Annotated in this window: 84 protein-coding genes, 1 tRNA gene and 1 riboswitch (1 of these 86 cut by a window edge); of the genes, 48 read left to right on the forward strand and 37 right to left on the reverse strand. The window is 66.4% G+C overall.

The window, feature by feature from the left end; translation table 11 throughout:
• The 9 genes from gltB to PSK12I2_RS0114120 all read right to left on the reverse strand — a co-directional run.
• A protein-coding gene (gene gltB, locus PSK12I2_RS0114080; protein ID WP_027598907.1) for a glutamate synthase large subunit crosses the window boundary here: on the reverse strand, positions 1 to 3,870 show its 5' portion. It extends 579 nt beyond the left edge of the window; only the first 3,870 of its 4,449 coding nucleotides appear in the window; it begins with the start codon at positions 3,868 to 3,870; the stop codon falls past the left edge of the window.
• A gap of 216 nt (positions 3,871 to 4,086) precedes the next feature.
• Positions 4,087 to 5,685 carry an AAA family ATPase gene (locus tag PSK12I2_RS0114085; RefSeq protein WP_027598908.1) on the reverse strand — a complete coding sequence of 533 codons (1,599 nt, stop codon included), beginning with the start codon at positions 5,683 to 5,685 and terminating at the stop codon, positions 4,087 to 4,089.
• A gap of 18 nt (positions 5,686 to 5,703) precedes the next feature.
• The gene (aroB, locus tag PSK12I2_RS0114090) at positions 5,704 to 6,798 is read right to left on the reverse strand and encodes a 3-dehydroquinate synthase (RefSeq protein ID WP_027598909.1); all 1,095 of its coding nucleotides are present in this window, start codon (positions 6,796 to 6,798) and stop codon (positions 5,704 to 5,706) included.
• Between the two features lie 52 nt (positions 6,799 to 6,850).
• Positions 6,851 to 7,369, reverse strand: a complete 519-nt coding sequence (gene aroK / locus PSK12I2_RS0114095; RefSeq protein WP_007161627.1) for a shikimate kinase AroK — start codon at positions 7,367 to 7,369, stop codon at positions 6,851 to 6,853.
• A gap of 5 nt (positions 7,370 to 7,374) precedes the next feature.
• Positions 7,375 to 9,624: a type IV pilus secretin PilQ gene (pilQ, locus tag PSK12I2_RS0114100; RefSeq protein WP_084222100.1), complete on the reverse strand. Its 2,250-nt coding sequence runs from the start codon at positions 9,622 to 9,624 to the stop codon at positions 7,375 to 7,377.
• Positions 9,625 to 10,143 (reverse strand): pilus assembly protein PilP, encoded by a 519-nt coding sequence (locus PSK12I2_RS0114105; RefSeq protein WP_027598912.1) that lies wholly within the window; start codon positions 10,141 to 10,143, stop codon positions 9,625 to 9,627.
• Positions 10,140 to 10,793 carry a type 4a pilus biogenesis protein PilO gene (gene pilO, locus PSK12I2_RS0114110; RefSeq protein WP_027598913.1) on the reverse strand — a complete coding sequence of 218 codons (654 nt, stop codon included), beginning with the start codon at positions 10,791 to 10,793 and terminating at the stop codon, positions 10,140 to 10,142. Before pilO ends, PSK12I2_RS0114105 begins: the two co-directional genes overlap by 4 nt.
• Positions 10,790 to 11,380, reverse strand: coding sequence for a PilN domain-containing protein (locus PSK12I2_RS0114115; RefSeq protein ID WP_027598914.1), 591 nt, complete (start codon positions 11,378 to 11,380; stop codon positions 10,790 to 10,792). The genes pilO and PSK12I2_RS0114115 overlap by 4 nt, the downstream gene beginning before the upstream one ends.
• Positions 11,381 to 12,445, reverse strand: coding sequence for a pilus assembly protein PilM (locus tag PSK12I2_RS0114120; protein WP_027598915.1), 1,065 nt, complete (start codon positions 12,443 to 12,445; stop codon positions 11,381 to 11,383). It abuts the gene before it with no gap.
• 167 nt (positions 12,446 to 12,612) lie between these two features.
• On the opposite strand from PSK12I2_RS0114120, the gene PSK12I2_RS0114125 reads away from it, so the two are divergent.
• Complete coding sequence (locus PSK12I2_RS0114125) at positions 12,613 to 15,033, forward strand: penicillin-binding protein 1A (protein ID WP_027598916.1); 2,421 nt, start codon at positions 12,613 to 12,615, stop codon at positions 15,031 to 15,033.
• Between the two features lie 54 nt (positions 15,034 to 15,087).
• On the opposite strand, the gene PSK12I2_RS0114130 is transcribed toward PSK12I2_RS0114125, so the two are convergent.
• The 3 genes from PSK12I2_RS0114130 to rpmE all read right to left on the reverse strand — a co-directional run bounded on the left by PSK12I2_RS0114130 (position 15,088) and on the right by rpmE (position 17,508).
• Positions 15,088 to 16,356 carry a malic enzyme-like NAD(P)-binding protein gene (locus PSK12I2_RS0114130; protein WP_027598917.1) on the reverse strand — a complete coding sequence of 423 codons (1,269 nt, stop codon included), beginning with the start codon at positions 16,354 to 16,356 and terminating at the stop codon, positions 15,088 to 15,090.
• 112 nt (positions 16,357 to 16,468) lie between these two features.
• On the reverse strand, positions 16,469 to 17,293 hold the full coding sequence (locus tag PSK12I2_RS0114135) for a thermonuclease family protein (protein WP_037007728.1): 825 nt from the start codon (positions 17,291 to 17,293) through the stop codon (positions 16,469 to 16,471).
• Positions 17,293 to 17,508 carry a 50S ribosomal protein L31 gene (rpmE, locus tag PSK12I2_RS0114140; RefSeq protein ID WP_007161618.1) on the reverse strand — a complete coding sequence of 72 codons (216 nt, stop codon included), beginning with the start codon at positions 17,506 to 17,508 and terminating at the stop codon, positions 17,293 to 17,295. The genes PSK12I2_RS0114135 and rpmE overlap by 1 nt, the downstream gene beginning before the upstream one ends.
• A gap of 157 nt (positions 17,509 to 17,665) precedes the next feature.
• Here rpmE and PSK12I2_RS0114145 point away from each other — a divergent pair, with 157 nt between their 5' ends.
• From PSK12I2_RS0114145 to PSK12I2_RS0114170, 6 genes are all read left to right on the forward strand, one after another.
• Positions 17,666 to 19,879: a primosomal protein N' gene (locus PSK12I2_RS0114145; RefSeq protein WP_027598919.1), complete on the forward strand. Its 2,214-nt coding sequence runs from the start codon at positions 17,666 to 17,668 to the stop codon at positions 19,877 to 19,879.
• A gap of 96 nt (positions 19,880 to 19,975) precedes the next feature.
• On the forward strand, positions 19,976 to 21,733 hold the full coding sequence (gene argS, locus PSK12I2_RS0114150; RefSeq protein WP_027598920.1) for an arginine--tRNA ligase: 1,758 nt from the start codon (positions 19,976 to 19,978) through the stop codon (positions 21,731 to 21,733).
• Between the two features lie 18 nt (positions 21,734 to 21,751).
• Entirely contained in the window at positions 21,752 to 22,492 is a 741-nt protein-coding gene (locus PSK12I2_RS0114155) for an SPOR domain-containing protein (protein WP_027598921.1), read from the forward strand.
• A 101-nt stretch (positions 22,493 to 22,593) separates the two neighbouring features.
• Positions 22,594 to 23,127: an ATP-dependent protease subunit HslV gene (gene hslV / locus PSK12I2_RS0114160; protein ID WP_007161614.1), complete on the forward strand. Its 534-nt coding sequence runs from the start codon at positions 22,594 to 22,596 to the stop codon at positions 23,125 to 23,127.
• 19 nt (positions 23,128 to 23,146) lie between these two features.
• Positions 23,147 to 24,496 (forward strand): ATP-dependent protease ATPase subunit HslU, encoded by a 1,350-nt coding sequence (hslU, locus tag PSK12I2_RS0114165; RefSeq protein ID WP_007161613.1) that lies wholly within the window; start codon positions 23,147 to 23,149, stop codon positions 24,494 to 24,496.
• Between the two features lie 144 nt (positions 24,497 to 24,640).
• Positions 24,641 to 25,012 (forward strand): gamma-butyrobetaine hydroxylase-like domain-containing protein, encoded by a 372-nt coding sequence (locus PSK12I2_RS0114170; protein ID WP_007161612.1) that lies wholly within the window; start codon positions 24,641 to 24,643, stop codon positions 25,010 to 25,012.
• 6 nt (positions 25,013 to 25,018) lie between these two features.
• On the opposite strand, the gene PSK12I2_RS0114175 is transcribed toward PSK12I2_RS0114170, so the two are convergent.
• Positions 25,019 to 25,297, reverse strand: a complete 279-nt coding sequence (locus PSK12I2_RS0114175; protein WP_027598922.1) for a polyhydroxyalkanoic acid system family protein — start codon at positions 25,295 to 25,297, stop codon at positions 25,019 to 25,021.
• 150 nt (positions 25,298 to 25,447) lie between these two features.
• On the opposite strand from PSK12I2_RS0114175, the gene ubiE reads away from it, so the two are divergent.
• The 9 genes from ubiE (at position 25,448) to PSK12I2_RS0114220 (ending at position 31,471) form a co-directional block, all read left to right on the forward strand.
• On the forward strand, positions 25,448 to 26,218 hold the full coding sequence (gene ubiE / locus PSK12I2_RS0114180; protein ID WP_007161610.1) for a bifunctional demethylmenaquinone methyltransferase/2-methoxy-6-polyprenyl-1,4-benzoquinol methylase UbiE: 771 nt from the start codon (positions 25,448 to 25,450) through the stop codon (positions 26,216 to 26,218).
• Positions 26,218 to 26,853, forward strand: a complete 636-nt coding sequence (locus PSK12I2_RS0114185) for an SCP2 domain-containing protein (protein WP_037007730.1) — start codon at positions 26,218 to 26,220, stop codon at positions 26,851 to 26,853. The genes ubiE and PSK12I2_RS0114185 overlap by 1 nt, the downstream gene beginning before the upstream one ends.
• The gene (gene ubiB, locus PSK12I2_RS0114190) at positions 26,850 to 28,448 is read left to right on the forward strand and encodes a ubiquinone biosynthesis regulatory protein kinase UbiB (RefSeq protein ID WP_007161608.1); all 1,599 of its coding nucleotides are present in this window, start codon (positions 26,850 to 26,852) and stop codon (positions 28,446 to 28,448) included. Before PSK12I2_RS0114185 ends, ubiB begins: the two co-directional genes overlap by 4 nt.
• A 135-nt stretch (positions 28,449 to 28,583) precedes the next feature.
• Positions 28,584 to 28,985: a phosphoribosyl-AMP cyclohydrolase gene (hisI, locus tag PSK12I2_RS0114195; protein ID WP_027598924.1), complete on the forward strand. Its 402-nt coding sequence runs from the start codon at positions 28,584 to 28,586 to the stop codon at positions 28,983 to 28,985.
• Positions 28,978 to 29,310 (forward strand): phosphoribosyl-ATP diphosphatase, encoded by a 333-nt coding sequence (locus PSK12I2_RS0114200; protein WP_007161606.1) that lies wholly within the window; start codon positions 28,978 to 28,980, stop codon positions 29,308 to 29,310. Before hisI ends, PSK12I2_RS0114200 begins: the two co-directional genes overlap by 8 nt.
• 27 nt (positions 29,311 to 29,337) lie before the next feature.
• On the forward strand, positions 29,338 to 29,604 hold the full coding sequence (locus tag PSK12I2_RS0114205; RefSeq protein WP_027598925.1) for a twin-arginine translocase TatA/TatE family subunit: 267 nt from the start codon (positions 29,338 to 29,340) through the stop codon (positions 29,602 to 29,604).
• Between the two features lie 9 nt (positions 29,605 to 29,613).
• On the forward strand, positions 29,614 to 29,970 hold the full coding sequence (gene tatB, locus PSK12I2_RS0114210; protein WP_007161604.1) for a Sec-independent protein translocase protein TatB: 357 nt from the start codon (positions 29,614 to 29,616) through the stop codon (positions 29,968 to 29,970).
• Entirely contained in the window at positions 29,967 to 30,764 is a 798-nt protein-coding gene (tatC, locus tag PSK12I2_RS0114215; protein WP_007161603.1) for a twin-arginine translocase subunit TatC, read from the forward strand. The genes tatB and tatC overlap by 4 nt, the downstream gene beginning before the upstream one ends.
• Positions 30,761 to 31,471 (forward strand): 16S rRNA (uracil(1498)-N(3))-methyltransferase, encoded by a 711-nt coding sequence (locus tag PSK12I2_RS0114220; RefSeq protein ID WP_027598926.1) that lies wholly within the window; start codon positions 30,761 to 30,763, stop codon positions 31,469 to 31,471. The genes tatC and PSK12I2_RS0114220 overlap by 4 nt, the downstream gene beginning before the upstream one ends.
• A gap of 85 nt (positions 31,472 to 31,556) precedes the next feature.
• Here the strand turns inward: PSK12I2_RS0114220 and mdoH are convergent, their stop codons facing one another.
• The 4 genes from mdoH to pip form a co-directional block, all read right to left on the reverse strand.
• Complete coding sequence (gene mdoH, locus PSK12I2_RS0114225) at positions 31,557 to 34,154, reverse strand: glucans biosynthesis glucosyltransferase MdoH (protein WP_027598927.1); 2,598 nt, start codon at positions 34,152 to 34,154, stop codon at positions 31,557 to 31,559.
• The gene (locus PSK12I2_RS0114230; protein WP_027598928.1) at positions 34,147 to 35,667 is read right to left on the reverse strand and encodes a glucan biosynthesis protein G; all 1,521 of its coding nucleotides are present in this window, start codon (positions 35,665 to 35,667) and stop codon (positions 34,147 to 34,149) included. Before PSK12I2_RS0114230 ends, mdoH begins: the two co-directional genes overlap by 8 nt.
• Before the next feature lie 213 nt (positions 35,668 to 35,880).
• Complete coding sequence (gene dtd / locus PSK12I2_RS0114235; RefSeq protein WP_027598929.1) at positions 35,881 to 36,318, reverse strand: D-aminoacyl-tRNA deacylase; 438 nt, start codon at positions 36,316 to 36,318, stop codon at positions 35,881 to 35,883.
• Positions 36,315 to 37,280 carry a prolyl aminopeptidase gene (gene pip / locus PSK12I2_RS0114240; protein WP_027598930.1) on the reverse strand — a complete coding sequence of 322 codons (966 nt, stop codon included), beginning with the start codon at positions 37,278 to 37,280 and terminating at the stop codon, positions 36,315 to 36,317. The genes dtd and pip overlap by 4 nt, the downstream gene beginning before the upstream one ends.
• A 132-nt stretch (positions 37,281 to 37,412) precedes the next feature.
• On the opposite strand from pip, the gene PSK12I2_RS0114245 reads away from it, so the two are divergent.
• Complete coding sequence (locus tag PSK12I2_RS0114245) at positions 37,413 to 38,216, forward strand: hypothetical protein (protein ID WP_027598931.1); 804 nt, start codon at positions 37,413 to 37,415, stop codon at positions 38,214 to 38,216.
• A 17-nt stretch (positions 38,217 to 38,233) separates the two neighbouring features.
• On the opposite strand, the gene PSK12I2_RS0114250 is transcribed toward PSK12I2_RS0114245, so the two are convergent.
• The 7 genes from PSK12I2_RS0114250 to PSK12I2_RS0114280 form a co-directional block, all read right to left on the reverse strand.
• Positions 38,234 to 38,728 (reverse strand): YbhB/YbcL family Raf kinase inhibitor-like protein, encoded by a 495-nt coding sequence (locus PSK12I2_RS0114250; protein WP_027598932.1) that lies wholly within the window; start codon positions 38,726 to 38,728, stop codon positions 38,234 to 38,236.
• A gap of 16 nt (positions 38,729 to 38,744) precedes the next feature.
• Positions 38,745 to 39,308: a lipocalin family protein gene (locus PSK12I2_RS0114255; RefSeq protein WP_007161595.1), complete on the reverse strand. Its 564-nt coding sequence runs from the start codon at positions 39,306 to 39,308 to the stop codon at positions 38,745 to 38,747.
• Entirely contained in the window at positions 39,305 to 39,559 is a 255-nt protein-coding gene (locus tag PSK12I2_RS0114260; protein WP_007161594.1) for a hypothetical protein, read from the reverse strand. The genes PSK12I2_RS0114255 and PSK12I2_RS0114260 overlap by 4 nt, the downstream gene beginning before the upstream one ends.
• 64 nt (positions 39,560 to 39,623) lie before the next feature.
• Complete coding sequence (gene speA / locus PSK12I2_RS0114265; RefSeq protein ID WP_007161593.1) at positions 39,624 to 41,537, reverse strand: arginine decarboxylase; 1,914 nt, start codon at positions 41,535 to 41,537, stop codon at positions 39,624 to 39,626.
• Positions 41,538 to 41,623: 86 nt separating this feature from the next.
• Entirely contained in the window at positions 41,624 to 41,968 is a 345-nt protein-coding gene (locus PSK12I2_RS0114270) for a translation initiation factor Sui1 (protein WP_027598933.1), read from the reverse strand.
• A gap of 143 nt (positions 41,969 to 42,111) precedes the next feature.
• On the reverse strand, positions 42,112 to 42,663 hold the full coding sequence (locus PSK12I2_RS0114275) for an NUDIX hydrolase (RefSeq protein ID WP_027598934.1): 552 nt from the start codon (positions 42,661 to 42,663) through the stop codon (positions 42,112 to 42,114).
• On the reverse strand, positions 42,663 to 43,679 hold the full coding sequence (locus PSK12I2_RS0114280; RefSeq protein WP_007161590.1) for a DUF2333 family protein: 1,017 nt from the start codon (positions 43,677 to 43,679) through the stop codon (positions 42,663 to 42,665). The genes PSK12I2_RS0114275 and PSK12I2_RS0114280 overlap by 1 nt, the downstream gene beginning before the upstream one ends.
• 268 nt (positions 43,680 to 43,947) lie before the next feature.
• On the opposite strand from PSK12I2_RS0114280, the gene PSK12I2_RS0114285 reads away from it, so the two are divergent.
• The 12 genes from PSK12I2_RS0114285 to PSK12I2_RS0114340 all read left to right on the forward strand — a co-directional run bounded on the left by PSK12I2_RS0114285 (position 43,948) and on the right by PSK12I2_RS0114340 (position 59,705).
• The gene (locus tag PSK12I2_RS0114285) at positions 43,948 to 45,567 is read left to right on the forward strand and encodes a PleD family two-component system response regulator (protein ID WP_017641054.1); all 1,620 of its coding nucleotides are present in this window, start codon (positions 43,948 to 43,950) and stop codon (positions 45,565 to 45,567) included.
• A 51-nt stretch (positions 45,568 to 45,618) separates the two neighbouring features.
• On the forward strand, positions 45,619 to 47,373 hold the full coding sequence (gene dsbD, locus PSK12I2_RS0114290) for a protein-disulfide reductase DsbD (RefSeq protein ID WP_027598935.1): 1,755 nt from the start codon (positions 45,619 to 45,621) through the stop codon (positions 47,371 to 47,373).
• A 116-nt stretch (positions 47,374 to 47,489) separates the two neighbouring features.
• Entirely contained in the window at positions 47,490 to 47,936 is a 447-nt protein-coding gene (aroQ, locus tag PSK12I2_RS0114295; protein WP_007161587.1) for a type II 3-dehydroquinate dehydratase, read from the forward strand.
• Positions 47,937 to 47,989: 53 nt separating this feature from the next.
• The gene (gene accB / locus PSK12I2_RS0114300) at positions 47,990 to 48,457 is read left to right on the forward strand and encodes an acetyl-CoA carboxylase biotin carboxyl carrier protein (RefSeq protein WP_007161586.1); all 468 of its coding nucleotides are present in this window, start codon (positions 47,990 to 47,992) and stop codon (positions 48,455 to 48,457) included.
• A 16-nt stretch (positions 48,458 to 48,473) separates the two neighbouring features.
• A complete protein-coding gene (accC, locus tag PSK12I2_RS0114305) occupies positions 48,474 to 49,820 on the forward strand; it encodes an acetyl-CoA carboxylase biotin carboxylase subunit (RefSeq protein WP_027598936.1) in 1,347 nt (448 codons plus the stop codon).
• 94 nt (positions 49,821 to 49,914) lie between these two features.
• The gene (gene prmA, locus PSK12I2_RS0114310; RefSeq protein ID WP_027598937.1) at positions 49,915 to 50,790 is read left to right on the forward strand and encodes a 50S ribosomal protein L11 methyltransferase; all 876 of its coding nucleotides are present in this window, start codon (positions 49,915 to 49,917) and stop codon (positions 50,788 to 50,790) included.
• Between the two features lie 108 nt (positions 50,791 to 50,898).
• Positions 50,899 to 52,341 (forward strand): DUF3426 domain-containing protein, encoded by a 1,443-nt coding sequence (locus PSK12I2_RS0114315; RefSeq protein WP_027598938.1) that lies wholly within the window; start codon positions 50,899 to 50,901, stop codon positions 52,339 to 52,341.
• Positions 52,342 to 52,496: 155 nt separating this feature from the next.
• On the forward strand, positions 52,497 to 53,489 hold the full coding sequence (dusB, locus tag PSK12I2_RS0114320; RefSeq protein ID WP_027598939.1) for a tRNA dihydrouridine synthase DusB: 993 nt from the start codon (positions 52,497 to 52,499) through the stop codon (positions 53,487 to 53,489).
• Positions 53,486 to 53,803 (forward strand): DNA-binding transcriptional regulator Fis, encoded by a 318-nt coding sequence (gene fis, locus PSK12I2_RS0114325; RefSeq protein ID WP_026083845.1) that lies wholly within the window; start codon positions 53,486 to 53,488, stop codon positions 53,801 to 53,803. The genes dusB and fis overlap by 4 nt, the downstream gene beginning before the upstream one ends.
• Positions 53,804 to 53,869: 66 nt before the next feature.
• A complete protein-coding gene (gene purH / locus PSK12I2_RS0114330) occupies positions 53,870 to 55,462 on the forward strand; it encodes a bifunctional phosphoribosylaminoimidazolecarboxamide formyltransferase/IMP cyclohydrolase (protein ID WP_027598940.1) in 1,593 nt (530 codons plus the stop codon).
• Positions 55,463 to 55,552: 90 nt separating this feature from the next.
• Positions 55,553 to 56,836, forward strand: coding sequence for a phosphoribosylamine--glycine ligase (gene purD / locus PSK12I2_RS0114335; RefSeq protein ID WP_027598941.1), 1,284 nt, complete (start codon positions 55,553 to 55,555; stop codon positions 56,834 to 56,836).
• Positions 56,837 to 56,930: 94 nt separating this feature from the next.
• A complete protein-coding gene (locus PSK12I2_RS0114340) occupies positions 56,931 to 59,705 on the forward strand; it encodes a response regulator (RefSeq protein WP_027598942.1) in 2,775 nt (924 codons plus the stop codon).
• Here the strand turns inward: PSK12I2_RS0114340 and PSK12I2_RS0114345 are convergent.
• Positions 59,689 to 60,084 (reverse strand): acyl-CoA thioesterase, encoded by a 396-nt coding sequence (locus tag PSK12I2_RS0114345; protein ID WP_007161577.1) that lies wholly within the window; start codon positions 60,082 to 60,084, stop codon positions 59,689 to 59,691. The genes PSK12I2_RS0114340 and PSK12I2_RS0114345 overlap by 17 nt on opposite strands.
• A 151-nt stretch (positions 60,085 to 60,235) precedes the next feature.
• A riboswitch (S-adenosyl-L-homocysteine riboswitch) is annotated at positions 60,236 to 60,378 on the forward strand.
• Positions 60,379 to 60,400: 22 nt separating this feature from the next.
• Here PSK12I2_RS0114345 and ahcY point away from each other — a divergent pair.
• From ahcY to PSK12I2_RS0114360, 3 genes are all read left to right on the forward strand, one after another.
• Entirely contained in the window at positions 60,401 to 61,807 is a 1,407-nt protein-coding gene (gene ahcY / locus PSK12I2_RS0114350) for an adenosylhomocysteinase (RefSeq protein WP_007161576.1), read from the forward strand.
• Positions 61,807 to 62,691, forward strand: a complete 885-nt coding sequence (gene metF / locus PSK12I2_RS0114355; protein WP_223855405.1) for a methylenetetrahydrofolate reductase [NAD(P)H] — start codon at positions 61,807 to 61,809, stop codon at positions 62,689 to 62,691. Before ahcY ends, metF begins: the two co-directional genes overlap by 1 nt.
• Before the next feature lie 184 nt (positions 62,692 to 62,875).
• On the forward strand, positions 62,876 to 64,756 hold the full coding sequence (locus tag PSK12I2_RS0114360) for a DEAD/DEAH box helicase (RefSeq protein ID WP_027598943.1): 1,881 nt from the start codon (positions 62,876 to 62,878) through the stop codon (positions 64,754 to 64,756).
• A gap of 83 nt (positions 64,757 to 64,839) precedes the next feature.
• On the opposite strand, the gene PSK12I2_RS0114365 is transcribed toward PSK12I2_RS0114360, so the two are convergent.
• The 3 genes from PSK12I2_RS0114365 to PSK12I2_RS0114375 all read right to left on the reverse strand — a co-directional run bounded on the left by PSK12I2_RS0114365 (position 64,840) and on the right by PSK12I2_RS0114375 (position 66,265).
• Positions 64,840 to 65,127: a PA4642 family protein gene (locus PSK12I2_RS0114365; RefSeq protein ID WP_007161573.1), complete on the reverse strand. Its 288-nt coding sequence runs from the start codon at positions 65,125 to 65,127 to the stop codon at positions 64,840 to 64,842.
• A gap of 116 nt (positions 65,128 to 65,243) precedes the next feature.
• On the reverse strand, positions 65,244 to 65,714 hold the full coding sequence (locus PSK12I2_RS0114370; RefSeq protein ID WP_027598944.1) for a WbuC family cupin fold metalloprotein: 471 nt from the start codon (positions 65,712 to 65,714) through the stop codon (positions 65,244 to 65,246).
• The gene (locus PSK12I2_RS0114375) at positions 65,711 to 66,265 is read right to left on the reverse strand and encodes a hypoxanthine-guanine phosphoribosyltransferase (RefSeq protein WP_027598945.1); all 555 of its coding nucleotides are present in this window, start codon (positions 66,263 to 66,265) and stop codon (positions 65,711 to 65,713) included. The genes PSK12I2_RS0114370 and PSK12I2_RS0114375 overlap by 4 nt, the downstream gene beginning before the upstream one ends.
• Before the next feature lie 255 nt (positions 66,266 to 66,520).
• Between PSK12I2_RS0114375 and upp the strand changes: the two genes are divergently transcribed.
• Together upp and PSK12I2_RS0114385 are read left to right on the forward strand one after the other, a co-directional pair.
• Positions 66,521 to 67,159 carry a uracil phosphoribosyltransferase gene (upp, locus tag PSK12I2_RS0114380; protein WP_027598946.1) on the forward strand — a complete coding sequence of 213 codons (639 nt, stop codon included), beginning with the start codon at positions 66,521 to 66,523 and terminating at the stop codon, positions 67,157 to 67,159.
• A 2-nt stretch (positions 67,160 to 67,161) separates the two neighbouring features.
• Positions 67,162 to 68,427, forward strand: a complete 1,266-nt coding sequence (locus PSK12I2_RS0114385; RefSeq protein ID WP_027602879.1) for a uracil-xanthine permease family protein — start codon at positions 67,162 to 67,164, stop codon at positions 68,425 to 68,427.
• A 22-nt stretch (positions 68,428 to 68,449) separates the two neighbouring features.
• Here PSK12I2_RS0114385 and PSK12I2_RS0114390 read toward each other — a convergent pair whose 3' ends face one another.
• Both PSK12I2_RS0114390 and PSK12I2_RS0114395 read right to left on the reverse strand, forming a co-directional pair.
• Complete coding sequence (locus PSK12I2_RS0114390) at positions 68,450 to 69,505, reverse strand: ferrochelatase (protein WP_027598948.1); 1,056 nt, start codon at positions 69,503 to 69,505, stop codon at positions 68,450 to 68,452.
• On the reverse strand, positions 69,502 to 70,410 hold the full coding sequence (locus tag PSK12I2_RS0114395; protein WP_027598949.1) for a TIGR01777 family oxidoreductase: 909 nt from the start codon (positions 70,408 to 70,410) through the stop codon (positions 69,502 to 69,504). Before PSK12I2_RS0114395 ends, PSK12I2_RS0114390 begins: the two co-directional genes overlap by 4 nt.
• A gap of 65 nt (positions 70,411 to 70,475) precedes the next feature.
• Here PSK12I2_RS0114395 and PSK12I2_RS0114400 point away from each other — a divergent pair, with 65 nt between their 5' ends.
• The 4 genes from PSK12I2_RS0114400 to phrB all read left to right on the forward strand — a co-directional run bounded on the left by PSK12I2_RS0114400 (position 70,476) and on the right by phrB (position 75,022).
• A complete protein-coding gene (locus PSK12I2_RS0114400; RefSeq protein ID WP_077173138.1) occupies positions 70,476 to 71,573 on the forward strand; it encodes an NAD(P)/FAD-dependent oxidoreductase in 1,098 nt (365 codons plus the stop codon).
• A 125-nt stretch (positions 71,574 to 71,698) separates the two neighbouring features.
• Positions 71,699 to 72,670 carry a DUF523 and DUF1722 domain-containing protein gene (locus PSK12I2_RS0114405; protein ID WP_027598951.1) on the forward strand — a complete coding sequence of 324 codons (972 nt, stop codon included), beginning with the start codon at positions 71,699 to 71,701 and terminating at the stop codon, positions 72,668 to 72,670.
• A 10-nt stretch (positions 72,671 to 72,680) separates the two neighbouring features.
• The gene (locus tag PSK12I2_RS0114410; protein WP_051398729.1) at positions 72,681 to 73,604 is read left to right on the forward strand and encodes a MerR family transcriptional regulator; all 924 of its coding nucleotides are present in this window, start codon (positions 72,681 to 72,683) and stop codon (positions 73,602 to 73,604) included.
• On the forward strand, positions 73,601 to 75,022 hold the full coding sequence (gene phrB, locus PSK12I2_RS0114415; protein ID WP_027598953.1) for a deoxyribodipyrimidine photo-lyase: 1,422 nt from the start codon (positions 73,601 to 73,603) through the stop codon (positions 75,020 to 75,022). Before PSK12I2_RS0114410 ends, phrB begins: the two co-directional genes overlap by 4 nt.
• Positions 75,023 to 75,050: 28 nt before the next feature.
• Here phrB and PSK12I2_RS0114420 read toward each other — a convergent pair whose 3' ends face one another.
• From PSK12I2_RS0114420 to hemA, 6 genes are all read right to left on the reverse strand, one after another.
• On the reverse strand, positions 75,051 to 75,575 hold the full coding sequence (locus PSK12I2_RS0114420; RefSeq protein ID WP_027598954.1) for an acyloxyacyl hydrolase: 525 nt from the start codon (positions 75,573 to 75,575) through the stop codon (positions 75,051 to 75,053).
• Between the two features lie 152 nt (positions 75,576 to 75,727).
• Positions 75,728 to 76,519: a glutamate racemase gene (murI, locus tag PSK12I2_RS0114425; protein WP_027598955.1), complete on the reverse strand. Its 792-nt coding sequence runs from the start codon at positions 76,517 to 76,519 to the stop codon at positions 75,728 to 75,730.
• Entirely contained in the window at positions 76,512 to 77,267 is a 756-nt protein-coding gene (locus PSK12I2_RS0114430; protein ID WP_027598956.1) for a molybdopterin-synthase adenylyltransferase MoeB, read from the reverse strand. Before PSK12I2_RS0114430 ends, murI begins: the two co-directional genes overlap by 8 nt.
• Positions 77,261 to 78,091: a peptide chain release factor N(5)-glutamine methyltransferase gene (gene prmC, locus PSK12I2_RS0114435; RefSeq protein ID WP_027598957.1), complete on the reverse strand. Its 831-nt coding sequence runs from the start codon at positions 78,089 to 78,091 to the stop codon at positions 77,261 to 77,263. The genes PSK12I2_RS0114430 and prmC overlap by 7 nt, the downstream gene beginning before the upstream one ends.
• Before the next feature lie 3 nt (positions 78,092 to 78,094).
• Complete coding sequence (gene prfA, locus PSK12I2_RS0114440; protein ID WP_007161558.1) at positions 78,095 to 79,177, reverse strand: peptide chain release factor 1; 1,083 nt, start codon at positions 79,175 to 79,177, stop codon at positions 78,095 to 78,097.
• Positions 79,174 to 80,442: a glutamyl-tRNA reductase gene (gene hemA / locus PSK12I2_RS0114445; RefSeq protein ID WP_007161557.1), complete on the reverse strand. Its 1,269-nt coding sequence runs from the start codon at positions 80,440 to 80,442 to the stop codon at positions 79,174 to 79,176. Before hemA ends, prfA begins: the two co-directional genes overlap by 4 nt.
• Before the next feature lie 245 nt (positions 80,443 to 80,687).
• Here hemA and PSK12I2_RS0114450 point away from each other — a divergent pair, with 245 nt between their 5' ends.
• From PSK12I2_RS0114450 to PSK12I2_RS0114490, 9 genes are all read left to right on the forward strand, one after another.
• Complete coding sequence (locus PSK12I2_RS0114450; RefSeq protein ID WP_027598958.1) at positions 80,688 to 82,412, forward strand: tetratricopeptide repeat protein; 1,725 nt, start codon at positions 80,688 to 80,690, stop codon at positions 82,410 to 82,412.
• On the forward strand, positions 82,409 to 83,029 hold the full coding sequence (lolB, locus tag PSK12I2_RS0114455; RefSeq protein WP_037007736.1) for a lipoprotein insertase outer membrane protein LolB: 621 nt from the start codon (positions 82,409 to 82,411) through the stop codon (positions 83,027 to 83,029). Before PSK12I2_RS0114450 ends, lolB begins: the two co-directional genes overlap by 4 nt.
• Entirely contained in the window at positions 83,026 to 83,886 is an 861-nt protein-coding gene (gene ispE, locus PSK12I2_RS0114460) for a 4-(cytidine 5'-diphospho)-2-C-methyl-D-erythritol kinase (RefSeq protein ID WP_027598960.1), read from the forward strand. The genes lolB and ispE overlap by 4 nt, the downstream gene beginning before the upstream one ends.
• A gap of 25 nt (positions 83,887 to 83,911) precedes the next feature.
• Positions 83,912 to 83,986: transfer RNA gene (locus PSK12I2_RS0114465), tRNA-Gln, on the forward strand.
• Positions 83,987 to 84,027: 41 nt separating this feature from the next.
• On the forward strand, positions 84,028 to 84,969 hold the full coding sequence (locus tag PSK12I2_RS0114470; RefSeq protein WP_007161553.1) for a ribose-phosphate pyrophosphokinase: 942 nt from the start codon (positions 84,028 to 84,030) through the stop codon (positions 84,967 to 84,969).
• A 122-nt stretch (positions 84,970 to 85,091) separates the two neighbouring features.
• Positions 85,092 to 85,715 carry a 50S ribosomal protein L25/general stress protein Ctc gene (locus tag PSK12I2_RS0114475; protein ID WP_027598961.1) on the forward strand — a complete coding sequence of 208 codons (624 nt, stop codon included), beginning with the start codon at positions 85,092 to 85,094 and terminating at the stop codon, positions 85,713 to 85,715.
• A 34-nt stretch (positions 85,716 to 85,749) separates the two neighbouring features.
• Positions 85,750 to 86,334 carry an aminoacyl-tRNA hydrolase gene (gene pth, locus PSK12I2_RS0114480; RefSeq protein WP_027598962.1) on the forward strand — a complete coding sequence of 195 codons (585 nt, stop codon included), beginning with the start codon at positions 85,750 to 85,752 and terminating at the stop codon, positions 86,332 to 86,334.
• Between the two features lie 42 nt (positions 86,335 to 86,376).
• Positions 86,377 to 87,477: a redox-regulated ATPase YchF gene (gene ychF, locus PSK12I2_RS0114485; protein ID WP_007161550.1), complete on the forward strand. Its 1,101-nt coding sequence runs from the start codon at positions 86,377 to 86,379 to the stop codon at positions 87,475 to 87,477.
• A 160-nt stretch (positions 87,478 to 87,637) separates the two neighbouring features.
• Positions 87,638 to 88,549: a LysR family transcriptional regulator gene (locus tag PSK12I2_RS0114490; RefSeq protein WP_027598963.1), complete on the forward strand. Its 912-nt coding sequence runs from the start codon at positions 87,638 to 87,640 to the stop codon at positions 88,547 to 88,549.
• A 438-nt stretch (positions 88,550 to 88,987) separates the two neighbouring features.
• On the opposite strand, the gene PSK12I2_RS0114500 is transcribed toward PSK12I2_RS0114490, so the two are convergent.
• Entirely contained in the window at positions 88,988 to 90,175 is a 1,188-nt protein-coding gene (locus PSK12I2_RS0114500) for an MFS transporter (protein ID WP_027598965.1), read from the reverse strand.
• 102 nt (positions 90,176 to 90,277) lie between these two features.
• On the opposite strand from PSK12I2_RS0114500, the gene PSK12I2_RS0114505 reads away from it, so the two are divergent.
• A complete protein-coding gene (locus tag PSK12I2_RS0114505; protein WP_027598966.1) occupies positions 90,278 to 91,153 on the forward strand; it encodes a LysR substrate-binding domain-containing protein in 876 nt (291 codons plus the stop codon).
• Positions 91,154 to 91,506 lie beyond the last annotated feature (353 nt).

Below are 91,506 nucleotides of genomic sequence, written 5' to 3' on the forward strand. Positions count from 1 at the left end.
ATACAGATGCAGGCCGCCGGCGTTCCAGACGCCAAAGCTCTGGCCGGCGGTGCCCTTGAAGCGGAAGGTCAGCGGCGCCTTGACCATGCCCTGGTTGCCGTGGCGTCGGGCGATCTCGCCGGAGACCCGGGCGCCGATGGAGCGGTCGCAGTTGCCGATGCTCAGGCTGAACTCACCGCCTTCGAGCTTTTCGATCCCTGGCAGCGACAGACGCACCATTTCCTCGGCCAGCAGACCCTGGTCGAACGGCGGGTTCTTTTCCACCTGGCAGTATTGCGGTTTCTCGGCCGGAATGTGATCGCTTCCCAGCAGCGGGGTGAGATCCAGGTGCTGCTGCTTGGCGGTCTCGCCCGGCAGGATTTCCAGCAGGTCGGTACGGCCGATCAGCTCGCCCAGGCTGCGCACGCCCAGCCTGGCCAGCCACTCGCGGGTTTCCTCGGCGATGAAGGTGAAGAAATTCATCACCATCTCCACCGTGCCGATGAAGTGTTCCTTGCGCAGCCGGTCGTTCTGGGTGGCGACGCCGGTAGCGCAGTTGTTCAGGTGGCAGATACGCAGGTACTTGCAGCCCAGAGCGATCATCGGCGCGGTGCCGAAGCCGAAGCTCTCGGCGCCGAGGATGGCCGCCTTGATCACGTCCAGACCGGTCTTCAGGCCGCCGTCGGTCTGCACCCGCACCTTGCCGCGCAGGTCGTTGCCCCTCAGGGTCTGGTGCGCCTCGGCCAGGCCCAGCTCCCAGGGCGAGCCGGCGTACTTGATGGAGGTCACCGGCGAAGCGCCGGTACCGCCGTCGTAGCCGGAGATGGTGATGAGGTCGGCATAGGCCTTGGCCACACCGGCGGCCACCGTACCCACCCCGGGCTCGGAGACCAGCTTGACCGACACCAGCGCCTTGGGATTGACCTGCTTGAGGTCGAAGATCAGCTGCGACAGGTCTTCGATGGAATAGATGTCGTGGTGCGGCGGCGGCGAGATCAGGGTCACGCCGGGCACCGCATAGCGCAGCTTGGCGATCAGGCCGTTGACCTTCCCGCCCGGCAGCTGGCCGCCCTCGCCCGGCTTGGCGCCCTGCGCCACCTTGATCTGCAAGACCTCGGCGTTGACCAGGTACTCGGGGGTGACGCCGAAGCGGCCGGTGGCCACCTGCTTGATCTTGGAGCTCTTGATGGTGCCGTAGCGCGCCGGATCCTCGCCACCCTCGCCGGAGTTGGAGCGCCCGCCCAGGCGGTTCATGGCCTCGGCCAGGGCCTCGTGGGCCTCCGGCGACAGAGCGCCCAAGGAGATGCCGGCGGCGTCGAAGCGAGTGAAGATGTTGGCCAGCGGCTCGACCTCTTCCAGGGCCAGCGGCTGGTCGCTGGTCTTGACCTTGAGCAGGTCGCGGATCATGGCCACCGGACGCTGGTCCACCAGCGCGGTGTATTCGCGGAACTTGGCGTAGTCGCCCTGTTGCACGGCGGCCTGCAGCAGATTGACCACGTCCGGGTTGTAGGCGTGGTACTCGCCGCCATAGACGAACTTGAGCAGGCCACCCGGCTGGATCGGCTTGCGGTTGTTCCAGGCTTCGCCGGCCAGCAGCTTCTGCTCGGCTTCCAAGTCGACGAAGCGCGCACCCTTGATGCGGCTGGTGACGCCGGGGAAGCAGAGGTCGGTGACCTCGTCCGCCAGCCCCACGGCCTCGAACAGCTGGGCGCCGCGATAGGAGGCGACGGTGGAGATGCCCATCTTGGAGATCACCTTGAGCAGGCCCTTGGTGATGCCCTTGCGGTAGTACTTGAACACCTCGTAGAGATCGCCCAGCACCTCGCCGGTGCGGATCAGATCGCCCAGCACCTCGTAGGCCAGGAACGGATAGACCGCGGTCGCACCAAAGCCCAGCAGCACGGCGAAGTGGTGCGGATCGCGGGCGGTGGCGGTCTCCACCAGGATGTTGCTGCTGGTGCGCAGGCCCAGGTTGACCAGGTGGTGGTGCACGGCGCCGGTGGCCAGCACCGCATGCACCGGCAGCTTGCCCGGCTCGATGTGGCGGTCGGTCAGCACCAGCAGCACCTTGCCGGCGCGCACGGCCTCCTCGGCCTGCTCGACGATGTTGCGCAGCGCCGCCTCGAGGCCCATGGACTCGGGGTAGTTGAGGTCGATCTTGACATGCTCGAAGCCGGGCTTGGGCATGTTGAGAATGGTCCGCCACTTGGCCGGCGAGACCACCGGGCTGCTCAGGATGGCGCGATCGGCGTGCTCGGCGGTTTCCTCGAAGACGTTGCGCTCGGCGCCCAGGCAGGTCTCCAGGGACATGACGATGGACTCGCGCAGCGGGTCGATCGGCGGGTTGGTGACCTGGGCGAATTGCTGGCGGAAATAGTCGTAGGGCGAACGGATGCGCCGCGACAGCACCGCCATGGGCGTGTCGTCGCCCATCGAGCCCACGGCTTCCTGGCCCTGCTCGCCCAGCGGGCGCAAGACCTGGTCACGCTCCTCGAAGGTGACCTGGAACATCTTCATGTACTGGCGCAGCTGATCCTGGTCGTAGAAGGCCGAACCGTGATCGTTGTCGTCCAGGGTCGCCTGGATACGCATGGCGTTCTTGCGCAGCCACTGCTTGTAGGGATGGCGCGCCTTGAGGCGATTGTCGATGTCGTCGGTCTGCAGCACCTCGCCGGTCTCGGTGTCCACGGCAAGGATCTGGCCCGGGCCAACCCGGCCCTTGGCGATGACGTCGTCGGGCTGGTAGTTCCAGACGCCGACTTCCGAAGCCAGGGTGATGTAGCCGTTCTTGGTGGTCACCCAGCGCGCCGGACGCAGGCCGTTGCGGTCGAGCAGGCAGACGGCGTAGCGACCTTCGGTCAGCACCACGCCGGCCGGACCGTCCCAGGGCTCCATGTGCATGGAGTTGAATTCGTAGAAGGCGCGCAGATCGGCGTCCATGGTCTCGACGTTCTGCCAGGCCGGCGGAATGATCATGCGCACCGCGCGGAACAGGTCCATGCCGCCGGTCACCAGCAGCTCCAGCATGTTGTCCATGCTGGAGGAATCGGAGCCGACGCGGTTGACCAGCGGACCGAGCTGGTCGAGATCCGGAATCAGTTCGTTGACGAACTTGGTGCGCCGCGCCTGGGCCCAGTTGCGGTTGCCGGTGATTGTGTTGATCTCGCCGTTGTGGGCGAGGTAGCGGAAGGGCTGCGCCAGCGGCCACTTCGGCAGGGTGTTGGTGGAGAAGCGCTGGTGGAACACGCAGATGGCGGTCGCCAGGCGCGGATCGCCGAGGTCCGGATAGAAGGCGGCGAGATCCGCCGGCATCATCAGGCCCTTGTAGACGATGACCCGCGACGACAGGCTGCAGATGTAGTGCTCGGCGTCCTCGGCATTGCGCACCGAGGAACGGCGGCGCGCGGAGAACAGCTTGACCCCGAACTGCTGGTCGTCGAGACCGGGACCGGCGACGAATACCTGCTCGATGCGCGGCAGGCGGGCCAGGGCCAGTTCGCCCAGCACCGAGGTGTCGATGGGCACCTCGCGCCAGCCGACCAGGGTCAGGCCGGCGGCCTCGATCTCCAGGTTCATGTTGGCGCGGGCCTGTTCGGCGCGTGCCTCGTCCTGGTTGAAGAACACCACGCCCGCGGCGTACTGCTCGGGCAACTCGGCGCCGAATTGCTCCTGGGCGATGGCGCGCAGGAAGGCGTCCGGCTTCTGCATGAGCAGACCGCAACCGTCACCGGTCTTGCCGTCCGCGTTGATACCGCCCCGGTGGGTCATGCAGGTCAGGGCTTCGATGGCCGTTTCCAGCAGGTCGTGGCTGGGCTCGCCCTGCATATGGGCGATCAGGCCGAAGCCGCAGTTGTCCTTGAAGCTATCGGGATTGAACAGGCCTGCTTTCATAGCGCTCTCACCGGCAATCAGGTTATTGCGAAGGCATCACAAAACGGTCCGCTTATTTGAACTTTTTTCGGACAGTCAAAGGCTGACCAGTGTAGCGAAAAAATCGCTTACGACAAACACTGATGACACCTGATGAAAATTCGATGACGCAAAACAGAAAGCCCCGGCGTCACTCTCGTGATAGCACCGGGGCTTTCTTTTCGTGCCAGGCAAGAATCAGCGACTGGTGGCGATGTCCTGCTGGATGCTGGCGAAGGTCCGCGGCCAGGGCTTGCTGGCCTGTACCTTGGCCGGCAGCTGCTTGACCGCCGCCTCGGCCGCCGCCCGATTGGCGAAGTTGCCGTAGGTCACCACATAGAGCGCCTTGCCCTGGTAGCTCTTCTTGAAATAGCGGAAGTTGCCACTGTCGGCCTGGGCGGCGATGAAGTCCTGCGCCGCCTTTTCGGTGCTGGTGCCCACCACCTGCAAGGCGTACTTGCTGCCCGCCTGACTGCCGTACCAGCCCGCCGCAGTGCCACCGGCGTGCGCAGGGGCAGCAGCCGGGGCCGGCTTGGCCGGTGCCGGCGCGGGGGTCGGCGCAGGTGCGGTATGCCGGGGCGCCGGAGCGGCCACTGCCGGCGCGCTGGGCGCCGGCGTGCGTGCCGGCGTCCGGCTGGGCAGTTCGTCCTCGTCACTGATGGGCGGGGCGTCGGTGGTCACGGTGGGCGGTACGCCACCCGCACCCATGTCGTTGCCGGCAGCGGTACCAGCCTGACGCCCACCCGCCGCTTCCGCCAGGGGTTCGCGGATGACCGGCTGCGACTCGCCCACCAGCGGCAGGGGAAGCGGCTTGGAAGAGCCATCGAACTGGATGGGCGCCCCCTGGGCGTCCTTGCCGGCGGACGCGGTGTTCTGGCCCCCCATGGGCAGGTCCTGCCCGGCCGTGCCGGTCGCCGGGGTTTCGCTCTTGCCGCCCTTGAGCGACAGAGCCGCAGCGCCGACTGCCAGCACCACTACCCCGAGAATGACCAGATGCTTGCGCGGCAGCGCCGCCAGCAGATTGCGCGAGCCCTTCGCCGGAGCGGCGGCCTTCTTGCGCCGGGCGGTCATGCCGGCCACCAGGACATCCCGGGCTTCTTCGTTGAGCCGACCGGGCCAGCCACCGGAGCGCTGGTGAATGGTCGCGAGTTGCTCGTCGGTAAAGATCTCCAGACCCTGACCGGCACCCTCCAGGCGCTGGGCGAGATATTCCTCGGCCTCGCTTTCGCTGTAGGGCAGCAATTCGATGGCGTGATAGCGCTCTTCGCCCTGGGCGATGTCCTCCAGGCGCATCACCACTTCCGCCTCGCCGAACAGGAAGACGTGCAGACGCTCCCTTTCGCCGCCACCGGCCAATTCCAGCAGGGCTTCCAGGGCGGGGGTGGCCAGCGCCTCGGCGTCATCCACCAGGATGTAGACCTCCTGCCCCGCCAGGCGCACTTCCGCCGCCTGCGCGAGAATGGCCGCCGGCGTCTGGCTGTCGGCGCCCACGCCCTTGGCGACCTGGGCCAGCACGGTACGGGCGTCGCCGCCGTTCTGCGCGGAAATCACCACGCAGTGCACGGCTTCCTTCTTGGTGCTGGCCGCCAGCGCCTGGCGCAGCAGCGTCTTGCCGCTGCCCTCGGGACCGCTGACCACCAGCAACAACTGGCTGTAGCGGGCCAGGTGATGCAACTGACCCAGCACCGGCTTGCGCTGCGCCGGAAAGAATTTGAAACCGGGAACGCGGGCGGCGAACGGGTCGTGAGTGAACTGATAGTGACCGAGGAAGGCTTCGTCGGCGTGCAGATTGGACATGGGACTCTCTTGTTCTCCTTACTGGGCGGTCAGCGCTTGGTAATCGGTACGCAGCGTCTGCTCGAGAATGTCGCGGGCGAAGTCGGCGGTCACCACGGCCTGGCCCAAATCACTGAGCAGTACCAGCCGGAGTTGTCCATCCAGGACCTTCTTGTCCACCGCCATGAGGCGTTCGAAATCGGCCGGCTGCATGTCGGCCGGCGGTACCACGGGAAGCCCGGCCCGGACCAGCAGGCGCAGGGCGCGGTCGCGCTGGGCGGCCGTGAGCCAGCCCAGCAGCAGGGACATCTGCAGCGCCATGACCATGCCGGCGGAAACCGCTTCGCCGTGCAACCAGACGCCATAGCCCTGGTGGGTCTCGATGGCGTGGCCGAAGGTATGCCCCAGGTTGAGGATCGCCCGCAGGCCCGACTCGCGCTCGTCGCTGCCGACCACCTGGGCCTTGGCCGCGCAGGAGCGCTCGATGGCTTCGGTGAGTGCCTGCTGGTCCAGCGCCAAGAGCGCCTCGACATGCTCCTCGAGCCAGCCGAGGAAGGGCTCATCGCAGATCAGGCCGTACTTGATGACCTCGGCCAGACCCGCCGACAGTTCGCGCGCTGGCAGGGTCGCCAGGCTGGCGGTGTCGATGACCACGGCCTTGGGCTGGTAGAAGGCGCCGATCATGTTCTTGCCCAGCGGGTGGTTGATGCCGGTCTTGCCGCCCACCGAGGAATCGACCTGGGACAGCAGCGTGGTCGGCACCTGGACGAAGTCCACCCCGCGCTGATAGCAGGCCGCGGCGAACCCGCCCATGTCGCCGATCACCCCGCCACCGAGGGCGATGAGGGTGGTCTTGCGATCATGGCGATCCTGCAGCAGACCGTCGAAGATCAGCTGCAGCGTTTCCCAGTTCTTGTGCGCCTCGCCATCGGGCAGCACGATCGAGCTGACCTGGCGATCGCCCAGGGTGCGCAGCAGGCGCTCCAGATAGAGCGGCGCGATGGTTTCGTTGGTGACGATCGCCACCTTGCGCCCGGCGAGATGGGGCAGGAAGCATTCCGGCTGATCCAGAAGGCCCTGGCCGATGTAGATCGGGTAGCTGCGCTCACCGAGCTCGACGTGAAGAGTCCGCATGCCGTCACCTTGATTCAAAGGGCGCCTAGCATAGCGCAGAACGCCTGCGGCTTTAATGCGGTGCCAGGGCTTTCAGACGGTCGAGTATCTGCAGCACGACCAGCCGGGGCGGCCGCTCGTCGGTCTCGATGATGATGTCGGCGATTTCGCGGTACAGCGGATCGCGCATGGCCATGAGAGTGCGCAGCACCGCCGCGGGATCGGCGGTCTGCAGGAGCGGGCGATTGCGATCGCGGGAGGTGCGCTCGATCTGCTGCTCGATGGAGGCATGCAGATAGATGACCCGCCCACCGCGCTTGAGCGCCTGGCGATTGTCCTCGCGCAGCACGGCGCCACCACCGGTGGCCATCACCAGGCCGTTTTCCGCGCACAGCTCGGCGATCGCGGCGCGTTCGCGCTCGCGAAAGCCCTGCTCGCCTTCCACATCGAAGATCCAGGGGATGTCGGCACCGGTACGTTCTTCGATTACCTTGTCGGAATCCTTGAACGGCAGCCGCAATTCCTTCGCCAGGAGCCGGCCGATGGTGCTCTTGCCCGAGCCCATCGGTCCTACGAGAAACAGATTACGCACTTATGTCATCGACCAACCGCTATCGCCTGGTTGTTCATGATACGCGGCGTGAGGAAGATCAGCAGCTCGACTTTGCTGTCGGTGACCGAATCCCGGCGGAACAGTCGGCCGACATAGGGAATGTCGCCCAGCATCGGCACCTTGGTGGTGGACTTGGTCTGGGTGTTGGAGAACACCCCGCCCAGTACGATGGTCTCGCCATCGCTCACCAGTACCTTGGCATTGACCTCGTTCTTGCTGATCGGCGGCACGCCGTTGAGGGCGTTCTGGTAGTCAGGGGCATCCTTGTTGACCTTGACCTCCATGATGATGCGGTTGTCCGGGGTGATCTGCGGTGTGACCTCCAGCGACAGGGCGGCCTGCTTGAAGCTGGTGCTGGTGGCACCGCTGGAACTGGCTTCCTGGTAGGGGATCTCGGTACCGCGCAGGATCTTGGCGGTCTCCTTGTCCGAGGTCACCACCTTGGGCTGGGAGATGATCTCGCCATTGCCGCTGGACTGCAGGGCCGACAGCTGCAGGTCGAGCATCTTGCCGCCGACCATGAAGCCGATGCCGATACCCGAGGTGCTGCCGGAAACGCCCATGTCGACGAAAGGCGTGGGCGCGACGCCATTGGTAGAGGTGAAGTTACCCACGGTACTGGTACCCGGCAGGAAGGCCTGACCGGTAGTGGGGTCGACCGTAGTGGCGCCGTCCTTGCCATAGACCGCGAAGTTGCCCGAACTGGCGTTACCGCCCCAGCGCACTCCCAGCTGCTTGCTGTAGTCGACGTTGGCCTCCACCAGCCGCGCCTCGATCATCACCTGGCGCACCGGGATGTCCAGCTGCGAGACGATGCGGCGCAGTTCATCCAGGCGATTCTGGGTCTGGTAGGCGATGATGCTGTTGGTGCGTTCGTCCACCGAGATGGAGCCGCGCTCGTCGGCGGTCTTGTCGGCACTGGTCACCGACTGGAACAGCTTGGCTATGTCGGCGGCCTTGGCGTAGTTGACCTGAATCAGGTCGCGACGCAAGGGGGCCAGTTGCTGGATCTGCTTCTGGGACTCCAGCTCCTGACGTTCGCGGGCGGCGATCTCGTCGGCCGGGGCCACCAGCAGCACGTTGCCGATCTGGCGCTTGTCCAGTCCCTTGGTCTTGAGGATCAGATCCAGCGCCTGGTCCCAGGGCACGTTCTGCAGACGCAGGGTGATGTTGCCCTGCACGGTGTCGCTCGCCACCAGGTTGAGATTGGTGAAGTCGGCGATCAGCTGCAGCACCGAGCGGACATCGATGTCTTGGAAGTTCAGCGACAGCTTCTCGCCGGTATAGGTGAAGCGATCGGCTGCGCGCTTTTCCTTTTCCTCGGTGGTGAGCGGCTTGACGCTCAGGGTCAGACGGTTGTTGGTCTGGTAGGCCAGGTAGTCGTAGGTACCGGTTGGCTCGATGACGATGGACGCCCCGCTGCTGTCAGCGGAGGCGTTGACGAACTGCACGGGGGTGGCGAAGTCCTTGACGTCCAGCCGTACCCGCAGCTCTTCGGGCAGCTGGGTACCGGCAAAGGTCAGGCGAATCTTGCCGCCCTGCTCCTGGATGTCCGGATTGATGCCGGTCTCGCTCAGGTCGATGACCACGTTGCCCTCGCCCTGGGGCCCCCGCTGGAAATCGATATGGCGGATCGCCTTGCCGCGCAATTGCGGCCGCGGCGCGGTCATGGCCGCCACGGTAGAGGTGGCCTGGGTCGGCGGCAGCGGTGTGCGGGCGACCGCGCCGGGCAGGGGAGCGGAAGACGGCGCGGTCACGGTGGTCGGCGCTGCGGCGCGCGGCAGGTTGGGCGTCAGGTTGGCCTGGGCGCTGGCGGTCTGGCGACCGGCGGTGCCCCCGATGGTGACGAACAGGTTGCGACCGTCGGCCCGGGTGTCGTAGCTGGCCAGATTGGTGAGGTTGATGATCAAGCGGGTGCGGTTGCCCGCCTCGACCACCGTCACGCTGCGGGCATTGCCATTGCCCAGCTCACGGCTCTTGGTACCGAGCTTGTTGGCGACGCCGGGCAGGTCCAGGGCGATGCGCGCCGGCTGCTCGATGGTGTAGCCCTTGGGCACCGGCACCGGCTGATCGAAGGTCAGCTTGAGTTCGATGCGATCCCCGGGCAGGGAGGCGACGTTCAAGGCCTGCAGATCGGCTGCCAGAGCCTGGCCGGCCAGGCTGCTCAGCAGCAGGGCCAGGCCCAGCCCCAGTCGTCCCGCGATAGTAGTGTTCACAGTGCTCGCCCCGCCCATTTAAGTCTTTTCCTTCAAGGTGATGGTGCGTGGCCGTTCCAGCCAGCCACCCTCGCCATCCGGGACGATTTCGATCACGTCGATCTCGCCATCGGTAATCTTGGTGATGCGCCCGTCATTGCGTCCCAGGTAGTCGCCCACCTTGACGCGATGCACGCCCCCGGCGCCGTTGACCAGAGCATAGCGGCCACTGGCATTGGCCAGGATGCCGACCATGCTGAAGGTCTCGATGTTGAAGCCTTCGAGAAACTGCTTGGGCCGATTCACGTCCGGCTTGATGTTGCCGGTTCCGCGCTGGCGCACCGTGGGATCGATGCGTACCGGTGCCTGGAAGGGGCTGCGCAGGGCCGAAGCCGCATAGGTGAAGGGTTCGTAGGCGCGAAACTGCGGCAGCGGCTCGATGGAACCACGCGGCTTGGCGCGGGTTTCGTCCATGAAGGCCTGCAGATCGCTGGTATCGCTGGAACCGCAGCCGACCAACATGCCGGTCAGCAGGCAAAGCAACAGGGGCGTCCTCATTTGCCGAGCCCCTTGTCGTTGTAGCGATAGGTCTTGGCCAGGACATTCATGCGCAACTTGCCGCCGCCTCCGGAGACCGTGCCGCCGCCATTGGCGTTTCTGTCGTCCACCGGCTTGAGGTCGAAGTCGTGCAGGGTGACGATGCGCGGCAGGCTGGACACGCTGCTGACGAAGGTGGCCAGGTCATGATAGCTGCCCACCACGGTGATCTGGATCGGCAACTCGACATAGAACTGCTGGGTGACCTCGGGCAGCAGCTTGATCTGCTCGAACTCCAGGCCGCTGCCAAGACCGGTGCGGGTGATGTCTTCCAGCAGCGCCGGCACCTCGGTATCGCCGGGCAGTTGCCGCAGCAGGGCACCGAAGGACTCCTCCATCTCCACCATCTGCTGCTTGTAGGCATCCAGATTGGCCGCCTGGAAGGCCTTGCTGGCGTATTGCTGCTTGAGGGTCTCTTCCTGGTTGCGCTGGCTGTCCAGCTGGGCCTGCATGTCGCTGAGGTGGAACTGATAGCCGAGCAGCAGCACCACCAGCACGATCAGCAGGCAGGCGATGACCTTGACCGGCTTGGGCCAGGAACCGAGATTCTCCAGGCTGAGGTCGTTGATGTCGACCTTGCGCAGGCTGGCCAGGGAATCGGCGAGACTCATGGTTTGCCTCCCTGGGCGAGCGGGGCCGGCGCAGCGGGAGCGCCGGGCTGGGTCTGCTTGACGGTGAGCTGGAAGGTATTGGCCTGGTCCACCGCACCCGCGGTGGTGGCCTTCACCTCGATCAGCGTAGGCGAGGCGAACCAGTCCGAGGCATCCAAATTACGCATCAGGTTGGAGACCCGGTTGTTGGATTCCGCCTCGCCGCTGATCGACAGGGTGTCACCCTGCATCTTCAGCTCGCGGAAATACACGCCGTCCGGCAGCGTCCGAACCAGTTGATCGAAGACATGGCCGATGACCGGGCGGTTGCCCTGCAGATCCTGGATGATCTTCATCCGCGCCAGCAGTTGCTGACGGCGGGTCTTGAGTTCGCTGATCTCCTTGATGCGCACATCCAGCTGGGCAATGTTCTGGTGGATGAAGGCATTGCGCGCCTCCTGGCGGGCGATCTCGCCGGACAGGTACTGGTCGCCGAGAAACACGGCGCCACAGGAGAGCACGAAGATGCCCCCCAGGATCACCAGGAACTGCTTGCGCCTTTCTTCGCGCAGCTGCTCCCGCCAAGGCAAGAGGTTGATGCGGGCCATCTAGTCGAAACTCCTCATGGCCAGGCCGCAGGCGATCATCAGCGCCGGGGCGTCACCCGCCAGGGCCGCCGCGTTGACCTTGTTGCTGACGGTCATGTCGGCGAAGGGATTGGCCAGGACCGTGGGGGTGCCGATTTTCTGCTGGATCAAACGGTCGAGTCCGGAAATTGACGCGGTTCCTCCAGCAAGCAAGATGTAGTCCACATCATTGTATTGCCCGGCGGCGAAAAAGAACTGCAGCGAACGCGCCACCTGTTGCACCACCGCCTCGCGGAAGGGCGTCAGCACCTCGCTCTGGTAGTCGTCCGGCAGCCCGCCCTGCTTCTTGGCCAGACCGGCCTCTTCCACCGACAGGCCATAGCGACGCTGGATCTCCTCGGTGAGCTGGCGACCGCCAAACAGCTGTTCGCGGGTGTAGATGGTCTTGCCGTTGTGCAGCACGCTCAGGGTGGTCATGGTGGCGCCGATGTCGACCACCGCCACGGTCAGGTCGTCGACGTGGCCACCGAGCTGATTGGCCAGCAGCTGATAGGCGCGCTCCAGGGCATAGGCCTCGACGTCGACCACCTTGGCAGAGACGCCGGCCAGCGCCAGGGCCGCTTCGCGGACCTCGACGTTTTCCTTCCGGCAGGCGGCCAGCAGCACCTCGACGCGCTCGGCGTTGCGCGGCGACGGCCCCTGCACCTCGAAATCGATGGCGACCTCGTCCAGCGGATAGGGAATGTACTGGTCGGCTTCCAGCTTGATCTGGTTTTCCAGCTCGTCGTCGGTCAGACCGGCGTCCATCTCGATGGTCTTGGCGATCACCGCCGAGCCGGAGACGGCCACGGCAGCGCTGCGCGCGGAGGTGCGCGCCTTGACCAGCACCCGGCCGATGGCCAGGCCCACGCCTTCGAGTTCGGCGATGTTCTTCTCGACCACGGCATTGGCCGGCAGGGGTTCGACCGCATAGGCCTCCACCCGGTAGCGCCCGCCTGCACGGCTCAACTCGATGAGTTTCACGGATGTCGAACTGACGTCGATACCCAGCAGCGTATTCGCCTTCTTTCTGAATAGCCCTAGCACATCAGTTCCCTATGAGCGACGGTGGTCTTCCGCGGACGGGCATTAGATAACAGACTTGACACCCGAGCAAATAGCGGCCAACCGCCAAACGCGCCTATAATGGCGACGCCGTGTAGGCTGACCCTCACCTGTCGCCCTTTCCTTCTTTCCATTCGAAAAGTCTCTTGATGCGTGTTCTGAAATTTTTCTGGTGGTCGTTGGTCGCCCTGGTCTGCAGCCTTTTGCTGGGTCTCAGCGGTGCCTTCCTCTACCTCAGCCCCAGCCTGCCCTCCATCGACGCCCTGCGAAACGTGCAACTGCAGATCCCTCTGCGGGTGTACAGCGCGGACGGCAAACTCATCGCCGAATTCGGTGAAATGCGCCGCTCGCCACTGCGGTTCAACGAGATACCGCCCGATTTCATCCATGCCCTGCTCTCCGCCGAGGATGACAACTTCGCCAATCACTATGGCGTGGATGTGAAAAGCCTGGCGCGAGCGGTGAGCCAGCTGGTCAAGACCGGACACATCCAGACCGGCGGCAGCACCATCACCATGCAGGTCGCCAAGAACTACTTCCTGACCAGCGAACGCAGCTTCTCGCGCAAATTCACCGAGATCCTCCTGGCGCTGCAAATCGAGCGCCAACTGACCAAGGACGAGATCCTCGAGCTCTACGTCAACAAGATCTACCTGGGCAACCGCGCCTACGGCATCGAGGCCGCCGCCCAGGTCTACTATGGCAAGTCCATCAAGGACCTGACCGTTGCCCAGATGGCGATGATCGCTGGTCTGCCCAAGGCGCCGTCGCGTTACAACCCGGTCGCTAATCCTGAGCGTAGCCTGGAAAGACGCAATTGGATTCTCGAACGCATGTTCAAGCTCGGTTATATCGATCAGGCGGCCTACCAGGCCGGCATCGCCGAGCCGCTCGAGGCCTATCACCACGTCGCCATTCCCGAGCTCAACGCCCCCTACATCGCTGAGATGGCGCGGGCGGAAATGGTCGGCCGCTATGGCGGTGACGCCTATACCGATGGCTACCAGGTCTATACCACCATCGACAGCCGGCTGCAGACGGACGCCTTCGAGGCCGTGCGCGACGGCCTGACCGACTACGACCGCCGCCATGGCTACCGCGGGCCCGAGGCCCAGTGGCCCAACCGCAGCCGGGCCGAGTGGACCGCACTGATCCAGAAGCAGCGCATCGTCGGCGGCCAGGATCCGGCCATCGTCACCCAGGTGGAAAAGAGCGGCATCCTGGTCCTGACCCGCGAGGGCAAGGAAGAGGCGGTCTCCTGGGATTCGATGAAGTGGGCCCGCCCCTACCTCAGCGCCAACAGCCTGGGGCCGCGGCCGAACGGTCCGGCCGACGTGGTCAAGGTCGGCGACCTGATCCGGGTGCAGCGCCAGGACGATGGCAGCCTGAAGTTCTCGCAGATCCCCAAGGCGCAGAGCGCCCTGGTCTCCCTCGACCCCCAGGATGGCGCCATCCGTGCTCTGATCGGTGGCTTCTCCTTCGAGCAGAGCAACTACAACCGCGCGACCCAGGCCCGCCGCCAGCCCGGCTCCAGCTTCAAGCCGTTCATCTACAGCGCGGCCCTGGAAAAGGGCTTCACCGCCGCCAGCCTGGTCAACGATGCGCCCATCGTCTTCATGGACGAGAATCCCGACGAAGCCTGGCGACCAAAGAACGACAACAACACCTTCCTCGGCCCCATCCGCCTGCGCGAGGCGCTGTATCGCTCGCGCAACCTGGTGTCCATCCGGGTGCTGCAGGCCATCGGCATCGACTATGCGCTGGACTACGTCAGTCGCTTCGGCTTCGAGCGCGACCAGTTGCCGCGCAACCTGTCCCTCGCTCTCGGCACCCCGGGCCTGACGCCGCTGGAAGTCGCCACCGGCTGGTCGGTTTTCGCCAACGAGGGTTACAAGGTGACCCCCTACGTGGTCGATCACGTGACCGATCGCGACGGCAAGGTGGTCTATCGCACTGCCGCGCCGCGGGTGCCCCAGCAGGCGCAGGCCAAGGCTGCCCCGGGCGTCGAGGTCACGCCGGCGGCCGATACCGCCGCGGCCGATCCGGCCAATCCGGCGCCGGTGTTCGCGCCCCAGGTCATCGACCCGCGCAACGCCTTCATCATGAACAGCATGCTGCAGGACGTGATCAAGCGCGGCACTGGGCGCAAGGCGCTGGAACTGGGTCGCAACGACCTGGCCGGCAAGACCGGTACCACCAACGAATCCAAGGACACCTGGTTCTCCGGCTACAACGGCGACTACGTGACCACGGTCTGGGCCGGCTTCGATCAGCCCGAGACCCTGGGTCGCCAGGAATTCGGTGGCACCGTGGCCCTGCCGATCTGGATGAGCTACATGGGCGCGGCGCTCAAGGACAAGCCGCCGCATCAGCTCAAGGAACCGGAAGGCATCGTCTCCATCCGCGTGGACCCCACCACCGGTCGCGCTGCGCCGCCCGGCACGCCCAACGCCTACTTCGAGCTGTTCAAGAGCGAGGACACCCCGCCGAGTCTGGACGAGCTGCCGCCTGGCGTGGCGCCCGGCACACCGCTACCCTCCAGCGAAACTGTGCCCATGGACATCTTCTGATCTCCAGCCAATAAAAAACCCCGCCGCGGCGGGGTTTTTTTATTGCTTCGGACCTTACTTGGCGAAGACGTCATCCACCGACTTCAGCGGATAGTTCGCCGGATAGGGCAGCGTGGCCACGCCGGTCTCGATGGCGGCCTTGGCCACGGCATCGGATACCAGGGTGATCAGGCGCGCATCCATCGGCTTGGGAATGATGTACTCGCGGCCGAAGCTCAGGCTGTCGACCTTGTAGGCTTCGCAGACTTCCTTGGGCACCGGCAGCTTGGCCAGGTCACGCAGGGCCAGGGCGGCGGCGATCTTCATTTCTTCGTTGATGACCCGGGCGCGGACGTCCAGGGCACCGCGGAAGATGAAGGGGAAGCCGAGGACGTTGTTGACCTGGTTCGGGTAGTCGGAACGACCGGTGGCCATGATCACGTCGTCGCGGGTGGCATGGGCCAGCTCGGGGGTGATTTCCGGATCCGGGTTGGAGCAGGCGAAGACGATGGGGTTGGCCGCCATGCGCTTGAGGCCTTCGGCCGACAGCAAGTTCGGGCCGGACAGACCGACGAAGACGTCGGCGCCCTCGAGGGCATCGTCCAGGGTGCGCTTGCTGGTCTCGGTGGCGAAGGCCGCCTTGTACTGGTTGAGGTCGTTGCGGCCGCTGTGGACCACGCCCTGACGGTCGATCATGTAGATGTTCTCGACCTTGGCGCCCATGCTGGCCAGGAGGCGCATGCAGGAGATGGCGGCGGCACCGGCACCCAGGCAGACGATCTTGGCGTCTTCCAGGCGCTTGCCGGCGATTTCCAGGGCGTTGAGCATGCCTGCAGCGGTGACGATGGCGGTGCCGTGCTGGTCATCGTGGAAGACCGGGATGTCGCACTGCTCGATCAGGGCACGCTCGATCTCGAAGCACTCGGGCGCCTTGATGTCTTCCAGGTTGATGCCACCGAAGGTGATGGAGATGCGCTTGACGGTGTCGATGAAGGCCTGGGGGCTCTCGGCGTCCACCTCGATGTCGAAGACGTCCACACCGGCGAAGCGCTTGAACAGCACACCCTTGCCTTCCATCACCGGCTTGGAGGCCAGCGGGCCGAGGTTGCCCAGGCCGAGGATGGCGGTACCGTCGGAGATCACGGCGACCAGGTTGCCCTTGCCGGTGTAGCGGTAGGCCAGTTCGGGATCGCGACCGATCTCGCGGACCGGTTCGGCGACGCCGGGGCTGTAGGCCAGGGACAGGTCGCGGGCGGTCGCGGTGGGCTTGGTCAGCTCGACGCTGAGTTTGCCGGGGCGCGGCTGGGCGTGGTATTCGAGGGCAGCGGTTTTGAGATCAGACATTATTGGTATATCCGCGTGGTGTGGGTCTTGGGTCGGGCGAGAATACGCAAAGACTCAAGGTGCCACAAGCAATCGGCCATATGCCTGAAATCAATCGCAATACGACTTTCGGCTAAAACGATTCAACCTGCAAACCCAGCATGTGCGGATCGCTCAAGGTCATCTGCCAGCGGGCGCGCCCCGCTTCCTGGCGCCGGCTGCGATCGGAAATCCAGCCCCGCGCCTCGAGCTGGCGGCCGACCCATTGATGCAGCGGCACGCCGTCGAAGGCCTCGACGAAGCGCTCGGGGACATTGACCACCAGATCGCCTTCGAACTGCAGCCAGAGGCCGCCGCGATTGCGTTCGACGTCCAGCAGACGCCCCTGCACCACGGCGAAACCGCCTTCCGCGATCCGGGTGGCGGGGGTCGGCGCCTGCTTCCAGACCCCGAGACGCGCCCGGCGCGCCTGGCTTTGCGCGGCGGCCTGACAATCGGCCAGCCGGATATTGGGCGCGATGGCGACGGCATAGCCGAGACCCTCGGCGATCAACCGGGCTTCAAGATTGTCGCCCTCGCGATCATAGAGATGTGCCAGGGTGCGGCCGTAATGGTCGGTCGCCTCGCTACCCGGCACCAGCCGCAGGCGCTCGTCGCTGGCCGCGACCAGTTCCTGCAGGCGCCGGCGCGCTGCCTCGGCATAGGGCTGGGCGGTACCGCCGGACTTGCCCAGCTCGGGCGCATTGACGCCGATCAGCCGGACCGAGCGGCCGTCGACCAGGCGCAGGGTATCGCCATCCACCACCTGCCGGACCATCACCTCCTGGCCACCAGGCAGCAGCGGGCACGCCGCCGCCAGGGCCGCGGGCGCGCCGGTCAGGCCAGAAACGAAAAAGGCGCCCCAGAGGGACGCCTTCTTCAGTGTCGAACCATGCGGAGATGGTCGACGGCAGCGCATTACTTGCTGCTGCCGAACACGCCGAAGCGCTGCTTGAAGCGGTCGATACGGCCGCCAGCGTCCAGGACCTTCTGCTTGCCGGTGTAGAACGGGTGGCATTCGGAGCAGACGTCCAGGTGAATGTTCTTGCTCAGGGTCGAGCGGGTCTTGATGACGTTGCCGCAGCTGCAGGTGGCTTCGATGGCATCGTACTGCGGATGGATATCAGCTTTCATGGGGCTATCCTCGGGGTCTAGCTGTGCCGCCACCCGGCGCCATTGCCGGATACCGCACAGATTTGGGCTGCAAATCATACCAGAGCAGCTAAGAGGTGCAAGCAGCCCCCACACCGCCCGTCTGCTACCATCGGGCTTTCCTCCTGCGAGCCCTGCCGTGCCCCTGATCCTGCGCCTGGCGCTGCCCTCCCCGCTGCGCCGCCTGTTCGACTATCTGCCGCCCAAGGGAGCGGTCGAGGAGCAGTTGCGCCCGGGCGTGCGGCTGCGGGTGCCCTTTGGCCGCCGCGAGGTGATCGGGGTCCTGATCGAGGTCGCCCAGGAGACCGAGGTGCCGGCGGACAAGCTGCGCAAGGCGCTGCAATTGCTCGACGAGCGTCCGCCACTGCCGAGCGCGCTGTTCGAACTCTGCCAGTGGTCCGCCCAGTACTATCAGCACAGCCTCGGCGACACCCTGAGCTGGGCACTTCCTGCCCTTTTGCGTCAGGGAGAACCGGCGGAGCGACGGCTGCAGCGCTTCTGGATCGCCCAACCCGACGCCCGCCCGGAAGACCCGCGCCTGGCCCGGGCGCCGCGCCAGCGCGAGGCGCTCAAGACCCTGCGCCAGCATCCCCATGGCGTGCTGCACGAATTGCTCGGCCAGCTCGGCCTGGTCAAGGACAGTCTGGACCTCCTGCAGGCCAAGGGCCTGGTCAAGGTGGAGACCCGCTATCACCAGCCGCATCGGCACCAGGGTGCCTGGCTCGCCCAGGCCGAACTGCCGCTCAACGGCGAGCAGCGCCTGGCCTACGAAGCGGTCCGCGCCGGCAGCGGCTTCCACTGTTATCTGCTGGAAGGGGTGACCGGCAGCGGCAAGACCGAGGTCTATCTGCAGCTGATCCGCGCCACCCTGGAAGCGGGACGCCAGGCCCTGCTGCTGATCCCCGAGATCAACCTGGGGCCCCAGACCCTGGGTCGCTTCGAACAACGCTTCAATGCGCGCATCGCCCTGCTGCATTCGGCGCTGACCGATCGCGAGCGCATGGACATCTGGCTGGCCGCCCGCGATGGCGAACTGGACATCGTGGTGGGCACCCGCTCGGCGCTGTTCACCCCGCTCAAACACCCCGGGCTGATCATCGTCGACGAAGAACACGACGCCTCCTATAAACAGCAGGAAGGCCTGAGGTACCACGCCCGCGACCTGGCGGTGGTCCGCGCGCGCTTCGAGAATCTACCGGTGCTGCTGGGTTCGGCCACGCCCTCGCTGGAAAGCCTGCACAACGCCGAGCAGGGGCGTTACGCCCATCTGCGTCTGTCACTCCGCGCCGGTGGCGCCCAGCCGCCGCGCTTCGAGCGCCTGGACGTGCGCAGTCGCCCCCTGGACAGCGGCCTGTCCCAACCGCTGCTCAAGGCCATGGGCGCGACCCTGGAACGCGGCCAGCAGGTGCTGGTGTTCCTCAATCGCCGCGGCTTCGCCCCCACCCTGCTCTGCCACGATTGCGGCTGGCTGGCCCAATGCCCGCGCTGCGACGCCCGCATGACCTATCACCGCGGCTCCGGCGAGTTGCGCTGCCACCATTGCGATCAGCGCCAGACGCCCCCGCGCCACTGCCCCTCCTGCGGCAAGCTCGACCTGCGCCCGGTGGGTGCCGGCACCGAACGCGCCGAGGAACGCCTGCAGCTGCTGTTCCCGGACGTCCCGGTGCTGCGCATCGACCGCGACACCACGGCGCGCAAGGACGCCCTGGGCAAGCTGCTGAGAACCATCCACAGCGGCGCGCCCTGCATCCTGGTCGGCACCCAGATGCTCGCCAAGGGGCACCACTTTCCCAAGGTGACCCTGGTCGCCGTGCTGGACGCCGACAGCGGGCTGTTTTCCGCCGACTTCCGCGCCAGCGAGCGCATGGCCCAGCAGATCGTCCAGGTGGCCGGCCGTGCCGGGCGCGCCGAGGAACCGGGCCAGGTGCTGATCCAGACCCATCTGGCCGATCATCCGCTCATGGTGCAACTGGCCGAGGAAGGCTATCCGGCCTTTGCCCGCCAGGCCCTGCAGGAACGCCGCGCCGCCGGCCTGCCGCCCTTCGCCTATCTGGCGCTGCTGCGTGCCGACGCCCATCGCCAGGATCAGGTGGAGAATTTTCTCGAGGCGGCCTATCACGTCGCCGAGGGCCTGGCGGTCAATCTCGCCCTGCCCCAGGTGGAGTTGCTTGGTCCGGTACCGGCGCCAATGGAAAGACGCGCCGGTCGCCATCGGGCCCAGTTGCTGCTGCAGAGCAGCAGTCGCGCGCCCCTGCACCGGCTGCTGGGCATCTGGGTCGTCCAGCTGGAAAGCCTGCCCGAAGCCCGCCAGGTGCGCTGGTCGCTGGATGTGGATCCCATCGATCTCTTCTAGTGGCATAGGCTTACCATTGGCAAGGCCGGGCTCGCCACGGATAATGCCGGGTTTTCATCGCAGTGCGCGCTCGGCGCACGCCGAAGGCCAAAGACCATGAAAGACAGCATCCGCCAGCTCATCCAGCACGCCCTCGACCGCCTGATCGCCGACGGCACCCTGCCGGCCGACGTGGCCCCGGCCATCCAGGTCGAGAACACCAAGGACAAGAGCCACGGCGATTTCGCCAGCAACGTCGCCCTGCTGCTGGCCAAACCGGCCCGGGCCAAGCCCCGTGACCTGGCCGAGAAGCTGCTGGCCGCCCTGCCCGCCGATCCGGCGGTGAGCAAGGTGGAGATCGCCGGCCCCGGCTTTCTCAACTTCTTCCAGAATCATGCGCAACTGGCCGCGCGGCTGGATGCGGCCTTCGCCGATCCGCACCTGGGCGTGCCCAGCCACGAGCCGCGTCAGCGCGTGGTGGTGGACCTCTCCTCGCCGAACCTGGCCAAGGAGATGCACGTCGGTCACCTGAGATCCACCATCATTGGTGATGCCGTGGCGCGGGTGCTGGAATTCCTCGGCGACGAGGTGATCCGCCAGAACCACGTGGGTGACTGGGGTACCCAGTTCGGCATGCTGCTGGCCTACCTGGAAGAGCAGCCCCAGGCCGCCGAAGGCGAGCTGGCCGATCTCGAGGTGTTCTATCGCGCCGCCAAGGGCCGCTTCGACGCCTCGCCGGAATTCGCCGCTCGCGCCCGCGAACTGGTGGTGGCGCTGCAGGCGGGTGATGCCCACTGCCTGCGGCTCTGGGAGCGATTCAATGCCGTCTCCCTGTCCCACTGCCAGGAGGTCTACGATCGCCTCAACGTCAAGCTGACCCCGGCCGACGTCAAGGGCGAGAGCGCCTACAACGACGATCTGGCGCAAGTGGTGGCCGATCTGGACGCCGCCGGTCTGCTCACCGAGAGCGACGGCGCCCGTTGCGTCTTCCTCGACGAATTCAAGAACGCCGAGGGCAATCCGCTGCCGGTGATCGTACAGAAGGCCGGCGGTGGCTATCTCTATTCCACCACCGACCTGGCCGCCATGCGCTATCGCAGCCGCCAGCTGCACGCCGATCGCGCGCTCTACTTCGTCGATCAGCGCCAGGCCCTGCACTTCCAGATGGCCTTTGAGGTGGCGCGCCGCGCCGGTTTCGTCGATGCGGCCATGGACCTCGAGCACATGGGCTTCGGCACCATGAACGGCGCCGATGGCCGTCCGTTCAAGACCCGCGACGGTGGCACCGTCAAGCTGGTCGACCTGCTCGACGAAGCCGAGGAACGTGCCTACCAGCTGGTCAAGGAGCGCAATGCCGGTCGCGCCGAGCGTGGCGAGGCGCCCTTCAGCGAGGACGAATTGCGCCACATCGGCCGCGTGGTGGGCATCGCCTCGGTCAAGTACGCCGACCTGTCCAAGCACCGTACCAGCGACTACAGCTTCAACTTCGAACAGATGCTCAGCTTCGAGGGCAACACCGCGCCCTATCTGCTGTATGCCTACACCCGCGTCGCCAGCGTGCTGCGCAAGGCCGAGCAGAACGACCCCGCCGGCAGCATCCGCCTGGACGCGCCCCAGGAGCAGGACCTCGGCGGGCGTCTGGCGCAATTCGGCGAGATCCTCGCCAGCGTTGCCGACAAGGGCACCCCGCACCTGCTGTGCAGCTACCTCTATGACCTGGCCGGCCTGTTCTCCAGTTTCTACGAGAATTGCCCGATCCTGACCGCCGAGGACGCCGCCCTGCGCCAGAGCCGCCTGCGGCTGGCCGCCCTGACCGGGCGCACCCTCAAGCAGGGTCTGGAACTGCTTGGCCTGCACACCCTGGAACGCATGTAAGAGACGGATCACCGCCTGATGGCCACCAAGAAAGCCCCACCCAAGCGCGGCGCCAGTCGCAACACCTCGGCTCCCAAGAAACAGCCCCTGCCCGGCTGGGTCTGGCTCGCGTCGGGTCTGGCCATCGGGGCCTTCGTGGTGTTCCTGATGAAGCTCGAACCGGGCAACAAGGCGGTGCAGCGCGCCAAGCCGGAAGAGGGTCACCCGGCCGCCGCGGCGGGCAACGGCAAGCCAGCCGCGACCGCCGCTGGCAAGACCGAGGGCACGCCGCCCACGCCGATCAAGCCCAAGTACGATTTCTATACCCTGCTGCCGGAATCCGAGGTGATCGTGCCGCCGGATGCCGTGCCGCGCAATCCGGCCGCCAAGCCGGCCACCCCGGCCAAGCCGGATGCCGCCGCGACCCCGGCGCAACCCGGCCAGGCGGCCACGGCGACACCGGCCACGCCCGCGACCACGCCGGGCCAGCCGGCCGCCACGCCGCCCAAGGAAGCCACCACCAAGGCCCAGCCGCCGGTGACGCTGTTCTTCCTCCAGGCCGGGTCCTTCCGCACCCAGGCCGATGCCGACCGGGTCCGCGCCCAGATCATCATGCTTGGCCAGGACGTGCGGGTAGAGTCGGGCAAGGTCAAGGACGACACCTGGTACCGGGTACTGGTCGGTCCCTACAGCGATCGCGACCAGCTGACCCAAGCGCAGAAACAGCTCGCCGGCAGCGGCTTCAAGAATCTGTTGCTGCAACAGCGACGCGGTCACTGATCGGAGCAATCCCTCGCCGCGGCGCTTGAAGGGCGTCGCGGCCATCCCCATATCTCCGCGTAACCGGGGCTGACTGCCCCAAGCAACGCGGAGAGATTCCCTTGACCACCATCGTTTCTGTACGCCGCAACGGCAAGGTCGTGATCGGCGGCGACGGCCAGGTTTCCCTGGGCAATACCGTCATGAAAGGCAACGCCAAGAAAGTCCGGCGGCTGTACCGGGGCGAGGTGCTGGCCGGTTTCGCCGGCGGTACCGCCGACGCCTTTACCCTCTTCGAGCGCTTCGAGGCGCAACTCGAGAAGCACCAGGGCCACCTGGTCCGGGCCGCCGTCGAGCTGGCCAAGGACTGGCGCACCGACCGCGCCCTGCGCCGCCTGGAAGCCATGCTGGCGGTCGCCAACAAGGACGCCTCCCTGATCATCACCGGCAATGGCGACGTGGTGGAGCCCGAAGAAGGCCTGATCGCCATGGGTTCCGGTGGCGCCTATGCCCAGGCCGCCGCCCGCGCCCTGCTCATGCACACCGACCTGGGTGCGCGCGAGATCGCCGAGACCGCCCTGAATATCGCCGGTGACATCTGCGTGTTCACCAACCGCAACCTGACCATCGAGGAGCTGGACGCGCCCCAGGCGTGATCCGGTTTAGAGACTGCCCATGTCCATGACCCCCCGCGAGATCGTCCACGAACTCAATCGCCACATCATCGGCCAGGACGACGCCAAGCGCGCCGTGGCCATCGCCCTGCGCAACCGCTGGCGGCGCATGCAGCTGCCGGTCGAGCTGCGCCCCGAGGTCACGCCCAAGAACATCCTGATGATCGGCCCAACGGGTGTGGGCAAGACCGAAATCGCCCGCCGCCTGGCCAAGCTGGCCAATGCGCCCTTCCTCAAGGTGGAAGCCACCAAGTTCACCGAGGTCGGCTATGTCGGCCGCGACGTCGAGTCCATCATCCGTGACCTCGCCGATGCCGCGGTGAAGATGCTGCGCGAGCAGGAGATGGTGCGTAACCGCCATCGCGCCGAAGACGCCGCCGAAGAGCGCATCCTCGATGCCCTGCTGCCGCCGGCGCGTCCCTCGGTAGGCTTCAGCAACGAACCCCAGCCGGCGTCGACCGATAGCAACACCCGCCAGCTGTTCCGCAAGCGCCTGCGCGAAGGCCAGCTGGATGACAAGGAAATCGACATCGAGGTAGCCGATGCCCCTGCCGGCGTCGAGATCATGACCCCGCCCGGCATGGAGGAGATGACCAGCCAGCTGCAGAATCTCTTCGCTGGCATGCACAAGGGCAAGACCAAGCAGCGCAAGCTCAAGGTCAAGGAAGCGCTCAAGCTGGTGCGTGACGAGGAAGCCGCCCGTCTGGTCAACGAAGAAGAACTCAAGGGCCGCGCCCTAGAAGCCGTCGAACAGCACGGCATCGTCTTCATCGACGAGATCGACAAGGTCGCCAAGCGCGGCAACACCAGCGGTGCCGACGTCTCCCGCGAAGGCGTGCAGCGCGACCTGCTGCCGCTGATCGAGGGCTGCACCGTCAACACCAAGCTGGGCATGGTCAAGACCGACCATATCCTGTTCATCGCCTCGGGCGCCTTCCACCTGTCCAAGCCCAGCGATCTGGTGCCGGAGCTGCAGGGTCGTCTGCCGATCCGCGTCGAACTCAAGGCGCTGACCCCGCAGGACTTCGAGCGCATCCTCACCGAGCCGCACGCCTCGCTCACCGAGCAGTATCGCGAGCTGCTCAAGACCGAGGGGCTGCACGTGGACTTTGCCGCCGACGGCATCACCCGCATCGCCGAGATCGCCTGGCAGGTCAACGAGAAGACCGAGAACATCGGTGCCCGGCGCCTGCACACCCTGCTGGAGCGCCTGCTCGAAGAGGTGTCCTTCAGCGCCGCCGACCTCGCCGGCCAGCAGAATGGCGAGCCCATCGTCATCGACGCGGCCTATGTGAACGGCCACCTGGGCGAACTGGCCCAGGACGAAGACCTGTCGCGCTATATACTGTAACGGTAGGTTTGGTGCATTCGTGATCGCGGCCATCGGCCGCTCCTACAGAAGACATCGAACCCTGTAGGAGCGGCCGCATCGGCGGACCGCCATGGCCGCGATGGCCTCAGGCAAAGACTGCAAAACCGCTCAGAGAACCTCACCATGCGTACTCCCACCGCCATCCAGCTCCACAAGGCTTCGAAGACCCTCAGCGTCAGCTATGGCGCGGAAACCTTCGAGCTGCCCGCCGAATTCCTGCGCGTGCACTCGCCCTCGGCCGAGGTCCAGGGACACGGCAATCCGGTATTGCAGTGGGGCAAGCAGCAGGTCGGCATCAGCGCCGTCGAACCGGCCGGGCGCTACGCCATCAAGCTGACCTTCGACGACGGCCACGACAGCGGCCTGTTCAGCTGGGACTATCTCTATGAACTGGGCAGTCGCCGCGACGCGCTCTGGGCCGACTACCTGGAACAACTGGCCCGCGCCGGCAAGACGCGGGACCCGCATGTCAGCGCGGTCAAGCTGATGCTCTGAGCGGACTCAGGCCGCCAGGGCCTTGTCCAGCTTGCGCTCGATTTCCTTCTCGATCTGGCCACTGAGCATCGAGAACATCATGCCCAGGGTCGCCAGCACCCGCACCCGGTCCTCACCCACCTCGATCCGCCCATCCACGCCGCTGCGCGTGAACTTCAGGGTATCGCCTTCCCAGGCGCAGGCCACCCCATAGTCGCGCGTGAGTTTTTCCGCCAGCTGGTCGGTCTTCTGGCGAACGCTTTCCAGGCCGAGCGAATGGCTGCGTTCGATGGTGATCTGGGACATCGGGGAACTCCGGATAAGGGGCCCTGACTATAGCGAGGGCCCGGCACCTCGCCAATCGCGAGAACCGAGCGGTCAGCCAGGTTTTAGCCAGGCAAGCCGGGCGATCCCCCTGCTAGAATGCCCTCTTGTCCCTGTCCCAGGTGTAGCCCCATGAGCGATCCGCGCAAAGGCCCCGAGGCCGAATCCCAGACCCACTTCGGCTACCAGAGCGTTCCGGAGAGCCAGAAGGCTTACAAGGTCGCGGAAGTCTTCCATTCGGTCGCGGCCAAGTACGATGTGATGAACGACCTGATGTCGGCGGGCATCCACCGGCTGTGGAAGAGATTCACCATCGAACTCTCCGGCGTGCGCCGCGGCAACCGGGTGTTGGACATCGCCGGCGGTACCGGCGACCTGACCAAGCAGTTCGCCCGCCTGGTCGGCCCCACCGGCGAGGTGGTCCTGGCCGACATCAACGATTCCATGCTCAGGGTCGGACGCGACCGCCTGCTCGACGAAGGCGTCGCCAGCAACGTGCGCTTCGTCCAGGCCGATGCCGAGAAGCTGCCCTTCCCCGACAACCACTTCGACTGCATCACCATCGCCTTCGGTCTGCGCAACGTCACCCACAAGGACCAGGCGCTGGCCTCCATGCTGCGCGTGCTCAAGCCCGGCGGCCGGCTGCTGGTGCTGGAATTCTCCAAGCCCACCAATCCGCTGGTGTCCAAGGCCTATGACGCCTACTCCTTCGGCTTCCTGCCGCTGATGGGCAAGCTGGTGGCCGGTGACGCCGACAGCTATCGCTACCTGGCCGAATCCATCCGCATGCACCCCGACCAGCAGACCCTCAAGGCCATGATGGAAGAGACCGGCTTCGCCCGGGTGACCTTCCACAACATGACTGGCGGCGTGGTCGCCCTGCACCGCGGCATCAAGCCCTGATGGCCCTCGTCACCCAGGCGTTGCTGGCCGCGCTGGAGCGTGGCCTGAATCCGCTGTTGGCGCTGGATCCGGTGGCGCTGCCGCGACTGGCCGGCCTGACCGGGCGGGTGATCGCGGTCCAGACCCGGCAACCGGCGTTGCGCCTCTACATCCTGCCCGCGGGTGACGGCCTGCACTTCGCCGCCCATCACGAGGGCGACATCGACTGCACCCTGAGCGCCCCGGCGACGCGCCTGGCCGAGCTGGCCCTGGCCCGCGACAAGCAGCGGGTGCTGCACCAGCCGGACGTCCGCCTGGAAGGCGACAGCACCCTGCTGATCGAGCTGTCCGACATCCTGCAGAAGCTGGAGCTGGACTGGCAGCACGAGGTCAGTCGCTGGCTCGGCCCGCTGCCCGCGGCGCTGCTCGGCGATCTGGCCCGGCGTGGCCAGGCCCTTGGCGAACAGAGTCGTGACAGTCTGCAGCTGACGCTGTCCAACTGGCTGAACGAAGAGAGTCGTCAGCTGGTCGGCCGCCTGGAAGGCGAGGCCCGCTTCGCCGAGATCGATGCCCTGCGCCTGGACGTGGATCGTCTCGACGCCCGTCTCGCCCGCCTGGGCACCGCCCGCAACGCCAGGGATAACCCCGACGAATGAAGCTGTTCGCTGCCCTCAACCGCCTGTTGCGGATCTTCTTCGTGGTGATCCGCTATCGGCTGGACGACATCGTCTACGCCCTGCCGCTGCCTTGGTACCTGCGCGCCACCCGCTATGTGCTGCCCTGGCGCTGGCTGCCGCGGCCGAGCAAGACCCTGCCGCGCGGCGCCCGCCTGCGCCTGGCGCTGGAAGGCCTGGGCCCGGTGTTCGTCAAGTTCGGCCAGATCCTCTCCACCCGCCGCGACCTCATGCCCGAGGATATCGCCGACGAACTGATGTTCCTGCAGGACAAGGTCCCGCCCTTTCCACCGGAAAAGGCCGTGGCGCTTATCGAGTCGCAACTCGGCGTCCCCATCAAGCAGGCCTTCGCCCGTTTCGACCACCAGCCGCTGGCCTCGGCCTCGGTGGCTCAGGTGCATGCCGCCCAGCTGCGTACCGGCGAAGAGGTGGTGGTCAAGGTGGTACGGCCCGGCCTGAAGGGCATCATCAGCCAGGACATCGCCTGGCTGTTCCTGCTGGCGCGCATGGCCGAGCGGCTGTCCGCCGAAGCCCGCCGCCTGCACCCGATGGACGTGGTCAGCGACTACGAGAAGACCATCTACGACGAACTGGACCTCCTGCGCGAAGCCGCCAACTCTAGCCAACTCAGACGCAATTTCGACGGCTCCGAGCGCCTCTATGTGCCCCAGGTGTACTGGGACTGGTGCCGCGAGCGGGTGCTGGTCATGGAGCGCATCTACGGCATCCCGGTGACCGACCTGGCCGCGCTGCGCGACCAGGGCACCGACTTCAAGCTGCTGGCCGAGCGCGGCGTGGAGATCTTCTTCACCCAGGTGTTCCGCGACAGCTTCTTCCATGCCGACATGCACCCGGGCAACATCTTCGTCAGCACCGCCAAGCCGTGGGATCCGCTCTACATCGCCGTGGACTGCGGCATCATCGGCAGCCTGACCCCCGAGGACCAGGACTACCTGGCGCGCAACCTCTGGGCCTTCTTCCAGCGCGACTACCGCAAGGTCGCCCAGCTGCACATCGACTCCGGCTGGGTGCCGGCCAACACCCAGGTCAACGAACTGGAAGCGGCCATCCGCACCGTCTGCGAACCCATCTTCGAGAAGCCGCTCAAGGACATCTCCTTCGGCCAGCTGCTGCTGCGGCTGTTCCAGGTGGCACGCCGCTTCAACATGGAAATCCAGCCGCAGCTGGTGCTGCTGCAGAAGACCCTGCTCAACATCGAAGGCCTGGGCCGCCAGCTCTATCCGGACCTGGACCTCTGGTCCACCGCCAAGCCCTATTTGGAAAAGTGGATGCGCAAGCGGCTGAGTCCGCCCCAGGTCGCCCGCAACATCCAGCAGCAACTGGAGCAGATCCCGCATCTGGCGCAGATGGCCCGCGACACCCTGGAACGCATCACTCAGCCCCACCGCAAGGACCCGCCCAATCCCTGGGGGGATCGCCGCGACGACTGGATCGTGCGCGTCATAGGCGCGGTGCTGCTGGTGGGCGCCGCCCAGCTGGGTCTCGAACCCCAGCCCCATGCCTGGCCGGCCTGGGCCATGCTGGTCGGCGGCCTGGTTCTGGTGATCAGGCGCTGAACTCCTTAAGCTGTAACCGTCCTGTCATTTTTATCGGGCGAAATACACGCCCTCAGCCACTGGTGCCCTGCCGCTGTATTCGAGCCGCGTCTTGTGCGAGGCTGGTACCCTAAATTCGTAGTACTGAACAGACCGATGAGCGACTGGTTAGACGAGATCCACTGGAACAGCGATGGCCTGGTACCGGCCATCGCCCAGGACCCCACCTCGGGGCGCATCCTGATGATGGCCTGGATGAACCGCGAATCCCTGGCCCTGACCGCTGCCGAAGGCCGTGCCGTCTACTGGTCGCGTTCGCGCAACCGGCTGTGGCGCAAGGGCGAGGAATCCGGGCACGTGCAGCGCGTCATCGAGCTGCGCCTGGATTGCGATGCCGACGTGGTGGTGCTGCAGGTGGAACAGCTCGGTGGCATCGCCTGCCATACCGGCCGGGAAAGCTGCTTCTATCGCGTGTTGCGCGAGGGCCAGTGGGAGACCGTCGATCCGGTGGTCAAGGACCCCTGTGCCATCTATGCCGGAGGGCACGGCCATGACTGACACCCTCGCGCGCCTGGCGCAGGTGCTGGAAGAACGCAAGCAGGCCGCCCCGGACTCCTCCTATGTGGCCAGCCTCTACCACAAGGGTCTGAACAAGATCCTGGAAAAGGTCGGCGAAGAAAGCGTCGAGACCATTCTCGCCGCTAAGGACGCCGCCATCAGCCAGCAATACGACGACGTCATCTACGAGACCGCCGACCTCTGGTTCCACAGCCTGATCATGCTCTCGGCCCTGGGCCAGCATCCCCAGGCCGTGCTGGACGAGCTGGATCGTCGTTTCGGCCTCTCCGGGCATGCCGAAAAGGCCGCCCGCACTCAATCCTGACCCCAAGCTTCGCAACGAGGAAAGACCATGGGTATCTTCGACTGGAAACACTGGATCGTCATCCTGCTCGTCGTGGTGATCGTCTTTGGCACCAAACGCCTGAAGCATCTGGGCTCCGACGTGGGCGAAGCCATCAAGGGCTTCCGCAAGGCCATGCACACTGACGAGGACGACAAAGCCGAACAGCCGGCGTCCACCGCCAGCACGGCCAACCCGAACGCGCCCCTGAATCGTCCCCAGACCTTCGATGCCGAGCACCGCAAGGTCGAAGAGCCGGTGGTGCGCAAGGACTAAGGCCCCGCCATGTTCGGAATCAGCTTTCCCGAAATGATGCTGGTGGGGTTCGTCGCCCTGCTGGTGCTGGGCCCGGAACGCCTGCCCGGTGCTGCGCGCACCGCGGGTCTGTGGATCGGTCGCCTGAGGCGCAGCTTCAACAGCATCCGCCAGGAAGTGGAGCGCGAGATCGGCGCTGACGAAATTCGCCAGCAGCTGCGCAACGAGCATATCCTGTCCATGGAACAGCGCGACAACCGGCCCAAGCCTGCCGCCTCCACCCCGGAAGCTCAGACCCCACCGGCCGCCGTTGCTCCGCCCATGCCCCAGGACGTGGTTGCCGAACGCCCGCAGGATCCGCCCCAGACGCCGCCAAGAGCACCATGAGCGACAAGCCTTCCGAACACGATGACCAGGAAATGCCCCTGGTCTCGCACCTCACCGAATTGCGCACCCGCATCCTCCGATGCGTGCTGGCGACCTTTCTGATCTTTCTCGGGCTGTTCTACTTCGCCCAGAAGATCTATGCCTTCGCCTCCGAGCCGATCCGCCGCGTCCTTCCCGAGGGCGCGACCATGATCTCCACGGACGTCACCTCGCCGTTCCTCGCGCCCTTCAAGCTGACGCTGGTGGTGTCGCTGTTCATCGCCATGCCGGTGATCCTGCACCAGGTCTGGGGGTTCGTCGCGCCCGGGCTCTATCGTCACGAGAAGAAGGTCGCCATCCCGCTGCTGATCTCCAGCATCGTGCTGTTCTACGCCGGCATGGCCTTCGCCTACTTCCTGGTGTTCCCGATCATCTTCCACTTCTTCAGCAGCATCACGCCGGAAGGCGCCATGATGATGCCGGATCTGAACGCCTACCTGGATTTCATCCTGACGCTGTTCTTCGCCTTTGGCGTCGCCTTCGAGATTCCGGTGGCCACCGTGCTGCTGATCTGGATCGGCGTGGTCGACGTGGCCTACCTGAAGAAGATCCGCCCCTACGTCATCATCGGCTGTTTCGTGGTCGGCATGATCCTGACCCCGCCGGACGTCTTCTCCCAGACCATGCTGGCCGTGCCCATGTGGCTGCTGTTCGAGATCGGCCTGCTGTTCGGCCGCTTCGTGCAGAAGCGCGAGCGCCCGCTGGCCGACGAAGACGCCGCCCCCGAAGCCCAGCCGCCCGCCGAACGTCCGTGAATCTGATCCTGCTCGAAGCGGCCGACTTCACGGCCGCTGACCGGGTCGTGCTGCGCGATCCGCGCCGTCTCGCCCATCTGCGCGAGGTCCACCAGGCGGCCGCTGGCGACCGGATGCGCGTCGGCCTGCTGGATGGTCTGATGGGTTCCGGCCAGATCGAGTCCCTCGACGCCGGCCAGGCCTGCCTGACCGTCACCCTCGACCAGCCACCGCCGGCCAAGCTGCCGCTCACCCTGCTGCTGGCCCTGCCCCGTCCCAAGATGCTGCGCCGGGTACTGCAGACGGTGTCCGCCATGGGCGTCGCGCGCCTGGTGCTGCTGAACAGCTACCGGGTGGAAAAGAGCTTCTGGCAGACCCCGTTCCTGGAGCCCGCGGCTATCGAGGAGCAATTGCGCCTGGGACTGGAGCAGGCCCGGGACACGGTGCTGCCGGAGGTGCTGATCGAAAAGCGATTCAAGCCCTTCGTCGAGGATCGCCTGCCCGCGCTCGCCGCCGGCACCCGCGGCCTGGTCGGTCATCCGGGCAACTACCCAGCCTGTCCTCGCGCCCTCAGCGAGCCCGTGACGCTGGCGATCGGTCCCGAGGGCGGCTGGATACCCTATGAGGTCGAAAAGCTGCAGGAAGCGGGTCTGGCGCCCGTACAGCTCGGTGAGCGCATCCTGCGCGTCGAGAACGCCGTACCCGCCCTCCTCGCCCGCCTGTTCTAGCCCGCCTGTCTTAGTCCGATCAGGGACAAGAAAAAGCCCCGGCGTCTCGCGACACCGGGGCTTTTTCAATGCGCGGAGCGCCGCCTCAGGAGGCGGGCCGCGGGGTCAGGCTGGCCGGACTGGCTGCGGCATCCGCGGCCGAGTCGCTGTGGGAGCGCGGCCGCAGGGTGGCGTAGGCGTCCCGCCAGTTGCGGTGCTCTTCGGCCTTCCAGACCTGCAGGTGCAGTTGCGCCATGCCGTCCGGGTCGCTGAGCAGACGCCACTGGTCGTCACCCTTGGTCTTTTCCGGACCGGCGGCCAGGACCCGGGCCACCCGCTCTTCGCGCAGCCGGCGCGCCGGCTCCACCACCTTGCCGTGGCGACCGCGGGCCATGCCGATGGCCAGGGCATTGAGCACCGGATCGACGGTGGCGCGCAGGAAGCCCCTGGTCAGGGCGTTGCGGTTGTTCAGGTGCAGGTACTCGTCGGTCGCCACCAGCTCGCGCGGCGGTGCGTACTCTTCCGGGATCAGGAACAGGTGATGGCGGCGACTGCCCAGACCCAGGTTGGTCCGGCTGGAAATCACCGACACCGGTGCCGACAGGATCAGCGACACCACGATGGGCGACAGCCACCAGAGGAAGCGCGGATCCAGCCAGGCCACGCCGGCGGTCCAGATCAGACCGAGCAGCATCTGCGAACCATGGCGGCGGAAGGCTTCGCTCCAGGGCGTGTCGTTGTCGTCCCGCTGGGGCGAATTCCACTGCACCGACCAGCCCAGGAAGGCGGCGGTCACGAACACCGTGTGGAACAGCATCCGCACCGGTGCCAGCAGCACCGAGAAGAGCATCTCCAGCATCATGGAAAGGAACAGCCGCAGGCCGCCACCGAATTCCTTGGCGCCCTTGGCGATGATCAGCACCACGCTGAGCAGCTTGGGCAGGAACAGCAGGATCAGGGTGGTGGAGAACAGCGCGATGGCCTGCTCCGGATGCCACTGGGGCCAGACCGGGAACAGCTGGCGGGGCTGGAAGAAGTACTGGGGCTCCAGCAGCTTGTGGATCGCCAAGAGCGCCGTGGACAGCACCAGGAAGAGGAACCACAGCGGCGCCGACAGGTAGGACATCACCCCGGTGAGGAACACCGCGCGGTGTACCGGGTGCATGCCCTTGACCAGGAACAGCCGGAAGTTCATCAGGTTGCCATGGCACCAGCGACGGTCACGCTTGAGTTCGTCCAGCAGGTTGGGCGGCAGTTCTTCGTAGCTGCCCGGCAGGTCGTAGGCGATCCACACGCCCCAGCCGGAACGCCGCATCAGCGCCGCTTCGACGAAGTCGTGAGAGAGAATCGCACCGGCGAACGAACCCGTGCCCGGCAGCGGGGCCAGGGCGCAGTGGTCGATGAACGGCTTGACCCGGATGATGGCGTTGTGGCCCCAGTAGTGGGATTCACCCAGCTGCCAGAAGTGCAGGCCGGCGGTGAACAGCGGTCCGTACACGCGGGTGGCGAACTGCTGCAGGCGCGCGTACAGGGTGTCCATGCCGGACGCCTTGGGCGCGGTCTGGATGATGCCGGCACGCGGATTGGCCTCCATCAGCCGGACCAGGCTGGCCAGGCATTCGCCGCTCATGACGCTGTCGGCGTCGAGCACCACCATGTACTTGTACTGGCTGCCCCAGCGACGGCAGAAGTCGTCGATGTTGCCGCTCTTGCGTTTCACCCGACGACGACGACGGCGATAGAAGATGTGGCCGAAGCCACCAACCTCGCGGCACAGCTCCAGCCAGGCCTTTTCTTCGGCTACGCATTTGTCCGGATCGTTGCTGTCGCTAAGGATGAAGAAGTCGAAGTGCTCCAGCTCGCCGCTGGCGCGGACCGACTCGTAGGTGGCGCGCAGACCGGCGAATACCCGTGGCACGTCTTCGTTGGCGATGGGCATCACCAGGGCGGTACGCGACTGGGGATCGATCGGCTCGGTGCCGGTGGAGCTGGCCGAGATGCTGTACTTGTCGCGGCCGCTGAGCAGTTGCCAGAAGCCCATCAGAGCGGTCCAGAAACCGGCGGACACCCAGCAGAACAGCAGGGCGAAGAGCAGCAGGATGCTGGTCTGCACCACATAGGGCAGTACCTGGCGGATGGACTCGCCCCAGCCCTGACGATAAACCTCGCCGAGATCGACCAGCGCCCAGCCCTGATAGGGCAGCACGGCCTTCATGTACCAGGTGGCGATGCCGGTCTGCACCAGCATCAGGATCAGCAGGATGAAGCGCCGGAAGGAACCGACCTTGCGCCAGTGCGCATGGGCATCGGCTTCGGGATCGGGTTGCCAGCGGCTGTGATCCTTGCGGCCGAGCAGCCGCTTCCAGCTCCGCGCCACGGGATTGGTGCGCCAGGGATCGGGCACCATCATGGAGCGGGTCATGGGCGGGGTGGCCTTGATGAAGACGCGACCCTGGGCATCGCTGCCCAGCAGCTCGCCATCCTCCAGGGTATCGTCCCAACCGGCGGCCAGACGCGCTTCGGTGGAGGCGATCACCGCCTCGGCACCCTGGGCGCCTTCGCCGCGGGCACCGGCCAGTTGCCGGTGCAGCGACTCGACGTCCGCCGTCTGGTCCAGCACCTGCCGTTGCCCGGCGGGCAACGGCAGGTGTTCGAGGTAGTCGCCAGCAGCGGCGACCGAGGTATCGCGGGTGGTGTTATTCATTGGCAGGTAGCTGGTAAGTCCAGGTTTCGCTGAGCGGTTTGTCACCCTGGGCGAGGTTGGCGCGCATTTCCACCGGCTTGGTCTGATCCTTGACCTTGAGTCTCAAGGTCAGGCGATAGCCCTTGGTAACCGGGTTGTAGCGCACAGAGTTCTCGACCAGTTCACCGTTGGCATCCAGGCTGACCTGGGAGCCGACCTGCGAATCCTCGGGCAGGTCATCGAGGTTCGGACCTTCGAAGTCGATGATGTAGGCCAGGCTGCCATCGGTCTGGCGCACCAGGTTGGACTGGCGCACGTCACCGGTGGACAGACGGGTCTGGGAGACCCAGGCCAGGTCCTTGGTGTGCAGGTTGGGTTCGTCGGTGGTGAAGTGCAGGCGATAGCTGACATCGATCGGCTGGCCCTTCTCCGGCAGGGTGTCCGGCGTCCAGAAGGCCACGATGTTGTCGTTGGTCTCGTCCGGGGTAGGGATTTCCACCAGCTCGACGTGACCCTTGCCCCAGTCGCCCTTGGGCTCTACCCAGCCGCTGGGACGCTTGTCGTAGCGCTCGTCCAGGTCCTGGTACTTGTAGAACTCGTGGCCACGCTGCAGCAGGCCGAAACCGCGCGGATTCTCGATGGTGTAGGTGCTGACCGACAGGCGGCGCGGGTTGTTCAGCGGACGCCACAGCCACTCGCCGTTGCCGGCATGGATGGCCAGACCGTTGGAGTCGTGCAGTGCCGGACGATAGTTGACCTGGGCGCTCGGCTGGTTGGGGCCGAACAGGTACATGCTGGTCAACGGCGCGATACCCAGCTTGTTGACGTTGTCGCGCAGGAACACCTTGGCTTCGACGTCGACGGTGCTGTCCTTGCCGGGAGTCAGCACGAAGCGATAGGCACCGGTGGCGCGCGGCGAATCGAGCAGCGCATAGATCACCAGGTTGCGGCGATCCGACTGGGGCTGTTCGACCCAGAATTCGGTGAAGCGCGGAAATTCCTCGCCGGACGGCAGCGCGGTGTCGATGGCCAGGCCACGGGCGGACAGGCCATAGACCTGGTTCTTGCCGATCACGCGGAAATAGCTGGCGCCGAGCATGGTCATCAGCTCGTCATGCTTGTCCGCCTTGTTCAGCGGATAGAGCACCTTGAATCCGGCGAAGCCGAGATCCTTGAGCTGGGCCTGGTCGACCTGCAGGTTACCGAAGTTGAACATCGAGGGATCGTATTTGATCTCTTCGACATTGTTGGCGGTGACCTCGTTGATCTTCACCGGCACGCTGTAGTGCATGCCCTCGTGATAGAAATTCAGGCGGAAGGGCGTCTTGGCATCCTTCCAGTAGGCCTTGTCCTGATTGAAGGTGATCTGCTGATAGTCGGCATACTTCATGCCGCTGAAGGATGCGGGCAGGTTGCTCTTGGGCGCGACGAATTTCTGGCCGGAGAGTTCTTTGGCCTTGGCGGCCACGTCGTCCAGGCTGAAGGCCAGGGCCTGGGCACTTAACAGACCCAGAGCGACGGAGAGCCCGATCAGGGCGAAGCCCTGCTTGCCCGGCTTAACTTTGGAATGAGATAACACGCAGCCTCCTAAATCAGCGTACGAATACGTTTGGCGACGGGTGGTCGCGAAACGGATAGGCAGAGGTCCGACTCCCGCAGGGGTCAATGATTCCCCAGTTGGACGACCGTTCAAACTCGAACTGCGCAATCATAGACACTTGGCAGGGCGCTGTAAGGGGCGCCCTCACTAAATCGACAATAAAAATGTCACTGGTCCGTCGTTGACCAGGGAAACCTGCATGTCGGCGCCAAAACGACCGGTCTGGACCTCGGGATGAAGGTCGCGGGCGAGGCCTACCAGATGGTTGAACAGCCGCTCGCCCTGGGCCGGTGGCGCGGCGCTGGAAAAGCTCGGCCGGCGGCCGCTGCGGGTATCGGCGGCCAGGGTGAACTGGGAGACCAGCAGCAAGCCGCCGCCGACGTCCTGCAGGGACAGATTCATGCGCTGCTCGCCGTCGGCGAACACCCGGTACTCCAGCAGTCGCTTGAGCATGCGACTGCAGACGGCCTCGTCATCCGCCGGCTCGATACCGACCAGGACCAGCAGGCCCGCGCCTATGGCGCCGACCGTATGGCCCTCAACCTCGACGCTGGCGCGGCTGACCCTTTGCAGCAGCGCCTTCACTCGGCCTCCTGGGGCAGATCGAGCAGCTGGCGGGCGATCTGGTCGGTCGCCCGCACCAGGGCGTCGCAGATACCGGGCTCGCTGGCCGCATGACCGGCGTCGCGGATGATCTGCAATTCGCTGCCCGGCCAGGCGTGGTGCAGGGCCCAGGCATTGTCCAGCGGGCAGACCATGTCGTAGCGGCCGTGCACGATCACCGCCGGGATATGGGCGATCCGGGGCATGTCGCGCAGGAGCTGGTCGGGTTCGAGGAAGGCATCGTTGATGAAGTAGTGGCACTCGATGCGGGCGATGGCCAGGGCGTGCTCGCTGAATTTCTCCAGCACGTCGGGATTGGGCCTCAGGGTCACCGTACGCCCCTCCCAGCAGGACCAGGCGCGCGCGGCGGACATCTGTGCCAGTTCGTCCGGACCGGTCAGGCGGCGATAGTAGGCCTGGATGAGGTTGCCGCGCTCTTCCTCGGCGATGGGGTGCAGATAGTCCTGCCAGAAATCGGGAAACAGCCGGCTCGCGCCTTCCTGGTAGAACCACTGCAGATCCACCGGGCGGCAGAGAAAGATGCCGCGCAGGACCATGGCCTTGACCCGCTCGGGATGGCGCTGGGCATAGGCCAGCGCCAGGGTCGACCCCCAGGAGCCACCGAACAGCACCCATTGCTCGATGCCCAGGTGTTCGCGCAGGCGCTCGATGTCCTCGACCAGGTGCCAGGTGGTGTTGTTCTCCAGGCTGGCATAGGGCGTGGAGCGACCGCAGCCGCGCTGATCGAAGGTGACGATGCGGTAGAGATTGGGATCGAAGAAGCGCCGGCTCAGGCGATCGCATCCGGAGCCGGGTCCGCCATGGATGAACAGCACCGGCAGACCATCCGGCGAGCCGCTCTCATCGACATAGAGCACATGGGGCGCTTCGACGGCCAGCTCGTGGCGGGCGTAAGGCTTGATTTCCGGATACAGATTCAGCATGTCGCGCTCCGCGGGGCAGGGTCGGCCCCTTCATCATAGACCTGCACCTTACCGGGTTTCCACGCTACCCGGGCTTGCTTCACGTCCAGTGGCACCCGCACCATCGACGGCCAGTCGCCCGAGGAGATCGCCATGTCCCATGCCAAGCTGCAGTTGCTGCTGATCGATCCGCAAAACGATTTCTGCGACCTGCCGGGTGCGGCCCTGCCGGTGCCCGGTGCGGTGGCCGGGCTGCAGCGCGTCGCGGCCCTGATCGAGCGCCTGGGTGCCCGCCTCAGCGGGGTGCAGGTGACCCTGGACTCCCATCAACCGCTGCACATCGCCCATCCGCACAGCTGGCAGGATGCCCAGGGCCAGCCACCGGCGCCCTTTACCCAGATCGGTGCGGACGAGGTGGCCAGCGGTCGCTGGCAGACCCGTGATCCAGCCGAACGTGCCCGGGCGCTGGCCTATGTGCAGGCGCTGGAAGCCGGGAATCGCTATCGCCTGGTGATCTGGCCGGAGCACTGCCTGGTGGGCGGCTGGGGCCATGGGGTGCAGCAGGATGTCCATCAGGCGCTCAATGCCTGGGGCCGGCAGCAGGGACGCCTGGTGGATTTCATCGCCAAGGGCAGCAATCCCCATACCGAACATTATTCGGCGCTGCGCGCCGAGGTCCCGGATCCGGCGGACCCGGGCACCGCGGTGGACGCTGGCCTGATCGCCCGCCTCCAGGCGACCGATACCCTGTTGATCGCCGGCGAGGCGCTTTCGCACTGCGTGGCCAGCACCGTTCGCGATCTGCTGGAATTCTGGCCGCGGGAGAGGCGCCAGGACCTGGTGCTGCTGACCGACTGCAGTCATTCGGTACCGGGCTTCGAAGCCCAGGGCGACGCCTTCCTCGCCGAGATGCGCGCCGCCGGCATCCGCCTGGCGACCTCGACGGACGTGCTCTAGCCCGTCCGTCCGCGGCCCTACTTGATCTCGTAGAGACCGGTGTAGGTCGCCGAAGCCAGCTGGTTGAGGTGGATCATGAAGCGACCGACCGCATTGGTCGCGTCCGCCGGCACCGGCAGCTGATCGACCTTGAGCGCATGCAGCTGGAAGATGTAGCAGTGCGGCTTGTCACCCTTGGGCGGCGCCGCGCCGCCGAAGCCGCGGGTGCCATAGTCGTTGATCAGCTGCAGGGCGCCCGCCGGCAGACCCGAGCCATCGGCGCGGCCGGCGTCTTCCGCCAGGCCCTGGGTACCGACCGGGATGTTGACCACCACCCAGTGCCAGAACCCACTGCCGGTGGGGGCGTCCGGATCGTAGACGGTCAGCGCCAGGCTCTTGGTATCCGCCGGCAGATCGGACCACTGCAGCGCGGGCGAGATGTTGTCGCCGTGGGCACCGAAGTCGGCCACGTCGAATTCGTGGCGCTTGGGCATGAAGGCGTTGTCGGAAAAGGCATCGGTCCAGAGTTTCACGGAGAGCTCCTGTGGCCTAGGGCATGTGGGCGTCGGTCTCGCGCCAGACCAGACGATTGAGGTTGTAGCCCTTCTCGCGAGCGATGCGCAGCAGCTTTTCGCTCTGCGCCGCGGAAATGTCGGGCTTGCGCGCCAGCAACCAGAGGTACTTGCGATCCGGACTGCCGACCAGGGCGGTCTTGTAGTCGTCGTCGACATAGAGGATCCAGTAGGGTCCCTTGGCGACGTTGGGCAGGACACCGCTGAACCAGGTGTCGAAGCGCACTTCCAGGCGATCGGTCACGCCCGGCTTGATCGGGGTGGCGGTACCGGTGGCTTCCTCCACCTTGCCGTCCAGGGTACGGCAGCGGTTGAACACGGCGACCGAGCCGTCGGCCATGACGTGATAGTTGGCTTCGGACTGGGCGCACTTGCGCTGGAAGAACATCGGCAGCCGTGCCACCTCGTACCAGTGTCCCTGGTAGCGCTGCAGGTCGACATTGCCCGCGGTGAGCGGCGGGACTTCGCGCGGGCCGCTGGCGCAGGCCGCGAGCAGTCCGGCGGCACCCGCCAGCAGTAGCAGTTTGGTAGAGGTTTTCATCGCAGACCCTGCCCGGCGAACATCGCCACCTTATCGTTGAGATACTGCACGCTGATGAAGGAGCCGCGATCGCCCCAGGTACAGGTGGTGACGCCCAGGGCACCCGCGCATTCCGTGGGTGCACCCAGGATCTGCTCCACCTCGGCCTTGGTCTGGCCGGCCTTGAGCCGGGAATAGTTTTCCTGATTGACCTTGCCGCAGCCGGCCAGCATCAGACTGCCCACCAGCAACAGCGCCAAGCGCCCTTTCATACCTCTGCTCCTCCATCCTGACGGCAAGGCTATAGAGCCCGCCCGGCCGCCAGGGTTCGCTTCGTCAGCCGGCGAGATAGGAGGAACGGGTCAGGCCCAGGCGCATGGCGTCGAGGAACTGGGTGCGCTCGCGCGCGGTGAGGCGCGCACTGGCGACCTTGTCGCGGTAGTAGGTCATCAGTTCCTCGGGCGAGAGGTGCACGTACCTGAGCATGTCCTCGATGGTGTCGTGGGTCTCGATGCCCCCGTGGCGCACACTGCCGTCGGCGTCCTGGTAGACGTTCACCGAATCGGTGTCGCCGAACAGGTTGTGCATGTCGCCAAGGATCTCCTGATAGGCGCCCACCAGGAACACCGCCAGCAGATAGTCTTCGCCCTCGCGCACCTCGTGCACCGGCAGGCTGGTCTCGATGCTCTGCTCGTCGACGTACTGCTTGATCTTGCCGTCGGAGTCGCAGGTCAGGTCCTGCAGCACGGCGCGGCGCACCGGCTCCTCGTCCAGGCGGGTCAGGGGCACGATGGGCAGGATCTGGTCGATGGCCCAGGTGTCGGGCAGGCTCTGGAACACCGAGAAGTTGCAGATGTACTTGTCGGCCAGCTTGTCGTTGAGTTCGTCGAGCACCTGGCGGTGAGAGCGCTGGCGCGCCTTGAGCTGGTTGTAGAGGCGACGGCAGATGGCGAAGTAGCACTGCTCGGCCAGGGCCTTGTCGCTCAGGCTCAGGGTGCCGGCGGCGTACTGGGCGGCGGCTTCGCTGACGTACTGGGTGGCGCGCCAGTAGGTCTCGGTGACCATCTCCGGATCGGTGTCGCCGAGCAGTTCGGCCAGCCACTGCACCACCTCGGCCTTGCCTTCGAAGCGCTCGCTGGCCGGCACGCTGTCGTTGTGGCGCTCGACGTCGGTGACCTGCATCACCAGCATGGCGTGATGGGCGGTCATGGCCCGGCCGCTTTCCGAGAAGATGTTCGGATGCGGCAACTCCTGCTGGTCGCAGAATTCCTTGAGCATGCCGACCACGGTACCGGCGTAGTCGTCCATGTCGTAGTTGATCGAGCTGGCGTTGCGCGAGTGGGTGCCGTCGTAGTCGACGCCCAGACCGCCACCGACATCGATGTGGTCCAGCGGCAGGCCCAGGGCGCGCAGCTCGGCGTAGTAGCGGATGGCTTCGCGGAAGCCCTGGCGATAGTCGGCCAGGTTGGCGATCTGCGAACCCATGTGGAAGTGCAGCAGGCGCACGCCCTGCTCCAGGCCGGCGGCGCGGAAGCGCTCGATCACCGACAGCAGCTGGGCGGCGGAGAGACCGAACTTGGACTTCTCGCCACCGGTGTCGGCCCATTTGCTCGACGCCAGGGACGACAGTCGCACGCGCAGGCCGACCTGGGGCGTGACCTTGAGCTCGGCCGCCTCCTCGATCACCAGCGGGACCTCGGATTCCTTCTCGATGACGATGAAGACGCTGTGGCCCAGCTTCTGGCCCATCAGCGCCAGGCGGATGAATTCGCGGTCCTTGTAGCCGTTGCAGACGATGGTGCCGCCCTTGGGCGCCAGCGCCAGCACCGCCATCAGCTCCGGCTTGGAGCCGGCTTCCAGGCCGATGGAGACGTCACGGGTGGCGATGATGTTTTCCACCACCGCTTCCTGCTGGTTGACCTTGATCGGATAGAGGGCGGTGTAGCGGCCCTGATAGTCGAGGCGCTCGATGTTGCGATCGAAGGCACCGGTCAGGTGGCGCACCTGGCCCTGGAGGATGTCGGGGAAACGCACCAGCAGCGGCAGCGACAGCCCCGCTTCGCGCAGCTGGCCGACCAGCACATGGAGGTCGATCGGCTGGCCGTCCGGGCCGTGGGGGCGGACTTCGACGTTGCCGGCGTCGCTGATGGCGAAGTAGCCGGCACCCCAGTGGCGAATACCATAGACGCTGCGGCTGTCCGCCACGGTCCACTGGCTGCCGTCATCTTTGCGCGTGCGTCGTGGGGACATTCGCGGGAATCTCCTGTAGGGAATCTTGCTTTGGATGGACCGCCGCCAGGGGCGGTAAGTTGTACGCGGAGGCTGGAAGGCCTGGCCTAGCCGCCCGATCTCTTGGTCTTGAAGCCGCGTTTTTCGAGTTCGCCGAGCAACAGGTCGACATGATCGCCCTGGATCTCGATGACGCCATCCTTGAGCGCCCCGCCGGTGCCGCAGCGGCGCTTGAGCGCGCTGGCCAGGTCCTTGAGCTCCTCCTCGCCCAGGGGCACGCCGCTGACCGTGGTCACCGTCTTGCCGCCACGGCCCTTGGTCTCGCGGCGCACCCGGGCGATGCCGTCGCCCGCCGGAGCCGGCGCCTGAGGTTCTTCCGGGCGAATGCGGCCGACGTCGGTGGAGTACACCAGACGGCTGAGATCCGACAGCGACGAGGTTTTCTTGCTCAAGGGACGGTCCTCCCAGTCGGGTTCAGGCGCCGGGCGCCTGGAGGAAGCCTTGGACGCAGCGCCGGCCGGCACGGGCCGCGCTGGTCCGGGGCCGCGCAATGTAGCAGCATCGTCCGCGGATGCTAAGGCGCGAATGCGAGAAATTAAGGCAGGGATGCGACATCCGCGCGGCTGAGCGCCAGCTGCAGGGCTTCCAGCGAATCCGGGCAATAAGGTCGCTGACGCGCGTCGTCGAGGATGGTCGCCGGGGCCAGGAAGCGCGCCTCCAGTACCTCTTCCGGTTGCAGCCGCAACGGACCGTTCCAGCGCGCGCTGAACACGCCGCCCCAGAGGCGATTGCCCGGCTCCTCGAAATAGAAGGTGCCATGGGCGCGCAGGGGCACGCCGCTGACGCCTAGTTCCTCGGCCAGCTCGCGAGCGGCCGACTCCGCATAGCTCTCGCCCGGTGCCACCATGCCGCCGGCGGCGACGTCCCAGTAGCCCGGGTAGAGCGCCTTGCTCAGGGTGCGCCGGTGCACGCAGAGTTCGCCGGCATCATTGAACAGGAGGATGAAGGTGCAGCGACCGATCAGGCCGCGGGCACGCAGTTCCGCCCGCGGCAATTCACCCTGGATGCGGTCGTCGCGATCGACCCAGACCACCCGTTCCCGGTCGGAGGCGGCGCGATGCGCCGCTTCGCGAGCGTCCGGCGTCATCAGCCCTGTTCCAGCAACTGGCGCAGGTCGATGATGGCGGCGTTGGCGCGGGAGATGTAGTTGGCGATCACCAGCGAATGGTTGGCCAGGATGCCGAAGCCGCTGCCGTTGAGGATCATCGGACTCCAGACCGGCTGCTGCGCCGCTTCCAGTTCGCGGATGATCTCGCGCACGTTCACCGTGGCGTTCTTCTTCGCCAGGGTGTCGGCGAAGTCGACCTCGATGGCGCGCAGGATGTGCGACAGCGCCCAGGCCTGACCGCGGGCCTCGTAGAAGACATTGTCGATCTGCAGCCAGGGCGTCTCGACGCGCTGCTCGTGCACCTCCGGCACCTGGCCGGCGGGGATGTCCTGGTTCGGCCGCACCTCGGCGTCAAGGCGAACCCGACCGACGCTGGCGGACAGCCGCTGGGACAGCGAACCCAGGCGGGTCTCGACGTCACCCAGCCAGTTGCGCAGGTTGTCCGAACGCGAATAGAAGTAGGCGGTGGGCTGGCCCTGGGCATTCTGGCCACCCAGGCGCGCCAGGTAGCGGTCCAGGGAGGCGATGCCGGCGCGGTATTCCGATTCCGACGAGGGCATGGCCCAGCTGTGGTTGTCGAAGTTGAAGCGCGGCTCGGCCTGGGCCAGGTCGACGTCCTCGGTGGACTGCGACTGGGAACGGGCGAAGTCCTTGCGCAGGGCGCGCGCCAGGTCGCGGGTCTGCACCAGCACGCCGTATTCCCAGGACGGCATGTCGTCGAGCCAGAGGCCCGGCGGGAAGATGTCGTTGGAGAGATAGCCACCCGGCTTGTCCAGCAGGGTACCGGCCACCTGCTTGAGGGTCTCGACCGTGGTGTAGCCAAGCACCAGCTTGCGCCCGCTGGCCGCGGCCGCCTCCTGGGCATGCTGCTGCACCGGGAAGAAATCCGGTTCGCGACTCCAGTACCAGCCTATCGCCAGGGTGACCAGCAGGTAGAGCGCGACCAGCACTGCCACCAGCCGGAGCCATCCCGACCTCAAGTTCCACTCCCGCATGGGCAATTCCTTGCAATGTTTTCAAAGGTGTTGGCGCTTGGACCCCTGCCTGCGGCGCCGGTTGCGCAGCCTTGGCGGCCGGCGCGGGCGCCAGGCACCCGGGCAGCCGCTTCCGAGACTAGGGTAACAGGCGACGGACGCTACTCCAGAAGCGACCGACAGTGTCCATGCGAGCGGCATAGCCGCCGCTAACCAGGGTACCGCCTCTCCCCTGCCCGCCAGCAATTGGTAGCATAGGGCCACCACCTCAAGAATGACGGAACAATTCGTGAGCGAACCAGATGATCCGAGCCGGGACCGCCTCAAGCTGCACTTCGCGCAACGGGTCATCCACCAGTCGCGCCAGGTGCTGGAGATCTGGCAACGGCTGCAACGAGACGAGTGGACGGCCGGCAGCCTGGTCGAGCTGACCGACGCCAACGCGCGCCTGTTGCAATACGCCAAGCGCTTCGAGCAGCAGGGCCATGCCGAGCTCGCCGAGGCCATCGGCGCCTCCCTGGCCCAGGTCGCCGCCAATCGCGGTCGCCTCAACAGCCAGGCCATCACCGAACTCAGCCTGGCCATGCAGAGCCTGTCGCGCACCGGACTGCGCCAGGGTGACCAGCTGGAAACCACCAGCCTGCCGCCGCTGCGCAAGCCGATCTACATCGCCCTGCTCGACACCGAGCGCGCCGAGCGCCTGGCGCAGCAGATGGAATACTTCGGCGTCACCATCCAGATCATCCACGGCGCCGACGACTTCCGCGCGATGATGGACAGCCGGCATCCGGCGGTCATCGTCATGGACGTGGACTTCGGCGGCGCGGGTGCCGGCATCCAGCTGGCGCTGGAGGCCCAGACCGGTCTGGAGCGCAAGCTGCCGGTGCTGTTCTACAGCCACCAGGAAGCCGACACCCCCTTTCGCCTGGCCGCGGTGCGCGCCGGCGGCCAGGAGTTCTACACCGGCACCCTGGATTCGGCGCGGCTGCTGGAAAAGATCGAGACCCTCACCCGCACCGTCTACTACGATCCGATCCGTGCCCTGGTGGTGGACGACTCCCGCGCCCAGGCCATGGCCACGGAAATGGCGCTCAACAGCGCCGGCATCGTCACCCGCACCCTGATGCAACCCGGCGCGGTGATGGCGCACCTGGCCGAATTCGTGCCCGATCTGATCATCCTCGACATGTACATGCCGGAGTGCACCGGCACCGAGCTGGCCAAGGTCATCCGCCAGCACGAGCGCTATGTCAGCGTGCCCATCATCTACCTGTCGGCCGAGGACGACCTCGACAAGCAGCTGGACGCCATGAGCGAAGGCGGCGACGACTTCCTCACCAAGCCGATCAAGCCGCGCCACCTGATCGCCACCGTGCGTACCCGCGCGGCCCGGGCGCGCAGCCTGCAGGCGCGCATCGTCCAGGACAGCCTCACCGGCCTGTACAACCACACCCACACCCTGCAGCTGCTGGAAGACGCCTGCTTCCGCGCCCGGCGCAGCCAGCGGCCGATCACCTTCGCCATGCTGGACATCGACCACTTCAAGCAGGTCAACGACCACTACGGCCATCCCATGGGCGATCGGGTGATCAAGAGCCTGGCGCTGTTCCTCAAGCAGCGCCTGCGCAAGTCCGACCACATCGGCCGTTATGGCGGTGAGGAATTCGCCATCGTGCTGCCCGACACCGACCTGGCCACCGCCACCCGCCTGATCGACGAGATCCGCCAGCGCTTCGCCGAGATCCACTATCCGGCGCCGCCCAAGGAACTCAGCTGCACCTTCAGCGCCGGCGTGGCGCAGCTGCAGCCCGGCCAGGAGATGCCCGCGCTGGCCAAACAGGCGGACGAAGCCCTCTATGCCGCCAAGCATGCGGGACGCAATTGCGTACGCCAGTACGGCCAGGACTGACGAGCCAGATGCCTCTGCTATGATCGGCCGCTGCCGATCGCCGAGAAGCCCATGCGTGTCCTGCTGTTCCTGCTCACCCTGCTGCTGACCCTGCCCGCCGCCGCTGGCCTGTTCGATGCGCCACGCCCGAGCGCCGCGCTGGGCCTGGACGGTCAGCGCTCCAGTCAGCCATTCCTGCCGGTGGATCAGGCCTTTCGCCTGGAGCAGCGCCGCGACGCCGAGGGCCGTCCCCAGCTGCGCTTCACCATCGCCGAGGGCTACTACCTCTATCGGCAACGCTTCGCCTTCGACGCCGACCCCGGCCTGCTCACCGCGCCGGTAGCCCTGCCGCCCGGCGAGCCCAAGCGCGATGAATGGTTCGGCGACGTCCAGGTCTATCACGCCGGCGTCGACATCCCCCTGCCCCTGGCGCCCGACCGCGGCGGCCAGATCAAGGTGACCTACCAGGGCTGCGCCGATCGCGGCCTCTGCTATCCGCCGGAAACCCGCACCCTGGACATCGCCGGCCCTGCGCTTGCGACCCCGGCGGCCACCGTGCCCGTCCCCGCTCAGCTCGACTGGCACAGGATCCTGCTGGCCTTTCTCGCCGGACTCGGGCTGACCTTCACCCCCTGCGTCCTGCCGATGCTGCCCATCGTCTCGGCGGTGGTTCTGGCCGGCAAGGCGCGCCCCGGACGTGGCCTGCTGCTGGCGCTGGCCTACGTGGTGCCCATGGCCCTGAGCTTCGCCGCCCTGGGCGCGCTCATGGGCGTCTTTGGCGCCAGCCTCAATCTGCAGGCGCAATTGCAGTCGGCCTGGGTGCTGATTCCCTTCGCCGCGCTGTTCGCGCTGTTCGCCCTGGCCATGTTCGGTCTCTTCGAGCTGCGCCTGCCGGCGGTCCTGCGCGAGCGCCTGGAGCAGCTGGCCAGCGGCACCCGCGGCGGTTCCCTGGGCGGCGCGGCCACCCTGGGCGTGCTCTCCAGCCTGATCGTCTCGCCCTGCGTCTCGGCGCCCCTGGCGGGCCTGCTGCTCTATATCAGCAGCACCGCCGACTGGCTCGGCGGCGGACTGGCGCTGTTCGCCCTGGGCCTGGGCATGGGTACCCCACTGATCCTCATCGCCGCCGGTGGCGGCGCCCTGCTGCCACGCAGCGGCGCCTGGCTGGTGGGCATGCGCAATGCCTTCGGCGTCCTGTTGCTGGCGGTAGCCCTGTGGCTGCTCGAACGGCTGCTGCCGGGGCCGCTGGCGCTGGCCGCCTGGGGCCTGCTGGCGGCCGGCGTCGGGCTGTTTCTCGGCGCTCTGGAATTCGTACCAAAGCCACCCCGTCAGCGGCTGCTGCAACTGGCCGGCCTGACCCTGGTGGTCTATGGCGCGGCCGCCGGCATCGGCGCCCTGCGCGGGGCCAGCGATCCCCTGCGACCGCTGGGCGACGCCGCGGCGCCCGCCGTGGCCGGCCGCGCGGAAGTCATGCACAGCCTCAGCGATCCGGCGGCCCTGGCCAGCCGTCTCGGCCAGGGGCGACCGGTGCTGGTGGACGTCTATGCCGACTGGTGCATCAGTTGCAAGCTGATCGAGCGCGAGGTGTTCGGCAATCCCGAGGTCCAGGCGCATTTGCGCGACTTCACGCTGATCCGCTTCGATATGACGCAAAGCACCCGGGAACAGCGGCAGTGGCTGGAACGGCACGGGCTGTTCGGTCCGCCAGCGATCCTGTTCTATGCCGGCAGTGGCCAGGAGCAGACCCAGGCGCGCATCGTCGGCGAAATCGACGCCGCGGGTTTTCTCGCCCGACTCGGTGAAGCAAAAAGGCTTATCGCCAGCGATTAAAAGAATTTCGCCCAACGTGCGGGCATTTCCGGCAAACGTCTAGCGACTGGACAGTCACCTCCGGTTGCGGCATAGTCCGCGGCCAATCTGGTTGCGAAATCGCGAGGCAAGTGGCTATGGCGCATCTGCTGGTACTGCACGGGCCCAACCTGAATCTCCTGGGCACCCGCGAGCCGGGCGTCTACGGGGCCACCACCCTGGCCCAGATCAACGCCGATCTCGAAGCCCGCGCCACTGCGGCGGGGCATCGCCTGCAATACCTGCAAAGCAACGCCGAGCACCTGCTGATCGAACGCATCCATGCCGCGCGTGACGAAGGGGTGGATTTCATCCTCATCAATCCGGCTGCCTTCACCCATACCAGTGTCGCCCTACGTGACGCCTTGCTCGCGGTGAGCATCCCATTCATCGAAGTGCACCTGTCGAACGTGCACAAGCGCGAGGCCTTCCGCCACCACTCCTATTTTTCCGACGTGGCGGTCGGTGTCATCTGCGGGCTCGGTGCCAGTGGCTATCGCCTGGCCCTGGAAGCCGCCTGCGAACAGCTCGCCGCCCGCGGCTGAGCGCGACTCAATATCCAGAACATCACCAGAACCCGAGGGGAGAGCCAACGCCAATGGACATCCGTAAAGTCAAGAAACTGATCGAGCTGCTGGAAGAGTCCGGTATCGACGAGCTGGAAATCCGCGAAGGCGAAGAATCCGTCCGCATCAGCCGCAACACCGGCCGCGGCCAGGGCATGCAGACCGTCTACGCCGCTGCCCCCGCTCCGGTCGCCGCCCCGGCCCCGGCTGCCGCGCCGGCCGCTGCCGCTGCACCCGCCAGCGAAGCCGCCGCGCCGCAACTGACCGGTAACGTGGCTCGTTCGCCCATGGTCGGCACCTTCTACCGCGCCTCCTCGCCCACCACCCCGGCCTTCGTCGAAGTCGGCCAGCAGGTGAAGAAAGGCGACATTCTGTGCATCGTCGAAGCCATGAAGATGATGAACCACATCGAAGCCGAAGCCAGCGGCACCATCGGCCAGGTGCTGGTCGAGAACGGTCAGCCCGTCGAATTCGACCAGCCGCTGTTCACCATTGTCTAAGCCCGTGGAGCCCACGATGCTGGAAAAAGTCCTGATCGCCAACCGCGGGGAAATCGCCCTGCGCGTGGTGCGTGCCTGCAAGGAGCTGGGCATCAAGACGGTGGCGGTTCATTCCACCGCCGACCGCGAACTGATGCATCTGTCCCTCGCCGACGAATCGGTGTGCATCGGCCCGGCCCCCTCGCCCCAGTCCTACCTGAACATCCCGGCCATCATCAGTGCCGCGGAAGTCACCGGCGCCACCGCCATCCACCCCGGCTACGGCTTTCTCGCCGAGAACGCCGACTTCGCCGAGCAGGTGGAGCAGTCCGGATTCGCCTTCGTCGGCCCCACCGCCGACGTGATTCGCCTGATGGGCGACAAGGTGTCCGCCAAGAACGCCATGAAGCAGGCCGGTGTCCCCACCGTGCCGGGCTCCGACGGCGCCCTGCCGGATGACGAGGCCGAGTGCCTGCGCATCGGCCGCGAAGTCGGCTATCCGGTGATCATCAAGGCCGCCGGTGGCGGTGGTGGTCGCGGCATGCGCGTGGTCGAGGACGAGGCCGAGCTGATCAAGTCGATCAAGCTGACCCAGACCGAAGCCGGCGCCGCCTTCGGCAACTCCATGGTCTACATGGAGAAATTCCTCGGCAATCCGCGTCACGTGGAAGTCCAGGTGCTCTCCGATGGCCAGGGCAACGCCGTGCACCTCTATGACCGCGACTGCTCGCTGCAGCGCCGTCACCAGAAGGTCATCGAGGAGGCGCCTGCGCCCCAGATCGACGAGAAGGCCCGCGAAGAAGTCCTGGCACGCTGCGTCAAGGCCTGCATCGACATCGGCTACCGTGGCGCCGGCACCTTCGAGTTCCTCTACGAAGACGGTCGCTTCTACTTCATCGAGATGAACACCCGCGTGCAGGTGGAGCATCCGGTGACCGAGATGATCACTGGCGTCGACATCGTCAAGGAGATGCTCAGCATCGCCGCGGGCAACCCGCTGTCGATCAAGCAGGAAGACATCAAGATCACCGGTCACGCCATCGAGTGCCGGATCAACGCCGAAGATCCCAAGACCTTCATGCCCTCTCCGGGCCTGGTCAAGCACTACCATGCACCGGGCGGCAACGGCGTGCGGGTGGATTCGCACCTGTACAGCGGCTACAAGGTTCCGCCGAACTACGATTCGCTGATCGCCAAGCTGATCACCTGGGGCAAGACCCGCGACGAGGCCATGGCCCGGATGCGCAACGCTCTGGACGAGCTGATCGTCGACGGCATCAAGACCAATGCCGATCTGCACCGGATGCTGACCCGCGACCAGGCCTTCGGCCAGGGCGGCGTGAACATCCACTACCTGGAGAAGAAGCTCGGCCTGCGCCACTGAGGACGTGACGAGCTCTGATTCAGCGAACGGGCTGCCCTCGGGCAGCCCGTTTTCATTTACCCTCCCCGCTTTGACCCGATTCAGGTAGCCCACCATGTCCTGGCTGCAAGTCCGCCTCGCCCTCACCCCCGCCCAGGCGGAAACCTACGAAGACCTCATGCTCGAACTGGGCGCCGTCTCGGTGACATTCATGGACGCCGAGGACCAGCCGATCTTCGAGCCGGATCTCGGCACCACCCCGCTGTGGTCCCAGACCCACCTGCTGGCGCTGTTCGAAGGCGATACCGACGCCGCCGCCCTGGAGCAGCGCGTGCAGCTCCTGGCCAACGGCCTCGTCTACGAGGTGGAGCGCCTGGAAGACCAGGAATGGGAACGCAGCTGGATGGACAACTTCCAGCCCATGCGTTTCGGCCAGCGACTGTGGATCGTGCCCAGCTGGCACGAGGCCCCGGAACCCGAGGCGGTCAATCTGCTGCTGGATCCAGGCCTGGCCTTTGGCACCGGCACCCACCCCACCACCTCGCTGTGCCTGCAGTGGCTGGACGGCGAACCGGTCCAGGGCCTGCAGGTGCTGGATTTCGGCTGCGGTTCGGGCATCCTCGCCATCGCCGCCCTGCTGCTGGGCGCCGAGCACGCCGTGGGCACCGACATCGACGTCCAGGCCCTGGAAGCCTCGCGGGAGAATGCCAATCGCAACGGCATCGACCCGGCACGCTTTCCGCTGTACCTGCCCGCCGATCTGCCAGGCGAGCCGGCTGACGTGGTGGTGGCCAACATCCTCGCCGGTCCGCTGGTCGGCCTGGCCGAGCAGATCACCCGCCTGACCCGCATCGGCGGTCGCCTGGCCCTTTCCGGCATCCTCGCCGAGCAGGCCGAGGACGTGCGCGCCGCCTATGCCGGCTGCTTCGACCTGGAACCCACCGCCACCCTGGACGGCTGGGTACGCATTAGCGGCACCCGTCGTCGCTGACCTGCGCACCGCCACCGGTCCGCTCACCCGGCGGCCCGGTGGAGGCCCTTCTTTCGCCAGGGCCTTCGGGTACACTAGCGCGCTTCACTCCCTGGCTGTCGCCTCGCCATGACCGAATCCCTCGTCGCCCAGTGTCCGCATTGCCATACCCGCTTCCGCGTCACCCAGGAACACCTGGCTGCCGCGGACGGCGACGTACGCTGTGGCGTCTGCCTGGAAGTGTTCAACGCCAGCAACCAGGCCGCACCCCTGACGGCGCCGCAGCCCATGCCCGTGCCACCTGCGCCCGTGGCCGAACCGGCGCCGACGCCCAGCGAAGCGGCCTGGCCCCATGACGAACTGGACCTGAGCCACCTGGAGCTGGACGCCGAGGTCGCCCGTCTGGGCGCCCTGGAAGAACAGCGCCGCGCGCCGATCGCGCCGGCAGCCCTGCCCGCGGAGGCAACACCTCCTGCCGTGGCCGCGCCGCGGGAAGAACCGGCACCGGTCCAGGGCCTGGCGGCCCATCGCCCCCAGGACGACGAAGACCCCTTCGAACTGCCGTCGCTCGGCGCCGCCTCCGCCGAGCGCGAACCCGAGCCGGAATCCCTACGCCTGCCGGCCGAACCCGAGGTCGAGTTCGAACCGCAGCCCGCGCCCTTGCCGCTTCCCGCCGCCGAGCCGGAACCGGAGCCCGAGCCCGCCGTGGAGGCCCGGCCGGAGCCGGACATCCCCCCCGTGCCGACGGCCGCACCGGTGGCACCGCTCGCGGCCACGCGCGCCCCGCTCAAGCCCGCCCCGGCCACGCCGCCCGCGCCCCTCACCACCGCGCCCCCGCGTGAACGCCAGGAGCCGGCACTCGGGCGGGTCGAAGCCGACGACGACGAACGCGCCGAACCCGGCCTGGGTCGGCTCGACGACTGGCAGGAGCCCGTTGCCGAACCCCTCAGCGCCGCACGCGACGGCGACGACGAGCCGCTGCCGGCCAAGGCCACGACCGCCCTGCGTAGCGAACCGGAATGGCAGGACGATCCCCTGCTGGACCTGCACGACGATCCGCTGCAGCTGGACAGCCAACCACGGCGCCCGCACTGGGGTCGCCGCCTGCTGTGGATCCTGCTCTGCCTGCTGGCGCTGCTCGGCCTGGCCGGCCAGTACGTCTATTACCACTTCGACGAACTGGCGCGGCAGGACAGCTATCGCCCGCTGTTCGTCCAGGCCTGCGCCAGCCTGGGCTGCAAGGTGCCGTCCAAGGTCGATGTCCAGCAGATCCGCAGCAGCAACCTGGTGGTACGCAGCCATCCGCAATTTTCCGGAGCCCTGCGCGTCGATGCCATCCTCTACAACCGGGCGCCCTTCTCGCAGCCCTTTCCGCTGCTGGAATTGCGCTTCGCCGACCTCAACGGCCAGTTGCTCGCCAGCCGCCGTTTCAAGCCCGGCGAGTACCTGAACGGCGAGCTCAAGGGCCAGGACGAGATGCCGCCGCAGACGCCGATCCACATCGCCCTGGACATTCTCGACCCCGGTCCGCGCGCGGTGAACTACAGCCTGAGCTTCTTCTCGCCGGAGTAGCGCCAGGGCGAATTGCTCATAAACTAGCCAACTCGCGCTTTATCCGGAGGCGGCGAGCGGGTATCATTCCCAACCCTTTTCAAGCACAGCAGCCCCTGTCCGCGGCCGGTTTCCGGCGCAGGCGGAACAGGCGCCTATTCGCCAGGGAAAAAGATATGTCGATGGTACGCATCGGCCCTTATACCTTGCCCAATCCGCTGATTCTCGCGCCCATGGCCGGGGTCACCGACCTGCCCTTCCGGCGCCTGTGCCTGGCACTCGGCGCCGGCATGGCCGTGTCGGAAATGGTGACCAGTGACGTGCGGCTCTATGACAGCCGCAAGTCGCGGCTGCGCCTGATCCACGCCAGCGAGCAGGAACCGCGCTCGGTGCAGATCGCCGGCGGCGATCCGGCAATGCTGGCCGAAGCAGCCCAGCGCAATGTCGAACTGGGTGCCCAGATCATCGACATCAACATGGGCTGCCCGGCGAAAAAGGTCTGCAACAAGGCCGCCGGCTCCGCGCTGATGAAGGACGAGGTCCTGGTGGCCGAGATCCTCGCCGCCGTGGTGGCCGCGGTAGACGTTCCGGTGACCCTGAAGATCCGCACCGGCTGGAATCCCGAGAATCGCAACGGCCTGCGCATCGCGCAGTTGGCCGAAGCCGCCGGCATCCAGGCACTGGCCGTGCACGGCCGCACCCGTGACGACAGGTTCCTGGGCGCCGCCGAGTACGACACCATCGCCGCCATCAAGCAGGCGGTCGGCATCCCGGTGTTCGCCAATGGTGACATCGACAGCCCGGAAAAGGCCCGGCGCGTGCTCGAGCACACCGGCTGCGACGGCCTGCTGATCGGCCGCGCCGCCCAGGGCCGCCCCTGGATCTTCCGCGAGATCGCCCACTACCTGGCGACCGGCGAGCACCTGGCGGCGCCGAGCGATGCCGAGGTGGAGGCCATCCTGCTGGAGCACCTCGACGCCCTGCACGCCTTCTACGGCCCGGAAATGGGCGTGCGCATCGCCCGCAAGCACGTCGGCTGGTACCTGGCCGACCGGCCGGGCGCCGCGGAATCGCGCGCCCAGTTCAACCGACTGCAAGACACCCAAGCCCAGCACGCCAGCATTCGCGCGTTCTTCGCGCAGCCCCCGATCGGGAAGCAGGTGGCATGAATTCGATGACCGAGACTTTGACTGGAACAGCGCCCGTGAGTGACAACGGCGACCTCAAGCAGCACCTGACCGCTCCCCTGCAGGAGGGCCAGACGCTGCGCGACAGCGTGGAAAAGGCGCTGCGCAACTATTTCGCCCACCTCGATGGGCAGCCGGTGACCGACGTCTACAACATGGTGCTCTGCGAAGTGGAAGCACCCCTGCTCGAAAGCGTGATGAATTACGTCAAGGGCAACCAGACCAAGGCATCGGAGATGCTCGGGCTCAATCGCGGCACCCTGCGCAAGAAGCTCAAGCAATACGACCTGCTCTGATCCGCCTCATCGCCGGCGGCCCAGGGGGCTTGACCGGCGGTCTCTCTCCTCCTGATGGACATGACCATGACCGACCAGACCTCTCGCCTCCCCGTCCGCCGTGCGCTGATCAGCGTGTCCGACAAGACGGGCGTCGTCGACTTCGCCCGTGAACTCGCGGCCATCGGCGTGGAAATCCTGTCCACCGGCGGGACCTACAAGCTGCTGCGCGACGAAGGCATCCCGGCGGTGGAAGTCGCCGACTACACCGGCTTCCCGGAAATGATGGACGGCCGCGTCAAGACCCTGCATCCGAAGATCCACGGCGGCATCCTCGGCCGCCGCGGCATCGACCACGAGGTCATGAGCGAGCACGGCATCCGCCCGATCGACCTGGTCGCGGTCAATCTCTACCCCTTCGCCGCCACCGTGGCCAAGCCCGGCTGCAGCCTGGCCGACGCCATCGAGAACATCGACATCGGCGGTCCGACCATGGTCCGCAGCGCGGCCAAGAACCACAAGGACGTCGCCATCGTGGTCAATGCCAGCGACTACGCGTCCATCCTCGACGACCTCAAGGCCGGCGGCCTGACCTATGCCCAGCGCTTCGACCTGGCGCTCAAGGCCTTCGAGCACACCGCCGCCTACGACGGCATGATCGCCAACTACCTGGGCAGCATCGACCAGCAGGCCGAGACCCTGTCCACCGAAGGCCGCGCCGCCTTCCCGCGTACCTTCAGCGCCCAGTTCATCAAGGCGCAGGACATGAGATACGGCGAGAACCCGCACCAGCAGGCGGCCTTCTATGTCGAGCACGCCAGCGAAGCCTGCGTGGCCACCGCCACCCAGCTGCAGGGCAAGGAACTGTCCTTCAACAACGTCGCCGACACCGACGCCGCCCTGGAAACCGTCAAGAGCTACGAGGAGCCGGCCTGCGTCATCGTCAAGCACGCCAACCCCTGTGGCGTGGCCGTGGCCGGCGACATCCGCCAGGCCTATGAACTGGCCTATGCCACCGACAGCGAGTCGGCCTTCGGCGGCATCATCGCCTTCAACCGCGAACTGGACGCCGAGACCGCCCGCGCCATCGTCGAGCGCCAGTTCGTCGAGGTGATCATCGCCCCGCGCGTCAGCGCCGAAGCCCGCGACGTCGTCGCGGCCAAGGCCAACGTCCGCCTGCTGGAGTGCGGCGAGTGGCCCGCCGAGCGCAAGCCCGGCCTGGACCTCAAGCGCGTCAATGGCGGTCTGCTGGTGCAGAGCCGCGACATCGCCATGATCACCGCCGCCGACCTCAAGGTGGTGACCCAGCGCGCCCCCAGCGAGCAGGAACTGCAGGACCTGATCTTCGCCTGGAAGGTGGCCAAGTTCGTCAAGTCCAACGCCATCGTCTACGCCAAGGGCCAACAGACCGTGGGTATCGGCGCCGGCCAGATGAGTCGCGTCAACTCGGCGCGCATCGCCGCCATCAAGGCCGAGCACGCCGGCCTGGCCGTGGCCGGCGCGGTCATGGCCTCGGACGCCTTCTTCCCCTTCCGTGACGGCATCGACAACGCCGCGGCCAACGGCATCACCGCGGTGATCCAGCCGGGCGGCTCCATGCGCGACGCCGAGGTCATCGCCGCCGCCGACGAAGCCGGCATCGCCATGGTCTTTACCGGCATGCGTCACTTCCGCCACTAAGGGCCCGTCACGGCGAGGCCGCACGCGCCTCGCCGTCGCTCCAATTCAAAGTGCGGACGCCACCCTGCGGCCGCCCGAGAGGAACACTGCATGAACGTACTCATCATCGGCAGCGGCGGTCGCGAACACGCCCTGGCCTGGAAGGTCGCCCAGGACACCCGGGTCACCAAGGTCTATGTGGCCCCGGGCAACGCCGGCACCGCCACCGAAGCCAAGTGCGAGAACGTCGCCCTGGACGTCCTGGCCCTGGACCAACTGGCCGACTTCGCCGCCGCCAACGTCGAGCTGACCATCGTCGGCCCCGAGGCGCCGCTGGTGGCCGGGGTGGTCGACCTGTTCCGCAGCCGCGGCCTGCCCTGCTTCGGCCCCACTGCCGGTGCGGCCCAGCTGGAAGGCTCCAAGGCCTTCACCAAGGATTTCCTGGCGCGCCACCAGATCCCCACCGCCGCCTACGCCAACTTCACCGAGGTGGAGCCGGCCCTGGCCTATCTGCGCGAGCAGGGTGCGCCGATCGTGATCAAGGCCGACGGCCTGGCCGCCGGCAAGGGCGTGATCGTCGCCATGACTCTCGCCGAAGCCGAGGACGCCGTGCGTGACATGCTTTCCGGCAATGCCTTCGGCGACGCCGGTGCCCGCGTGGTGATCGAGGAATTCCTCGACGGCGAGGAAGCCAGCTTCATCGTCATGGTCGACGGCAAGCACGTCCTGCCGATGGCCACCAGCCAGGATCACAAGCGCGTCGGCGACGGCGACAGCGGTCCCAACACCGGCGGCATGGGCGCCTATTCCCCGGCGCCGGTGGTGACCCCCGAGGTCCACGAGCGGGTCATGCGCGAGATCATCGAGCCCACCGTGGCCGGCATGGCCAGCGAAGGCAATGTCTACACCGGCTTCCTCTATGCCGGTCTGATGATCGACCAGAGCGGTGCGCCCAAGGTCATCGAATTCAACTGCCGATTCGGCGATCCCGAGACCCAGCCGGTGATGCTGCGCCTGCAGTCCAGCCTGGTGCTGCTGGTGGAGGCCGCCCTGGCCGAGGCGCTCGACAAGATCGAAGCCTGCTGGGATCCGCGTCCGAGCCTGGGCATCGTCCTGGCCGCCGGCGGCTATCCGGGCGACTACGCCAAGGGTGACGCCATCGCCGGTCTCGAAGCCGCCGCGGCCCTGCCGGGCAAGGTGTTCCACGCCGGCACCAGCCTGCGCGATGGTCAGGTCGTCACGGCCGGCGGTCGGGTGCTGTGCGCCACGGCCCTGGGCGAAACGGTCTCCGCCGCCCAGCAGAACGCCTATGCGCTGGCCCAGGAAATCTCTTGGAAGGGCTGCTTCTACCGCAGCGACATCGGCTACCGCGCCATCGCCCGCGAGCGACAGTGAAGCTCGCCTAAGGGATCAGCCTGTTACACTGTTACGTCAACAGACGTGACGGGCTGATCTATACTCGACGTCCGCATTTGCGAAGGGAACTCTCGTGCACCGGCTCTGGATCGCCATAGGCTTTGTGGTCAGCTGGCTGCTGTTGCTGCTGGTGGCCAATTCCGTGCAGGCCGAGAATTCGCCGGATGCGGGCTGGGCGCAATACGAGGACGCCACCGGCGAATTCTCGCTCGACGACGTCCGTGACCGGCTGTCCGCCTTCAAGCCGCTGACCACCGCCCGCGCCCACCGCCCCGCCGGCCCCGGGGCGCTCTGGCTGCACACCCGCATTCAGCCCGACACCCAGCAGCGCCTGCTGCGCATCATTTCGCCCAATGTCGGCTATCTGGACTTCTTCGCCTATCGCGACGACCAGTTGCTCAGCGAGATCCGCGATGGCCTGTCGCGGCCGCTGCTCAATCCGCAGCAACTCAGTCGCGACTTCGTCTTTCCGATTCCGCAGAGCGACCAGCCGCTCGACCTCTTCCTGAGATTCGAATCGCCCCAGCCGATGCGGATCGCCCTGACCCTGAGCAGCAGTGCCGAAGCAGAGGTCACCCATCGGCTGGTGATGTTCGGCGTGCTGCTCGGCTGCCTGGCCATGCTGGCGCTGTACAACGGCGCCCAGCTGCTCTACCACCGCAGTCGCGCCACCAGCGCCCTCACCCTGCTGCTGGTGATGCTGGTCTGCGTGGCCCTGAACATCTTCGGGCTGAGTAAGTTCTTCCTGGGCGGCTTCAAGGGCCAGACGCCGCTGCTGACCGATCTGTCGGTGCTGGCCTGCAGCGCCGCCGGGCTGAATTTCGTGGGGGCCTTCTTTGGCTGGCGGCGACTGCCGCTGTGGATCCGCCGCACGCTCAGGGGCCTGCTGGCGCTGGTCGCCCTGGCCGCCGTGGTGCGCATCGCCGCCGGCGAGTTCTATATCGGCGACTGGCTCATGGTGGTCAATGGTCTGGCGCTGTTCGCCTGCCTGACCATCGCCCTTGAGCGCTGGCACCAGGGTGCCCGCTATGCGCGGCTGCTGGTGGTGAGCTGCGCCCTGCTGGCCCTGGCCGGGCTGATCGCCCTGCCGATCCTGGCCGGTTACGCCAATCCGCCGGTGTGGATGGGCCGCGGCCTGATCGCCAGCTGCATGTTCAGCGGCATCCTGCTCACCCTGGCCCTGGAGGAGCGCCGTCGCTATCTGCGCGAAGAGCATTTCACCCGTACCCGTGACAGAGCGGCCAACCATGCGGAGCTCAAGGGCAAGGCCGAATTCCTTTCGCGCATCAGCCACGAGATCCGCACGCCCATGAACGGCGTGCTGGGCATGACCGAGTTGCTGCAGGGCACGGCGCTGTCGGCCAAGCAGCGCGACTATGTGCAGACCATCCACAGCGCCGGTGCCGAGCTGCTCAACCTGATCAACGAGATCATCGACATCACCCGTCTGGAAAGTGGCCAGATCGAACTGGAAGAGGTCACCTTCGACCTCAATGCCCTGCTCGACGACTGCCTGGACATCTTCCGGCCGCGCGCCGAGGAGCACCGGGTCGAACTGCTCAGCTTCATCCAGCCCCAGGTGCCCCGCCGTTTCATCGGCGATCCGACCCGCCTGCGCCAGATCCTGCTCAACCTGCTGGAAAACGCCTTCCAGCGCACCGAGGAAGGCGAGATCCTCCTGGTGATCTCCCTGGAAGAGGCCACCGGCCAGCCGCCACGCCTGCGCATCTCGGTGCAGGACAGCGGCACCCCACTGGATGCGGCCCTGAGTCGCCAGCTGCTGTCCACCCACCTCGACCGCCGCGACTTCCTCGCCAGCGACACCGACAGCCTGGATTTCGGCCTGATCATCGCCCGCCAGCTGGTGCTGCTGATGCAGGGCGACTTCGGCATCCAGAACAACGCCGAGGGCGGTTCCAGCTTCTGGATCAGCCTGCCTATCCCGGCGCAGGCGCTGGTGCTGTCGCGCGGCGACAGCGACTATCCGCTGCAGGACGTACGGGTGCTGGTGGTCGACGACAACGAGCTCTGCCGCAAGGTCCTGCAGCAGCAGTGCAGCGCCTGGGGCATGCAGGCGGTCACCGCCGCGTCCGGACGCGAAGCCCTGGCCCTGCTGCGCACCCAGTCGCACCTGCGGGAATACTTCGACGTGGTGCTGCTCGACCAGCAGATGCCGGGCATGACCGGCATGCAGCTGGCCGCGCGCATCAACGAAGACGAGAATCTCAACCACGACCTGCTGCTGATCATGCTCACCGGCCTGAGCAATGCGCCGAGCAAGGTCATCGCCCGCAACGCCGGCATCAAGCGGGTGCTGGCCAAGCCGGTGGCCGGCTATACCCTCAGGGCGACCCTGGCGGACGAGCTGTCGCGCCGCGGCCAGCGGGTCAGCGAACCCGAGCCCGAAGAACAGCCCAGCGGCATCCCCAGCGATTTCCGCGTGCTGGTGGCCGAGGACAACAGCATCTCGGTCAAGGTGATCCGCGGCATGCTGAAAAAGCTCGGCGTCGAACCCGACACCGTGAGCAACGGCCTGGAAGCCTTCGAAAAGCTCCAGCAGAACACCTACGACCTGATCCTGATGGATTGCGAGATGCCCCTGCTGGACGGCTTCGGCGCCACCCGCCGGCTACGCGCCTGGGAACAGCAGAATCATAGGTCGCGCACCCCGGTGGTGGCCCTCACCGCCCATATCCTCGCCGAGCACAAGGATCGCGCCCAGGAGGCCGGCATGGACGGCCACATGGGCAAGCCGATCGAACTCTCGCAGCTGCGCGAACTGCTGCTCTACTGGGCCGAGCGACGGCGGCTGGACGTGACCCGCGCGGGCCTCAAGGCGACTCCTTGAACCTGTCCTTGACGTAGGTGATCTCGGTCTTGCCGTGAGGCACCGGATTGCCTTCCTCGTCGAGATTGACGAAGACGATCTTGTCGATGGTGAGGATGCTCTTGCGGGTGATCTTGTTGCGCACCTCGCATCTGAGGGTGATGGAGGTACGCCCGAACTCGGTGGCGGTGATGCCCAGCTCGATGATGTCGCCCTGGCGCGAGGCGCTGATGAAGTTGATCTCGGAGATGTACTTGGTCACCACCTTGGGATTTTCCAGCTGCACGATGGCGTAGATCGCCGCCTCCTCGTCGATCCACTTGAGCAGGCTGCCGCCGAACAGGGTGCCATTGGCGTTGAGGTCTTCGGGTTTCACCCACTTGCGGGTATGGAAGTTCATCAGGGCTCCTTGAATTCCCGGGGTCTTGAGGCATCAGATCAGGGTGCGCGCGGTAGATTCCGGTCGACATGAGGCAGAGCGCCACCCTTTGGGTTTATCGCGATCCTCGTTATACTGCCCGCGCATCGCGGCCACCAGGCCGCCCCGCCTTCCGTTCGAGGGGCGCTGCAGCACGCTGCGTTATCCCATCCTAGCCGACCCGCCGCTGGCGCGGGACCCTCGGCGGGCATGACGCCAGACGTTGTCAGGCTCGAGCGGAGCGTTATCAGAACGCATCAACGGCGCCCATTCGCACCTAACGAATGGAGACTCTTCAATGAGCGCTGTCCTCACGCCTGCCGCTTTCAACGATTTCAAGGTCGCCGACATCTCCCTGGCCGACTGGGGTCGTCGCGAAGTCATCATCGCCGAATCGGAAATGCCCGCCCTCATGGGTCTGAGACGCAAGTACGCCGGCGAGCAACCCCTGGCTGGCGCCAAGATCCTCGGCTGCATCCACATGACCATCCAGACCGCCGTGCTCATCGAGACCCTGGTGGCCCTGGGCGCCGAAGTGCGCTGGTCGAGCTGCAACATCTTCTCCACCCAGGACCAGGCCGCGGCCGCCATCGCCGCCGCCGGCATCCCGGTGTTCGCCTGGAAGGGCGAGACCGAAGCCGAATACGAGTGGTGCATCGAGCAGACCATCCTCAAGGATGGCCAGCCCTGGGACGCCAACATGGTGCTGGACGACGGCGGTGACCTGACCCAGATCCTGCACGACAAGTACCCCCAGGTGCTGGAGCGCGTGCACGGCATCACCGAAGAGACCACCACCGGCGTGCACCGCCTGCTGGACATGCTCAAGGACGGCACCCTCAAGGTCCCGGCGATCAACGTCAACGACTCGGTCACCAAGAGCAAGAACGACAACAAGTACGGCTGCCGCCACAGCCTCAACGACGCCATCAAGCGCGCCACCGACCACCTGCTGTCCGGCAAGCAGGCGCTGGTGATCGGCTACGGCGACGTGGGCAAGGGCTCGGCCGCCTCGCTGCGCCAGGAAGGCATGATCGTCAAGGTCTCGGAAGTCGATCCGATCTGTGCCATGCAGGCCTGCATGGACGGCTACGAGCTGGTCTCGCCCTATGTCGACGGCCTCAACGACGGCACCGAAGCCTCCGTGGATCGCGCCCTGCTGGGCAAGATCGACCTGATCGTCACCACCACCGGCAACGTCAACGTCTGTGACGCCAACATGCTCAAGGCCCTGAAGAAGCGCGCCCTGGTGTGCAACATCGGCCACTTCGACAACGAGATCGACACCGCCTTCATGCGCCAGCACTGGGGCTGGGAAGAGGTGAAGCCGCAGGTGCACAAGATCCACCGCACCGGCCTGACCGTCGATCCGGCCAATGACGACTACCTGATCCTGCTGGCCGAGGGCCGCCTGGTGAACCTGGGCAACGCCACCGGTCACCCCAGCCGCATCATGGACGGCTCCTTCGCCAACCAGGTGCTGGCGCAGATCCACCTGTACCAGGAGAAGTTCGCCGACCTGCCGGTCGCCGAGAAGACCGCCAACGTCACCGTCATGGTCCTGCCCAAGAAGCTCGACGAAGAAGTGGCGCTGGAAATGGTGAAAGGCTTCGGTGGCGTGGTGACCCGCCTGACCGAGGCTCAGGCCAAGTACATCGGCGTGACCCAGGAAGGCCCCTTCAAGCCCGACAGCTACCGCTACTGATGGCCAGCCCCGCCCGCCAGGGCGGGGCCGCTCACGAGAGAGACGCCGTGAAACCCAGTCTGAGTTTCGAATTCTTTCCCTGCAAGACCGAAGCGGGCCACGAGAAGCTGATCGCCACCGCGCGGCAGCTGGCGAGTCATGGGCCGGAGTTCTTTTCCTGCACCTACGGCGCTGGCGGCTCCACCCGCGACGGCACCTATCGTACCGTGCGCCAGCTCAACGACGAGGTCGGGGTACCGACCGCGCCGCACCTGTCCTGCGTCGGCGACAGCAAGGCCAAGTTGCGCGAGCTGCTGCAGCAATACCGGGAAGCCGGCATCAACCGCATCGTCGCCCTGCGCGGCGACCTGCCGTCCGGCATGGGCCTGTCCGGTGGTGGCGAATTGCGTTATGCCAGCGATCTGGTCGCCTTCATCCGCGAGGAAACCGGCGATCACTTCCATATCGAGGTCGCCGCCTATCCGGAAACCCATCCGCAGGCGCGCAGCTTTACGGACGACGTGCGCAATTTCGTGTACAAGATGCAGGCCGGTGCTGACCGCGCGGTCACCCAGTACTTCTTCAACGCCGACTGCTACTTCCATTTTGTGGAACGTGTCCGCAAACTGGGAGTCGAAGCTCCAGTGATCCCTGGCATCATGCCGATCACCAACTACAGCAAGTTGGCGCGCTTCTCCGATGCCTGTGGCGCTGAACTGCCACGCTGGCTGCGGAAGCAACTGGAAGCCTACGGTGACGACACCCAGAGCATCCAGGCCTTTGGCGAAGAAGTCATGACCGCCCTCTGCGAGCGACTGCTCGAAGGCGGGGCACCCGGTGTGCACTTCTACACCCTGAACCAAGCGGAGCCGTGTATCGCCATCTGGCGAAACCTCGGTTTTTGAAGTCGGCCACGCGAACTGGCGGCGACTTCACCCAATCGTGATTACCGCTACCGGTCATCGCCCGACTCTTCATCCAGCGCAGGATGACGAGGGCGGGCGAGATGTCCGAAACCTTTTGGACGTCAACCGGAAGCGCAACCGCGCCCCCACGTCGGCGGGACGCCGACAGAGACAGGAACCCCGCATGTCCTTCATTTCCCTCGGTCTCTCCGAGGCCCTTGCCCGCGCCGTGGAAGACGCTGGCTACACGAATCCCACTCCTGTTCAGCAACGCGCCATTCCGGCCGTCCTGCAGGGTCGCGATCTGATGGTGGCTGCCCAGACCGGCACCGGCAAGACCGGTGGCTTCGCGCTACCGGTGCTCGAGCGCCTGTTTCCCAATGGTCATCCCGATGGCCGCCAGCACGTGGCCAAGCAGCCGCGCGTACTGGTCCTGACGCCGACCCGCGAACTGGCGGCCCAGGTCCACGACAGCTTCAAGGTCTATGCCCGTGACCTGCCCATGCGCAGCGCCTGCGTCTTCGGCGGCGTCGGCCTCAAGCCGCAGGTCACCGCCCTGGCCAAGGGCGTCGACGTGCTCGTCGCCTGCCCGGGGCGTCTGCTGGACCTCGCCGGTCAGCAGAGCGTCGATCTGTCCGCCGTCGAGATCCTGGTGCTGGACGAAGCCGACCGCATGCTCGACATGGGCTTCATCCACGACGTCAAGAAGGTCCTGGCCCGTCTGCCGGCCCGCCGCCAGAACCTGCTGTTCTCGGCCACCTTCTCCAAGGACATCACCGACCTCGCCGGCAAGTTGCTGCAGGATCCCGAGCGGATCGAGGTCACCCCGCCGAACACCACCGTCGAGCGCATCGAGCAGCGGCTGTTCCGCATCCCCGCCAATCAGAAGCGCGCCCTGCTCGCCCACCTGATCACCCTGGGTGCCTGGGAACAGGTGCTGGTGTTCACCCGCACCAAGCACGGCGCCAACCGCCTGGCCGAGTACCTGAACAAGCATGGCCTGCCGGCCGCGCCGATCCATGGCAACAAGAGCCAGAACGCTCGCACCAAGGCCCTGGCCGACTTCAAGAGCAACGAGGTTCGCGTCCTCGTCGCCACCGACATCGCCGCCCGCGGCCTGGACATCGACCAGTTGCCCCACGTGGTCAACTTCGAGCTGCCCAATGTCGAGGAAGACTATGTCCACCGCATCGGCCGTACCGGTCGGGCCGGGCGTAGCGGCGAAGCCATCTCCCTGGTTTCGCCCGACGAAGAGAAACTGCTCAAGGCCATCGAGCGTCTGACCAAGCAGAGCATCCCCGACGGCGACATGCAGGGTTTCGATCCGCAGTCCGTGCCGCCGGAGCAGCCGGAAGTGCGCGCGCCGCGCGAGCCGCGTGGCAAGCCGCAGCAGAATCGCCAGAAGAAGGCCGACAAGCCGGCGCGCAGCGAAGGCAAAGGCCAGAATCAGGGCCAGGGCCAGAACCAGGGCAAGGCCGCCAGTGGCGAGCAGTCCGGTGCCCAGCCCCAGGGCGAGCGCAAGGGCCGTACCCGCAATCGTCGCGACCGCCGTGATCGCGATGACGCCGGTCAGACCAACGCGCAACCCGGCCAGGCCGCGGCCCAGCAGCCGCGCAATCGTGATCCGGAAGAATTCCTGGACGACGATTACGATAACTTCGGCAACAGCGTCGACTACGTCAGCCCCTACCAGGGCAAGGGTCGCAACGGCCAGCGCCGTGGCAACGGCGGCAACGGTGCCCGTCCGGCAGCCGCGAGCAGCAATGGTCAGCAGCCCCGTCAGGGTCAGGGCGCTGCCCGCGCCCAGCGTGGCCAGCAACAGCAGCAGCCCGGCAAGCGCCGTGGCCAGAATGGCCAGCCCCGCGCCGCCCGCCCCTACGAGGCCGCACCCAGCGAGCCGCGTGCCTATGCCCAGGAAGAGCGGGCATCGAGCAAGCCGCAACCGAAGATCGTGCACAAGCCGTCGCGTGCCGACCGCCTGCCGACCCTGGAGCAGCTGGAAGACCTGCCGAGCCGGCCGCGCAGCGAGAAGCCCGCGCTGCTGACCCGCAACCGCGAAGCCTGATGAAGTGCGGGCCGCTCAGGCGGCCCGAACTCCAGGCAAAAAGAAACCCCGCCTTGGCGGGGTTTCTTTTTGGCCGTGGCAGATCAGGCGTGCGCGGCGCGCAGGGCGTCGATATAGGGCTCGGCCTGGCGATGGCTGCGGATCAGCTCGATGAAGTCTTCACCCTGATCGTTACGGGCATCCAGATCATAGCCGGCCTCGACGAAGAAGCCGACGAAGCGCTCGAAATCGTCCGGACGCAGACCGCGATAGGCCTTGACCAGCTTGTGCAGAGACGCGGGGGTATCGTCCGCCGGCTCGACCGCGAGAAACAGCTTGATCTGCTCGTCGCTGATCTCTTCACCGATGACCTGCTTTTTATCCTTGCGCATCCTTTGGCTACCTGTGCTGGGGGATTCTTTGGAGAAAAGAGGACCGATTCTAACCCCGCCCCTCGCCTGCCCGCCAGTGACAAAGCCAGGGCAATACCGCGACCCCGATCAAAAGTTCAATCGAATTGAGCGCGCATCCAGCGGCGATAGCGCTCGGCATCGGTGGCGCCTTCCAGCGGTGCCCAGTCGGGTCGCTCACCTTCGCCCAGAGGCACGAAGGGCCCTGCCTTGCATTCGAAGAACAGGCAGTCGCCCTCCAGGGCAACCAGCGCATGGTAGTGCCCGGGGGCGAGATCGACGCCCGGGCAACCGGCGCGCTGGGACAACTCGCGGCGCAGCAGCACCTGCCCTTCTTCGCTGAAGGTCAGCAGCCCGAGTCGGCCCTGCAGCACCAGCAGACTCTCGGCCTTGTGCGGATCCAGGTGGCGATGGGGCGGGATGTAGCTGTCCTCGCACATCCCCACCACCAGGCGATGGCAGGGCTCGTCCATGGCGTGCAGGTTGTGATGGGCACGGCGGCGCGGACTGGCCGCCGCCTGCCTGAGCAGGTCGGCGAACAGCGCCTGATCGAACAGCCGGGCGGTCACAGTCCCTTCACGGCGAAGATGCCGGGCGCATTGCGCCAGTAGCCCTTGTAGTCCATGCCGTAGCCGAAGATGTAGCGATCGATGCAGGGCAGGCCGACATAGGTGGCTTGCAGGCCCTTGACCTTGCGGTCGTGGGTCTTGTCGATCAGCACCGCGGTATGGACCTCGCGGGCGCCGGCATGGCGGCAGAAGTCGATGATGGCCTTGAGGGTGTGGCCCTCGTCGAAGATGTCGTCGACGATCAGGACGTCGCGGTCGATGAAGGACACCTCGGGCTTGGCCTTCCAGAACAGCTCGCCGCCAGTGGTCTCGTTGCGATAGCGGGTGGCGTGCAGATAGGACATTTCCAGCGGGAAATTCAGCCGGGTGGCCAGCTTGCCGGTCAGGATCAGGCCGCCATTCATGACGCAGAAGACCACCGGATTGCGCTCGGCGAGATCGGCGGTGATGGCCGCGGCGATCCGGTCGATGGCCGCTTCGACCTGGGCTTCGTCATACAGGCAATCGGCTTCCTGCATGACCTGGCGGATGTGGGCGAGATCGGCGGACATGGGGCTTCTCCGGGGGACGGGGCGCCTGCGGGGTGGTTGGCGCGGATAAAAGGCGGCAAAGGTACAGACACCGCGGACCGATCTCAAGCGCCGCCAGGCGGCTACTATTGTCGCAGGGTACTGCCCACCTCGAGCCGGATGCTTTAATGTACCGCGGTTTTTTTGTGCGCCTGCCCTTCCTGCGGCAGGCCTTCGGGCCGCCGGTCGTACCGAAACCGCCCTCGATCCGCTGCCCTACCGTCTCTGGAGAATCCCATGCCCGTCCACGAAATCCGCCACCCGCTCATCCGTCACAAGCTCGGTCTGATGCGGCGCGCCGACATCAGCACCAAGAACTTCCGTGAACTGGCCCAGGAAGTCGGTGCCCTGCTGACCTACGAGGCGACCAAGGACCTGCCGGTGGAAGAGGTGGACATCGAGGGCTGGTGCGGCACCGTCAAGGTGGAAAAGATCTCCGGCAAGAAGGTCACCGTGGTGCCCATCCTGCGCGCCGGCATCGGCATGCTCGACGGCGTGCTCAGCCTGATCCCCAGCGCCCGGGTCAGCGTGGTCGGCCTTGCCCGCAACGAATCCACCCTGCAGGCCCACACCTACCTGGAAAAGCTGGTGGGGGAACTGGACCAGCGCCTGGCCATGATCATCGATCCCATGCTGGCCACCGGCGGCTCCCTGATCGCCACCATCGACCTGCTGAAGAAGGCCGGGGCCAAGGAAATCCGCGCCCTGGTGCTGGTCGCGGCGCCCGAGGGCATCGCCGCGGTCGAGCAAGCCCATCCGGACGTGCGCCTCTACACCGCCTCCATCGACGAGCGCCTCAACGAGCATGGCTACATCCTGCCGGGCCTGGGCGATGCCGGTGACAAGATCTTCGGCACCAAGCAGAAGGACGCCTGAGCGTGACCGCGCGGGAACCGCTCTGGCGGGAGATCCTGGTCGGCGCCCAGATGCTCTTCGTGGCCTTTGGCGCCCTGGTGCTGATGCCGCTGATCACCGGCATGGACCCCAATGTGGCCCTCTTCACCGCAGGCTTCGGCACCCTGCTGTTCCATCTGGTCACCGGCCGTCAGGTCCCGGTGTTCCTGGCGTCGAGCTTTGCCTTCATCGCCCCGATCATCGCCGCCAAGGCCGAATTCGGCCTGCCGGCGGTGCTGGGCGGCGTGGTGGCGGCCGGCTTCGTCTACACCTTCCTGGGGCTGGCGGTGAAGCTGCGTGGCGTGGGCTTCATCGACCGCCTGCTGCCGCCGGTGGTGATCGCCCCGGTGATCATTTCCATCGGCCTGGGCCTATCGCCGGTGGCGGCCAACATGGCCATGGGCAAGGCCGGTGACGGCAGCGCCCAGCTGGTGCCCTATGCCACGGCGATGATGATCTCCATGCCGGCGCTGGTCACCACCCTGCTGGTGGCCATCTACGGCAAGGGCATGTTCCGCCTGGTGCCCATCCTCGCCGGGGTCTTCGTCGGCTACGCGCTGGCCTTCGTCTTCGGCATCGTCCATACCGAGGGCATCGGCGCTGCGCCCTGGCTGGCGATCCCGGCCTTCGTCGCACCGGAATTCCACTGGGGCGCCATCCTGTTCATGGTCCCGGTGGCCCTGGCGCCGGCCATCGAGCATGTCGGCGGGGTGATTGCGGTGGGCGGGGTGACCGGCAAGAACTACCTCAAGCAACCCGGTCTGCACCGCACCCTGCTGGGTGACGGCCTGGCCACCTCCTCCGCCGGCCTGTTCGGCGGACCGCCCAACACCACCTACGCCGAGGTGACCGGCGCGGTGATGCTGACCAAGAACCACAATCCGCGGGTCATGCTGTGGGCGGCGGGCTTCGCCATGGTGCTGGCTTTCGTCGGCAAGTTCGGCGCGGCGCTGCAGACCATCCCGGTGCCGGTCATGGGCGGCATTCTCTGCCTGCTGTTCGGCTCCATCGCGGTGGTGGGGCTGAACATCCTGATCCGCCATCAGGTGGATCTGTCCGAGGCGCGCAACCTGGTGATCGTCTCGGTGACCCTGGTGTTCGGCATCGGCGGCATCGTCTTCGGCAACGGCGAGATCGGCCTCAAGGGCATCTCCCTCTGCGGCCTGATCGCCATCGGCCTCAACCTGGTCCTGCCCGGGCACAACGCCTGGAAGAAGGACGCCGAGCCGCCTGAGCGTCCGCTGCTATGACGGCACCCCTCCAGATGCCGGCCTAGGCCGGCATCTTGGGTTGCTCGATGGGCTGCGGCGGCAGCTCCGCCACCTCTTCGCACAGTTCCACCAGCGCCTGCGCCCAGGCCGGGTTGTCGTTGACGCAGGGGATCAGCACCAGCTCCCGGCCACCGGCTTCGATGAACTGCTCGCGCCCGCGATCGCCGATCTCTTCCAGTGTCTCGATGCAGTCGGCGACAAAGGCCGGGCACATCACCAGCAGGCGCTTCACGCCGGCCTTGGCCAGCTCGTCCAGCCGCGCCTCGGTGTAGGGCTCGATCCACTTGTCCTTGCCCAGCCGTGACTGGAAGGACACCGACCACTTGCCATCGGGAATGCCCAGGCGCCGGGCCACCAGCTCGGCGGTGCGCTGGCACTGGCTGCGATAGCAGACGGCCAGGGCCTTGGCGCTGACCTTGCTGCTGTCGGGCGCGCGCAGGTCGTGGCTGCGATCCTTGACCAGCTTGCGGATGTGCCGCTCGGGCAGGCCGTGGAAGGACAGCAACAGGTGGTCGTAGGGCTCCTCGAGATAGGGCTCGACGCTGGCCGCCAGCGCCGCCTGGTATTCCGGACGATCGTAGAAGGGCGGCAGGATCTTCAGCGTCAGCGGCAGCTGATGGGCCTCGATCACCCGCCGTGCCTCGACGATGGCGGTGGTGGTGGTGCTGTCGGCGAACTGCGGATAGAGCGGCGCATAGGTCACTTCGCGGATGCCCTGGCTGGCCAGGCGCTTGAGCACCGATTCCACCGAAGGCTCGCCGTATCTCATGCACAACTCCACCGGACCGTGGCGCCAGAGGGGCCGCACGGCCTCCTGCAGGCGGCGGCTGAGCACGATCAGCGGCGAGCCGTCGTCCCACCATATCGACTCATAGGCCTCGGCCGAGGCGGCGGGTCGCTTGATCAGCACCAGGGACACCAGCAGACGGCGCAGCGGCCAGGGCAGATCGACCACATAGGGGTCCATCAGGAACTGGTTCAGATAGCGCTTCACGTCGGGGACGTGGGGCGAATCGGGCGAACCCAGGTTGGCGAGCAGCAGAGCGTTGGTAGTCATCGTGAATCCTTGGCAGCGAGCAGGTCGGCCAGGGCCGCGTCCAGCTCGGGATAGCGAAAGACATACCCGGCCGCGAGCAGGCGCTCGGGTCGGGCGCGCTGACCACCCAGCAGGAGGATGGACAGCTCTCCCATCAAGCGCAGGGCGAAGGCGGGAATCAGCAATCGCGCCGGGCGCCGCAAGGCCCGCCCCAGCGCTTCGGTGAACTCGCGGTTGCGGACCGGCTGGGGGGCACAGAGATTATAGGGACCCTGGGCGTCGCTTCGGTTGAGAAGAAAATCGATGGCCCCGATTTGATCCTGTAAATGAATCCAGGGCATCCATTGGCGTCCGCTGCCCAGGCGCGCGCCCAGGCCGAAGCGGAAGGGCGGCAGCAGGCGCAGCAGAAAGCCGTCGTCGGCGGCCAGTACCAGGCCGGTGCGCAGGTTGACCACGCGGATGCCCAGTTGCTCGGCCTCGTTGGCGATCTGCTCCCAGGCCAGGCACAGCTCGCCAGCGAAGTCGGGGCCGGCCAGGCTGTCGGCCTCGCTCACCGGTTTTTCGCCGCTGTCGCCATAGAAGCCGGTGGCCGAGCCGGAGAGCAGGACCGCGGGTTTCTGCGGGCGCCCGCGCAGCCACTCGATCAGGCGCTCGGTGGTGCCGATGCGGCTCTGCCAGAGTTCGGCCTTGCGACTGCGGGTCCAGGGCTTGTCGGCGATGGGCGCGCCGGCCAGGTTGACCACCGCGTCCAGGTGTTCGTCGCCCAGCGCGTCCAGCTGGGCGATACCGCGCACGCCGGGTCCGCATTCGCGCGTCACCCGCGCCGGATCGCGGCTGAGCACGGTGAGCTGGTGCCCGGCAGCCGCCCATTGGCGGCACAGCGCGCGGCCGATCAATCCGGTGCCACCTGTCAGCAGGATATGCATGTCGTCACTTCCTTCTCGTATTGCCCTGCCGCCCGTATGCATCTGAACGAAGGGAAGAGGATTGTTTGGTATGGTCGTGGGTCGAAAGATCCAGAACGGTTGCCAGTCGTAGCCGTAGAGCCCTTGCGCGCGCAAACGTTCGACAAGGGCGAATCGTCAGACAAGCGAGGTCCATCATGACTGCCCCCATCGCCATCGTTGGCGCAGGAATAGCCGGACTTGCCGCGGCCCAGACGCTGATTCGCGCCGGGCAGCAGGTCCAGATCTTCGACAAGAGCCGCGGCAGCGGCGGCCGCATGGCCAGCAAGCGCAGCGAAGCCGGTGCCCTGGACCTGGGCGCCCAGTATTTCACCGCCCGCGACCGGCGCTTCATCGACGCCCTCAACGAATGGCGGCGAGCCGGTTGCGCGGCCGAATGGAATCCGGTGCTCTACCAGTATCGCGACGGGCGCCTGAGTCCCTCCCAGGACGAGCAGCCGCGCTGGGTCGGGGTGCCGCGCATGAGCGCCATCACCCGCCACCTGCTGGCCGATCTGCCGGTCACCTTCGACTGCCGCATCACCGAGGTCTTTCGCGGCGCCCAGCACTGGCACCTGCTGGACGCCAGCGGCGAGACCCACGGCCCCTTCGCCCAGGTCGTCATCGCCATGCCGGCGCCCCAGGCCACCGCCCTGCTCTCCAGCGTGCCCAAGCTGGCGGCCACCGTGGCCGGCGTCAGCATGGAACCGACCTGGTCGGTGGCCCTGGCCTTCGCCACGCCCCTGCAGACCCCGGTGGAAGGCTGCTTCGTGCAGGGCAGCGAACTGGACTGGCTGGCGCGCAATCGCTGCAAGCCCGGGCGCGACACCACCCTGGACACCTGGGTGCTGCACGCCACCAGCGCCTGGAGCAAGGCGCACATCGATGCCTCCAAGGACGCGGTGATCGAACGTCTGCACGGCGCCTTCGCCGAGCTGATCGGCTGTCCGCTGCCGGCGCCGGCCTTTACCCTGGCCCATCGCTGGCTCTATGCACGCCCCGCGCAACCTCACCAGTGGGGCGCCCTGGCCGACCCCGACATGGGCGTCTTCGTCTGTGGCGACTGGTGCTCCAGCGGGCGGGTGGAAGGGGCCTGGTTGAGTGGTCATGAGGCTGCGCAGCAGCTCCTGAGCAGTCTGGATTAAGCGACGAAGCGCACGCCGTCTGTAACCTGCGGCGAATCTTTTGCCGCAGCCCCCTGTCGAAAGTTGCACCAAACTTGTACAAATAGGAAAACCTTGTACAAGAAAATACACGACAGGGGATCTCCATGCTTGCCAACTCCTCCTCCAGCCTGCCCCGCCCGCGCCTGGGCATCAGTGCCTGCCTGCTGGGTGACGAAGTCCGCTATAACGGTGGACACAAGGAATCCCGGCTCTGCAGCCAGACCTTCGCCGAGCACTTCGACTTCGTCCGGGTCTGCCCGGAAATGGCCATCGGCCTCGGCACGCCACGCGAACCCATCCGCCTGGTGGGCGACTCCCAGGCGCCGCGCGCGGTGGGCACCGTCGACCCCAGCCTCGACGTGACCGCCGCCCTGACCGGCTACGGGGAAAAGATGGCGGGCGAGCTCACCGACCTGTCCGGCTTCATCTTCATGCAGAAATCGCCTTCCTGTGGCATGGAAAGGGTCAAGGTCTATCACGCCAATGGCCAGGGCAGCGAAACCGACGGTCGCGGCCTGTTCGCCGCCGCCATCATGCGTCTACGACCGGACTTGCCGGTGGAAGAAGCCGGGCGCCTGAATGATCCGGTGCTGCGGGAAAACTTCGTCACCCGCGTCTTCGCCCACGCTCATTGGCTGCAGCTCATGCAACAAGGCCTGACGGCACGTGCCCTGCTGTCCTATCATTCGCGCTACAAGTACCAACTCATGGCCCATGATGCCCACCGGGCCCGGGCGCTTGGTCAGTTGGTCGGCAGCATCGGCCAGCGCAATCTGGACGAGCTGGGACAGGAGTATTTCAGTGGCCTGATGGCTGCACTGAAAAAGTGCGCTACCCGTGGTACTCACTGCAATGTGCTCTATCATCTATTCGGTTATCTGCGTCGGGTCCTGAGCGACAGCGAGAAGCAGGAAATGCAACAGCTCATCGAGCAGTACCACGAGGGCGTCGTTCCTCTGGTCGTGCCCCTAACGCTGCTCAAGCACCACTTCCGCCAGCATCCGGATCGTTATGTGAACGAGCAGGCCTATCTCCAACCGCACCCCGAACGCCTGAGTCTGCGAAATGCCATCTAGCGCCTCTCCCTTGCCTTCGTCGTCCAACGCCGAAGAGCAGGACTACCAGTCCGCTCTCCATGAGGGCTGGCTGCCCATCCGGGAAATCGCCCGGCGCACCGGCGTGAACGCCGTGACGTTGAGGGCCTGGGAGCGGCGCTATGGCTTGCTGGTGCCCAAGCGCACCCCCAAGGGCCATCGGCTGTACAGCGAGGCCCATGTGGTCCGGGTGCAGCAGATCCTCGCCTGGATCGCCCGCGGCGTGGCGGTCAGCCAGGTCAAGGGACTGCTCGACGAACAGCGGCCCGCCGCGGTACCTAGCGACACGCCTTGGCAGGGCATCCATCAGGAGATGATGGACGCCATCGGCCGGCTGGCCTCGCGCGCCCTGGACGAAGCCTACAATCGCGCCGCCTCGCTCTATCCCCCGCGGGTGCTGCTGGACCAGTTGCTCTGGCCGCTGCTGCGGGAACTGGAGCGCCTGAGCCAGGCCACCGACGATGGCCGCTTGCAACAGGTGTTCTTCCAGTCCTGGCTGCGCAGCAAGCTGGGCGCGCGGATCTACCACAGCCAGCACAGCCTGAGAGGCGCCCCCCTGGTGCTGCTCAATCTTGACGACACGCCGATTAACGTGTCCCTGTGGCTCTGCGCCTGGCTGATCAGCGCCGCCGAGTGCCCGGTCGAGATCGTGGAATGGGCGGTCCCCGCGGGCAATCTGGATCGCCTGGTCGAGCAGCTGGAGCCCCGCGCGCTGGTGCTCTGCCGTGACAGTCGACCCGACAGCGAGCTGCGCCGCCAGCTGCAGACCTTCGCCAACCGCCATGCCCGCCCCTGCCTGACCCTGGGCGCTCTGGGCGAATCCCTCACCGCCGACGCCGCACCGGCGCGCAGCCCGGGGGAGGCCTTCGATCGCCTGCAGAGTGCCGGCCTCCTGCGCCAGGATCGCCATGCATGAGTCAGCTCGTCTGGTTTCGTACCGACCTGCGCACCCTCGATCATCCCGCTCTCCACGCCGCCGCCGAACAGGGTCCGGTGGTGGCCGTCTTCCTGCTGAGCCCTGCCCAGTGGCAGGAACATGACGAGGCGGCGGTCAAGGTCGATTTCTGGCTGCGCAATCTCGCCGAACTGGGCAAGACGCTCGGTTCTCTCGGTATCCCCCTGCTGGTGCGTAGCGCCGAGCGCTGGGAACAGGCACCCCAGGTGTTGCTCGAGCTGGCCAGGGAACTGGACCTCGAACACCTGCACTTCAATGACGAATACGGGGTCAACGAAGCCGCGCGCGACGACGCCGTGGCTGAAGCCTTCGAAGCGGCGGGGCTGACGGCCCATCGCTATCTGGACCAGACGCTGTTCGCGCCGGGTACGGTGCTGACCAAGAGCGGCGGCTATTTCAAGGTCTTCGGCCAGTTCAGGAAGACCTGCCTGGCACGCCTGGAAACCGGTCTGCCGACGCCCCTGCCCGCTCCCGGCAAGCAGAAGAAAAGTCTGGTCCAGGCGGATGACCTGCCCACCTCGGTCGCTGGCTTTGCGGCCATCTCGCTCGAGGTGCAACAGCTGTGGCCGGCCGGTGAAGAGGCCGCCCTGCAGCGTCTGCAGGCCTTTATCCAGGACGACCTGGAGGACTATCACCAGGCGCGGGACATTCCCTCCACACCCGGTACCAGCCGGTTGTCCGCCTACCTCAACGCCGGCGTGCTGACGCCCCGGCAGTGCCTGCAGGCGGCGGTCCGCGCCAATGACGGCCTGCTCAGCGGCGGCAAGCAGGGGGCGGCCACCTGGATCACCGAGTTGCTCTGGCGCGAATTCTATCGCCACGTACTGGTGGGCTATCCCTGGGTTTCGCGGCACCAGCCGTTCAACCGGGACCTGGCCGCCCTGCCCTGGCGTGACGACCGCGAAGGCCTCGACGCCTGGCAGCAGGGGCGCACCGGGATTCCCATCATCGATGCCGCCATGCGCCAGCTCCTGCAGACCGGCTGGATGCACAATCGCATGCGCATGCTGACCGCCATGTTTCTCTGCAAGAATCTGCTGATCGACTGGCGTGAAGGTGAACGCTGGTTCATGCAGCACCTCATCGACGGCGACCTGGCCTCCAACAACGGCGGCTGGCAGTGGAGCGCCTCCACCGGTACCGATTCGGTGCCCTATTTCCGGGTGTTCAATCCCCATACCCAGGCGCTCAAGATCGATGCCCGGGGCGATTATGTGCGCACCTGGATACCGGAGCTGGCCGACCTCAAGGGCAAGGCCGTGCACACCCCCGGGGGCCGCTACCTGACGCCGCTGGTGGACCTGGGCGAGAGTCGCCAGCGCGCCCTGGCCGCCTACCGCGGCATGGCGCGCAAGACGGAAACGGAAAAGCCGGACTAGGTCCGGCTTTTTTCATAGCAGCCCTGGATCAGAGGGTATGGCTGTAGAACAGCGCATAGGACTCGATGCCATCGTTGGGCTGCTTGATGCCGGCGTTGGAATAGTGGGTCGCGCGGATGCCGACGCGCTGGGTGTCGCCGAACTTCAGGCCCAAACCGATGCGGTCTTCGAAGTTGAAGGCCGAACCCAGGTCCTGTTCGCCGACCTTGGTGCTGGAGAAGACCGAGACGCCGATACCGGCCTCGACAAAGGGCTTCACCTGACCCTGGCCGAATTCGTAGACGAACACCGGGGCGAAGGACAGCGAATGCTGGTCGGAAGAATGGCCGTTGTCACCTTCCCAGTAGGTGTAGCCCGCATCCCAGTAACCGGTCAGGCGGCCGGTGGAGCTCTGCCACCAGCTCTTGTCCCAGTTCCAGCCGGCACCGATGCGGTAGGTCATGCCGCTCTGGCTGGTGGCGCCGACTGCCCCGGTGATTTCCACAGCCTGTGCCGCTGCCACGCCACCCAGCGAAAGCGCGGCGGCTACTGCGAGGGAAAGCAATTTGTTCATGAGAGTGCCCTTATGGATGTTTCTAGTTTTTACGAACCGCCAGCATTGACCCCTAAGTCGTGAAGGTGTTCACAGGCTGGGACATTTTTACCTACAAGGTCGGATGCTAGTCGCTGGACAGGCATTTGGCGAGCAAAACCCTGGCGGAAAAGTCAGACGAACGCCTTTACCTCGGCACCTGCCGGCCAGAGTTGCGGCAGTACCGCCTCCAGGTCGGCGGGCTCGCCGGACGTCCAGATCCGCGTCAGGCCGGCGGGTCCGCGAGCCAGGCGATTGTCCCGCGCCAGCAGACTCTGCAGGCGCCGGGCCACGGCGGCGCCGGTGTCCACCAGGATGATTTCCGGCGGCACCAGTTCGGCCAGCAAGGGGCGCAGGAAGGGATAGTGGGTGCACCCCAGGATCAGGGTGTCGCACTCTGCCGTCAGCAGCGGCTCGAGAAAACCCTGCAGCAGGCGCCGGGTCTCGGGACCGTGCAGATCGCCGCGCTCGACCTGCTCCACCAGTCCCGGGCAGGGCTGGGTGAGAACCTGGACGCCCAGGGCGAATCGGTCCAGCAAGGCCGCGAACTTGGCGCTCTGCAGCGTACCCGTGGTCGCCAGCACCCCGACCCGGCCATTGCGGGTGGCGGCGGCCGCCGGCTTCACCGCCGGCTCCATGCCGACGATGGGCCAGCGGGGATAGCGTTCGCGCAGATCGGCCACCGCCGCCACGGTGGCGGTGTTGCAGGCCACCACCAGGGCCTTGGCACCCTGGGCGTGCAGCCGCGCCGCGATCAGCTGGCAGCGCTCGCGGATGAAGGCGGGGGTCTTTTCCCCATAGGGGATATGGCCGCAGTCGGCGATGTAATGCAGGGTTTCCGCTGGCAACAGCTGGCGGATCTCCGCCAGCACCGACAGGCCGCCGACGCCCGAGTCGAAGACTCCGACCGGCGCCTCGTCAGCCATGGCGGGCGCCGCACACCGGGCAACCCGGATCGCGCTTGACGCGCAATTCGCGGAAGCGACTGCTCGCGGCATCCACCAGCAGCAGTCGTCCCACCAGCGGCTCGCCGAAGCCGGCCAGCAACTTGAGGGCTTCCAGTGCCTGCAGACTGCCCACCAGGCCCACTACCGGACCAAGCACCCCGGCTTCGCTGCAACTGAGTTCGGCTTCGCTGCCCTCGCCATAGAGGCAGTGATAGCAGGGACTGTCGGCACGACGCGGATCGAAGACGCTGAGCTGGCCTTCCAGGCGAATGGCCGCGCCACTCACCAGCGGCCGCCCGGCGGCGACGCAGGCGGCGTTCACGGCCGCGCGGGTGGTGAAGTTGTCCGAGCAGTCCAGCACCAGGTCCACCGCGGCGATGCGCGCCGCCAGGCTGTCGGCGTCCAGCGCCTCGCGCAGCGGCACCAGGCGCACCTCGGGATTGAGCGCCGCCAGCCGCTGCAGGGCGGAATCCACCTTGCCCTGGCCGATGCGGCTCTCGTCATGCAGCACCTGGCGCTGCAGGTTGCTCAGGTCCACCTGGTCGAAGTCGGCCAGGTGCAATTCGCCGACGCCGGCGGCAGCCAGGTAGAGCGCCACCGGCGACCCCAGACCGCCGAGGCCGACGATGAGCACTCTGGCGTCCTTCAGTCGCAATTGTCCGGCGATATCCACCTGGGCCAGCAGGATCTGCCGGCTGTAGCGCAGCAGTTCGCCGTCGCTCAGCATGGCCAGCGGCCTCCGCTGATGCGCGCGTGACCGCCCAGGTCCTGGCGACTCTCGACCTCGATGAAGCCCTGGCGGACCAGCAGTTCGCGTACCGCGGCGGCCTGGTCGAAGCCGTGCTCCAGCCACAGCCAGCCACCCGGCTGCAGGTGCGCGGGCGCCGCCGCGATCAGCTCGCGGATGTCGTCCAGGCCATCGGCGCCGGCCACCAGGGCGCTGCGCGGTTCGAAGCGCACATCGCCTTCGTCGAGATGGCGATCGCTGCCGGCGATATAGGGCGGATTGCTGACGATCAGCTCGAAACGCTGTCCGGCGAGGGCGGCGAACCAGTGACTCTGCTGGAAGCCGACGTTGCCCAGCCGCAGGCGCTGGGCGTTGCGCCGGGCCAGTTCCACCGCCGCCGGGATGCGATCCACGCCGCTGACCTGCCAGCGCGGTCGTTCATGGGCCAGGGCCAGGGCGATGGCACCGGTACCGGTGCCCAGATCCAGCACCCGCACCTCGTCGGCCAGGGGCAGCGCCAGGGCGGTTTCCACCAGCACCTCGGTGTCGGGACGCGGGATCAGGGTATCGGGGCTGACCTCCAGGTCCAGCGACCAGAAGCCCTGCTGGCCGAGGATATAGGCCACCGGCTCGCCCTGCCGGCGGCGTTCGAGATCGGCCTGGAACCGTGCCAGGGCCTCGCGCGGCACCAGCTTTTCCGGCCAGGTGCGCAGGTAGCTGCGTGGCTTGTCCAGGGCGGCCGCCAGCAGCAATTCCACGTCGAGGCGGGCGCTGGGCGAATCCGGCAACTGGCTTTCGCGCACCAGGGCGCCGATGGTGGCCATGGTTCAGTCTCCCAGGGCCGCCAGCTGGTCGGCCTGGTATTCCTGCAGCAGCGGGTCGATGACCTGCTGGACGTCGCCGTTGACCACCTCGCCGAGGGAATAGAGGGTCAGGTTGATGCGGTGATCGGTCACCCGCCCCTGGGGGAAGTTGTAGGTGCGGATGCGCTCGGAGCGGTCACCCGACCCCACCAGCAGCCGGCGGGTGTCGGACATTTCCTTGTGCGCCGCCGCGTCCTGCTGGTCGTTGAGCTTGGCCGACAGCCAGGCCATGGCCTTGGCGCGGTTCTTGTGCTGGGAGCGTTCCTCCTGGCACTCCACCACGATGCCGGTGGGCAGGTGGGTGATGCGCACCGCGGAGTCGGTCTTGTTGACGTGCTGACCGCCCGCCCCGGAGGAGCGATAGGTGTCGACGCGCAGATCGGCCGGATTGATCTCGATGGCCTGCTGCTCGTCAGGCTCGGGCAGCACCGCCACGGTACAGGCCGAGGTGTGGATGCGGCCCTGGGACTCGGTTTCCGGCACCCGCTGCACCCGGTGCGCGCCGGACTCGAACTTGAGCTTGGCGTAGACGTTGTCGCCCTCGACCCGGGCGATGACCTCCTTGAAGCCGCCGTGCTCGCCCTCGTTTTCCGAGAGCACTTCCAGTCGCCAGCCCTGGCGTTCGGCATAGCGCGAATACATGCGGAACAGATCGCCGGCAAAGATCGCCGCCTCGTCGCCACCGGTACCCGCGCGGATTTCCAGGAAGACGTTGCGGCCGTCGTTGGGATCGCGCGGCAGCATCATGCGCTGCAACTCGTCTTCCAGTTCCTGCAGGCGCGCCTTGGCGGTGCCGACCTCTTCCTCGGCCATCTCGCGCAGATCCGGATCGCTGTCCTTGAGCAGCGCCTGGGCGCCCTCCAGGTCGGCCTGCACCTTGCGGTATTCGGTGAACGCCTGACTGACCGGCTCGAGTTCGGCGTATTCCTTGGAATAGGCGCGGAACTGGGTCTGGTCGCTGATGACTTCGGCGTCGCCCAACAGCGCGGTCAGCTCCTCGAAGCGGTCCTGCAGACCGTCGAGCTTGTGCAACAGAGAGGTCTTCATGTCTTGTCCAAACCCTCGTCGAGGGCGAAGAGTTCCTGAGCCAGGGTCAGCGCGTCGACGCGTCCCTCGGCGGATAGTTTCTTGAGCTGCACGCTCGGTGCATGCATCAGCTTGTTGGTGAGGCTGCGCGCCAGGGCGGCCAGGGCTTCCTGGGGATCGGCGCCATTGGCCAGCTGGCGCTGGGCGCGAGCCAGTTCGTCGTCGCGGATCTGCTCGCCCTGCTGGCGATAGGCGCGGACCACGTCCACCGCGGCGCGCTCGCGCAGCCGCTGCATGAAGTCGTCGACCCCGGCCAACACCAGCTTCTCGGCGGCCTGGGCCGCGCCCTGGCGACTCTTGAGATTTTCCGCCACCACCTCGTGCAGGTCGTCCACCGTATAGAGGTAGACGTCTTCCAGCTCGCTCACCTCCGGCTCGATGTCGCGCGGCACGGCGATGTCGACCATGAAGATGGGCTTGTGCCGACGCTGCTTGAGCGCCCGTTCCACCGCGCCCTTGCCGAGGATGGGCAACTGGCTGGCAGTGGAACTGATGACGATGTCGCTGTTGACCAGTTCGTCGGGAATGTCGGCCAGGAGCACGGTATGGGCGCCAAATTCCTCGGCCAGGTGGCTGGCGCGCTCCAGGGTACGGTTGGCGACGACGATGCGGCGCACGCCCTGTTCGTGCAGATGGCGGGCGACCAGGGTGATGGTCTCGCCGGCGCCGATCAGCAACGCCTGGCTGCGGCTGAGGTCGCTGAAGATCTGCTTGGCCAGGCTGACCGCGGCAAAGGCCACCGACACCGGGTTCTCGCCGATCGCCGTGTCGGTGCGCACCGCCTTGGCGGTATTGAAGGTGGCCTGGAACAGCCGGCCCAGCAGCGGCCCCACGGTGCCGGCCTCGCGGGCCACGGCATAGGCCGACTTGAGCTGGCCGAGGATCTGCGGCTCGCCCAGCACCATGGAGTCCAGCCCGGCGGCCACCCGCATCATGTGGCGCACCGCGGCTTCGTCCTGGTGCAGATAGATGCTGGCGCGCAGGTCTTCCAGGGGCACCCGGTGGTACTGGGCGAGCCAGGCCAGCACGGCGTCCGCCAGGCTGGGCTCCAGTTCCAGGTAGAGTTCGCTGCGATTACAGGTGGAAAGAATCGCCGCTTCGCGACTGTGGGTAGCCTGCTCCAGCTGGCGCAGGGCCTCGACCGTCTGCTCCGGAGTGAAAGCCACGCGTTCGCGCACCTCAACCGAGGCGGTCTTGTGATTGATGCCGAGCGCGAGAAAGGCCATGGACGCAAGCAGTCGAACGGATTGGGAAAGCCGAACATTGTCCTACGCGCGGGCGGTGGCGACAACCAGCAGCGACGAGACGTCGGACAATCGCCGTCATAGCCTGGGCGAATGAATCTTGCCGGGCAAAAGGCGTCAACAGCCTCGACCACCGCACTTCTCGGCCCGCCGCTCCGCATGTGCGACGCGGCCACGGCGACTCTTGTGGCATGATGGACCGACTGTAAAAAGGCCGCCCTGACCCTATGACCAGATACCTCGCGCTGCTGACGACCGCCCTGCTGCTCGCCGGCTGCCAGAACCTCGGCCGGCAGCCGACGCCCGCCGCCGCCATCCCGCCGCCCACCGCCAAGACCAGTACGCCGCAACCGGCCGGCTCCTTTCGCGAAGACACCCTCTATGACCTGCTGGTCGGCGAGCTGGCCGGTCAGCGCAACCGTTTCGACATCGCCCTGACCAACTATGTCGAGCAGGCCAAGTCGACCCAGGACCCAGGGGTCGCCGAGCGCGCCTTCCGCATCGCCGAATACCTGGGCGCCGATACCCCGGCGCTGGAAACCGCACAGATCTGGGCGCGCAACGCCCCCGACAACCTGGATGCCCAGCGCGCCGCCGCCATCATGCTGGCCCGCGCCGGGCGCTACGACGAATCCATGGCCTATATGGAGCGCGTGCTCCAGGGCCAGGGCGACACCCACTTCGATTTCCTCGCCCTGTCCGCGGCGGAAACCGACGAGACCACCCGCGCCGGGCTGCTCAAGAGCTTCGATCGACTGCTGGCCAAATATCCGCGCAACGGCCAGCTGCTGTTCGGCAAGGCGTTGCTCTTGCAGCAGGACGGCCGCGCCGACGAGGCGCTGAAACTGCTGGAGCGCAATCCGGCGGCCAAGCGCGAAGTCGCCCCGCTGCTCCTGCGCGCGCGCCTGCTGCAGAGCCAGGACCGCAGCGCCGAGGCCCTGCCGCTGCTCGAAGCCGGCATCCGCCAGCACCCGGAAGATCGCCGCCTGCGCCTGGCCCATGCCCGGCTGCTGGTGGAGCTGGATCGCCTGGACCAGGCCAAGCGCGAATTCGCCGAGCTGGTCACCCAGTTCCCGGACGACGACGACCTCAGATTCTCCCTGGCGCTGGTCTGCCTGGAAGCCCAGGCCTGGCGCGAAGCCCAGATCTATCTCAAGGAACTGCTCGAGCGCGGCAGTCATGTGGACGCCGCGCACCTCAACCTGGGGCGCAGCTACGAAGAACTCGACCAGCCCGAACAGGCGCTGGCCGAATACGCCCAGGTCGGACCGGGCACCGACTACCTGGCCGCCCAGCAGCGCCAGGCGGAAATCCTGCTGGGCAGTGGGCGCATCGCCGAGGCCCGTCAGCGCCTGGCCGATGCCCGCAAGCGCCAGAGCGAATACGCCGTGCCGCTCTATCTGCTGGAAGTCGAAGGCCTGGCCAGTGCCGACCAGACCGCCCTCGCCGGCCAGACCGTGCAGCAGGCCCTGCAGCAGTATCCCAACGATCTCAACCTGCTCTATGTCCGCTCCATGCTGGCGGAAAAGCGCGGCGATCTCGGTCAACTGGAAGCCGATCTGCGCTACATCATCGCCCACGACCCCGACAACGCCATGGCGCTCAACGCTCTCGGCTACACCCTGGCCGATCGCACCCCGCGACTGGCCGAGGCGCGCCAGCTGATCGACAAGGCGCACCAGTTGAGTCCGGACGATCCGGCGATCCTCGACAGCATGGGCTGGATCCGCTATCGCCAGGGCCAGCTGGCCGACGCCGAACGCTATCTGCGCCAGGCCTACGAACGCTTCCCCGACGCCGAAGTGGCAGCCCACCTGGGCGAGGTGCTCTGGGCCCAGGGCAAGCGCAGCGAAGCGCGCAAGGTCTGGCGCGTGGGCCTCGACGCCGACGCCGATGACGCCATCCTGCGCAGCACCCTCAAACGCCTGACTGGAAGCGAAACCCTCCGATGATCCGCGTGCGTACTCTCTTCACCCTGTTCCTGCTCGCCCTGCTGGCCGGTTGCGCCAGCACCTCTCGCCAGGAGGCCGTGGAAGGCCAGGGCAACGCCGCCCAGTGGCAGGCCCATAAAAAACGTATTGCCGCCCTCGACGGTTGGCAGATCGACGGCAAGGTCGGCATCCGCGCGCCGCGCGATTCCGGCAGCGGCACCCTGTTCTGGCTGCAACGCCAGGACTACTACGACATCCGTCTGGCCGGCCCCCTGGGGCGCGGCGCCACCCGCCTCACCGGGCGTCCGGGCGCCGTCACCCTCGACGTCTCCGGCCAGGGCAGCTACCAGGCCGACTCCCCCGAGGCCCTGCTGGAACAGCAGCTCGGCTGGCGCCTGCCGGTGTCGCATCTACTCTGGTGGGTGCGCGGCCTGCCGGCCCCGGACAGCCGCAGCCAGCTGACCCTGGACGCCGACAGCCACCTGGCGCGCCTGGTGCAGGACGGCTGGACCGTGGAATACACCCGCTACACCGAGCAGAACGGCTACACCCTGCCCGAGCGCCTCAAGCTCACCGGCAAGGACCTGGAAGTCATCCTGGTGGTGAAGACCTGGCAGCCGCGCGAGCTGGGCAAATGATCCCAGCGCCCGCCTTCACCCTGCCGGCGCCGGCCAAGCTCAATCTGTTCCTGCACATCCTCGGGCGCCGCGCGGACGGCTATCACGAACTGCAGACGCTGTTTCAGTTTCTCGACTGGGGCGATGACCTGGGCTTTGCCGGACGCGACGACGGCGAATTGCAGCTGCACGACGGCCTGCCGGGCGTCGCCCCCGAGCAGAATCTCATCCTGCGCGCCGCCCGGTTGCTGCAGCAGGAAAGCGGTACCCGGCAAGGCGCCGATCTCTGGCTGACCAAGCGGCTGCCCATGGGCGGCGGCATCGGCGGAGGCAGTTCGGATGCCGCCACCACCCTGCTCGGCCTGAATCACCTCTGGGGCCTGGGCGCCAGCCTCGACGACCTGGCGGCCCTGGGACTGCGCCTGGGCGCCGACGTACCGGTGTTCGTCCGCGGCCAGGCCGCCTTCGCCGAGGGCGTGGGCGAAAAGCTCACCCCGGTCGCACCGCCGGAACCCTGGTATCTCGTGGCCGTGCCGCAAGTCTCTGTAAGTACAGCAGAAATTTTTTCGGATCCGCTGTTGACACGGGACACTCCCGCCATTAAAGTTTGCGCCGTTCTCAAGTGGTCAGGTCGAAACGACTGCCAGAGTACGGTCGAAAGGCGTTACCCAGAAATTCGTAACGCTTTGATCTTGCTAAACAAATTTGTTTCAGCTAGATTAACCGGCACTGGAGGTTGCATATTTGGAAGCTTTCCAAATAAGACCGAAGCTGATACAGTAGCAAGCCAGCTACCAGCATCACTTCCAGGCTTCGTAGCCAAAGGCAGCAACACTTCCATGTTGCACCGGGCGCTAGCAAGTCTGACCAGAGAATGAGTACAGCTAGTACTCTGCAAGATACAGGGGCGTCGCCAAGCGGTAAGGCAGCAGGTTTTGATCCTGCCATGCGTTGGTTCGAATCCAGCCGCCCCTGCCATTTTCCTTCCAAGACCCACCTCAAGCCGCAGGAACTGCAGCGTGTCCAAGATGATGGTCTTCACGGGGAACGCCAACCCCGATCTGGCACGGCGCATCGTGCGCCAGCTGCACATCCCTCTCGGTGACGTCTCCGTCGGAAAATTCTCCGATGGCGAGATCAGCGTCGAAATCAACGAGAACGTTCGGGGCAAGGATGTCTTCATCATCCAGCCCACCTGCGAGCCGACCAACGACAACCTGATGGAACTGGTGGTGATGGCCGACGCCTTCCGCCGCTCCTCGGCCACTCGTATCACCGCAGTCATCCCCTATTTCGGCTATGCGCGCCAGGATCGCCGTCCGCGTTCCGCGCGCGTCGCCATCACCGCCAAGGTCGTGGCCGACATGCTGACCGTGGTGGGCATCAATCGCGTGCTCACCGTCGATCTGCACGCCGACCAGATCCAGGGTTTCTTCGATATCCCCGTGGACAACATCTACGGCTCCCCCGCCCTGGTGGATGACATCGAAGACCAACGTTTCGAAAATCTGATGATCGTCTCCCCGGACATCGGTGGCGTGGTGCGTGCGCGTGCCGTGGCCAAGAGCCTGGGTGTGGACCTGGCGATCATCGACAAGCGTCGTCCCAAGGCCAACCAGTCGGAAGTGATGCACATCATCGGTGACATCCAAGACCGCACCTGCGTGCTGGTCGACGATATGGTCGATACCGCCGGCACCCTGTGCCACGCGGCCAAGGCCCTGAAGGAACACGGCGCCGCCAAGGTCCTGGCCTACTGCACCCACCCGGTGCTGTCGGGACGGGCCATCGAGAACATCGACAACTCCGTGCTGGACGAGCTGGTGGTGACCAACACCATTCCGCTGTCCGCCGCGGCCCAGGCCTGCAGCCGTATCCGCCAACTGGACATCGCGCCGGTGGTGGCCGAGGCGGTACGCCGGATCAGTAACGAAGAATCCATCAGCGCGATGTTCCGTTAAGGAACAGCCGCTCTGGAAGCGCCCCGGAAGGCCGTGACGGTCTACCGGGGCTTTTTAGTCGGTAGGGCCGTAGAACTGGTCGCAAGTCTCGGTCTGCCGATTCCTTATCCTGGAGATTCACAATGGTTGATTTCACTCTGAATGCCGAAGTGCGTTCCGACCTGGGGAAAGGTGCGAGCCGCCGCCTGCGTCGTAATGCCGGTAACGTTCCCGCCGTGATCTACGGTGGCGACAAGGCCCCGACTTCCATCACCCTGGTCGGCAAAGACCTGGCCAAGATGCTGGAAAGCGAAGCCGCCTACGCCAGCGTCATCACCCTGAAGGTCGGTGGCAGCAACGAAAGCGTCCTGGTCAAGGCCCTGCAGCGTCACCCCTCCAAGGGCTACGTCATGCACGCCGACTTCCTGCGCGTCGTCGCCGGTCAGAAGCTGACCGCTCACGTGCCCCTGCACTTCATGAACCAGGAAACCTCCGTGGGCGTGAAGCAACAGGGTGGCGAGATCCTGCACACCATCAACGAAGTCGAAGTTTCCTGCCTGCCGAAAGACCTGCCGGAATTCATCGAAGTCGACATGGCCAAGGTCGAGCTGGACCAGATCGTTCACCTGAGCGACCTGAACGTCCCGGCTGGCGTCGAGCTGGTGTCCCTGGCCCACGGCAGCGATCTGCCGGTTGCCAGCATCCACATGCCGCGCATCCGTGAAGAAGCTGCTGACGGCGCTGCCGAAGAAGGCGCTGCCGAGTAAGTTCTCGCACGCCTGAAAGAGAAGGGCTCCTGACATGACTGCCGTCCAACTGATCGTCGGCCTGGGTAATCCGGGCCCCGAATACGACCAGACCCGGCACAATGCAGGGGCCCTTTTCGTTGAGCGGCTGGCAGCCGCCCAGGGCGCGAGCCTGGCTGTCGACCGCAAGTATCACGGCCTCGTGGGGCGCTTTCGCCACGCGGGCAACGATGTTCGTCTGCTCATCCCCACCACCTACATGAACCGCAGCGGCCAGGCCGTGGCGGCGCTCGCCGGCTTTTTCCGCATCCCGCCGGCGGCCATCCTGGTGGCCCATGACGAACTCGACCTGCCACCCGGCACCGCACGCCTCAAGACCGGCGGCGGCCACGGCGGGCACAACGGGCTGCGCGACATCATCGCCCAGCTCGGCAATCAGAACGGCTTCCAGCGCCTGCGCCTGGGCATCGGCCATCCGGGCCATGCCAGCCTGGTTTCCAACTTCGTGCTGGGCCGCGCACCGCGCAGCGAGCAGGACCTGCTCGACACCAGCATCGAGGCCGCCCTGGAGGTAATACCGGCGCTGCTGGACGGCGACCTGACCCGCGCCATGCAACGCCTGCACAGCCGCAAGGCCTGACCTACCCTACCCTCTTCCTTTTCTTCCGCGAGGACACACACCATGGGATTCAATTGCGGCATCGTCGGCCTGCCCAACGTCGGCAAGTCCACCCTGTTCAATGCCCTGACCCAATCCGGTATCGCGGCGGAAAACTTCCCCTTCTGCACCATCGAGCCCAACAGCGGCATCGTGCCCATGCCCGATGCGCGACTGAACGCCCTGGCGGAGATCGTCAAACCCGAGCGGGTGATCCCCACCACCATGGAGTTCGTCGACATCGCCGGCCTGGTGGCGGGTGCCTCCAAGGGTGAAGGCCTGGGCAACAAGTTTCTCGCCAACATCCGCGAGACCGATGCCATCGCCCACGTGGTGCGCTGCTTCGAAGACGAGAACGTCATCCACGTGGCCAACTCGGTGGACCCCAAGCGGGACATCGAGGTGATCGACCTGGAGCTGATCTTCGCCGACCTCGACAGCTGCGAAAAGCAGCTGCAGCGCGTGACCCGCAACGCCAAGGGCGGTGACAAGGAAGCCCTGGCGCAAAAGGCCCTGCTGGAACAGCTGATTCCCCACTTCGAGGCCGGCAAGCCCGCCCGCAGCCTGATGAAGGGCCTGGACGAAGAGCAGAAGCGCCTGGTGCGCAGCTTCCACCTGCTGACCAGCAAGCCGGTGATGTACATCGCCAACGTCGCCGAAGACGGCTTCGAGAACAACCCGCACCTGGACGTGGTCCGTGCCATCGCCGAAGAAGAAGGCGCCGTGGTGGTGCCGGTGTGCAACAAGATCGAGGCGGAAATCGCCGAACTGGACGACGACGAGGAAAAGCAGATGTTCCTCGAATCCATGGGCATGGAAGAGCCGGGCCTGAACCGGGTGATCCGCGCCGGCTACGAACTGCTCAACCTGCAGACCTACTTCACCGCCGGGGTGAAGGAAGTCCGCGCCTGGACCGTCCGCGTCGGCGCCACCGCGCCCCAGTCGGCCGCCGCCATCCATACCGACTTCGAGAAGGGTTTCATCCGCGCCGAAGTGGTGGCCTACGACGACTTCATCGCCTTCAAGGGCGAGAACGGCGCCAAGGAAGCCGGCAAGTGGCGTCTGGAAGGCAAGGACTACATCGTCAAGGACGGTGATGTCATGCACTTCCGCTTCAACGTCTAAGCGACGGCCAAGGCCAGAGCCCCCTCCTCACCGCAAGGTGGCGAGGGGGTTTTCTTTTGCGCGCTCGCCAGCGGCCTGGCTGACACTGGACGCCTGGCGATTTGGCACAATGACGGCGAATCAACCGTCGTCAAACGTCTCCCGCTGCCTGGATGCCGCCATGAATTTCGAAGACCTGCGCCTGTTCGTCACCACCCTGAACGAGGGCAGCTTCACCGCCGCCGCCGACAAGCTGGGGCTGTCCAAGCAATTCGTCAGCCGGCGGACCATGGCACTGGAGGAAAGTCTGGGGGTGCGGCTGCTCAATCGCACCACGCGACGCCTGCAGGCGACCGAACTGGGGATGCTGCTCTATGAGCGGGCGGTCAAGATCCTCGAAGACGTCAACGACACCGAGGAATTGCTCTCCAGCCGGCGGACGGTGCCCCAAGGGGTGCTGCGGGTCAGTGCGCCCATGACCTTTGGCACCCTGCACCTGAGTCCCCTGCTGCCGGATTTTCTCTCGGCCTATCCGCAGATCCGCCTGGAGCTGGATCTCAATGACCGGGCGGTGGATCTGCTGGCGGAGGGCTATGACATGTCGATCCGTATCGGCACCCTGGCCGATTCCAGTCTGATCGCCAAGCGGCTGACCGAGATGCAACTGGTGACCTGTGCCAGTCCGGATTATCTACGGAAGGCGCCGCCGCTGCTGCAGCCGGAGGATCTGGCCGAGCACAGCTGTCTGCTCTATGGCCATGGTCGCCAGGTGGAATGGCGCTTCCAGCGTGGGGGCAAACCGCTGGTGCTGCCCATGCAGGGTCAGCTCCGGGCCAACAACGGAGAGGTGGTGCGGGATGCGGCCATCGCCGGTCAGGGCATCGCGGTGCTGCCGACCTTCATCATCGGCGCGGCGCTGGCCTCAGGGGCGCTGGTGCAGGTGCTGGAAGACTTCGCCCTGCCCAGCGCGGCGGTCTATGCGGTCTATCCCCAGCATCGTCAGTCGGCGCGCATCGTCCAGCTGTTCTCGGACTATCTGCGCGACCGGCTGACGGTTCAGCCGACTCACGCCGCGGCGCCGCGGGTCGGTTGACGCTGGGGCCACTGCTGCAGGGTCCGCTCGGCGCCGTCGGCGGCCAGGCGTTGGCCGTCCAGGCGCTGTTGCTGGCGCTGGATCGAGGGTTGCAGNCTGCGATCGGCNCCGTTTTCGGCCAGGGCACGGCGCGGGTCGAGACGCTGCTGCTGGCGCTGGATCGANGGNTGCAGNCTGCGATCGGCGCCGTTTTCGGCCAGGGTGCGATCCTGCTGCTGGTGTTTCTCGATCAGCGAACCCAGGGGGCGCAGGGCGCTTTCCTCGGCCTGGGCGGATTGGGCGATGGCGGCGGTGAGCAGGGTGGCGGCGAAGAGGGCGGTGAGGGCTTTCATGGCGAGTACCTGTGTCGGGTGGGTGTGGACTCATTGTCGCCAGCCCACCCCGCGCCTAGAAATCGTCCCTCGGGATAGCGATCATCGACCGCGCTGATGATGGCGTTCAGGCCCGCGCCTGACGCTGCCGCATGAGGAACAGGCCCCAGACCGCCAGCGCCGTGGCCGCCAGCAGGCACCCGGCCAGGCTCACGCCGGTCCAGCCAAAGTGCTCGTAGAGTCGCGCCGACAGCAACGAACCCAGGGAGCCGCCGAGGAAGTAGCCGGTCATGTAACCGGCGTTGAGGCGGCTGCGCGCTTCCGGGCGCAGCCGATAGACCACGTTCTGGTTGCTCACGTGGCTGAGCTGCACGGCGAGATCCAGCACCAGGATGCCAACCAGCAGCGCCGCCAGCGACTGCTGGGCGAAGGCCAGGGGTAGCCAGGCCAGGGTCAGGGAAGCCAGGCCGATGCTGGTGGCGAGACTGCCCTTGCCCTGGTCGGCCATGCGTCCGGCCAGGTTGGCGGCCAGGGCGCCCACGGCGCCGGCGAGACCGAACAGGCCGATGGTGCCGTCGCTGAAGCCATAGGGTTCGGCGGCAAGCAGAAAGGCCAGCGGCGTCCAGAACACCGCGAAGACGGCGAAGCCCAGGCACCCCAGCAGGGTGCGCAGCCGGTGCAGGGGCTCGTCGCGCAAGAGCACGAACACCGAACCCAGCAGCCGTGGATAGCTCAGGCCCGCCGACTGCTGATAGCGCGGCAGCGCCAGGCGCAGGGCCAGGGCGGTGGCCAGCATCAGACCGGCCGCCACGGCATAGACGGTGCGCCAGTCGCCCAGGGACGAGAGCGCCCCGGCCACGGTGCGGGCCAGCAGGATGCCGAGGATGAGGCCGCTCATCACCGTGCCCACTGCCCTGCCCCGCTGCTCCGGCGCGGCCAGGGTCGCGGCGAAGGGCACCAGCACCTGGGCCACCACCGAGAAGAGCCCGGTCATGGCGGTGCCCAGCAGCAGCCAGGTCAGACTGGTGGCGGTGGCGCTCAGGGCCAGGCCGGCGGCGGCGATCACGCTCATGGTGACGATCAGTCGCCGGCGTTCCAGCAGGTCGCCCAGGGGCACCAGCAGCAGGAGTCCGGCGGCGTAGCTGAGCTGGGCGGTGGTGACGATGCTGCCGGCCTGGGTGTAGCTGAGGTCGAAGCGCTGGGCGATGGTGTGCAGCAGCGGCTGGTTGTAGTAGTTGCTGGCCACGGCGATGCCGGTGGCGACGGCCATGAGCAGGGTCAGCCAGCGGCTGAGAGGAGGTGTGGGGTTCGACATCCGCAGGATCCGGCAGAGAAGAGGCTGGTCAGTATCGGACAACGGCAGCTATCGGTTAAATGAATCGTTAAGATGGTCTTGATCTCATTTCAAGATAGCGCCATGAATCTCAAGCAGCTGGAATTCGCCGTCGCCCTGGCCGAGGAACGCCACTTCACCCGCGCAGCCGAGCGCTGCCATGTGGTGCAGTCGGCGCTCAGTCACCAGATCGCCCGCCTGGAAGCCGAGCTGGGCGCCACCCTGTTCGAGCGCCTGCCGCGCCAGGTGCGCATCACCCCTGCCGGCGAGGCCTTGCTGGTGCATGCGCGCCAGGCGCTGGCGGCGGTGGAGCGCTTGCAGCAGGACGTGGCCGCCGCGGTCGGCGCCATTCGCGGCACCCTGACGCTGGGCCTGATCTCCTCGGTGCCGCGCCTGGATATCGTCGACTTGCTGGCCACCTTCCATGCCCGTCATCCCCAGGTGGACATCCGCCTGCGCCAGGACAAGAGCGAGACGCTGCTGGCGGCGGTGCGCGAGCGGCAACTGGATTTCGCGCTGATCGGGCTGTCGCGCCAGGTGGCCCTGGAGGCGGTGGACAGCCGCCTGCTGCTCAGCGAGGAACTGGTGGCGGTGCTGCCCGCCGCGCACAGCCTGGCGGGGCGAGAAAGGCTGTCGCTGCACGAGCTGGTGGATCTGCCGCTGGTGGACCTGCCCGCGGGCAGCGGCGCGCGGCGGCAGACCGACGAAGCCTTCGCCGCCCTGGGCCTGCCCCATCGGGTGCGCTTCGAGACGGGCAACATGCAGTTGCTGGAGCGCTTCGTCCGCCGCGGCCTGGCGATCGGCCTGGTGCCTCAAAGTATCGCCAGCACCTTTGCCGGCCTGGCCCGGGTGCCGGTCAGCGATGCGCCCCAGCGTAACGTCCACGCCATCTGGTCGCCGCTGCCGACGCCGGCGACACGGGAATTTCTCAAGGTACTGGAAGAGGCGCTGGCGGATTAGCTGTCGCGCATCGGCTGGCCGTACAGCCGTTGAGGCGATATGCGCGAGCTACATGCCGAAGTATGGTCCGGTGACGAACCTCTGGAGCGTGAGGCGCTTCTTTGTCCGCGATTCCAGTGGGAGGCTGTTGATTTCCTGGCGCAGAACTGAGGACTTGGCGAGCTCCCTGGTCGCGGCCATGGCGGTCCACCGATGCGGTCGCTCCTACAGGAATGGCGACTCTTGTAGGAGCGGCCCGTGGCCGCGATAGGTGTGTAGAGCCGTAGCCTGGAAAACGGCGCAGCCTTTTCCGGGGGTGACGTCGTCGTGCGGGGCGTGCCCTCACCCCAGCCCTCTCCCGGAGGGAGAGGGGG

The organism is Pseudomonas sp. MOIL14HWK12:I2, from assembly GCF_000510745.1.
GTDB lineage: Bacteria > Pseudomonadota > Gammaproteobacteria > Pseudomonadales > Pseudomonadaceae > Chryseomonas > Chryseomonas oryzihabitans.

Bases quoted from the DNA above. Each gene is read 5' to 3' on its own strand.
- PSK12I2_RS0114085 (WP_027598908.1), bottom strand. From the start codon at position 5,685: ATGTCCAATCTGCACGCCGACGAAGCCTTCCTCGGTCACTATCAGTTC.
- aroB (WP_027598909.1), bottom strand. From the start codon at position 6,798: ATGCGGACTCTTCACGTCGAGCTCGGTGAGCGCAGCTACCCGATCTAC.
- pilQ (WP_084222100.1), bottom strand. From the start codon at position 9,624: ATGGGCGGGGCGAGCACTGTGAACACTACTATCGCGGGACGACTGGGG.
- PSK12I2_RS0114105 (WP_027598912.1), bottom strand. From the start codon at position 10,143: ATGAGGACGCCCCTGTTGCTTTGCCTGCTGACCGGCATGTTGGTCGGC.
- pilO (WP_027598913.1), bottom strand. From the start codon at position 10,793: ATGAGTCTCGCCGATTCCCTGGCCAGCCTGCGCAAGGTCGACATCAAC.
- PSK12I2_RS0114115 (WP_027598914.1), bottom strand. From the start codon at position 11,380: ATGGCCCGCATCAACCTCTTGCCTTGGCGGGAGCAGCTGCGCGAAGAA.
- PSK12I2_RS0114125 (WP_027598916.1), top strand. From the start codon at position 12,613: ATGCGTGTTCTGAAATTTTTCTGGTGGTCGTTGGTCGCCCTGGTCTGC.
- PSK12I2_RS0114130 (WP_027598917.1), bottom strand. From the start codon at position 16,356: ATGTCTGATCTCAAAACCGCTGCCCTCGAATACCACGCCCAGCCGCGC.
- PSK12I2_RS0114135 (WP_037007728.1), bottom strand. From the start codon at position 17,293: ATGCGCTGCCGTCGACCATCTCCGCATGGTTCGACACTGAAGAAGGCG.
- rpmE (WP_007161618.1), bottom strand. From the start codon at position 17,508: ATGAAAGCTGATATCCATCCGCAGTACGATGCCATCGAAGCCACCTGC.
- argS (WP_027598920.1), top strand. From the start codon at position 19,976: ATGAAAGACAGCATCCGCCAGCTCATCCAGCACGCCCTCGACCGCCTG.
- PSK12I2_RS0114155 (WP_027598921.1), top strand. From the start codon at position 21,752: ATGGCCACCAAGAAAGCCCCACCCAAGCGCGGCGCCAGTCGCAACACC.
- hslU (WP_007161613.1), top strand. From the start codon at position 23,147: ATGTCCATGACCCCCCGCGAGATCGTCCACGAACTCAATCGCCACATC.
- PSK12I2_RS0114170 (WP_007161612.1), top strand. From the start codon at position 24,641: ATGCGTACTCCCACCGCCATCCAGCTCCACAAGGCTTCGAAGACCCTC.
- PSK12I2_RS0114175 (WP_027598922.1), bottom strand. From the start codon at position 25,297: ATGTCCCAGATCACCATCGAACGCAGCCATTCGCTCGGCCTGGAAAGC.
- ubiE (WP_007161610.1), top strand. From the start codon at position 25,448: ATGAGCGATCCGCGCAAAGGCCCCGAGGCCGAATCCCAGACCCACTTC.
- PSK12I2_RS0114185 (WP_037007730.1), top strand. From the start codon at position 26,218: ATGGCCCTCGTCACCCAGGCGTTGCTGGCCGCGCTGGAGCGTGGCCTG.
- ubiB (WP_007161608.1), top strand. From the start codon at position 26,850: ATGAAGCTGTTCGCTGCCCTCAACCGCCTGTTGCGGATCTTCTTCGTG.
- hisI (WP_027598924.1), top strand. From the start codon at position 28,584: ATGAGCGACTGGTTAGACGAGATCCACTGGAACAGCGATGGCCTGGTA.
- PSK12I2_RS0114200 (WP_007161606.1), top strand. From the start codon at position 28,978: ATGACTGACACCCTCGCGCGCCTGGCGCAGGTGCTGGAAGAACGCAAG.
- PSK12I2_RS0114205 (WP_027598925.1), top strand. From the start codon at position 29,338: ATGGGTATCTTCGACTGGAAACACTGGATCGTCATCCTGCTCGTCGTG.
- tatB (WP_007161604.1), top strand. From the start codon at position 29,614: ATGTTCGGAATCAGCTTTCCCGAAATGATGCTGGTGGGGTTCGTCGCC.
- tatC (WP_007161603.1), top strand. From the start codon at position 29,967: ATGAGCGACAAGCCTTCCGAACACGATGACCAGGAAATGCCCCTGGTC.
- mdoH (WP_027598927.1), bottom strand. From the start codon at position 34,154: ATGAATAACACCACCCGCGATACCTCGGTCGCCGCTGCTGGCGACTAC.
- pip (WP_027598930.1), bottom strand. From the start codon at position 37,280: ATGCTGAATCTGTATCCGGAAATCAAGCCTTACGCCCGCCACGAGCTG.
- PSK12I2_RS0114245 (WP_027598931.1), top strand. From the start codon at position 37,413: ATGTCCCATGCCAAGCTGCAGTTGCTGCTGATCGATCCGCAAAACGAT.
- PSK12I2_RS0114255 (WP_007161595.1), bottom strand. From the start codon at position 39,308: ATGAAAACCTCTACCAAACTGCTACTGCTGGCGGGTGCCGCCGGACTG.
- PSK12I2_RS0114260 (WP_007161594.1), bottom strand. From the start codon at position 39,559: ATGAAAGGGCGCTTGGCGCTGTTGCTGGTGGGCAGTCTGATGCTGGCC.
- speA (WP_007161593.1), bottom strand. From the start codon at position 41,537: ATGTCCCCACGACGCACGCGCAAAGATGACGGCAGCCAGTGGACCGTG.
- PSK12I2_RS0114275 (WP_027598934.1), bottom strand. From the start codon at position 42,663: ATGACGCCGGACGCTCGCGAAGCGGCGCATCGCGCCGCCTCCGACCGG.
- PSK12I2_RS0114280 (WP_007161590.1), bottom strand. From the start codon at position 43,679: ATGCGGGAGTGGAACTTGAGGTCGGGATGGCTCCGGCTGGTGGCAGTG.
- dsbD (WP_027598935.1), top strand. From the start codon at position 45,619: ATGCGTGTCCTGCTGTTCCTGCTCACCCTGCTGCTGACCCTGCCCGCC.
- aroQ (WP_007161587.1), top strand. From the start codon at position 47,490: ATGGCGCATCTGCTGGTACTGCACGGGCCCAACCTGAATCTCCTGGGC.
- accB (WP_007161586.1), top strand. From the start codon at position 47,990: ATGGACATCCGTAAAGTCAAGAAACTGATCGAGCTGCTGGAAGAGTCC.
- accC (WP_027598936.1), top strand. From the start codon at position 48,474: ATGCTGGAAAAAGTCCTGATCGCCAACCGCGGGGAAATCGCCCTGCGC.
- prmA (WP_027598937.1), top strand. From the start codon at position 49,915: ATGTCCTGGCTGCAAGTCCGCCTCGCCCTCACCCCCGCCCAGGCGGAA.
- PSK12I2_RS0114315 (WP_027598938.1), top strand. From the start codon at position 50,899: ATGACCGAATCCCTCGTCGCCCAGTGTCCGCATTGCCATACCCGCTTC.
- dusB (WP_027598939.1), top strand. From the start codon at position 52,497: ATGTCGATGGTACGCATCGGCCCTTATACCTTGCCCAATCCGCTGATT.
- fis (WP_026083845.1), top strand. From the start codon at position 53,486: ATGAATTCGATGACCGAGACTTTGACTGGAACAGCGCCCGTGAGTGAC.
- purH (WP_027598940.1), top strand. From the start codon at position 53,870: ATGACCGACCAGACCTCTCGCCTCCCCGTCCGCCGTGCGCTGATCAGC.
- purD (WP_027598941.1), top strand. From the start codon at position 55,553: ATGAACGTACTCATCATCGGCAGCGGCGGTCGCGAACACGCCCTGGCC.
- PSK12I2_RS0114345 (WP_007161577.1), bottom strand. From the start codon at position 60,084: ATGAACTTCCATACCCGCAAGTGGGTGAAACCCGAAGACCTCAACGCC.
- ahcY (WP_007161576.1), top strand. From the start codon at position 60,401: ATGAGCGCTGTCCTCACGCCTGCCGCTTTCAACGATTTCAAGGTCGCC.
- metF (WP_223855405.1), top strand. From the start codon at position 61,807: ATGGCCAGCCCCGCCCGCCAGGGCGGGGCCGCTCACGAGAGAGACGCC.
- PSK12I2_RS0114360 (WP_027598943.1), top strand. From the start codon at position 62,876: ATGTCCTTCATTTCCCTCGGTCTCTCCGAGGCCCTTGCCCGCGCCGTG.
- PSK12I2_RS0114365 (WP_007161573.1), bottom strand. From the start codon at position 65,127: ATGCGCAAGGATAAAAAGCAGGTCATCGGTGAAGAGATCAGCGACGAG.
- PSK12I2_RS0114375 (WP_027598945.1), bottom strand. From the start codon at position 66,265: ATGTCCGCCGATCTCGCCCACATCCGCCAGGTCATGCAGGAAGCCGAT.
- upp (WP_027598946.1), top strand. From the start codon at position 66,521: ATGCCCGTCCACGAAATCCGCCACCCGCTCATCCGTCACAAGCTCGGT.
- PSK12I2_RS0114390 (WP_027598948.1), bottom strand. From the start codon at position 69,505: ATGACTACCAACGCTCTGCTGCTCGCCAACCTGGGTTCGCCCGATTCG.
- PSK12I2_RS0114395 (WP_027598949.1), bottom strand. From the start codon at position 70,410: ATGCATATCCTGCTGACAGGTGGCACCGGATTGATCGGCCGCGCGCTG.
- PSK12I2_RS0114405 (WP_027598951.1), top strand. From the start codon at position 71,699: ATGCTTGCCAACTCCTCCTCCAGCCTGCCCCGCCCGCGCCTGGGCATC.
- phrB (WP_027598953.1), top strand. From the start codon at position 73,601: ATGAGTCAGCTCGTCTGGTTTCGTACCGACCTGCGCACCCTCGATCAT.
- PSK12I2_RS0114420 (WP_027598954.1), bottom strand. From the start codon at position 75,575: ATGAACAAATTGCTTTCCCTCGCAGTAGCCGCCGCGCTTTCGCTGGGT.
- murI (WP_027598955.1), bottom strand. From the start codon at position 76,519: ATGGCTGACGAGGCGCCGGTCGGAGTCTTCGACTCGGGCGTCGGCGGC.
- PSK12I2_RS0114430 (WP_027598956.1), bottom strand. From the start codon at position 77,267: ATGCTGAGCGACGGCGAACTGCTGCGCTACAGCCGGCAGATCCTGCTG.
- prmC (WP_027598957.1), bottom strand. From the start codon at position 78,091: ATGGCCACCATCGGCGCCCTGGTGCGCGAAAGCCAGTTGCCGGATTCG.
- prfA (WP_007161558.1), bottom strand. From the start codon at position 79,177: ATGAAGACCTCTCTGTTGCACAAGCTCGACGGTCTGCAGGACCGCTTC.
- hemA (WP_007161557.1), bottom strand. From the start codon at position 80,442: ATGGCCTTTCTCGCGCTCGGCATCAATCACAAGACCGCCTCGGTTGAG.
- PSK12I2_RS0114450 (WP_027598958.1), top strand. From the start codon at position 80,688: ATGACCAGATACCTCGCGCTGCTGACGACCGCCCTGCTGCTCGCCGGC.
- lolB (WP_037007736.1), top strand. From the start codon at position 82,409: ATGATCCGCGTGCGTACTCTCTTCACCCTGTTCCTGCTCGCCCTGCTG.
- ispE (WP_027598960.1), top strand. From the start codon at position 83,026: ATGATCCCAGCGCCCGCCTTCACCCTGCCGGCGCCGGCCAAGCTCAAT.
- PSK12I2_RS0114475 (WP_027598961.1), top strand. From the start codon at position 85,092: ATGGTTGATTTCACTCTGAATGCCGAAGTGCGTTCCGACCTGGGGAAA.
- pth (WP_027598962.1), top strand. From the start codon at position 85,750: ATGACTGCCGTCCAACTGATCGTCGGCCTGGGTAATCCGGGCCCCGAA.
- ychF (WP_007161550.1), top strand. From the start codon at position 86,377: ATGGGATTCAATTGCGGCATCGTCGGCCTGCCCAACGTCGGCAAGTCC.
- PSK12I2_RS0114490 (WP_027598963.1), top strand. From the start codon at position 87,638: ATGAATTTCGAAGACCTGCGCCTGTTCGTCACCACCCTGAACGAGGGC.
- PSK12I2_RS0114500 (WP_027598965.1), bottom strand. From the start codon at position 90,175: ATGTCGAACCCCACACCTCCTCTCAGCCGCTGGCTGACCCTGCTCATG.
- PSK12I2_RS0114505 (WP_027598966.1), top strand. From the start codon at position 90,278: ATGAATCTCAAGCAGCTGGAATTCGCCGTCGCCCTGGCCGAGGAACGC.